Genomic DNA, 87,858 nt, shown 5'->3' on the forward strand with positions numbered 1-87,858 from the left:
AATGAAAAAGTAAATGCTTATGTAGGTTGGGGATATGCATATAATGTAGAATATGACGAGGATGGAAATCAAGTCTTCTATCAAAGGCTTGATTATTCAAAAGTTTTGGATGAATGGTTTGTTTGGTATGAAGAGGAAACTGAAATTGATGGAAACACATTCACTACAGTCCGAAAAGAAAGAGATTATTACAAGAATGGTTTCTACAAGGAATTAACATTAGATCAAAAAAGAGTCTTTGAATATAATGAAGATGGTAGGTATTTATCTGAAGTGATATATAATTGGAATCATTCTATTGAAGATTGGGTAGGTGAAACAAAGAAAAATTACGAATATGATTATCAAGGTAACATAACATCAGAAATTTTTTATAAATGGGTACCTTCAAAAATGGATTTTGTAGTAGAATACAAATATGAAGATCTATTTGAGGAAGGTTTCAAAACAGAAAGAACTAGATATGACTTTGTGAATGATGATTTTGTTGCTGATTGGAAAAGAACTTATGCTTTTGACGAATTAGGTCGTCAGATATTGAACGCTTATCAAGAGTATAATGTAGAAGTTGAAAAATGGGAAAAGGTAAGTAAGGTTATTAATGAATACGATGAGAATGATTTTATTACATTAATGGAGGATTACTATGGAGAAACAGAAGATGGAGAGTGGTCAAAAAATGTAAAAAACCATAGAATGTATGATTCAAATGGTAATGTTTTGTCTTTTGAGTATTATAGGGCTAATGACAATGTTTGGGAAAAGGCATCGAAATATACTTCCACATATGATCTAAGGGATAGAATGATATCAATGATTACTTATGGAGTTGTTAATGATGAATGGGTAAATACTAACCAGACATTGAATACTTTTCATGAGGACGGTAGGGAAGAGACTATTGAAGAAGAATGGATAAATAACGCTTGGGTTGGTTATTCAAAAAAAATCATTAAAAAAGATGAACAAAATAGATTAACTCTTTCAGAAGATTATCTTGTTGTAGATGAAGGTTGGGAGAAATCAACCACGAAGACAATGTCTTATCATGAGGATGGAAAAGTATGGGTTGAGAAAGTAACTGCACATATTGAGGGGTATTCAAGTTACAGAGAAGAAAATGTATATCACAGAAATAGTAGTTATTCTAAAACCTTAGAGATGTTTCAATCGGGAGGCATTGATGATACATATACTTATGGGTATAAATACGAGAAAGAATTCAATCATCCTCACTATTCATATTCAATTACAACAAGTAAAAATTATGATTGGGTAGAAGATGCTTGGGTGCAAAATTATGAATCAATAGAATCATTCAATGACGAAGGATTACTTGTAACAAATCATTATTTAAGAAACATGGATAGTGAAACTTCTATCTATGGAACAAAGTATGAATACAACTATGACAATAATGGAAATATAATTAAGCAACAAACTTTTAATTGGAATAGAACTACTGATGAATGGCTAAATAATAGTGTGTATGAGTATGCGTATAATGATAATAATTTCATAATAGTTTATATCTATTTTAGTAATTGGGATGGAGAAAAGTATACATATGGTTATAAACGTGAGTATGAAAAATCGGATGAGAATCAATTGTTAACACAAGAGTTTTTCTCTTGGAGTGATGCTAATTGGGTAAAAATGAATAAAAGATATTATTCCTATAACGATCTGGGTCAAAAAAAATCGGAGATACAAATGCTGTGGGATTCAGTAGAAAATGATTATGTCAATAACTATAAGGAAGAATGGAATTTCACTAACAGTACAGATTATAGTTATGAAACATTCAACTTCTCAGAAAATGAATGGGTTTCAGACAGCTATCAAGAATATCAAGAAATAGGTAATATTACAGAGTATATCACTTTTGCTTCTAATAAAGCAGAAGTAATAAATTCAATTAGACGAGAAACATATACAGATAATAAACATAACTATACTCTGAAAGAAGAGTATGTAGATTTTGTATATCCATCTAATTCCCAAATGAGTTTATATGAGAAACACTTTGATGAAAGAGTAAGTAGTGAGTGGGAATTCTATGGTTTAAAATATAATTCTGAAGCAGGATATTGGTCTAATAGTAGTTATAAAGTGATCGAGGATTCTGTAGATAACGTTCTGAAGAGTCGTATTTACTATAAGAATACTGGAAGTTATTCAAATCCTGAATGGGAACTTTATGAAAAGTTTGAATACACTTTTGTTGATGGAATACAAATGGGTGTTATGACATATAGTTTAGATATCAACGGAAACTTTGTAGAAGAAGATAACTATTTGAAAACAAAAACAGATGATACTACCACAGATGATATAGAACAAAGTTGGAATGGGAGTGAATGGGTTAATCAAAGAAGACAGGAAGAGTTTTTCAATGAAGACGGAGATAAAATCGGATATGCAAGATATGATTGGTCTTCTGATAAGGGGGATTGGGTAGGTTATTATAAATCAATTGACTATACTTTATATCATGATAATGGAATAAGAAAGTATTATAACTATGAAAGCTATAATTGGGAAAATGATCAGTGGGTTGGTTCATATGCTTACGATTATTCTTATGATGAAGAAGGAAATATTATTTCAAATATCAGCTACAGATATGATATCAATAAGAATGAATGGTTTGGATATAATAAGGAAGAGTACTCGATTGAAGGAGATAAAAACGTTACTATCAATTCTTATTGGAGTTATGATATTTCAGATTGGGAATATTATAGAAAAAACCTATCTCAGACTTCATCTAATACTCAAGGTGTAATGACAAAAAATGTTTTAGAGGTGGAAAGCTGGAACCCAGAAACAGAGAACTGGTTTGGAGTAGAAAGAGAAATTACTCATTACACAGAAAATTCATCAATCTTTGAAAGATATGTATACCTTAAACAAATAGATCTTTGGGAAGGTGCATATCGAACCGAAATATTTAAGGATCAATCAATAATAATAAGGTACTCATGGATTGAAGATGAAGATTGGATACCATACCAAAGGGAGACTAATATTGAGGAAATAAATATAGATGGTTCGAGATATACGGAATACTTATATGAGGACTATATTGATGAAGAATGGAAAAAAATAAGAATCGAAGAACGTTTTGACAATTGGAATAATTGGGAGGAATCATATTCTATCATAAACTTATATGATGAAACTATTGAAGAGTTCTTACCTTCTGTAAAAAGATTTTACTATGATAATATAGAGTATACATGGAGTGAGGAACTAATGGATTGGAAAGAGTTCAGACATAATCTTTATAATGAAAGATATCCTCAGCAATGGAGTACTATCGAAAATGAATGGGTAAAATATAAAGATGAGTTTAGCTTTTATTCGCCAACTCTTGAGCATAATATTCCTTCAGAGTTATTTATGGAAGATCACCCTACTTTTGATATTGTATTTACAAAAGGTACAGAAGACATGATACTTTCAACTTCTGGAACTGTAGCATCTTTAGAAGGAAATACCCTAACCCTAAATGAGGTTGGAGAATTAGTACTTACAGTTGTTATTCCTGAAGGAGTAAATGAATATGGCATTACTTATACAGGTAGAACTGTTGAAATCAAAGTAGATGTAAAAGTAGGAAGTATCAATAGTATTGATGATTTACTTCCTGGACAATTGCTTCTATATCCAAACCCTGCTACAGATGTAGTAAATATTGCTTCTGAAGCAGCATTGATTTCTCAAGTAGAAATATTTACTGCAGCTGGGCAAAAAGTAGGTAGTACTACTGACAGTACAATCAATATTGGTGGTTTGAATAAAGGAATTTACATCCTTAAAATTGCTACGAGCAAAGGTGTAACTTCTAAAACACTAATTGTAAAATAAAACGCAATTTGAAATAAAAGAGACCGAAACAAAAAATCCCTCTTACAGCATCTTGTCTGTAAGAGGGATTTTTTTGTATAAAATTAGCTTACTTCCAACCTTCGTTTAAGAAGTCGTGGAATGTATCGCCTCTTAAACCTAAACGAATAGTTTCTAAAGGAATAACTTCTTTAGGAGCGATATTACCAAGGTTCACGTTTGTGCCGATCAACTTGATAAACCAAACTTGTTGTGCTTTTTGTGGAGCTTCCCATATGATATTTTCATAAGGGATTTGGGTTAAAATCTCTTCTACTAAACCAGATCTAACTTCACCCGAAGAACGGAACAAACCAACGTTACCACCTTCACGAGCTTCACCGATTACTTTCCAAGCTCCGGCATCTAATTCAGCACGCATCAATTCGATCCACTTGTATGGAGGAATAATTTTCTCAGCGTCTTTAGAACCTACTTCTGAAAGAACAGTTACTTGTTTTGATAATTTGTTGATGTATTCGCATTTTACATCATGAGCCATATCCATAGATCCATCAGAAACTTCTGCGAATTCTAAACCGAATTTATCTAAAACTCTTAAGTAGTCTTCGAATTGGTTACGGATAACAAAAGCTTCAAATAAAGTACCACCTAAGTAAACGTTGATACCCGCTTCTTTATAAAGGTTGATTTTATCTTGAAGCTGAGGAGTTACATAAGAAGTAGCCCATCCTAACTTTACTATATCAATGTAATCTCCTGATGTAGACAAGACGTCTTCTACTTCACGTAAAGACATACCTTTATCCATTGCCATTGTTAAACCTTTGTTTCTTGGTTTAGCACTTCTTTCAGGAAGATTATTTAAAACGTAATTCATCATCGGACGATTTGAAATAAAAAAAACCGACTTCTCTCGTCGATACATTTTTAATTGCTTACTAAGTATATTCAAACATTATACACAATAAGACGAGGCGCAATTTCGTAAAACTGAATCGCTTATAGTGTATATTTTTGTTAAAAAAATGAAATATTAATGCTAATTATCAATAATGAGGGATAGGACTCAAAAATGAATGTAAAAAAGGGTCAAAAATGAATATTAATGTATTTTAGACACTAAAAATTACTTCTTTTTGAAACTTAAAATCGCTGATTCTAGGATTTTCTTCACTGTGTTATTAGGAATGAAATCAACTAATTCAGTGTGAGCATCATAGTTAAGCTTTAATGCTACCTCAATATGTTTGTATGCATCCTTTAGTTTTCCAAACAGCATATAATATCCTGCAAGTCTATAATGAATGGAATGATTGCCCTCTAAGTGATCAAGTGCTCTTTTCAATACATTGATAGCTTCTTCGGTTTCATTCTCATTATAATAAACCATAGACCATTCTATCCATGCTTTAGATCTGTGTGGATTGATTCTACAAGTCTCTTCAAAAGCTTCTATACCTGAACTCAAATTGCCCAATGCAGTTTCAGCCAATGCTAAGGAAAACCAGTATTCATCATAAAATTTATTCAGCTTTACAGCTTTACTCAAATAATGAGTGGCTTCTAGATAATTGCCCAATAATCGATGATTTTCTCCTATTCCAAACCATGCTTCATCATAATTCTCATCAACTTCTATGGCCTTCTTGAAGTAACGAATACCAACGTTGTAGTCCTTCATCAGTTCAGCTGAAGCACCCAAGTGACAATACAGTTCGGCTGTTGGTTCCTCAGTATTTTGCAAAGCTTCAAGATAGGCTCTAAAAGCTTCAGCATATTCCTTGAGGTTCATATGACAATGCCCTGTTTGCATGTGAGCACTCTCAAAGGTGTCATCAATTAAAATAGCATATTCAAATGCCTTTAGCGCATCATTGTATTCTTTAATCTGACTGAAGTAAATTCCCAAATTATACCACGCATCAGTATTGTAGGGATCTTTATCAACAAACTGTTGAAGGAAGTTGTGAAGCTCTTCCGTTTGATTAAGCTGTACACAGCAATCCACTAGTTCATAAATTGTATTTTCATGAGACATGTCACTTTCAATGGATTTTTTAAAGGCTTCTACCGCTTTCTCAAATTCATTGATGGACTGAAGTGTTATACCAATGTTATAATAAATATCGGCAGGGTTTTCTGCATAGGGCAAGGCGGTCTCAAAACTGCTGATGGCTTTTTCTACTTCGCCAACAATAGAATGTAGAGACCCTTTATGAAATAAGACATTGAAGTCTGTTGGTGCAATTTGTGCGGCTTCATTAATAGCGGCAAAAGCATTAGAATAATCACCTGAAAAGGCCAGTATCCTTGCTTGAAGTACTTTTATCGTACTGGAAAATGGATAAACACTATTGGCTACCTCGCATGCTTTAAGTGCTTTATTGATATTAAAATTGACGAAATAGTGTTCAATGATATCTTCAAATGTACTTAGGTCAAAAAATTCTACTCTTCCCTCCTTTTCCATCAATTCAAATTTTTCTAAAGCACTTTGTATGTTATTTTGACTATCGGGCATATTGAAGTTTTTAAATAGAAAGTTCTATACAATATCGCAATAAATATAATGTAAAGTTGTTAATAGACTTCTATTTATGTGAATTGAATTTAAGGGGATTAATTATGTTAATAGATATAGGTATACTTCTATTGGTTTGAATTAATCCACAGCATTGTTTCCTCAAGTGAATAGAACCTGATATCAAGTTTTTCTATTGCCTTTATGTTTTGATATTGATAGGTAGAAAACAATGTATTGATAAGATCTTTTGTGAGAGCATTTTGTTTACTACTGAAAATAGAAAAGATCTTTTTGATATAATAAAGAAACATCACAGTAGAGCGTGATATGCTTTTGACTGGTGGATTTACATTCAGTTGTTTGCTGATGATCGTTAAAGCCTCTTTAAAAGGAAGGTTAGACGCATTCAAAATGAATCGCTCACCCGTAATTGGAAGTCTCAATGCATTGACCACACTTTGAGAAACATCTCTTACATCTACAGAAGAGAAAAGACCGCTAGGGTAAAACTTCACTCCTTCCTTAATATAATTCAAAATGGATAAGCTGCTTCTTTTGAAATCACCAACTCCAAAGATGACAGAAGGATTCAAAATTACCATGTCTAGCCCTTCTCTATAACCTCTCCAAACTTCTTGCTCAGCATTGTATTTTGATATCGCATATTGCGACATCCCCTTTTCTCCTGTCCATTTTGATTCCTCATTAATTTGGTCACCAAACTCAGGAATACCAAGTGCCGCAATAGAACTTATGAAAATAAATTTTTTAATGTTGGATTGTAAAGCAATGTTGACAAGGTTGGCAGTGCCTTCTACATTCACAGCACGCAGTTCCTCTCTGGATGTATTAAAAGAAACAATGGAAGCGGCATGAACAATGTATTCTACCTCTTTCAGTACATCAGAAAGTTGACTAGGGTCTAAAAGGTGGACATCTACCCACTCTATTTGATCGTTTTCATTTTTAAGAAAAGATTTATCATTTTGAACACCATTCATTGCCACAATTTGAGCTCCTTCTTTGAGCAGTGCCTGAATGATATATCCTCCTACAAAACCGGTTCCCCCAGTTACAAAAACTTTTTTCCCTAGTAGTGACAAACTTTTATACGTTTCTTTTAAAATGTTGCAATTTGATTGTTTTTAAGGTTCAAACCTAATGATTTATAATAATATGAGGATTTCAAAACCTTTTTTAACCCATCAATATGTTTTGGTTTATGAGAATCAGTTCCTATAAAATCAACGAGGTTATCATCAATCAACCTTTCAGCAATAGCTTTTGACCTAGAGGAGTAATATCCCATTAAAGAAAGAGCATTGATTTGAAGTAAAGCACCCAAGCTTTTCCATCTTACAATTTCCTCATAATCATCAAAAACATAAGTATATCTTTCAGGATGTGCAATTATAGGCTGGTATCCTTGTGATATTGCCATGAAGATTGCTTCATCAATAAATAAACAAGGATTTATAAATGATGTTTCGACTAGAAGATATTTTTTACCAAAAGTAAGAAAAGGCTTTTTGTTTCTTAAGTTTAAAAGAAAACCATCATCAAGGTAATACTCGGCGGCAAACTCAATGGTTATATCCATTTTCTCTTTTGCGATTTCTTCTCTTACAAGTGCAACTTTTTCGGCAATACCTTCAGGTGTATTTTTATAAAAGTCACTCATGATATGCGGAGTAGCCACAAGGTGTTTATACCCCAATTGCTGAAGCCCTTTTATGATTTCCATGGATTCATCCAAACTGGAAGCACCATCATCTAATTCAGGTAAAAAATGGGCGTGCATATCCATGGTTATTTCTGGCCCTTGAGGAGTTGTGATAACTTCCTTGGTTTCTTTTTTTTTGTTTTTTGAAAAAAGACGAGACAACCAACCCATAACAAATTATTTATATCAATTGAATAATTACAAACCTACAAATAGAACTACGTTTTTAGTGTATTATTTTGTTTGATTTAGGAATTATTATTTTTTCTTCTTTTTGAATACTCTTTTCCAGAAAGGTTCTGATACAGTATTAAAGTAAGCGGCATCTTCAGGATTCATATCAGATTCATATCCGTAGGTGTAACCATAGCCGAACCCGCCAGCATTGTAAGACATAGCACCATAACCGTAGCCATATCCTCCATAGCTTCTTCTATCAGGAACAGAGTTTAGGATAACAGATATATTCTTGAATTTTCCTGATTTATAAAGATTGTTGGCATTATCAATGAAAGAAACCTTAGAGTAATCAGCTCTGATAATGTAAATAGGATGAGTCACATGTTGCATGATAATCATACCGTCTGTAACGAGGCCAATTGGAGGAGAGTCAAGGACAATGACATCAAATTCTTTTTTCAACTGCTCTAAGAACACCGAAAAATTATTGGACATTACCAATTCAGAAGGGTTTGGAGGTATTGGTCCTGCACTGATATATTTTAAGTTGTCAATATCCGTTTTTTGTAGACAGTCTTCTATTGTACTTTGTCCTGTAAGAATAGAAGAAGAACCTTTGTAGTTATTCCCGCCAAAAGCAAGGTGTACTTTAGGTTTACGGAGGTCTAAGTCAACCATAACAACTTTCTGTTCTGACATTCCTATGATTCCTGCAAGGTTGGACCCGATAAACGTTTTACCTTCACCACTGATAGTAGAAGTAACAGATATGACTTTCTTTTGCTCTTTATTTTCATTGTCAGTGATCATAAAGTTCAAATTGGTACGCACTGACCTGAAAGCCTCACTCATTGTAGATTTTGGATCGCCAGACACAACTAATTTAGAAACGGGCATTTCTTCCTTATTATATTCTGGAATCAAACCTAGAATAGGCATTGTAGTTCTTCTTTCTAAGTGTTTTAATCCACTGATTTTGTCCATTTTGATATATACAATCAAAATAAGAATCACAGAGAGAAAAATACCTGCAACTATACCAATCCCATAAGCAATCATGATTTTTGGTGTGATGGGGGTTTTGCTTGCGTTTGGTGAGTTGATCACAGTAGAGCTTTCTATAGTACTTGCTTGAGCCATGCTCACTTCAATCATCTTATTGGTAAGAAGATCAAAGATGTTTGTATAGATTTCAACTCTTTTCTCAATTTTTTTGAAATCAGGATCTCCACCAATATTTTGATAAAACACATGTTTCAGTTTACCAATTTCACCTTGTAATTCACTGATATTCTCTGTAAGAAACTCTTCTGCAAACTTTATAGACTCAGCAACTTCATAACGTAATTTCTTATAAAGTTCTAGTTTAGCATTGCTAGCAACTGTTCTTTCAGTATAAGAGTTTTTGATACGATTTGCTTGTACTTCAAGTTTAGCGAGTTCACTTAAGTTAGAAGCAATACTGCCATCTGTAAGAATTGTAGCATAAGCCTGTATGTATACAATACTGCTATCAGCTTCTAAGAAATGCCTTAATTTCTGGTATTTCTTGCGTTCTCCTTTCAGTTCATTCAGTGATTTTTCAAGCTCCTGAATATTATTTACAATAGGACCAGCATCCATGTAGGATGATAAATCTTTATTGTAGCTAATTTCTCTCAACTTCTTTTCTTGAAGGGATAAAGAGTCTCTTGTCAAGTCAGCTTGGTTGTATAAATAATCTAGAGCTCTTTCATATACCAATGCCTTTCCTTCTCTAGATAGTTGGCTGTAAGCCAGGTTGATGGATTGAAGAATTGCAATTGCCTTTTCTCTATTGCCAGCTGTGAAAGAAATTTGGATAGTGTTAGCTTTAGGGTTAAAAACTTGCACACTAATATTTTTTTTCAAGAACTTTACAAGTGAAGGTCTTGAGTTGACAACAAAAGAGAAGGTATTATTTATTGTAGACTTAGAATTGGGTTCGATGATAATATCAGCTCCTTCAAAGAATAATGGTTTTCCTGATATTCCTTCGACTACACTTTTACCTTGATTGTAAGTTAGTTGATAGCTTTTACCATCTCCAGAAAAATTTAGTAATATTGGTTTATCCTGTAGGAAAGGTAATTTTCCTGAAGGAAACGTAATTGAAAAAGGGAGATTTTTTCCAAAGAGTTCCGAATCTCTGATTTCACCTACAGAATAATAACTCAATCTTAGATCAATCAATGAATCAAGTATTCTATTGTATGTGACACCCGATGTGATCAAAGCCATTTCACTCTCTAATTTTCCATCATTTAGAGAATTACTCATCAAACCAAGTTTTTCAGCAAATTCTTGGGAAGATGAAGTTAGCTTAATCTGATTTAATGTAGTAGCCTCGTAAATACGTGGTGACCATCTTATATATAGATAAGCACAAATTGTGGTTAATGAAATCAATAACAGGACCCAGACAATATTTTTCTTGACAACATATTCTAGTTTATCAAAATCAATACTATCTGCTATATTACCATCTTCTCTATCGAAGTCGTCAAATTCTTTATCAAAATCAGTCATTGAGAGACTTTTTATTTTAATGATTAATTACCAGTAGAAATTTGTTGAATCAGTAAGTATAATGATACAACACTTGAGACTACACTAACTAGAAGCGTTAAATCTTGTAGGTTTCTAGTATCTGATTTTCTACGCGGTTCGATGTAGATAACGTCATTAGGCATTACATTTAAATTTGCTTTTGCCATTCCCTGAATAGTACTCAAATCAACAAGCTGAACAGCAGGTTTGTTCAAACCATAGACAGGATCGGGACGTATAAGTCTGATATTGGTAGCCATGATGTCATTTTGAACCGGAACGCCGTTATTTCCTCTAGTATTTTGTCCACTTAAAGTGGCTTGAGCAATGACATCTAATAATGTCATATGTTCTGAGCGTAGAGGAATGATATTCGCTCCTGTAGCTCCCATTACAATTACTTTTTTATTGATATAGTTTGTAACAACATAAGGATCTAGATAAAACTCACTATACTTTTCAGCTAGTATTTTATTGGCCTCATCTAATGTTAACCCTACTAGATTAATTGCTCCGATTAATGGAAGTATAACAAGGCTGTCTGATTGAACGAGATAATTTTTAGGTTCATCATTATTCTGCCTTAAATTCATATTCAAAGCACTATTTGGGTTTTCTAACATATTAGCATTATTACCATTTAAGTTATTTCCCTCAGTACTCTTCTTTAAAACTTGGTCTGGTTGAAGATAATCTCCATTAGGATCAACAATTGCCTCTCCACTATTTGTGAAAACAGACATTGCTATTCTATCATCTACATTAATAACATAGTTATGAAGAGCAGATTGCTGTGCATCTTGAAAAACTTCCTCATTGATACTTGTATCTGTTTTGAATAAAATACTCTTTTTGATTGAACAAGAAGACAAGCTTACTAACAGAAGTAGAGTTATTAAAAATGGAAAATTATATTGTTGTATAACCTTTTTGAAATGTTTCATGTTTAGTTACATCAATAGCTTATTTAGCGAAAATTTTAATCGAATAAGCGTAAAAAAAATAGGCAATATTGCCTTATGGGATTAATTTAAAACCAAAAGTAATAAAAAAGGCCCACTCTCTGAACAATTTTCAAAGAGTAGGCCAAAATCTATCTATTAAATGATTTATTTCTTAAATGACTTTACACCTTCATCTAAGAAGTTGATAAAGTTTTCAACATTTAAGTCATAAGCTTTTGCAGGAATCATTAAATCACCATTGTCATTTAACAGGCAATAATAAGGTTGTGCATTACTGTTGAACTTCGTGATTTGGAAGTCAAAGTTCTTTGCCCCAATTGTCTTTTTCACATTACCATCAAATGTTGACGTTACCCATTCATCTTTTGGTAATTTAGTAGGGTCATCTACATATAAAGCAAGAATGATATAATCTTCTTTTAAACGCTTTAATACTCTAGGATCTGACCAAACATTGTCTTCCATTTTACGACAGTTGGCACATCCATGTCCCGTAAAGTCAAGGAAAATAGGCTTTCCAAATTTCTTAGAAGCTTCTACCGCTTGATCATAATCAAAATACCCTTTTAAACCGTGAGGTAAATGGAAGATGTCTCCGTATTTGATTGGATAAAGCATATCCTGTTTTTCTGAAGAAGCATCAATAGATGCGTTAGCGACTTCATCTCGGATAATCGATTTTAAATCAAAAGTATGATGTGTTTGTGGAGGTAAAATACCTGAAAGCATTTTCAATGGAGCACCAAATAATCCAGGGATCAAATAAATCACAAATGAGAATACAATTGTCGCTAAAATTAATCTTGGAGGGCTGATAACGTCCATCGGAGAATCATGCGGTAAACGGATTTTACCTAATAAATAAAGTCCTAACATCATTGAAATAGCAATCCAAATCGCTACCATGATATCTTTATCTAAAACACCCCAGTGATATACTAAATCTACTGTTGATAAGAATTTGAAAGCTAATGCTAATTCTACAAAACCTAGTACCACTTTTACTGAGTTTAACCAACCTCCCGACTTTGGAAGACCTTTCATTAAACCAGGGAACAGGGCAAATATTGTGAATGGTAATGCAAAAGCTGAAGCAAAAGCAATCATACCAAAGATAGGTTTTACGTATGCTCCACCTACTGATTCAATCAAGATTGTTCCTACAATTGGACCTGTACATGAAAAAGAAACAAGTACTAATGTAAAGGCCATGAAGAATACGGCACCTAAACCACCTTTGTCCGATTGTTTATCCATTTTATTTACTAATGAACTCGGCATTGTGATTTCGAACATACCGAAGAACGACATCGCAAAAACGATGAAAATTGTAAAGAAAAGGATATTTGGTAACCAGTGTGTTGAAATAGCATTAGCTACACTTGGGTCTCCTGCGAGAGGTGCTAAAACAGCTCCAAAGAAACCATAAATAGCAATAATTGAGAAACCATATAAGAATGCCTTTGACTTTCCTCCACTCTGATTAGTGAAAAATGAAACCGTCAATGGAATCATTGGGAACACACAAGGAGTAAAAATAGCTGTAAGACCAAATATGAAAGCTGAAAGCATAAAACCAAATAAGCTTTCCTCAGTGTCTTGTCCACTTGAAGAAACAGCTTTGATTTCACCTTTTTCAACTTGCTCTACTTTTACTTCTTTCTTTACTTCTGAATCAACAGCTTCTTCGACTTTTGCAATTTTAGCATCACCGAAAACAAAACTCTTGGCCAATGGAATACATTGCCCCGTTTCATCAGAACAGCTTTGGCCAGAAATATTCGTTTCAATTTTAAAAGGAACTTCAAGTACTTTTAGTGTTTGAGTGAATTCACCATGTTTTTTAAAATAAGTGATATCACCTTCCCAAAGTTCATCATATTTTTTCTTTGGGTTGACAGGAGTAAATTCTCCAGCAACTTCAAATGTATTGTTTAAAGTGTATTCTACTTCAGTAAGCATTGGTCCTAGGTCAGGATCAAAATCTGAAGAATAGAGATACCAACCTTCTTTAATTTCCGCTTTATAAGTGATAGTAATAACTTCTCCCTTTTTTGGCGAATTGTTTGAAAGTTCAGCACTCCATTTGACTGGGTTAATCAATTGAGCGTTTGTAGTAGATATTATTCCTATAAGGAACAATCCTATTAGATAAATTGATCGAAAAAATGTGTTCATGTTGTTATAAAAATCGTTTTAGATCGTTTCTTCTCTTAATACAGAGCGGAACTGACTTACTTTCTCACCGAACTTCTGCTTGAGCTGGATATGCAAACTTTGTTCGTGTTGTCTCATAAAGCGATCTGCATTAGATAAGCTTTCCACATCAAGCATTAATGCAAAGTTACTTCCTGTAGCTTCTGCTTTTTCAGACAATAATTTCATCAGTTTGTGACTTTTAAAGCACTTGGTATTTGTTACTTCTGGAATGAAATAAGTTTTCATCCATTCTTTCCATGTAGAAAGCACTTCATCGTCTACATGAAAAGAGATATTATATATGATCATGGTATGTAATTTTTTGCAAAATAAAGAGTATCGTAATAATGTACTATTTTTTAAAATTCTTTTTCAATTTAATTACAATCAGGATCATCATTAAATTTCCTAAACCACCTAATTTATATGAATAATGAAATTTATTGACTACAAATATCAATTCAATTGAGTGAAAATTGATAGTTAATACTTCCTTGCTACTTGTACAAATTTCCTTTTGTTTACAACGTAAATGAATACGTTGTGTATTTTTATTGACTTATTCTAAGAAATAGTGTAATCCATTGATGTGACTTATGTTGTAATACAACGTATATGCTCTAATGAAGTGCGTAATTAATTACGTATATAGCTTTTGTAGGTTTTTCATATGTATGATCTAAGCTAGATATAACGCTTAAACTTGTCATGTTTATGTATAACTGAATGGAGTATTGGAACTTTTTAATTCAATTTAGGATTGATGATGTAAAGAATACTTTGTTTTTGGGTTGTATTATTTCACTTTTTCATTTTGAAGAAAATTTTAATCAAAATATTAAAATAAAAAAAGATCTTACATGGGAACTAAAACGGAGTATTAGTCATATCGTAAAGAAATAGTGACTATGAAACCTAATTTTATTAAAACATACCTTACTATTCCTTTATTAAAGATGAAGATTTGGGAAGAAATTAAGACCTTTGCACAAGAAGAATATCAGCAACTATCGATCATAAAGTGTTTCCAAAGAGATTTTTATGATTTGATTTCTGAAGCGAGGGGAGGTATAACTGAAAATAATCAGACTTTACTCCTCCAATCGTTACATACTTTAAAAGGTATAGCAGGAACAATAGGTGCGACTAGACTTCAGTTTATAACAAAAGAAGCGGAAGGTATGGCACGCATTGATAATGCTTTTATTGATGAGATAGAGCATTGTGGAAAAGTGTCCATAGATGCATTGAATAATCATTGTGGATAAGGTAAATCAGAAAGAAAAATATTCTAAATTAATAAAAGAAGAAGCACAAAGACTCGGTTTTTCTGAATGTGGAATTGCTAAAGCAGGTTTTTTGGAAGAGGAAGCAGATCCTTTAGAAAAATGGCTTAAAGCAGGAATGCATGGCGAAATGGGATATATGGCCAATCACTTTGATAAAAGATTAGACCCTACCAAGCTAGTAGAGGGGGCAAAGTCTGTAGTGATGCTTTCTTATAATTATTTCCCTGAAAAAGATTTAGCACAAGAAGGAAACTTCAAAGTGGCAAAGTATGCTTATGGAGAAGATTACCATTATGTGATAAAAAGAAAACTCAAAGATCTTGTGAAATTTATCAATGCTGAAATTGGTGAAGTAGAAGGTAGAGTTTTCGTAGATTCAGCTCCTGTTATGGAAAGAGCTTGGGCCAAAAAAGCAGGTTTAGGCTGGGTGGGCAAACATAGCTTACTTTTGAATAGAAAAATGGGTAGTTTCTTCTTTTTAGCTGAATTGATAATTGATTTAGAATTACAAGAAGATGCTCCTATCAAAGACTACTGCGGAACATGTACAAGATGTATTGATGCTTGTCCAACAGATGCTATTCCAGAAAAAGGTATTGTTGATGGAAGTAAATGTATTTCCTATTTGACGATTGAATTAAAAGAACAAATCCCAACGGAATTTCAGGGAAAAATGGAAGACTGGATTTTTGGCTGTGATATATGTCAAGATGTTTGTCCGTGGAACCGTTTTTCAAAACCACACAGCACCCCAGAGTTTTCTCCTCATGATCATTTAGGAGAAATGTCTAAAAATGATTGGAATGAAATCACCGATGAGGTCTTCAAAGAGATTTTCAGAAAGTCAGCCGTCAAGAGAACAAAATTGGAAGGCTTGAAGAGAAATATTATGTATGCACAAAAAAAGTGATCACCTTCTGGTTTAGGTGACCACTATTGTAATTTCTTTGTGTGAGTGAGTATGTTGTATTTTAGCCAACTAGTGCATACGAATTAATATGTTTGTTGCACTCGTTCTGAATTGTGAAGGCATACTTTGGAAAATTGGATTTTCCCCATGATCTTAAAGATAGAACCTCATTGATCGATAGGATTCCCAAAGATTTGCGTAACTCCTTTAAAAATAAGTGTCTGTCAAACGACACTTTATTGAGAATTACCTTAGTATATTCAAGCATGATCGGGTTTGTTTTTACTTGGTTGTCTTGAAAAATAAAAATTTCGGTTGAACAATTATTTTGACATCTGCTAATAAGTGTAACGCTAATATAGTGTATAAGTTACATTTTTATTAGTTATAATTCATTTTTTTAAACTTTTTTCACAACTTTTCTTCCCTCGAATTATAGATATTTACGGTATGAAAAGATCACTATTGAAATTTTTTACTTTTAAGGGTTCAATGCAACAAATTGGGCTTCTTGTATTTTGCTCAATGCTGTTGTCATTTTCTACTTATGCACAAACTGTAAGTATTGCAATTGGCAGAACAGAGATTGGTCAAAATGAAAATTTTGAAATCACTTTAACTGTTAAAAATGGTCGTCTGACCAAGTATTCTGAATTCCCAGATATTGAAGGTTTTGGAAAAGGTAGACCTTCTACATCAAGTCAGACTTCAATTATAAATGGGCAGGTTTCCACTCAGCAGAGTGTAGTTCAAATGTATCAACCAACAAAACAAGGTACATTTAAACTACCTCCTTTTAATATGTCTGTCAATGGTAAATCTGTAAGCAGTAATGGAGCCACTATCAAAGTAGGGCCAGCTGTGCAAAGGCAAGTTTATGATCCTTTTGCAGATTTCTGGGGAGGAGGATCATCAAGAAATCAACAACAAAATCAGCAATTTATTGATGTTGAAGCAGATGCATTTTTCTCAGTGAGTACTGACAAAAGCAGTGTTTATAGAGGAGAAGGTTTTAAAATGGACATCTCATTTTATGTAGCTGTAACCAACAGAGCCGAAATGGATTTCTATAAATTGGATGAACAAGTGACAGAGATTTTGAAGAAAGTAAAACCTAAAAACTGTTGGGAAGAAAACTTCAATATTGAGTCAGTGCATTCTGAGTATGTAACAGTCAATGGAAAATCATACCGTCAGTACAAGATTTACGAAGCGATGTTCTATCCTTTGAATACTGAAGATATTGTAATTGAGCCAACGGAGCTTCAAATGATTAAATATCAAGTGGCTCAGAGACAATCTTTCTTCGGGAGAAATAGTAAAGAAACAGTTGAAGTTTTCAAATCAAGAGGGAAAACTGTAAAAGTAAAACCTTTACCAGACAGTCAGTACAAGAGTATTGCCAGTGTGGGTAACTATCGTTTAAAACAAAAATTAAGTGAGACAGAGATCCAGACAGGAGAAAGTGTAACACTTGACTTCAAAGTGGAAGGTGTTGGTAATATTTCATCAATCCGTGAGCCGGACTTAGTAGAGTCAGAAGATTTACTTTTCTATCCTCCAAGCGTTTCTCAAAACATCAAAAGAGCAAATGGCAAAGTGGTAGGTTCTAAGGAGTTTGTCTATTACATTGAGCCTCAAGAGCCAGGAGAATATGATTTGAAAGATTTTATCAGTCTTACTATTTTCAATACAAAAACACGAAAGTATGAGACGCTGTATCCTGAAGGAAAAGTGATTGTGAAAGGTAAGAGTCTAAGAGATGCCAAAATTTCTAAAACGGATCTTGGATCTTTTTATGACGCTATGAAAAATGCAGACAACACCTTATTATCTATGGATAATACGCCGATGATTCAGATTATTTTGAACATCTTTGTACTTATCGCATTGATTTTAACAGGCGTATTACTCTTTAAAAAGTTCTAATTAAAGAAATCATGAAGGGAAATTTCTCTCTATATATATTAAAAACAGTTGTTGTACTATGCTTTTTCACTTCTTGTGAAAGGTTTGTGGATACATTTCCTCCGGTGATTGAATATTTTTTGATCAATGGCAATGACGGAAAGAACGGCGAAGTAGATATAGATACTTTAAGTACAGACCTTGAAATAAGAGCCTTTTTCAGAGATGAAAGTGGAATGCTATCATACACTGTTTCTTTTGAATATATAGGTGGAGATGATTCTCCGGGTTTAAGAGTACCAGCTTATCTCAATGATTTTGATACTTTCCCAGTTGCAGGAGCACAAACAGAAATCTTTAGAACCATAAAAGTTGTTCCAGTGCCTGATTCTGACAACTCACATGTGGCAGGAACAGGAGAGTATAATGTACATATGGACGCTAAAGATGTGGCCTTGAACAATGCTCAAAGGGCCACAATTCCTATGGAATTCAGAAACTATTCACCTTTTTATAAATTCAAAGATTTTGAGACGGACAGTATCACAGGTCAAAAGGAAATGGATTTTCCAATCAATTTCATGTTAGCAGATTTGGATAAAAATATGAATGAGTTTTCTATGCAGATGATCTTATTCATTTATGATCCTGATGATATTGAAAATGGAGGTGTTCGAGATTCTACATTGCAAACATTTGATATTAGAGTACCTATTCCGGGAGAAGATTCTTTAATGTATACAGAATCGTTTGTATTTCCTGATACAGGAAATTATGAATTACGAATGGTAGTTGGAGACGAAAGAAGAAATACAACGCCTGCAAACATTTTTATCCGTGTAGATAATTAATAGTAGGCTGTATCATATAAAGAAAGACCTTCTGTAATGTAAAATTGCAGAAGGTCTTTTTTATTGAATCACTTTTTGAGCTTAGTCATTTTTATAACCAAACATCTTTAAGCTTTTATCATTTTTTCTCCAGTCAGAGTCCACTTTTACATGTGTTTCAAGGAATACTTTTTTCTGGATAAATTTTTCCAATTCTTTTCTTGAATCAGCACCAACGTGTTTCAGTTTGATTCCGCCTCTACCGATGATAATACCTTTTTGGCTTTCTCTTTCTACCATAATTGTAGCTTTGATTTTTACCATATCATCAGTTTCTTTATAGCTTTCTACAATCACCTCACAAGAATAAGGTACTTCTTCTTTGTAGTGCATAAAGATTTTTTCTCTGATGATTTCAGAAACAAAGAAACGCATTGGTTTGTCTGTCAATTCTTCTTTGTCATAGAATGCCTCATGTTCAGGAAGTAGATTAAGAATTTCATCCAAAATGGCAGGGACATTAAATCCATGTAAAGCAGAAACAGGCATAATCACTTTAGGATTCAGCTTTTCTTGCCAATAAGTCACTTTTTTCAAGACATCATCTTGCTTTGCCTGATCAATTTTATTGATAATGACAATGATTGGCGCTTTTGTTTTTTCAAGTTTTATAAGAGCATCTTTCTCTTTAAACGTCTCAAAAATATCTGTGACAAAAAGTACCACATCAGCATCATTGAGTGAATTGTCCACAAAGTCCATCATAGACTCATGCAATTCGTACTTTGGATTGATGATACCAGGAGTATCTGAATAGACAATCTGATAGTCTTCAGAGCTCATAATTCCCATAATACGGTGTCGAGTAGTCTGTGCCTTGCTTGTAATAATGGAAAGCCTCTCTCCCACCAACTCATTCATCAATGTGGATTTACCCACATTCGGTTTTCCTACAATACTCACAAAACCTGCTTTGTGCTTTTTCCCTTCACTCATGATAATGTTCTACTTAAATTATATAATGTTCAAAGTGTGCAAAAAATCCTTTACACACCCACAGTTCTATTAAAATGTGCCATACCAAAATAGATACAGCTGTATGGAAGTTCTCCATTAAAATAATCAAAAATTGCTTTTACTCCTTGATTAGCACCCACATTTCGAATGGCCTCAGCCACAGCTTCCAGTTGTTCTCCATTGATGAACTGGAAGATATCAATGTTGTACCCCATCTCATATAAGGTAGCCAGGTGATTCATAATACTTTCATCCCTCAGCTTTCTTTGCTGGGCAATTTCATGAATTGTTAATCCTTTTTGATATAACTCATAAGTCAACAAAGGAGAGCTTCCTTTTATTTTGAATCCTTCTTTTGCCTTTGAAATGACATAATGAACAATCGCCCCGATAAACTCATTACCATACTTTCTTAGTTTGGTTTCACCAACACCAGATACCTTGATCATATCATGTACTGATATTGGCATCTTTTCAGCCATATCCGTAAGCGTAGCATCATTAAATACAACATAAGGAGGAATACTTTCCTTGTCTGCAATTTTCTTTCTGAGTACTCGAAGTGTTTCAAATAAATCCTGACGTAGTTGCTCTTTTGCTGTAACCTTTTTGGTAGGTGCTTTTGTCGATGGTGTTTCTTTGAATTGTGAAAGCTTCGCGAAATTAACAGGGAATTTACCCATTAACACATTCTCACCTGCTTTCGTTACTCTAAAAGTGTTATGATGGTCATAAGCAATCTCAATCAATCCAAGATTAAGCATTTGTTGTAGATACAATTGCCAGTGATCATAAGAAATATCATGACCAGCACCATAAGTTTTTATCTGATCAAACCCTTGGCGGATAAGATCTATCCTTCTGGAACCTCTTAAAATGTCAATCAACATACCGGCAGAAAGCGATTTATCCATTTCTCTTTGTGCTCTAATCACGGCAGACATTGCCTTTTGGGCGATGATTGTTCCATCAAACAGTTCTGGAGGGTTTCTACAAACATCACAATTGCCACAGTCTTTTTCTAAACTTTCTCCAAAGTAACTTAGTAGAATACGTCTACGGCAAGTTCTTGTCTCCGAGTATTGTTGCATTCTTTCCAGCTTAGAAAGCTGTAATTGAGACTGACCGCTATCTCCCACCATGTCTCTCAGTTGCATTACATCAGCAAATGTGTAAAAAAGTAAAGTATCAGACGGAAGTCCATCTCTACCAGCTCTACCTATTTCCTGATAATACCCCTCCATATTTTTTGGGAGATTGTAGTGAACCACCCACCTTACATTGGGTTTGTCGATTCCCATACCGAAAGCAATAGTTGCACAGATAATTGGAATATCATCTTTAATAAAACCTTCCTGTACTCTAGCTCTCTCATTGGCAGGCATACCTGCATGATAATATAATGCGTTGTGTCCCGCTTTACGTAATTTTGTGGCGAGACTTTCAGTATTTTTTCTTGATAAACAATAGATGATTCCTGACTGATTGGGTCTTTCTGCCAGGAAATGTAATATTTTCTCTATTCTTTTCTGCCCCGCTTCCACTCTCAAACTCAGGTTAGGTCGGTCAAAAGATGAAATAAACATTCTTGGGTTGACCATTCCTAGTTGAATTGCAATATCATTTCTCGTGGCTTTGTCAGCAGTGGCAGTCAAAGCAATAAATGATACATCTGGAAAACGCTGTCTTAAAGAAATAAGCTTGGTGTATTCTTGTCTGAAGTCGTGCCCCCATTGAGAAATACAGTGTGCTTCATCAATAGCAATAAAGCTGATGTAAACTCTAGAAAGAAAATCTAAGAATTGGGGTGTTAGTAATTTTTCAGGAGAGATATAGAGCAGTTTCAGTCTTTCGTTAATAAGATCTTCTTCTACTTCTCTCATTTCTGTATATGATTGCGTACTGTTCAAGAAAGCGGCAGGTACACCATTGGCTTTAAGGTTTTCAACCTGATCTTTCATGAGTGCAATCAATGGAGAAATTACAATGGCTACTCCTTGAGAAATAATTCCGGGTATTTGATAGCAGATTGACTTACCTCCTCCAGTGGGCATTAAGACAACCGTATCTTGTTTTGCAAGTACATTCTGGATAATGTCCTCTTGCATTGGTCTGAATCGGTCATACCCAAAATATTGTTTTAGGGCATGTTGAGCAGTTGAGATATCCATTGAAAAGTTTTTTTGTCAAAATATTTACGCAAGTTACTATGAAGTTGATAGCTATACAAAAATGCCTATCATTTAATAACTATAGTTTTCAATTGACGATCAGCATCAAAAATGTTTTAGAGTTTTAATTCATTCAAATGTAATATTTTCAAAAAATAACCTTAATCAGGTCATAAAAATATTAAATCCATAATTTGATCACCGAAACCGGTTTCGGTGTAGAAAATACAATTACTCTACTAAATCTATAGTCTAATTCAACGAGTGCATAGTGTTTTGATTATAAATTAGATACAAATCAGTATTTTTATTCGAAAAGTTTAAAATAATACGTTGATTATTTGCGAAATAGTCAATATTATAATATGTTTACAGTCAAGAAGTCAACCAAATGAGGAAATGATTGCAAAAATCGCAATCTCTTATTTGACTTAGTTAAAGAGTGACTTTTGTTCATTCTTTAATGAATATATTTCGATGGAAGTTTAAATAATTGAATTGGTTAGAAAGAAGGTGAGTAATGCTCACCTTTTTTTATGTTCAAGATTTTGCTCTAGAATTCCTAAAAGTAAATTATCTTTGCACTGTTTATATATTATTTATGAATATTGTATTTAACATTGTTCATAATATCTGATTTGAATAAAGTCTGACAATTGATAAAGAAAAATCAATTTTTAATGGGAATAACATCTATATTAGAATCCGAATTAGTGCTTTATTAGTTGTAGACTTTTTTAAAGTCAACACTTAACAACGGTTTAGCATTGATCTATTTAGTTGAATGCTAATATGTAAGAATAATTATATTTTCATATTCTACCTATGAGTAATTACAAGAATATTTTTGTTATTGATGATGATCCGACAAATAACCTGATTTGTCGTAAAATGATAGAGAAAACTGGGTTTGGGGAAAACGTAACAACTTACCTCAACGTACAAGATGCTGTGGATGCTTGGGAAGAAGTGCAACCTGAAGTAGTATTTTTAGATATTAATATGCCTCCTAGTACTGGTTGGGACTTTTTGGATCAATTGAAAGCTAAAAATATAGAAAACGATAAGGTGTATATGCTTTCTGCTGAAGTGACATCTGAAGACAGAAAAAAAGCGGCGCAATACGAACAAGTGGCTGGTATTATAATCAAGCCATTGACTCCTGTGAAATTAGGGGAAATCAAGTAATTGTGTCTATATAATAGACGAAATAAACATAAAGGTGATAATTAGTAATATACATAAGGGGTGGTTGACATTAGTTGTTTTTTGTATATGCTTGTTATTGCCTTTTTTTTCAACCGGACAATCTTTAGAGAAAGACACGCTTAAAATTAAAGAGCATGATGTATCGGAGATTCAAGCCGAACTGGATTCTTTACTCCGTAACAATTACCATCTAGATGCTACTGCACTAGCAGACAGTGTTTTGGTATTGGCAAAAGAGACTTATAGTAATACAGATCTTCGTATTATTCTTATTCATAAACGAATAGCAGAGAAATTTGCAGATAATGGTTATTCCAATATAGCCTCACAATATGTTCAAAGAGCATTGGCTATTCTTCGTTCAGATCCCACTCCCAATTATGCTTTTATAGGTGATATGTATATTTATCTAGCTCAGATATTTAGGCATCATCAACTTTCTAATATTGCCATTAATTATTATGAACAGGCAATGGAAGCTTACGAGCAAGCAGAAGGAAGAGAGCATTATTTCCCGCTGATCAGTGTGTATATGACGCTGGGTACTTTTCATTATGAAATAGAAAACTTTGGAACCGCTAGTTCATATTATACTAAAGCTTCCAATCTGATTTCAAAAATGGACACAAGGTACCGTGCTGATATGGTGGAAATTCTCAATAGAATCGCAAAAGCACAAACTAGAACCGGAGCCTATAAAATTGCCACCGAAAACTTGACACAGTCCATTCAAATTGCAAAAAAGGTATTTGGCAAAAATTCAATTGAGTTGGCCAATCAATATGAATCTTTAACAGAGGTTTATTTGCAAAGAGGAGATTATCAGGATGCGAATGAAGCAGCGAGTAAGGTTGTGAAAATATTGGTGGGAAACATTGGAACAGCAGAAAGAAGGCAGACTTATGAAAGAAAAATTGCGGACACTTTTTTTTATAAGAGAGAATATGAATTGTCCCATCAGTGGTATCAGAAACTATATTCTGATGCATTGATTGCTAATCAGGATCTCAACGATTATACGCAATTGTCTAATTGGTATCTAACAGTAGCGGAGAAATTTGAAAGGGTAAAGCAAGATGCTATTGCGTTGAAAATCTACCAAGAAGCATTAATGCAGAACCAGGAAAAGTTTGGGAAAAACAACCTAAAAGCAGCAGAAATAATGCATTTAATTTCAAAATGCTATGTTCGCTTGAATGATTTTCAACAGGCTGAGACTTTTACAAATAAAGCATATGCTATAGAATGGGAGATCGGTTCTGAAAAAGACAGTACACAGCTTGCTATTCAGAGTATAGATATGGCTGGACTTTTATTGATGAAAGGTGATACTGTTGAAGCTGTGAAACTATATCATAATGTGGAAAAATTAGAGGAAAACCGTGAAAGCAGATGGAAAGCAATCGCTTACAATAATTTGTCAATGATTAATTTTCATCAGAAAAAATACAACGAGGCCTATTATTATAGCGAGCTCTTATTAGGGTATTATAAAGAAAACTATGGGCGTGATTATATAAAGACTATAGGCTGTTATTTATTGATGGGAAACATCATCTATGCCCAAGGAGAGAAAGAAAAGGCAGTAGAAAACTTTTACAGCAAACCTATTCGTTTAGCGGCACAATTATTCAGGAAACCCAACGAAGTGAGTTTTCAGGCTAATAAAAACCTGTCTGATTACTATAAAGATCTAAAAAAAGAAGACCTGTCTCAACGCTACGCTGCATACGCACGAGAGATACAGGTCATTATATCTTCTGAAAATACCAATTAAATCAAATGAAAGCTTTTGTTAGCTGTTTTTGATTTCTGATAACTTCTCATTTAATGTGTCTAAGATGTTACGAAGGTGACGTTCCAGTTCAGCCCAAGCCATTACTGGGTCAACAGAATTGACATCTTCCTTGTAATTTGCTCCCACTTCAGCCATAAAACGCTCTAATGTATCAAGGTTAAAAGTGTGTAATCGAGTGCTAAACTTATGTTTAACAGCGCTAAAAAGGTCAGAGTCTTTATCTTCTAATGCTAATTTTAACTTTGGAAAGTCAGATTCAAATTCATCAATAGAGATTGATAAGAAATCTACATATCCATCTTTGTCCCCTTCAAAAAGGGTATCTGTAAAACTGAAATCCATAGGATAAGTTGATATTGCCATAATATTAGTTCATTTTAAAAATAATGAATTCTTTCTAAAAAATTCTAGATTTTAGAATGATAATCACCAAATCCATAAGATCTAGATGAAAATCTAAGGTATAGTGCAAAGATATAGAGGAATAACACTCCAATGTATAGTCAACACTTAATAAAAGTAAATCACTAACGATCATTAAAAATTTATTCAGAATATTTTTTAATGAATATTGATTCAAAAGAGTTTATTGAGTGGAAACTATGATTTAAGATGCAAAAGGTATTTTCTCTATGAAGGAGTCTGATATAAAGTTTGAGGATACTTCTTTATTAAACTATATCTGAAAGTGTAGTGTTTCAAGGTCGATTTTTGGTAAAAGAAAATCAAAATGATTGTTAGAATATTTCTTTTTCTGGTCAAGCGTTGAGCTAATATTTGTTGAAAATATCAATTTTAGCAAGCAAAATAGATGTGGAAGTTGAGTCGATTTTAGAAATCAATGCATTTGTTACATTTTTTGTTGAAAAAAAGACCATTGAAAATCAGGTTGTTTACATTCATTTTTATCTTTTTTCTTATTTTCTTTTGGAAATATAAAATCTCGACTTACCTTTGCATCGCTTTAAACGAAAAGCATGAATGAATAAGCGAAAATAGCTCAGCTGGTAGAGCGCAACCTTGCCAAGGTTGAGGTCGCGGGTTCGAACCCCGTTTTTCGCTCCATTTAAAACATTTCATTTGTCAGCAATGGTAGATGAGCCGGGATGGCGGAACTGGTAGACGCGCAAGACTTAAAATCTTGTGAGGGCAACCTCGTGTGGGTTCGATTCCCACTCCTGGTACTAAGCTGCGAAAATAGCTCAGCTGGTAGAGCGCAACCTTGCCAAGGTTGAGGTCGCGGGTTCGAACCCCGTTTTTCGCTCTAAGTGCCAAGTTATTTAAATGGCTAAAGAGATAAGGAAGACTTGACTTCCTTTCAATAAAAACAAGAAAATACTTTCATTTATCAGCAATGGTAAATGAGCCGGGATGGCGGAACTGGTAGACGCGCAAGACTTAAAATCTTGTGAGGGCAACCTCGTGTGGGTTCGATTCCCACTCCTGGTACAAAGTATGCGAAAATAGCTCAGCTGGTAGAGCGCAACCTTGCCAAGGTTGAGGTCGCGGGTTCGAACCCCGTTTTTCGCTCTAAAAAGCCTAACAGAAATTCTGTTAGGCTTTTTTTTATGTCTTTTTTGGTGTTATCCTTACATTTTTTTGTATTTATTGGTGCCGAATGATTGAAACTTCTTACATTTGCATGTTTTTAATATCACTTAGTGACTTCGGACTAATTTTCAAGTGAGACGATCAAATAGCGGAGTGTTTGGAAATTAGCACCTAAAAACATTAAGATTTAAATACGAACAGATTCATATATAAAGCATTTTTTTTTAGTTTATCATGGCAATAATTACGAAGATCCGAGAAAAGTCTGGCGTTGCAGTTGGATTGATCGCAATAGGTCTGATTTTATTTATGGTGGGGGGAGACTTAATGTCACCTAACTCAAGATTATTAGGAAGCAACAAGCAAATTGTTGGTGTTATCGGTGGTCAAGACATTGAATTGAGACAATTCAGTGAGATAGTCGACGCTATCAAAGGCAACTACCCTACACCTCCAAACGAGCAACAAATGCAAGGTGTTCGTCAAATGGCTTGGAACGAGTTAATCTACCGTGTTGCCTATGGTCAACAAATGGAAGAACTTGGTGTTACTATTTCTCAGGAAGAATTAGACGATATCATTTCTGGTAACAATATCGCTCCAGAATTTGGTCAGTACTTCAGAGACTCTACTGGAGAAGTAAGCAGAGAAAATATCAAAATGTACCTTTCTTCATTGAAGCAACAAGGTCCTAACTCTCCTCAGTACCAACAGTTCTTAAGCTTCGAGCAACAATTGAAGACGTCTCGTACTAGAATCAAATACGAAAATCTTATTTCAAGTACTTACTTTGCTTCTGATTTAGAAGGAAAGAAAGAATATGAGAAACAAAACGATAAAGTTGAAATCGCTTACTTAAATGTTCCTTTTTACAGCGTTCCTGATTCAGTTGTGAATACTTCTGATGATGATGCGAAAGCATACTACAACGCCAATAAAGAAGAGTTTAAGCGTGATGCCAACAGAGGTATTGAGTTTGTAAGTTTCCAAGTGAAGCCATCTGATTCTGATAAGAAAAACTTAGAGGGAGATATGCAAGACCTTGCTAGAGCATTTGAAAGAACTTCAAATGACACTGCATTTGTTGATGCGAACACTGAAGGAGCTACTAAGTTCTTATCAGCGAACATGACAGGTCTTCCTACAGTTTTAGATGCTAACGCTTTAGAAGAAGGAAAAGTTTATGGTCCTTTCTTCGCAGCAGGTGCATTCAGAGACTACAAAGTATTAGGTACTTCAGAAGATACAGTTTACTCTGCTAGAGCTTCACATATCTTATTCAAAAACGATAAGGATGATGCTAAAGCAAAACAAGAAGCATTAGCTACTTTAAGAAAAATCCAAGGTGGTGAAAACTTCGAAGAATTAGCGAAGAAAGTAGGTGACGCAGCTCCTACTACTAAATCAAGAGGTGGTGACTTGCAGTGGTTCTCAGAAGGACGTATGGTTCCTGAGTTCGACAAGGCAGTATTCTCAGCTAGAAAAGCAGGTTTACTTCCAAGATTAGTAAAAACTTCTTTCGGTTACCATATCATCAAAGTAACTGAAACAAAAACGAAAAAGCAGTTTGAATTAGCAGTAGTAGAGAAGAAATTATCTGCTTCAGATGCTACAATCAACGAAGCTTACCGTAAGGCATCAGTATTTGCTGCTTCAGCAAAAGGTGGTAGAAAAGCATTCGAAGAGTTAGCGGAAGAGCAAAAGATCTTCATCGAGCAAGCTTTAACAATCGCTCCTACTGCAACTTTCATCAACAGTTTAAGAGGTAACTCAGTAAGACAAGTGATCCGTTGGGCATATAATGAAGCTGGTATCGATGATGTATCAGAAGTATTTGACTTAGATGATCGCTTTGTTGTTGCTACATTGATGTCATCTCGTGAAGAAGGTGTAGCTGATTTTGCTGATGTGAAAAACGAAGCAATGGTTGAAGCGAAGAAAGCAAAGAAAGCAGAATACATCACTTCTAAATTAGCTGGTTTATCAGGTTCTATCGAGGACATGAGAAAAGCTTACGGAAATGGTGCTAAAGCTGATATTGCTTCAGATCTTTCATTAAATGACGTATCAATCCAAGGAATTGGTATTGCTCCAAAAACAATTGGTACTGCATTTGGATTAAAAGAAGGTGAGGTATCTAAACCAATTGTTGATGAGAACAGTGTAGTTGTAATCAAAGTTAGAAAAGCAGAGAAAGCTTTAGAAACTGCAGATTACTCAATCTACCAAACTCAAGTAGAAAACAGATACAACAGATCTGCTAACTACAACATCTTGGAGGCTGTAAAAGAGCTTTCAGAGGTAAAAGACGAGCGTTACAAGTTCTTCTAGGAACTTTCAACATATAATAAAAGAGACTGCCTCAAAAGGGTGGTCTCTTTTTGTATAAAACGAAAAGTACAATCAATGGGAAATATCAAGATTATAGAAACAAGCGACGGTTCAAGTTCTTTGTTCAATGAACAGCTGAATGAAACGTATCATTCAAATCATGGTGCATTGACAGAATCGAGATATGTATTTATCAAATCAGGTTGGGAAGATGTGAAGGACGGAAAAGATAAAACGTCTATTCTTGAAGTGGGTATGGGCACTGGATTAAATGTGATCCTAATGATAGAGCAAGCCTTGAAAAATCCTGATCATACCTTTTCCATGATTACCTTAGAGCCTTTTCCTTTAAATGAAGAGTTGATTGAAGGCTTAAATTATACTGATCTTTTAGAAGGTGAGTTGACGTCTTATTTCAAAACGGTACATTCTTGTGAATGGGAGAAGGAAGTTGCTATTTTACCCAATTTCACCCTTACGAAAAAGAAAACAACCTTGCAGGAATTTGAAGCGGAAGAGAATACATTTGATGTGATTTTCTTTGATGCCTTTGCTCCAAACAAACAGCCTGAGGTATGGTATGTAGAAAATCTTACAAAATGCTTTGTAGTGAATAAAAAGGATGGTCTGTTTGTGACGTACTGTGCCAAAGGACAATTACGTAGAGATTTGGTGAGTGTAGGTTATGAAGTAGAGCGTTACCCAGGCCCTCCAGGTAAGCGTGAGATGTTGAGAGGTTGGAAGAAATAATAATTAAAGAATGAAGACAGGATTATTTTTTGGTTCATTTAACCCCATTCATATTGGGCACTTGATACTTGCCAATGCCATGATTCAAAGTGGTGAGGTGGACGAAGTTTGGTTTGTAGTTTCTCCTCATAACCCTTTCAAAAAAAGAGGATCATTGCTTCATGAATTTGACCGCTTGGATATGGTCAATGCTGCTATCCAAGATAACTATAAGTTTAGAGCATCAGATATTGAATTTAGAATGCCTAAGCCAAGTTATACTGTGGATACTTTAGTTTATCTTCAAGAAAAGAATCCGAAACACTCCTTTAAAGTGATTGTAGGAGAAGATAATCTCGCTGGTTTTAAAAAGTGGAAAAACCACGAAATTATCTTAGAAGATTACGGCCTGTTGGTTTACCCAAGACCGCATGCGAAGCCTTCTGATTTAAAAGATCACAAGAATGTGAAAATGATCAATGCTCCTATGGTGGATATTTCTGCTACTTATATCAGAAACTGTGTCAAAGAAGATAAGGACTTTAGGTATATGGTGCCTGAGGGAGTGAGAACCTTGATTCAGAGTAAAGGGTATTATAGATAAGTTTTTTTGGAACCTTCAACCGCAATCAATGTGTTTGAAGGTTTTTTTATATATTGAGGGATCAAAAACTAATTTAAATAATACAATGCAAACTAAATCAGTACTTCAGAAGTGTCCCCTCTTTTTCTTATTCATCTTTATTACGTCCTCAGTTTTCTCACAGTCCTCAAAAGAATTTGATTATAATGCCAACAGAGAACAGCTTATTAATCAATCAATAGAAGGACTAGATAGCCTTGAAATTGAAAATTGGCTTTTTGAATTCAGCTGTAGTGATAGTATTAAATTGGGAATGATTTTTAAGATGAGTGCTCAAACATTTGCTCTAGAATTTATATCCATTAAAAAATATGAAGGAGGTTTGGCACATCTTCAAGGAATGTATATTGCTGAGTGTAATGATATTTCAGGAAAGAACTATAAAAGTAAAGATGAACTAACTGAAAGAGTAAATGAACTACTAGAGGCTTATGAGAAAACTTCTGTCAATTTGATAGGTATTGGTTATCTTAAAGCTCAAGCTACCCAAAAGCATTCTTTACCATTGCTGAAAAAATATATTCATGGCAGTATAAAAAGTACCACGAAAGAGTATGTAGAATATGCTGCAGTCGGTATTGTAAATTCAGAATATGGAACAATCACTAATCACTATGGATATTTCGAATTGTCCTTCCCTCCTTCCATATCAGAAGATGCGATTTTAACTATACAACATGTAGCTTATGAGAAGCTTGAAATACCTTTAAAGCAATTTATTTTGAATCCTAATATTGTCGTAACGTCAAAAGAAAGTGTTTTGGATGAAGTAATTGTATTAGATGAAAAAGAACATCTTAAGAGAAAAATATTAGGTGATAAGGGTAATACAAATAAATCAGGTTTTGTGTATGGGGGAAAAGAAGGAACTGAAATTGCGAAAAGATTCGATATTAAAAATAAGAAAGTCTTTATTAATAATGTCGGTACTTTTGTGAGTAATAGAGAAGGAAAAAAGTTCAAATTATTGGTCCACCTTTATGAAGAAGATGTTGAAACGGGATTGCCCGGCAAATCACTACTAAAAAAACAGGTAGTTATAGAATCAGAAGTAGAAAGGGGCTGGATTAATGTCGATCTTACTCAGCAAAATATTACAACAAACCAACCATTTTATGTTGCCTTCCAATGGATAAATCCAGACGTTTCAAACCCACATATTGGTATGACTGGAAAGAAAGGTTTAACAAGAAGATCGTCTTTGGGACAATGGAAAGATAGTGGTCAATTTAAGTGGATGATGAATGCGGAGGTAACTTTTTTGAATAAAGAAGAACTTTAAGACTGAGAGAGAGGCTTAATAGATAGAAATCTACTAAGCCTTTTTTGATTGAAGTTTAAAGATGAATGTATTAGAATCTAAAATTGATATTGATGCCTGTATAGATATCAAATAATGGTTCTCCCCTTAATTTTCTTTCATAAAAACCAGAAAGACGATAGTTACTACCCAAATCAACACCCCCTTCTATTTTATAATAGATCACAAAATCATCAAAGTTCCAGACCCACCTGTTGTCTATGGCTACATTAATCCATTTATCATCATATTGATATTTCACTGAAGGTTCAAAACGAACAAAAGCTGGTGCAACAGTATTTTCTACAGCTTGAATTGTCGGTATATATGCTCTCCATTGATTAGAAAAAGTGAGGTGATTCCCCATTAATTTCCATCCGTATTGGATCATTGGCTCTAATGTATAATGACCAAATAACCCTGATAAGTCAGAATTACCTGTTGGTAAGTGCATTTTCATTGTAGCATTTAAACCTAGAAAATCTTTGCTATTGGAAGGAATAATAGATCTTGAGTATGAGATATTCATGTCTCCTGGAGAATATATTTTGCGTCCTTCTTCCGTGTATTGCGTTCCTATTAATTCTACAAGCAAGTGACTATTGTCTTTAAAAGTAATTCCTCCTTTTAAAAGAAAATAAGTGGCTTGATGCGTCGAGTTGAAATTGTAGTATTCTTTATGAAGACTGATGGAAGTGAGCCTTGTTTTTGAAGGAGTTGCGTCTTGAGCAAATACATTGAATGCTGAAAAGACTAAAAGAAGTATACAAAGAGAAATACGATGATTCATAACAGGGAAATGTAAATTGTAGAAATAAATAAAAGGGCAAAATATCGTGCACCATGACTAAAGTCATGGGCAAGTGATATTGACTCCATCAACACTAAAGTGTTGTTTTCGTTTTCAACCTTCAAGACTTTAGTCTTGGTTAGGTTGCTCTATCACTTACCCATAGTTTTAACTATGGTGCACGAAACACCTAATGACTTTATTCCAAATACTTAAATAGATGAATTGACTACCCTCTCAATGAAGTTGAAAAGTCTTGTTTCTACTGGTATTCTAACTGCGTCTCCTGACATAGAAGTAGCACCTGCTGGATAGAAATGTCCGAACCCTGGCACCCAAGCGAATTCATACTCCACACCTGTTCTCTCATAATGTTGAATCATTAGAGGATTGGCAATTCTTGCTCCTGTAAGATCTGTTTGTGCAAGGAACTGAAGAATTGGAGGGTGGTTTTCTCCAGCTTTGATATTATCCAATTCAAAAACTACCGGAGCACCTGATAAAAGGAATACCCCTGCTACAGGCTCTTTTAACCCATAAGCAACATTCCAAGAAGTCACTGCACCAGCTGAAAAACCGCCAATAATGATTTTATCTTGATCTACTGGTAGCTCATCTGCATTGCGCTTTACAAATTGAATAGCAGATTGTAAATCTTCAGCAGCAGCAATAACAGCATCAGATTGTATTTTAATATGCTCAGGATTGTTGGGATCTAATGGAGGAAGGTTCATTGCTTTTCTTACTTCAGAAGCTCTATCCAACATTAGTTTGATACCGTCTCTATTCAAAACAGTATGCTCATCAATACCCTCAAGATGTGGTATGGGAAAGTCGGGAGTTAATCGGTAATCGATAGCAAAACAAACATATCCTTTTTTTGCTAACCTCATACAGTATTCCTCAGGTGAAGTATCCTGTTGCCCGTCGATTTCATAACGGTCATGTGGAGTGCCTCTTTGAAATGCCCCTCCGTATGTAAAGAATACAGCGGGACGTTTTTCATTATTGGTCGTTACAGGCTTGTAAATATTCATCCATAAGTCAACAGATGTAGGTCTTCCGTCTTTCAGAATTAATCCTTTTCCATAGTTGACATTTCTTACTACATCAACATCATAGTTTACATTAGCATAAACGACATTAGTTATTGTAAAGATAAAAGAGAATAAAATCGCTGATATATAATAAATTACCTTCATGATTATAGTGTTTGTAATGGTTTTCTTTTTGATTACAATACAAAATTAGAAGGTAAGGCAGTCAGAAGTATTACACTATTCCGTCTTAATGTATAGCGAATCCGTCAATTGTTAGTGAAGCTATTAGGACTTTCGCCAAAATGATCTTTAAATATCTTAGAAAAGTGGCTTGGTGAGCTATAACCAAGCTGATAAGAAACTTCAGTAATTGAAAAAAGACCTTGCTCCAACATTTGTTTGCCTTGCTCTAACTTCATTCTCTTCTTGTAAGAGTTCATGGATTCACCAAAGTGAGCTTTAAATAAACGTTGAAGTTTTCGTTCTCCAATAGCATATCTATTAATGAGTTCTTGGATTGAAATACTGTTTTCATGGTCTTGAAGTAATAAGTTACCTACTTCTAATACTATTTGAAGATCTTGTTGATACATCTTATTGGAACTCCTTTCCGTGTTTTCACTGATACTTTTGAGTGACCAAAGAATTAAACTTTCCAACTTTTGATGAAAAAGACTTTTTTGAATGGGATCGTTAAGTTGTAGCTGTTCAAGTTCTTTAATTAAGTTTCTAATTTCTATAGAATGTGAAGCTTGAAACAACCACCCTTGTTCCTTTAAATAATGTTGGTAGATAGGAAGAGGAAACTCAAACCTCTCTCCTATTTCCTTTAGTTTATTTTTATGGATGAATAAATGATACTGATGTATATTAAGATATGCCGGATAATATTGATTGAAAGTATAATCTTTATCGAAGAAAAGTAATTTCTGTTGTGCCCAGTCTTTACTTTTGGGATTATAGGTTAATAAAGGAGAGTGAATCAAAAAATAAAGTGATAGATAGTCTTCTTGCTGTTCAATGCTTCTTGTCAAAACCATATCTTCATAGATGACAAACTTTTCCTCTTGAAAAATTAAACCATCACCAAATTCTTTTTTCTGAATAAAACCACTTCCATACTTTGAAGGAAAATATAAACGGTCATTATCAATAGATGTTTCCATCTGCTGACTTAATTCCTCCAATAAGTTGAGAATAGAATTGATTTTGATATTTCGCATATTGAGTTTGTTGGTGCTATGATTACTATTAAGCAAAAAGTTTCTTCAAAATAAAAAAATCCCTTACAGCATGCACTGCAAGGGATTCATATATATGAAATCTATATAATTCAGAATTATAATTCTGCGAAGAAGTCATTTCCTTTATCGTCAACGATGATGAAGGCTGGGAAGTTTTCGATTTCGATCTTACGAACCGCTTCCATTCCTAAATCTTCAAAGTCAACTAACTCCACAGATTTGATGTTCTCTTTTGCAAGGATTGCAGCAGGACCACCAATTGAACCTAAGTAGAATCCACCGTGCTCGTTACAAGCGTCTGTTACTTGTTGCGAACGGTTACCTTTTGCCAACATGATCATTGAACCACGTTTTGCTTGGAAAGGTCCTACATAAGGGTCCATTCTACCGGCAGTAGTTGGTCCGAATGAACCTGAAGGCATTCCTTCTGGCGTTTTCGCAGGACCAGCATAGTAGATTGGGTGATTCTTGAAGTACTCTGGCATCTCCTCACCATTGTCCAACATTTCTTTGATACGTGCGTGAGCGATATCACGAGCTACGATCAATGTACCTTTCAAGTTCAAACGAGTTTTGATAGGGTATTTCGTTAATTCCGCTAATACCTCATCCATTGGACGGTTCAAGTCGATTTCAACTGGGTTGTCCATTTGTGATTCTTCAGTAGGAATCAAACGACGTGGATCTTTTTCTAATTCTTCTAACCAGATACCATCTTCGTTGATTTTCGCTTTGATATTACGGTCAGCTGAACAAGAAACACCAATACCTACTGGGCAAGATGCGGCGTGACGAGGTAAACGGATTACTTTCACATCGTGCGTGAAGTATTTACCACCGAACTGAGCACCGATTAAACTCTCTTGACAGATCTTTTGGATTTTTTCTTCCCACTCTACATCACGGAACGCTTGACCGCCCATGTTACCTTCAGTTGGCAAGTGGTCATAGTAACCTGCAGATGCTTTCTTCACTGTAGCCATGTTTGCTTCAGCAGAAGTACCGCCTACTACAAATGCTAAGTGATAAGGAGGACAAGCCGCAGTACCAATTGATTTTAATTTTTCCTTTACAAAAGCAGTTAAGCTTTCTTCGTTCAACAACGCTTTAGTTTGTTGGTAAAGGAAAGTTTTGTTGGCAGATCCACCACCTTTTGCCATAAACAAGAACTCATAAGAGTTACCTTGATCTGAGTAAATATCGATTTGAGCAGGAAGGTTAGTACCTGTGTTTTTCTCCTCAGTCATTGTCAAAGGAACAACTTGAGAATAACGTAGGTTTCTTTCCTTGTATGTTTCATAGATACCACGCGATAACGCTTCAGCATCATTTGAACCTGTAATTACGCCTTCACCTTTTTTACCCATTACAATAGCAGTACCTGTATCTTGGCAAGAAGGTAATTGTCCTTCCGCTGCTACAGCTGCATTTTCTAACAATGTACGAGCAACAAAACGATCGTTATCAGAAGCTTCTGGGTCGTCTAAGATTTTAGCTACTTTTTCTAAGTGCGCCGTACGAAGGTAGAAAGATACATCCGCCATTGCCTCTTGAGAAAGTAGTTCAAGACCTTTAGGGTCTACTTTCAAAAACTTACGTCCGTCTACTTCAATTGTAGAAACATAATCTTTGGTTAATAATCTATACTTTGTAGTGTCGTCCTTTATCGGGAAAGGCTTCTGATAAAAAAAATCGCTCATTGTTTGTTCATTTATTGTTTCCTATAAACAGTCAAAAGTGTTGATTAGTAATTGAATGCATTAATTCTAACCCCCTCAATACTTCAACTGCGCAAAAATACAATGCAAACATGAGTACATAAGTGAGATATGTCATAATTGTAAATACATTTTAATGATTCTTATAAAAAAGTGTGTTGAGCTACTTCATTTTCACCCAAAAACACCTTTTTTAGAAAAATAAGCGTTAAAATCACATTTTTTTTCTGCTTTTTGTTATGCTTGCATAATAATTTTCATATATTTGAAAATGAATGTTATGCAAGCATACGTTTTTAAGTGAATGGTTGTTTTTGTAATACATTCATCATTGCAGAATAATTAAGATACACACATCCAATAAACAATACATGAATAAACACGAGTAGTTTATTCTCATCCAAAATAACAACACACAAAATTTATACAGATCAATGAATACTGTAACCAATAAAAAAGCAATTAAAGGCGGTGAGTTTTTGATCCGCGAGACAGAGGCGAATGAGATTTTTACGCCAGAAGAATTTTCAGAAGAGCAGGTGATGATGGCACAAGCCACGAAAGATTTTATCGATCAGGAAATCACACCAAAAGCCAAAGAAATTGATGGACATAACTGGGAATTAGTAGAACAAATTTTTGCCAAAGCTGGTGACTTAGGATTATTAGGTATTTCCGTTCCTGAAGACATGGGAGGCTTAGGAATGAGCTTTAATACTTCTATGTTAATTGCAGATGTATTTGGTGAAGCAGGTTCATTTTCAACAACTTATGGTGCACATACAGGTATTGGTACTTTGCCAATCCTTTATTACGGTACACAAGAGCAAAAAGAAAAATATCTTCCAAAATTAGCAACAGGCGAATGGGCAGCCGCTTATGCACTGACAGAACCTGATGCAGGATCTGATGCTAATTCTGGTAAAACAAAAGCAGTATTAACAGACGATGGAAAACACTACCTACTGACAGGTCAAAAAATGTGGATTTCCAATGCAGGTTTTGCTGACTTATTTATTGTTTTCGCAAAAATCGAAGACGATAAAAACCACACAGCATTTATTGTAGAGAAGTCATTCGGTAACATTACGATGAACGAAGAGGAAGAGAAACTGGGTATTAAAGGTTCTTCTACTCGTCAAGTATTCTTCAATGATACTGCAGTGCCTGTTGAAAATATGCTTTCTGAAAGAGGTAATGGATTTAAGATTGCCGTTAACATCTTGAACATCGGTAGAGCAAAGTTAGGAGCAGGTGTGTTAGGTGGTTGTCGTGCAGTGATTGATCACTCTATCAGATATTCTAAAGAGCGTAAGCAGTTCAAACAGCCTATCGCAAACTTTGGAGCAATCAAGCAAAAATTAGCTCAGATGGCTACGAAGACTTATGTAATTGAGTCGATGTGTTATAGAGCAGGACAAAATATAGAAGACCATACTGAAGAATTATTATCAAGCGGTATGGATGAAGCAAAAGCGAAACTAAAAGGTGTAGAGCAATTCGCGATCGAGTGTGCTATCCTTAAAGTCTTCGGTTCTGAAACATTGGATTTTGTAGTAGATGAAGGTGTTCAGGTCTACGGTGGTATGGGCTTCTCAGCAGATGCACCAATGGAAAGAGCGTACCGTGATGCACGTATCTCAAGAATTTATGAAGGTACGAACGAAATCAACCGTATGCTTTTGGTAGGAATGATGATCAAGCGTGCCATGAAAGGTGAATTGGACATTGTATCACCTGCAATGGACGTTGCAAAAGAGCTGACTTCGGTTCCATCATTTGAAACAATAGATGCTTCAGTGTTATTCAACATTGAAAAAGATATTTTGAAGCGTTTGAAAAAAGCAGCCTTAATGGTAGCAGGTAGAGCGGTTCAAGTATTTGAAGCAAAAATCAACGATGAGCAAGAAATTCTGATGAATGTTGCTGACATGTTGATTCAGATTTATGCAGCAGAATCAGCAATGCTTCGTACCGAAAAAATGGTAGAAGAAAAAGGTGAGGAAGCTTGTAAAGAGCAAATCAATATTTCAAAAGTGTTTATCCGTGAGGCGGCGGAGCAAATTGCTACTTCAGGTAGAGAAGCAATTGCTGGTATTGCCAAAGGCGATGAGCAAAAAGTCATGTTGATGGGCTTGAAACGTTTCACAAAGTACGAATTAGAAAACGTACACGTGTTGCGTAGAGAATTAGCGGATACTCTGATAGAGAAGGATACTTATCCATTCTTTGTCATCTAATTAATAGAAAATAATATATAAGTACAAATTCAAAATTATCTCATACTAATTCTATTTATTGTTTTGCGATTACTTCCTTCAAAAAACTTTTAATAGAACCACTATTAATACGTTTTTTAGCGTTGTACTCACAAAAAATAAATTAAAATTAACTATGATTTATTTTTGATTTAGTACTTAAGAAATTTGTCTTGCCCTATATCGAGTGAGGGCAGGATTAAATAGGACGATTAAATACTTGGTTACATGAAAGAAAAAGCCAACCTGTTTCGGGTTGGCTTTTTTTAATGACTTAGTACTTACTTTTCAAAAAAAATACTTAACATTGATGACTTAAAACTATTCCCAAACTTAAACTAAATAGTCAGCTATGAAAATTATTGATCTCTCTAAACCAATTAAATTCAACAAAAAGGACCCGTGGTTTATGCGTGTCAAAATCAAGCACAAACCACATCGCAAGGCAAAGTGGCTTATTAGGATCCTAGGTCTTCCATTTAAACTTTTCCCCAAAGGATTTGAAGGCTGGGCTGATGATACCATCGAAAAAATGGGCGTTCACTCTACCACTCATATTGATGCCCCTTGGCACTACTCTCCTACTGTGGCTGGACAAAAGGCAAAAACCATTGATGAAGTACCTTTGGACTGGTGCTATGGTGAAGGGATTGTAATCGACATGAAACACAAGCTTGATTATGAACCGATCACTCAAGAGGATGTGGAAACGTTCCTTTCGGAGAATAATTTAGAGCTGAAAGAAGGAATGATTGTGTTGGTGAAAACAGGTCGTGATAAGTTTAATGGTACGGAAGATTTCCACAAAGTAGGAACAGGTATGAGTGCAGAAGCGACACATTACCTTATTGATAAAGGAATTAAAGTAATGGGAATTGACTCTTGGGGATGGGACCTGCCATTACCTTATTTAATTGAGCAGGCCAAGGAAACCGGAAATAAGGAATTATTCTGGAATGCACACCTTGTAGGGAAAGAAAAAGAGTATTGTCATATGGAGCAGTTAGTGAACCTTGACGCCTTACCTTATTCAGGTTTTAAAGTGGCTGTTTTTCCATTGAAAATAGTTGGGGCATCTGCTGCACCTGCTAGAGTAGTAGCCATGATGGACAATTAAGAAACTTTACTTTTAACGAACAAAGAGCCTTGAGAGAGCATCTAATTTAAAGCTAGTTTTATATAGTGTTAAGTTGTGATTTTGTCTACTACTAGGCTCTTTTTCTTGTCTAATTTTCTAATATAACCTATTATTCATCTATTTTTTTTAGAAAAAAGAGTTGTTTTTATTGTTGTTGTGTGAAAATACAGTAAATACTTTGTTTTTGGTTTAATGTTTTCATCATTAGTGTTTTATGATTTTGTATTTGATTGTTATTAATGTTGGTGTAGCACTGATGTAGTAGTGTATTTGGATACATGTAGCATATGGTTTTTTGAATTTACACTTGTTTACGACTTAAAATTGTGTGGGATCTAACGATGAACTTTTATCAGAAAATATGTCTGACAAGAACACGAAGAAATCTCGCAAGGGTAATCAATCTTTAGATAAGGAAAGATTACTGGAGATGATTGAAGTACGAAAAAAGGAGACAGACGTGCTTCAGAAATTACTGCACCTATTAAGGTTAAAATAATTTCTAGCCAATTCAATTTTTTAAACCGCTAAACAGACTATCAATGAGAAATCATTTACCAAAGGTATTGACTGTCTTGATATGCCTTTTAGCTGCGGTATTTAATACCTCAGTTACCTATGCACAACAACCTGTTATCTTTTCAGAAGGTGTTGCACAAGGCGTGATCAGGGTCAAGTTTAAAGAACAAACAGATGCAAGATTGCAGGTGACTCCAATGAATGGAGGAATTGCTACACTTGGAATTGCAGCGTTTGACGCAACAGCTCAACAGTATGAAGCTCAAAATATGAGGAGAGTATTCCCATATAATGCCAAATTTGAGCATAAATTAAGAAAACACGGATTACACTTATGGTACCAAATGGAGGTATCTACTTCAGCATCGATTGATGCAGTAGTCCAATCATTCTCTACACTTGCTGATGTAGAAATAGCAGAGGTGATCCGAGAAAAAAGATTAATTGAGCCGGACGCGAAGTTCGCTCCAATTTCAAAAGATCAAATTCAAACTTTATCAGAAACAGCTCCTGTCAATGACCCATTGCTTTCAAAACAATGGCATTATAGCAATGATGGTTCTGATGCTGCATGGACTAAAGGTGCAGATATTAACCTTTTCAAGGCATGGGAAACAACAATGGGTACTAACAACATCATTGTTTCAATCCATGATGAAGGTATTGATGTAAACCACGAAGATTTGAAAGCCAACATGTGGATCAACGAAGCCGAATTAAACGGTGTTGAAGGAGAAGATTCAGATGGTAATGGTTATGTGGATGACATTTACGGATGGAACTTCACAACTGCTTCAGGAGACATTGCTCCTCAAGGCCACGGTACACACGTTGCAGGTACAGTAGCCGCTGTTAACAACAACGGTATTGGTGTTGCAGGTGTTGCAGGTGGTGACGGTGAAAACCAAGGTGCATTATTGATGTCTTGCCAGATTTTAGGCGGTCCACTTATTGATGTTGCTCCTTCTTATATTTATGCGGCTAATAATGGTGCGGTGATCTCTCAAAACTCATGGGGATACCTTTCAGAAGGTTATTTTGATCAGGTAGTACTAGATGCTATCGATTACTTTATCGCCGAAGCAGGTGATTATGAAGGTTCGCCGATGAAAGGTGGTATTGTAATCTTCGCGTCAGGTAACAATAATCATGCAGGAAAATGGTACCCTGGATACTATGAGCCTTGTTTTACAGTAGCTTCTACAAACCCTCAAGATCAAAAAGCAGATTACTCTAACTATGGAGATTGGATTGAGTTATCAGCGCCAGGTGGAGAAACATCTTCAGCTTTAACAAACGGTGTATTATCTACATTGCCAGACAATGATTATGGATTCTACCAAGGTACATCAATGGCTTGTCCTCACGTATCAGGTGTTGCTGCATTAGTGCTTTCTCACTTAGGTGGTGAAACAATGACGCCTAATCAGTTGAAAGCACAATTATTGACAGGTGTAGTTTCTATTGAGGATCAAAACCCTGATTATTTAGGTCAGTTAGGTTCTGGTAGAATTGATGCTTCTTTTGCATTGAGAGAAAATGAAGGAATTGCTCCTGACTCTGTAGCTTCTTTTGAAATTGCTTATGAAGGTTTTGATCACATCGCATTAAAATGGATGACTCCTGCTGATGAAGATGATGGCCAAGCAAGCACTTTTGATATTTATTATTCTGAAGGAGAATTTGATTTAGAAACAGCTACTGTAGTAAAAGTAAATTCTGCTAGTGCTATTGGAGATTGGAACGTAAGACAAATTGATGGATTAAAAGCAGAGACAGCTTATTCATTTGCTATTGTAGCAAAAGATAGATGGGAAAATGCGTCACCAATGTCTGTTGTCATTAATGGTGCAACTAATCTTGGTCCTAAGTTGACATTCTCTAAGTCGTCAATGTCTATCACGGCAGATGTAACAATTTCAACAACTGCTTCAGATGAGATCACATTCTTGAATGAAGAAGAAGGAAGATTAATTTACTCTTTAGAGACAAGATATAAGAATCACTACCCTAAGACTTATTCTACAATTTCAGCAGGTCAAATGACTGAAGCTTCAAAATTAGGAGTTCAACCTTCTCCACGTTTAGAAGTAATGTCATTGAGTGACCATACTGAATTAGAAGAGTTTGAAAAACAATATTTAGAATATTGTAATTCAGGATTCTTCCCATCATTATTTATTGGAGATACAGATTTTACAAGATCGAATACAGCTGCTACAGCATATATAGCTCCAGAAGGAGGTTTCAATCTTACACACATTGAGTTTTACTTAAACACTTTGACAGAGGGGACTACTTATGCTCAAATCTACCAAGGTAATATTTTAAGCACAGCGACTTTGAAGTGGCAAACTGAATTAGAACCTCAAGATGATGATATTCACTATTTCAGATTGGATGAGCAATTGTATTTCCCTGAAGGAGAGGTATTCTGGATTGTATTAAAAGTACCAGCAGGAAACCAATATCCTTTAGTAATTGGTGAATACAACTTCTCAAAAGAAGGTGAAGATAAAATGTTCTACAGTAATGACGATGGTAAGTCATGGTCTTACTTAGTAGACGCAATTGGTGATAAGACACAAGCTTACTTAGTTTCAGCGATTAGTGATAACCCTTCAGTAGGTGAATTCATTACATTAAAACCTGCATCAGGTGATATTGTAGGTAATTCAGAGCAAGTAATTACAGCTACTGTAGATGCTTCTACATTAGTAAACGGATCATATACATCTGTAATGTTTGTAGAGTCAAATGATCCTGAAGAACCATTGAAAAAAATCAATATTTCAACAAAAGTAGATGGTCATAAATCAGACATCAAAACATTAGATATTGTAGATTTCGGTAGCGTTCAAGTAGGTTCAGAGAAAGAATTGATTATTGAAGTAGGTAACTATGGTTACGGTATTTTCAAATTAGCGAACAACGTTACACAAGAAGGTAGCGAAGCATTTGAACTTTCTGAAAAGCCATACACTTTCTACTCTAGAAAAATTGGTCAAGTTAAGATCAAATATACACCAACTCAAGGTGGCGCAGAGACGGCTAAGTTTGTGTTTACAGATGCTACTTATGGTGGATCTTTTGAAATCAATGTTGTTGCATCAGCAATTGAGCCTTCAAAAATTGAATTAACGCCAGCTGAACAAACATATACTTTAGGATTGGGTGATACAGATGAAGGTGTATTTACAATCAACAATACAGGTAATTATCCATTACAATACTCAATTCCAGTTTATGAAGAGAATGTTGAAGAAGGTGTACACCGTTTCGGTTATTCATGGGAATTGGTAACAGATAATTTTGTTTGGGAAGAGTTAGATGGACAAGCAGATGTTTTGGACTTCACGAAGCAATTTAAGGATGATTCATTCCTTGATTTTATTGAAGTTGAATTAGGATTTGATTTCCCATTCTATGATACTTTGGTAAACAGAATGCATGTATCACATGTAGGTATGATTGCTTTGGATACGAAAGACCCTGTAAATGGTAGCTGGGGTAAACTATTAGGATCAGACTTTACTTCTAATGGTTATGTAGCAGGTTTGTACTTGTATACAAATATTGGTTTAGATACTAAATTCCTTTATAAGAGATTCAGTGACCGTATTGTAATGGAGTATAAAAACTTATATACAATTGCTTCAGAAGATACTTACGGCGAGTCGTATAAGATCTCTTACCAAATTGTATTACATGCAGATGGTAATGTAGAGTATAGATACCAAGATGTTTGGGGTATCAGAAATTCAAATTCACCATTTATTGGTGTGGAAAGCCCTGATAAAAAAGACGGTTTCTATATCTATGAAAACTCACAACAACCTGAAAAGTTATTTACTTCAAAGAGTTCAAATGTAACAATTAAAGTAAATCATCCAGGTAGAAAAATTGCTAGAAATTTAAGCAGTACAAGTGGTGTAGTTCCTGTAGGTCAGTCTGTAGATATCGCTTATGATGTCGTAACAGAAGGATTAGATGAAATGAGAAACACTCAAAACATCTCTATCTATACAAATGATCCAGTAACGCCATTAGCTCACTTTACATTACATGCAGATGTAACAAGTGGTGGTGAAGCAGTAGTGACAACAACTAAAGACGAGATCATCTTTGGTGATGTATTCAAAACAGCTACACCTTCTTCAACAGTGATGTTTAGAAATAAAGGTAATAAGCCAATTTCATTCACATCAGCAGTAGTTGAAAACGGTTCATTTGAAGTTGACAAGACATCGTTTACAATTGATCCAAGACTTTCAGAAACAGTTAAGGTATCATTTACAGCATCTACTACAGGTGCAATGTCAGATAACCTAATCGTAACTGATGAGTTAGGAACTGTTTATACTTTCCCTATCACTGCCAATGTTATCCATGCACCAATGATCAGCGTGGACAACTCAGATCGTCACTTTACTTTGAATGCAGGTGAAAAAGACCAACTTTCAATTGTAGTCGACAACTCTGAAGGCGAAGCAGACTTAGAAGTATTGCCAATGGGATCGCATTGGTTATATGAAGAGAAAGAAATACAGCCAATGAGCGTAATTCCTACTTACTCTTATGCTTGGAAAGATAATATGAAAGTGTTATCAGGTTTTGAAGATCCAGAATCTCCAGCTTATCAATTGATTGACATTACGAAAAACGGTCAGAAGATTGAAATTGAATTGGATGACTATTGGGAGCCTGTAAAATTACCATTTACGTTCAAGTACTATGGTATTGAGTACGATAGTATTTACATCGGTATTCACGGTCAAATGAGTTTCAACTACTACCATGGTGCTCCTCTAGGAGATAAAGTATGGTACCCATTAGAAATTCCTTTTGCTCATGATATCAATAACTTGGTAGCACCACTTTGGATGGCAGGTGGAGAAGATTACTATGATGAAACACCTACCAAAGGTATCTGGTACTACGAGGATGAAGAGAAATTTGTGGTGACTTATGAGCGTTTCCAACACTTCGGAAACATTTTAGGTGGACACGCTACAGCTGAGACAGTATTCTACAAAGACGGTAGAATCAAAATGCAGTACAAGACTTGGAACCAAACAGGTGTTGATTTCTGGAACAAGTGGTTAACTATTGGTTTAGAAAACCACGATGGTACTGAAGGTGTAATGGTGAACTTCTACCGTTCATACATCAGAGACGGTTTAGTCATCGAATATACACCAACAGAAAAGACTGTAATTCCTGCAGGAGAGTCTAAAACAATGAACTTTGCAGTAGATGCTGAGAAACTTTTAGATGGTAACTATAAATCTACATTAAGATTGATCAGTGAGTCTCCAAATAATGAAGAAGTTGAAATTCCAGTTCATTTAACAGTGAATGGTGTGGCTACTTTACAGTGGGATAAAGAAGTGATTGATTTAGGTGATATTTTATGGTCAGATGGACAACAAGTTGAAGCAATATTGAATACACAAAATATTGGTACAAAAGGGTTGAACTTGGCTGAAATGAAGTCGATCAGAGGTACAAATCCTAGAGTTGAAATTTGGGGTTATAACCGAGATTGGAATGGTAATCCATTTGGTGATCCATTATGGTTAAATACTGCTTTCTTTGATCCTTTATTCTCTCCATGGCCTTCTTTAGCTCCAGGTGAGGATCTTCCAACAAGATTTACGTTTACACCAACAGCAAGCGGTGCATTCTTAGATTCTATGGTTGTAAATGATGCAATGGGTCTTACAGATACAGTAGTGGTGAAAGCAAACTTGATTTTACCTCCAACTATGATTGTAGATGCTGATACTATTCATACCTCTTCATTAGATAACGAAGAAGTAATCACTAAAACAATTACAATCAGTAATGTTGATGGAGGTTCTGACTTACATTACACAGTAGAGTCTGAATTCGTAAGAGCAGGTTTCGCTACTTCAGTATTCAATAAGTTCAATTCAGAAATCAATACTGCATCTCTTAATGCTTCAGTAATTGCATCTCAAAACACAGGAATTCGAACAACTCAAGAGTTTGATGATGAGATCAACTACTTCAAAGGTTATGAGAAAGCAGGTGGGATTGGTTATGGTGCAAACAGCTTCAGTACTTTAACGAAGTTCAAAGCTCCATCAACAGGATTTAACTTATCTCACGTTTCTACTTGGTATGTACCAGCAGGAATGGCGAATGCTACATTGGAGATTGCGATCGGAATCGGTGATATTGACAATCCTACAATCTTACATGAGCAGTCTTTTGAAACAGAAACTGCAATTGATGATTTAGAAGGAGCTTTATTCACATTTGAATTAGAAAAATCTCTTCAGTTCCACCCAGGTGAAACAATTTACATGATCATCACTTATCCATTCGGTCCAGCAAGACCACAAGGTTTTGTAGAATCGGCGGAGACAATGGCAGATATCTCATACATTGAAGTAAATGGCGGGTGGTTAGACGTAACAACTGACAGCAGATTCCCATTATTACTTTGGATGAATGCTTTACATCAGTCAGAAAGAATCACACCATGGGTTACTTTATCTTCATTCGAAGGAACAGTGGCACAAGGAGAATCTGTAGATGTTGATGTTACATTTACGCCAGCAAATGCACTTTCAACTTCAGAAAAAGCAGTATTCAAATTCATCAGCAACGATGTGAATGCTGAAGTGGAAGAAGTAACAGCAATGATGACATTAAACAATGCTCCTGAATTTGTTGACTTCCCTGCGAACATTGAAATGGATGAAGCAATGGATTCAACTTTCATGATCACTGCTATGGATTATGACGGTCATGCTTTCACATTCGAAGTAGATGAGCACATTCTTATCGACAGCAGTTATGTGAACAATGATACATTGTCAATTCAATTAGTGACAGACTATGAGAGTGCAGGTGATCATTCATTCAATATAACAGTAACAGATGAGCATGGTATTGCTACAACTTCGGCAATCAATGTAATGGTGAACAATGTAAACAGAGCACCAATTGCAATTGAGCAAGACACATTGTACTTAATGCCAGGTGTAGCACCTACTTTCCTTGATCCAACAGCCATCTTCTCAGATGAAGACGGAGACGAGTTGACGTTTGGTATTGCCACTTCAGATGATGGCGTGGTGATGGCTAGCTTAACACAAGGTCAGTTTGCCATCTTAGGCATGACTGAAGGTGAAACGGAAGTAGCATTAATCGCAACAGACATTCACGGTGCATCGGTGATGACAATGTTGTACGTAATTGTAGATACAGAATTACCAACATCAATTGATAAGGATTTTGTAAGTCAAACGAACTTAAGAAACTATCCGAACCCAGTAATTGGTGAAACTACTTTTGCATTCAACATGATTAATTCAGGTGATGTATCTATCAAGATATATAATATGAATGGAGTGTTGGAACAGACAATTTCACTTGGCCAATTAGGCAGTGGAAATCACGAAGCAACTATTGACTTGTCATCTTTAATGACAGGAATGCACATCTACACTTTATCAGTAAACGGTAGTGTGGAGACGTATAATAAGTTGATCAAAAAATAGAATAAGAACGAAATTCAATTAGCTAAAACCATCGGGTCAATGATCCGATGGTTTTTTGCATTTAATGCCTTTATTTTTTAGCTCTTAAAACCGAATGAATATTTTTATTACAAAAAATTACGATGAATGAAAAATATAAATTTATTTAAAATATTGATAATTAGTTATTTGTGATTTTTATTTAAATTATTTTGAAAAAAAATAGCCCATTTGTAATAAATCTGAAAAAATGACTACTAACCCAGTAAACAATAATTAAAAATTACTATTATGAGCATCTTTTCAAACTTTTACTCTCTTATGATCCATGACAGCAAATCTGTTGAAACGTTTAATTTTGACGGTGATGAAATGGCATTTGACTATCTTATTCATAGAATTGCAGGGAAATATGGAATGCGCATCTTAAAGCAAGAAGAAAATCGTTTCCAGTTACTATTTGAGGGCAGTTCTTTTGTTCCTTTAAGTTCAATGGAAGAAATGGTAACTTCAAGATGTTTGATTAATGTAGAGCGTATTGAAGAGGGAGAATTAAAAATCACTTCATTTGAAAAGCTTATTTCTCCATTTAATTATGAAAGAAAAAGCTTTGATAGAGTCGTTCAATGTAAACTAAATTCATTCATGGCTTATCTTCATTATGAGAACAACACTAAAGTAACTAACTAATGTCAATTGAATTTTATGAAGAGTATATAGAAAGCAACAAATCCATCATTTATAAAATTTGTCGGGCTTATTCACATTCACAGGAAGAATTTGAGGATTATTTCCAGGAGGTGTGTTTGCAACTTTGGCGTTCAAAAGAAAGTTATCAACAACAATCCAAGTTATCCACATGGGTGTACAGAGTATCGTTGAATACTTGCCTTTCTATGGTCAAAAAAGAGAAGAAGAAAGTGAGTACTGTGGAGATCAATGAGAAAATTGATCAAGTACCTCAATTCTCTGAAAAAGAAGAACGCCTAGAAGAGTTGTATAGAGCCATTCGACTTTTGAAAGAAGTTGACAGAGCTTTGATTTTGTTGTATTTGGAGGAACACTCTTACCAGGATATTGCATCAATTATGGGTATCACACCTACTAATGTTGGTGCAAAAATAAATCGAATTAAAAAACAATTGAAAGAAAATATGCAATGGAAGAAGAGTTTGACTTAATCAAAGGAGTATGGGAAGAGGGGCATCAAACTTCTCCCAACTTAAAATCAGTAAAAGGAACTGCTAAATCTCAAAAAATAAAATCGATGAACTTAATTGAAAAAATAATAAATAAAACGAAGTTCGAATGGGCTATTTCATGGACGGTTGTATTATCAATAGCTGTTTATGTTATTGTTAAAAAAGACAATTGGGTAATTGTTAGTATTTCAATCATTCCTTTTGTTCTTTATTTCATAGATTATTTATTGAAACTGAAAAAAGTAAGATCATTTGATACGATGGATACTTTGGCCTATTTGAAAAATGTAAGAGATTATATTTATAAAAGTTATCAACAACAATTAAAGCTGCTGATTTACTTCATAATGCCTTACTCTTTGATATTCGGATACTTTTTTGGTTTATCATTAGGGTTGGAGTCTAATGGAAAAGACTTAAGTGTGCTATTAGAGTGGAATTCAAAAACTCAACTTACTATTGGTGTATCGATTGTAATATTATCAGTAATGATACTATTATTGAAAAGATATTTACCTCAACTTGTAGGTTTCAGAATTAATAAAATGTACGGGAAGGAAATTCAAGGTATTAGTAATATGATTGAAGACCTGGAGAGCTAATATTATAATAAAAAATGCCATTGAGGGGAAAAACTTTCAATGGCATTTTATTTTAATACTTAAGATTCAAAAAAACGATCTGGATAATTCATTAAAAATAATTCTGATTTCGCTCTTGTGATAGCGGTATATTGCCATCGGAGAAAATCAGTATCTACCATATCATCTCTCAAGTATCCAATATCCACAAAGATGGCGTCCCATTGTCCTCCCTGTGCTTTATGACAAGTCAATGCGTAAGCAAACTTCACTTGAAGGGCATTGAGGTATTCGTCTTCTTTCAGTCTTTTCAAACGGATTTTTGGATCTTCTATATCAGCGTATTCCTCAATAACAGAATTATACAAGTTTCTTGATTCTTCCCTTTCTAATTGTGGTGTAAAAGAATGAAGTGTATCCAAAATTATTTTAGCTTCTACCGTTGGGTGATTTTCATAATCCAATAATCTGAAACGTATATCACAAAAACGGAAGCCGTATTTTTCTTCAATATTTCCTACTCCAGCTACCTCAATAAATTCACCATTGGCCAAAAATCCAGCAGGGGAATCTTCATCTAACCAGAAGTAGTTATTTCTGACCAACATCAAATAATCTCCTGCATCTAATTCTTCTTCTCGAAAGTGGATTTGCCTTCGTATATATTGATTGTACTGAGTAGCAGCACGATTGGAACGAGTAATGATTACTGTATTTTCAATCCCATATTTATCGTAACCATACAACAACCCATCTTCTAAGCGGTCAGACCCCATTTTAAAAATATCTTTGAAAGAAGAAGTATTGAATTGAATGTCTGTATTTTGAGCTAGGCAGTTTCTTACTAAAGTAGCATTGTATAAAATGCCAGAGGTAGAAGCTTGTCGAACTACTTCAGTCAATTCATGGCTAATAATACTCAAACGAAAAACATTTTGTAGATAGATTTCATCCAAGGCAGGGCTGATTTCTTGCTTTACAGGAGGAAGCTGTGCCGTATCTCCTATGAGAAAAAGTTTATTGTTAGATTTCGGATCTTCAAAAACATAGTCTACAATAGATTTTAAAAGTCCCTCACCTGCTGTATGCGGTTGGTCATCGATCATGGAAGCTTCATCAATGATATAGATCGTATTTTGAGCCTTATTTTTTTGCCTTTCAAACCTTAATAGCCCTGTTTCCTTATCTTCCGTCTGTTTATAGATAATACGATGTACTGTGTAAGCTTTTCGTTTGGCATAAGATGACATCACTTTTGCCGCTCGGCCTGTGGGTGCCAACATCATAGTTTTATAAGAATAAAACCTCAGAACATTAGCAAAAGCAGTTAGAACGGACGTTTTACCAGTACCTGCGTATCCTTTTAATAAAAACGTATTTCGTCGGTTGTTTTTTTCTAATACAAATTGATCCAAAAGGTCAAAAAGTTGCTTCTGACCATCTGTGGGCTCAAAAGGAAAAGATGCACTGATCCTTTCAGAAGGTGTGATCATAAATCTTAGGGGATAATATTTACGCGGCTCTCATTGCTTCAACAGGGTCCATTTTTGCAGCAGAAATGGCAGGTGCAATACCCGAAATAATGCCAATCAGACCTGAAATGAGCATACCAATAATTAGGTTTGTAAAGTTAAGAGAAATCACAAATGTTTCAGTAGATAACAATGATAATAGTGAAACTAAAAACAATCCGCCTATTCCACCGAAAAAGCTTAGGAACATCGATTCACATAAAAACTGTAGAAGGATAAAATAATTTTTTGCCCCCAGTGCTTTTTGAATTCCAATTTGTGAAGTTCTTTCTTTTACAGAAACGAACATAATATTGGCAATACTAAAGCCACCTACAAGGATGGAGAAAAGACCAATAACCCCTCCTGCTAACTTCAAAGAACCTGTAATTCCATTGACAAACTCAACAATAGCATCTGTTCTATTGAGTGCAAAATCATCCTCTTCTTTGGGTTTTAACCCTCTTTTTATTCTTAATAGTCCACGAAGCTCGGCTAAAATTTCTCCCAGATTATCATCTTTATCATATCCCTTGGCAATCAAGTTGGTATTGATCCACCTCCCCTTGGAAGCGTACATTTTGATAAATGAATTATAAGGGATAAAGATTACATCATCATTACTTGGGGTAGGAATAAAACTCTCTCCCTGTTTCTCAAAAATGCCAATAATCTGAAACTTTGTACCTCTTGCTTTAATGATTTTCCCCAGTCCATCTCCATTAGGAAAAAGTTCACTAGCCACATCACTGCCAATGACCGCTTTTTGAGCACCAGCACTCATTTCACCTTGTGTAAAATAACGGCCTTCACTGATAGGCATTGAATTGATTTTATTGTATTCATAAGAAGCTCCAATGATTTTTCCATCCTCAAAAGTATTGCTTCTATAATTGATTGTATTACCTCTTTTTTGCTCATAAATAGCAATTGATTTTACCCACTTTGCATTTTCTTGGATAAACTTCAACTCACTTTTATCAGGGTTAGGCCGTCTATAGTATTTCCACCAAGGATATTCGCCTTCCCCAAAAGAAAAAGGCCATTTTCCTATGTAAATCACATTATTACCGAATGAAGAAAGACTACTTTGTATACCATTGTTGAGTGCATCTACCAATGTAAAAATGGCAATAATAGCAAAGATACCAACTGTGACACCGAGGAGAGAGAGGACTGTTCTAAGTATATTTTCTTTCAAAGCATGGACTGCAAATCGGAAACTTTCGAAAAAAAGTTTTATAAAAAGCATGTTTTATAGAAAAAATGATGGAAAATTGATGATAAAATCTCTATCTAAAAGATTGTTTGGAAATTATCTAATCTTTATTTGTTAAATTTACCGTCTTGATTTTCAAGGTACGCATTTTGTGTGTATTGTGTAAAGTTAAGCTAATATTGATATTTACAGAAAGAAAATAATACGTAATTTCATTCCATGAAGCTATCCCAATTCCAGTTTGATCTGCCAAAAGATCTAATCGCTCAGTATCCTGAGGAAAATCGTGATGATGCACGTTTAATGGTTTTACACCGTAAGACAGGAGAAATCGAACACCGCAAGTTCAGAGACATCGTGGAATACTTTGATGATGGAGATGTGTTGGTAATGAACGACACTAAGGTTTTCCCAGCTCGTCTTTATGGTAACAAGGAAAAGACAGGTGCTAAAATCGAAGTTTTTCTTCTTCGTGAACTCAATAAAGAATCTCACTTATGGGATGTATTGGTTGATCCTGCCCGTAAAATCCGTGTAGGTAACAAATTATACTTTGGAGACGGTAGTTTAGTAGCGGAAGTTATTGACAATACTACTTCAAGAGGTAGAACGATCCGTTTCTTAGTAGATGGAGAGGAAGAAGAATTTTATAGAACAATTGAGGAGTTAGGTGAAACGCCAATTCCAAGAGATTTAGGTCGTGAGGCTGAGCCATCAGACAAAGATCGTTACCAAACTATCTTTGCAGCGAAGAAGGGTGCCGTAGCAGCTCCTTCTGCAGGACTTCACTTTACGCCTCAAATTGCCAAAAGATTTGAAATCAAGAGTGTTGATATCACTCCTATCACATTGCACGTAGGTTTAGGTGCTTTCAGAGATGTAGATGTGGAGGATTTGACAAAGCATAAAATGGATTCTGAGCACTACAGAGTAGGTGAAGAAACAGTTGAAATTGTAAACAAGGCATTAGAGAACAAGAAAAATGTTTGTGCTATTGGTACTACAGTTTTACGTTCTTTAGAAACATCTGTATCAGCATCTAATTCTTTAAAAGGAAACGAAGGATGGACAGATAAATTTATCTTCCCTCCATACGACTTCAAGATTGTAAACTCAATGGTGACAGGTTTCCATAAGCCTAAATCTACATTATTAATGATGGCTACTGCATTTGGTGGTTATGATTTAGTAATGAGAGCTTACGAGGAAGCAATCAAAGAAAAATACCGTTTCTTAAGCTATGGAGACGCTATGTTGATTTTATAATCAACGTATTGATTTCTAAAATATCATGCAGAGTGTAGGAGTATTTAACCTACACCCTAAGAGCATGTTTGATATTCCTTTTACATTAAAAGTTTATATTCCAAACATGCTCTTATTTCATGATTTGATAAAAAATGTAAAAAAAAATCAAAATAAGGGAAACCTTAATGATGTTAAACCGTATACGTAATGACTAAAGTAGACGTTAATGTTGTACAAGAAAGTGACTTCACTCTAATCAATGTGGTTGGAGAACTCGATGCAAGTTCATCTGTAGATTTAGATACTAAACTACAAGAAGTGATTGACAGAGGAGACAAGAAGTTATTGATAAATTGTGTAGGGTTAACTTACATTTCATCTGCTGGAATTGGAGTTTTTACATCCAGACTTGACGATATAGAATCCGACCATATTCAAATGGCGTTATTTGATGTCGCAGACAATATTAGAAGTGTATTCGAAATTTTAGGAGTAGATCAATTTTTAAATCTGGCTACCACCAAAGAAGAAGCCATTCAAATTATTAAAGGACAGTGATGTTTAGGAAAAAAGTCAACTGTGAGACCGCTAATCTACATATAATCCGAGAATTTATTCTTTCGGCATTAGATAGCTACAGTGTACCTGATTCCAAACGAGATATGATCGTTGTTGCAGTTGATGAGGTGTGTGCAAATAGAATGATTCATTCTAATAGCTGTGATCCTACCAAAGAAATAGAAGTAACTGTTACTACTACAATAGATACAAAAGGCGTTGTTATTGAGATAAAAGATAACGGAGAAGCTTTTGATATTAAAACCTATCAGTCCCCTACTATCAATGATGTAATTAAAGAGCATCGTAAAGGAGGAATGGGATTGAGATTAGTAAAAAATATTATGGATGCTGTTCAAGTTGTTCAAGTCGGAAAACATCAAGTTTGCAGGCTGGTAAAACAAATTTGAGCACATTTTTTATTAAAAGAGATACTGAGAAGTATCTCTTTTTTTATGGTTGAAAATTTGACCGGATATCGATCTACTATTTTATACTACTTCATTATTTTTATTAGAGTGTTTGTTGTAGCCACTTAGACCTGCTACGTGAAGTAAGCATTAATAGTGTAGTGTAACGAGCATTATTCTATTCAAACTCTTTATTCTTAATTCTTCATTCTTCATTTTTTTATCTTAAATTTGTCCGGTTACTCCAATAATCAACCTGATTTTTCATTGGTGTGGCCAAAAATTAATATAAGATCTTTTTGAGTCACATGGTAATGAAAGAAATTTTGCTCAGTAAGGTAAGAGTATCAGACCCTACCTCAACCTATCACAAACAAATTGTAAACATCCTTATTAAGGATGGTATCATCAACAAAATTTCCACTGAAAAAATCGATGCTTCCAATGCTGAAGTCATTGAAGGAAATGAGAAACTTTACGTTTCATTAGGTTGGTTTGATATGAGAGCAACTCTAAATGAGCCTGGTGAAGAATTCAAAGAAGATATTGCCTCTTTAGGAAAAGCAGCCGCTTTTGGTGGTTTTACAGACGTAGCCACTCTACCAAACACATCTCCAGTTATCCAATCCAAAGAAAGCATTCATTTCGTTAAGCAAATGAGCACTTTTTCTCCTGTTCAAATCCACCCAATGGGTGCTTTGACAAAAGATTGTAAAGGAGAAGAGATGAATGAGGTGAAAGATATGCACGATGCCGGTGCTGTAGCGTTTACAGATGGCGTAAAATCATCTTGGCATCTTGGGGTTATCAAAAGAGCCTTGATGTACATGCAATTGTTTGATGGTTTGATGATCGAAAAAGCAGATGAGAAAACGCTGAACAACGATGGTCATATGAATGAAGGTATTCCATCTACATTGATGGGAACAAGAGGTATTCCAAATGTAGCGGAATGGTTAGCCATTCAAAAAATCATCTCATTGTTGACTTACACAGACGGTAGAGTACACTTTGCTAATATCTCAACACCTGAGTCAGTAGACATCATCCGTAAAGCAAAAGCAGAAGGATTAAAAGTAACATGTGATATTGCTGCTCACCAAGTAGCATTCACCGATGAAGATTTAGCCTCTTTTGATACTAACCTAAAAGTAAATCCTCCATTCCGATCTCAAAAAGATATTGACGCACTTTGGGAAGGAATCAAAGACGGAACAATTGATGCCATTGTTTCTTCACATACACCTCAAGATACAGAGTCAAAGCGTTTAGAATTTGATTTAGCAGACTTTGGTATCATCGGTTTAGAAACAGCTTTCGCATCTATCGTTTCTAACTTACCAAAAGAGATTGATGTAGATACGATTATTGAGAAATTGACAACAAATCCTCGTCAAATCTTGAAGGTAGAACAAGAACCAATCGCTGAAGGTAGCAAAGCAGTACTTACAGTTTTTGATCCTGAAGCTACATGGACATTTGCTGAAAGCGATATCCAATCAAAATCAAATAATACACCATTCGTAGGAAAAGAATTAAAAGGTAAAGCAGTAGCGATTGTCAATAAAGGGCAATTGGTGAAGGCTTAGGACTTTTATTATTATAAATGATGAACACCATCATGAATATCTTTTGGAGGTATTTGTGGTGGTGTTTTTTTATATTTAAGAAATGAACTTATTATTTGAAAATCTTATGAATAGTTTATTCCCGGTAAAAAGTGAAGCTCAATACGACACTTATATAGATAAGTTAGATGAACTAATGGAGGCTGAAACACTTTCTGAAGAGGAAGAGTTAACCTTAGAACATTTATCAATCTTAATAGATGCCTACGAACAGGATAATGTAGAAATAAACACATCTAGTTTAAAGCCATTAGATTTGATTAGATTCAAAATGGATCAGATGGGTTTAAAGCAAAAAGACCTTACTTTTATTGGTAGTTCTGGTGTAATTAGTGAAGTATTGAATGGAAAAAGGCAGTTGAACTTAAAAATGATTAAGACTGTTGCTGAGCATTTGGATATACCAGTGCAGTTATTGGTTTGATATTTTACCTCTAATCAAAATCAAATAATACACCTTTTGTAGGAAAAGAATTAAAAGGTAAAGCTGTAGCGATTGTCAATAAAGGGCAATTGGTGAAGGCTTAGGACTTTTTTTATTATAAATGATGAACACCATCATGAATATCTTTTTGAGGTATTTTTGATGGTGTTTAATTTATTAATGGCTTACCATGAATTGTAATACTGTTTAAAAATGATTTAGATATTCTTTCATATCCTGTAGAATCAGAACTGTAAGGATATGTAGTCATAATAGAAAAGGCAATATCACCTCTTCTGATTGAATAATAGTTATATTTAGTTTGTTGGTCTTTCATCACATATATTGAATGTATTCCAAATTGGCTATTAGCTTGAGTTTCTCTATCTAAATAATAAATTTCTATATTATCGGATGATAAAAAAGTCATAATTTTATCGTCAATATTCCAGTCTTCCTCTCCTAAGCATCTAATACCTAATTGAAACCCCATATTATATTTATAATACTTGTAATTTTTGAAATCATCATCAGATATTACTTCGTAACCTTCAAAAAGAGATCCTTTCAATCCTTCTTGCATACTGATTGTTTGACGGAATAAAACTGAATCAATTTTATATTCCCAGTATTTTTGTTGACTAATGATTAGTCCATGATCTGTTTCCTTATCATACTTTTCTTGTTCTACTCTTAACTTTGCTCTATGTACCTTAAATGAGTCTATTATTTCACTTTCAGAAAGAGGAAGATCTTTATATAATGCTTCATTTAGATTTCGTGCAAAAATCTCTGTAATGTTAAAATGATATTGTTCATGCTTTAAAATGTAAGCAGAATTTTCAGAGGTAGTGTCATTTTTATTTAACCATGAAAGTGTCTCATTTTGAAATGCTTTTGCATAATATTTATGTTCACTTGTTGAGTCTTCTACAAGTTTTATATCACTAGCTATTGCAGCAGTATATATTGAGAAAGGTTTTGGAATACCTTGAAAATTAGACCATTCTAGTTGTTTCCAATCATTTATTTTATGAGGCTTATAGAAGTTATTTTCAATTAGTTTAATTGAAAGAATTATCGATAATGTAAATACTATAATGCCTATTTTAATTTTTGTAATTGTTGCCATAAAAATTTAGTGAAGGTGAAAGTGATTGAAAAAATTATTTCTATGAAAACAATTATTACTACGATAATGAAAATCGTTACAGCTGCATCCTCTATTGAGGATATGTTTATACCGCCTATTATTTTGAGAAAAACGAATATGATATTTAGGAAGAATAAATCATTAATAACTCTGCTTAGAAAAGTATAAATTTTCTTTGTTTCAATTATATATAATATGTGGTTGATCAATAGTCCAATCCAAAAAAAAGTGAAATCGTTAACTGGGTCTAAACCTAATTCTTCTTCGTAAAACTTTAGAAAAAGAAAAGCTGAGTAAACAATTTGAATTGAAACTATATAGTTGAGGAAATAGTTTATTCGATAAGTTTTTAGGAATAAAAGAAGGTCATTGATTGATTGCTCTATAATATCTAGATCTTCTCCAAGATTTTCTTTATCATCTTGTTTTGATTCATTCTCCTTCAATAAAATCAAAGACTTTGCTACAAGAACAGCTTCAGGATGATAATATGAAGCATTATCAACGATTAATTCTAACTCAAATCGGCTTTTATTCTTAAACTTTCTTTTATAAAATTCTTTCACTTTTCTATAGTTTGCAAGTTGTTGTTAGTGAACATAATTCAATATACCATACTTGTAGTAAATTCCTTAAGAATTCACTTTGATCCTTTCAATTTCCCCCAAAATCGCCTTCAAAACATTAATCGCCACACTATTTCCAAACTGCTTATAAGCTTGATTATGGGCTGAAGTAATAATAAAATTATCATCAAACCCCTGAATACGGGCACACTCTCTCGGGGAGAGTTTTCTGATTTGATTACCTACTTTATATAAACCCGTTTTGTCTCCAACACCTCCTCCATAGGCAGATAACGTTATAGCATGACCGATGGGGTCGTAGATACGTTCTCCTTGACCGCCTTTGTTGACTCTTCCGATTTGTATGGGGCGATTGGGTAAAATGACGTTTCCTTCTTTATCTTCTTTAGGTTTGTATTTTTTATAAATGTCGATGTCAGGGCGGTTGACAATCTTGGCATCAGGTTTTTGTTCGAGAAAGTCTTTTAGGCTAACATGTTTTTGATGAGGTAAAGGAAAGTGGAATTCATCGGTGGTGATATCTTTTCGGAAGCAGACAAAGTAAATTCGTTTTCTGTTCTGAGGTAAACCAAATTCTGATGCATTCAACACTTTGTATTTTACATTGTACCCTAGCTCATCTAAAGTCTTGATGACTACTTGAATGGTATTTCCTCCGTCATGTTTTTCAAAGTTCTTGACGTTTTCTAGAAAGAGTAATTTCGGTTGATGGTGCTTTACAATTCTCGCAATATCAAAAAATAAAGTACCGCGGGCATCTTCAAATCCTTTTTGTTTGCCTGATACAGAAAAGGCTTGGCAAGGAAAGCCAGCGCAAAGGATATCATGAGTAGGAATCTCTTTTTCATCAATCTGAGTGATATCACCGTGAGGTTGGATACCATAGTTGCGTTGGTAGGTTTTTACGGCAAATTTATCCCATTCAGAAGCAAAAACACATTCTGCTCCAAACGATGTCAACGCTTTATGAAAACCACCAATACCAGCAAATAGATCTATAAATTTTAATCCCTCTATCTTCATCTTATCCCTTCAAAAAAATGATATACGATATTAATAGATGCAAATGAATGAATCAACACTGCTGACTAATTGTTTGAAAATTATTTTTCGTTGTAGGAGATATTATCAAAGAAAGTTTGAAAATCGACATCGGTATTATTGATTTCTAACTTTCTACGGAGTCGATATCTCGCCACTTGAATGGACTTCACACTTTGATGTGTAATGTTGGAAATATCTTTTGTACTTAAGTTTAATTTGAGGAATGCACAAAGCTTCTTTTCATTAGGAGAAAGGCTTGGAAATTTTTGATGCAATTTATCAAAGAAGTCGGAGTGCACTTGTTCAAAACGGTATTCCAATTCTTTCCAAACTTCTCCTTGATTGGCATTCTGGAGGTTATAAACAATCGATCGGATCTTCTTTTTATTATTACTGTCCAACTCAGAATCAATACTCAGCAATTCTTCAGAGACCTTATTAATCAACTCGTTTTGTTGCATTAAGTGCATAATGTTTGTCGTCAATTCTTTGTCCTTAAACTCTACTTGAGACTGCAATACTTTGTTTTGCTCTTGTGTGTATTGATGTTCAACCGTTTCTAGCTCTCTCGCAATATTAGCTTTTTCCTCGTTTTGCTTTGCGTTGATCATTTTCAAACGCTGAACTCTGAGTACCATCAAAATGATAGAAATAATACCAATAAAAAGGCACGTAAGAATGATAATAATCGTTTGCTGTTCTTCTTTCTCATGCAACAGCTGAATCTTTTCTAAAGCTTTGATTTGATTCTGTTCTAAGTCTGCAATTCCTTTGCTGTATCGCTGTTGAAGGAGCTCATCTGATGCTTTTTTGTACTCTTTGAAGTATTGAAATGCCTTTTCAGTTTGTCCATTTTTCTCAAAAAAAGTAGATAATCCGTAGTAGACATTTTTGAGGTCAACAGGAGAGTTCACCTCATCTGCTTGCTCTATGGCTTTTAAATAAAACTTTTCGGCTTCTTTAAAACGACCTTGTTGAGAAGCAATATGTGCAAAGGCCACTAATGAGTTGATTTCCCCTCTCTCATCATTCAATTCTTGTTTGATCTTATAAGAAGCTTCTAAAACCTCTAAAGCATCTTCATATCTTTTCTGATTGGCATATTGATTCGAAAGGTTGTGCAGGGCTTTACTTTTCATAATCAATTGTGATTCATTTTTACACATTCTGATGACCTGATTGAAGAGGTGAATGGCTTTTTCAGGTTCATTGAGTTCATCATATAGTGTACCTTTATTGAGATAGAGGTGTGGGAGTAAATCGTTTTGAATATCTTCAGACAACTCTTTGACTGTAGCGATGGCTTTGTCATATTCAGCTAACGCTTTAGGGTAATTTTTTTCCTGTTGATAAATCTGACATAAGTTGGTTTGTGATCTTACTTCCAACTCTTTGTTTTTGATTTTTCTAAATTGTTGAATAGCATTGAAGTAGGCTTCTCTTGCTTTGTAAGATTGCCCTTTGTAAAGATAGATATTGCCCTTGAGGTTGTATAATTCACCCAAAAGCTGATCATCCTTATTTTCTTCGTAAAGCATTATGCCTTCAGTGGTATAATCTATTGCACGGTCCATGTCAACGGCAATAAACTTTTTCCCTAACTGAAGCATTAATTCCCCTCTTTGATGAGGTTCAAAAGTATCTGAAAGTTTTTCTTGTAAACTGTCGATAGTGCTAGCGAAAATGGAAGTAGACGTAAATACTATTAAAAAAAACGTATTGAAGTTCTTTATAAGTGATTTCAATGTTACAGCTGATTATAATTCGAAATTGGTAGCTTAGAAATGAAACGTTAAATTTATCGATTTATCATCAATGTTTCATTTTGATTTTCTGTAATTTAACGAAAAATAGCCATTAACATAGTGCAGTTTGGAAATTTCAAATTGTTGTATGAATAATAACCCGATTGTGGATGAAAGAAGAAATAAAAAAATACGACTTCAGGAAGAATGAGGATGGATTGGAGTTTGAAATTGTTGATCTTCAAAAAATATTTAAAGAGAAAAATCATTTAATAACAACTTCACATCGTGCGAGATTTTATCATATTCTTTGGATTGAAAAAGGACACGGCACACACTATGTAGATTTTAAACCCATAAAAGTTGAAGACAATACCTTAATTTTTGTAGCGCAAAACTCCGTGAATCTCTACGATGCAAATGGCTATTATGAGGGAAAATCAATCATTTTCACCAACGATTTTTTCTGTCAAACCAAGTATGACTTTAGATATATTACGACCTCTATTTTATATAGTGACCTTTATGACGTCGCAAAATTATCACCTATTATTAATAGAGAGGCATTAGAACTTATTTTCCACCAAATGAATCAAGAGGTGGAAAAGAAGAAAGATCAGGCTCAAAAAGAGGTCCTTCATAAATTACTTTACTTATTCTTATTACAATCAGAAAGAGCATACCGAGAACAAGGTATACAAGAATTGGAACCTAGTCTCTATCTGACCAATGTGATCAACTTTAAAGAACACTTAGAAGAGTCTTATAAAAAAGAAAAAGGGGTGAAATGGTATGCGAATTCATTGAATTTGTCAGAGAAACAGTTGAATAAGTCAACCGCTGAAGTACTGTCAAAGTCACCCAAAAAGATCATTGATGAAAGAGTAGTTTTGGAAGCCAAAAGATTATTGGTGCATACGGATGAACCGGTAAAGGAAATTGCCTATGAGCTAGGGTATGACGAACCCACTAACTTCATCAAGTTCTTTAAAAGACATACGACTGTCACCCCTGCTGACTTTAGAGTAAAAAACAAGTAAGGCGTAAATGTATCATTCAAGGGCGTAAATCTACCTTTATAAAACTTCCTCTATCCGCCACCTTTGTAATGTTGATTTTGTTAAACAAACATAGTAATCCATGACAAAGAAAATATACTCATTAGCCGTATTAATTATGGCTTTTTTATCAAGCTCAGCTCAAGATTCATCATCAAACTCTAGTAAAATGGAAGTATCGAACAAAGACAAGGTAGTAGCATTATTAAAAAGCATTGAAACAGGAGATTCAGCTCCTGCGGGTTATATCAACCCAAACAAATACATTCAGCATAATCAATCTGTAGCAGATGGTTTGGCCGGTTTTGGAGCGGTTTTACAGCAGTTGCCAGAAGGTTCAGCAAAGGCAAACACGGTAAGAGTGATCGAAGATGGAGATTTTGTAATCGCTCATACTGATTACAACTTCTTCGGGCCGAAAATCGGAATAGATATCTTTAGATTTGAAGATGGTCTGATTGTAGAACACTGGGACAACCTACAGGAGAAAGTCACTGAAACAGCTTCTGGAAGGTCTCAAATAGATGGTACAGCTGAGGTCAAGGATTTGGATAAAACGAAATCGAATAAAAAGATTGTCAAGCACTTTATTGATGATGTTTTATTCGGAAAGCATCCTGAGAAAATCACGGATTATGTATCTACGGAAGAGTATTTACAGCATAACCCCAATGTAAAAGATGGTTTAGCCGGATTGGGTGAAGCTATTGAAGCTCTGAATAAGGCCGGAATGCCAATGGTTTACAAGAAAAATCACGCCTTATTTGGTGAAGGAAACTTTGTTATTGCTGTTTCTGAAGGGATTTTCATGAAAAAAGAGGTAGCATTCTATGATATTTTCAGACTAGAAGGTGGGAAAATCGTAGAACATTGGGATGCGATTCAAGAAATCCTTCCAGAATCGGAAGCGAAAAATTCAAACGGGAAATTTAATTTCTAAATTATAAAAGTCATGTTGTTTATTGTAATACTTATTTCGGTGTTTTTATTGATTGTCTTTTTCAAAAAAGAAAGATGGATTAAGTATGGAAATTTGGAAGATAGTTTCGATTACACAATCAATAATCATCAATATTATATTGAAGAAGTATCTTTTAAAAACTATAATGAAGCCCTTTCAAAATACTTCAAAGTAGTGGAATCAATATCGAGATACGATAAGGCAATAAACCTAAAATATGATTTATACGATTGGGGATTTTCAATTTTTCAGTTCAAAGATACCTTAATAGATGTTCGTTATTTTAGAAGTACGCATAGCATTCGGTTGATTAAAAGTAAACAGCCACTGAGTATTGAAGAGTACGAAAAAGACGATTTGGGGTATCATATGGAATTGAATCGTTAAGATAAAATAGAAAAAGCACAAGTTAGGCAATAGGCTAGACTTGTGCTTTTTTGTTACAAATCCATGTTTCAAGTGTTAAGCGTGAGCGTCACTTGGAACTACTCTGGCGAAGTCTCCCGACTTCGAAATATTTATGAATAAGGTGTTGACTCATTCGAAGTCGGGAGACAATATTTATCACAAGTGACGCCTATCGGCTTAACACTTGCGATATAGTTAAAAAACTAAGCTACTGACTTTTTTAATGCAATTTCTAGAACGGTCTTCTACCGTTTTCTCCTCTTCCACCTCTTCGCCCTTTCTTTTTCATTGCCTCTCTCGCCTCTTTATAAATAGTCATTTGCTCTTCAGTAAGCACCTGAGAAAGCATCATTTCATGTTGTTTCATAACAGGTTCCAAAGCCTCTTTCATTGCTTCACGGTCTCCTTTATGTTGCTCTCTGATTTGTTTGAAAACTTGCTTTGAAGAAGCGTTGATTGCATCATATTTTTCCTTTTGATCTGGAGTAAGTTCAAGCTTTAATTCCAAAAGGTAAGCCTGCTTTTCACCACGTTCCATCAACATGAATTTTTCATAAGAAGCATAAGTATCAGCATCAAGAATGCCTTTGGCTTTCATAAGATGTTTATCTCTAAGTTCATCTGTTTCAGCCTTAATTTTTGCTCGATCCGTTTCACCATCTTTTCTAGCAATCATGATGGTATTCATCACATCTTCTTGCAATTGGATATATAATTTGCCTAATTTTTTCTCAGTGCTTTCGTCTAATTTCAATTCTTTAGAAAGTTCTTTTGGGAACTCTTGTGGTGTGAATGACGGGAAATTTCTTTGCGCAAATACAAGACTGCTAAGGCTTAAAAGAAGGAATGTAAAAATTAGATTTTTCATTTTTGTGTATTTTTTAATAATGTAAATTTATTTAAAATGGCTTCGGACCTCTGCCCCCTCTATCACCAAAACCTTTTTGATTGGTTTTTCCTTTAGGTCGATAAATAAAAGAAACCATAAAATAGCGTGGAAGCACATTGTAAGTACTCGTTTGAATAGAGCTTTCTGTTACCGTTCTGCTGATGCTACTGTTTTGATTAAGAATATCTGAAACGGAGAATCGGGCTTCCCCTCTCCTATTTTTGAACATTTTATAGGCGATATGAGCATTCCATTTATAGATATTATCCTGAATCAAATCATCATCACCATTATAAATATTTCCAGTGAAAGAAGTATTCAAAATCAACCTTTCAATAGGTTCAACATTTATACTCGCTCTGATATTATTATGAAGGTAATTTCCGTTCAAGGAAGCATTTGCATTGTTGTTGATCCAGTGGTAAGTCCACATACTTGAGATATTGAAGTCGACTCTTTTACTGATATTACTTGATAATCGAATGCCTTGTCCCAATGACTTATCATATGTGAAAGAAGTGATATCGTTAGTGATACCCACGTTTCTTGTGTAACTACCCATTGTCATGGAAGAAATATTGGTTTTGATGGGATTGATTGGTTTGGAGTAAACCATAATTCCTCTGGCATTGATGTAGCCGTCCAAGTTGATGGGGTAAGTATAAGAAGCACCTTTTCTCACTGGCACACCATTGATTGTGGTGTCATTTTCAGCAATAAAAGTATATTGAGTGACTTTATTGTCGGTTTGTGTCGCCGATAGATTAATGAAGAACATTTCCTTTCTAGCGATATTGAAGTTTCTATAATTGAAACGCAACACATGACTTTCTTCTCCTTCCAAATAAGGGTTACCAGATGAAATATTTAATGGATCACTATAATCTACTACAGATTGTAAGTTGGTGACATTCGGTAAAGAGACATTTTTCTGATAAGAGAAACGTAATCTTTTACTTCTCGAAAATTTATAATTAATGGAAAGTGAAGGTAAGAAGTGACCAAAATTCGTAGTGGTATTCTCTTGAGTAGGATAAATGCTTTCATTCAGTAAAGCCGAATACTGATACTGAAGTGAAGTGGTAATATTCAGTTTTTCTTTCTTGAAAAGTAACCCTGCTTCTGGTCTGTAAATATTTTGATTGGAGGTGAATGTATTCGAAAGTTCTTCAATAAAATCCCCTTCGTTAGCATCATCCATGATATCATACGTTCTAGTATTAACATCCTGCTTTTCCCAACTTTGAAAATAATTGAGCTTTAACTGAAGGTTTTTAGCCAGTTTTTCAGTGAATATTAAATTAGCTGATGTTCTGAATTTTTCAGTATCTCCTAGAATTCTTTGAGCCGTAGAATCGTTTTCCGTATTATCTCCTTCAAAATAATTGATGTTGGTAAATACATCTTGATAGGTGTCGTCATTATGATAATACAATTTCCAGTCTAAGGTCAGCGTTCTGCCATTATCATTTAATTTATGTCGAATAAGGAAAGAGTTATTGATATCAGCGGAGTTGTTGGTGCTGAACTGTTTCATATCAGAACTATTGAGATCTGTTCCGTCTTTCAAATAAGTATTCGATAAACTGCTGTTGGCACTGTTTCCATTTTCCATTTTAATGGATGGGCGAATACGAATAGAGGTTTTAGGACTTAATTCATAATCCATTCTGAAATTAAAATTATGATTCTCTTTTCTTGAATCGATATCAAGAATTTCATCAACGATCTGATTACTGCTTTCAGAAACAAGGTATTCAGTAGAAGAAGCCTCATCGGTTACATTGTCCACCAACTTGTAACTATAGCTTCCTGTTACGTCAATTTTTTCACCCCAAGAATCAATATAATTAGTACCTAAAAGGTGAGAAGTATTAATACCATTAGATTTAGCTGAAATTTCCCCTGGAGTACCATTTCCACGACCTCTTCCTCCGCCTCTTCTTCTAGGACCACCCGATGAAAGGTTATCAGACATAAAACCTTGCTGATTGACATTATTACTCAAACCTGTAAATGAAAGACGTTGTTCTCCTTTGAAAATATTGATATTACCACCAGCACTATAACGTTCATCAGAACCATAACCCGCCTCAGCTTTCCCGAAATAAGCATATTTTGCATCTTTCTTCGTTACAAAATTGATGGCTTTAGTTCTGTTACCATCATCAAAACCCGTAAATTCTGCCTGATCACTTTTCTGATCAATGACCTGTACATAATCAATCATTTCGGCAGGAAGGTTTTGCATGGCACTTTTCGGGTCATCTCCAAAAAACTCTTTTCCATCCACAAGTACTTTTTTTACAGTTTCTCCTTCAGAAGTGACATTTCCATTTTCATCTCTGTCCATTCCTGGAATTTTGGAAACCAAATCTTCCGCTGTAGCATCTTCATGTGTTTTATAATTACTAGAAGAAAACTGAAGGGTATCCTCTTTTATCACAACAGGAACATCACCTACAATTTCAACTTCATTTAATTCTGTAAACATCGATTCCAAAGTAACGTCTAATTGGTTTGTCTTAGGAGTGACGGTTACCATTGAAGCATAATTTTTATACCCCAAATACATGGCCTCTAGCTTATATTTTCCAGCTTCTTTGAGCGTGATTTTATATTCTCCATCCAAATTAGAAAGGACTTGGTATTTATTATTTTCATTGGAAATAGTAATTAACGCATTGACTAATGCTTCTTTGTTGTCGCCTCCAGTCACCTTTCCTTGCAGAAGGATTTCTTGGGACCAAGCCGTTGTTGCGGATATGATTAAAAGGAGTAAAATTATAGGTTTCATTGTTATCGTAATGATGTTAGAAGGATAGTTCACTTGACTTATTACAAAGAAACAGAACCTATAAATGTGTTTGAGAAATTTTCAACGAAGGGAGAGTTATTTTCAACTAATGAAAGTAGTAGTCATTAAATAAGAAGATTTACACAAAAAAAGCCCTGTAAAAAATTACAGGACTTAGTGTTTTCTGGGTATAAAAGAATCATATCAATTCATAAAACAACGATTTATTCATCTTCGAGTATTTCATGCACCACCTTGATTGAAGTATTAAGCATAACTATTTTATCACTTTCTAAATTTCTATACATATGCTTACCAAAATCAATATCTTGAATTCTGATACCTTGACTAGCAATGATATCATATAAGTTGCCTCCTTCATTTTGATCTGTAATATCAATTCTACGTCCGTCTTTCATGTAGACATTGATAAACAGGTTTTTTCCAAACTCAAATAGTTTTAGGTCTTCTAGTTTGTCTGCGTTCTCTGTATTATAAACCGTAACAAATTGCTTCGTTACATTTAGACCTTCAGTTGTGATATTATAATAGAACTCAACATTGCCCTCTGTTGGATAAATCGGTTCTACCTCATCATTTGATTTAGTACATGATGAGAAAATACTTAGGATTGAAAAAAGGAATAAAATAGTAGCTGATTTAGTTCTCATTTTGCTGTATATTAAAGTTTTAGATTTTGTTTTCAACATGATTATTCTAACGCTATCAGCTGGGTAAGTTTTACCGAAAAAAGATCAATTAATTCCTAAAAAGGATATTGTGACTGCCCACTCCTGCCACTCAAAATGATATTATCAATTTTTAGGCATAAAAAAATCCCACCTTCGAGAAGAAGGCAGGATCCTTAGTATTTAACAATAGGTAGTTACACTGTCACAGAAGCTAATAACTCTGCCAATTTCTTACCTGTTTGTTCAGTATTCATACGCTTATCTTCAGGAGTTTCCTCCGTAGCGATATCTAACGTTCTGTATCCATCTTTCAAGAATTGATCAACAGCACTGATGATCGCATCGCTCTCGTCTTTTAATCCGAAAGAGATATCTAACAATAATGCACCTGAAAGTACAGAAGCGATTGGGTTAGCGATACCTTTGCCTGCAATATCAGGAGCAGAACCGTGAATTGGCTCGTACAATCCGATTTCTGAACCAACAGAAGCAGAAGGCAACATACCCATAGAACCTGCAATTTGAGAAGCCTCATCAGTAAGGATATCACCAAACATGTTTCCTGTTACAATTACGTCGAATTGCTTAGGGTCACGGATCAATTGCATTGCTGCATTGTCAATGAACATGTGAGTAACTTCTACTTCAGGGTATTCAGCAGAAAGTGCTTGTACTGTTTCTCTCCATAAACGAGAAGATTCCAATACGTTGGCTTTATCTACAGAACATAATTTCTTACGACGTGTCATTGCTGATTCAAAAGCTTGACGAGCGATACGTTCCACCTCCATTTTAGAGTAACGTAACGTGTCAATTGCTTCAGTACCGTCTTCGTTACGCTCACGAGGAGTACCAAAGTAGATACCACCCGTCAACTCACGGAAGAAAATGATGTCAGAACCTTGAAGAATTTCAGGTTTGATTGATGAAGTATATAATAACTCATCAAATAATTTGATAGGACGAATGTTTGAGAATAATCCTAATTCCTTACGGATTTTAAGTAAACCTTGCTCAGGACGTACTTTTAAGTTAGGATTGTTGTCATACATTGGCATACCTACAGCACCTAATAGTACTGCATCAGAAGCTTTACAAGCATCAATTGTTGCTTGTGGACAAGGCTCGCCTGTTGCTTCGATTGCTGAGTGACCAATTAATGCTGGAGAGAACTCAAATGAGTGACCAAAACGCTCACCGATGATCTCTAATATATTTTGAGTAATGCCTGTAACTTCTAATCCGATACCGTCACCTGCAAGTACTGTGATTTTCTTGTTCATGTTTTTGTTTGTTGTTTGAGTTTGAATTAGACATTGAATGCATAAACACGATCTTGCTCGTATTTCGCAATGTTTTCTTTTAAGCTCAATAGATAGTCAATATCGTCATATCCATTGATCAAACACATTTTCTTATAGTCATCAATCTCGAAAGATTGTTTGTTCTCTTCTTTACCAGTGATCCAAGCTGTTTGAGATTCTAAGTCCACTTCTAAAGTAGTAGAAGGATCTGCCTCAATATCAGCGAAAAGCTCTGCTAAGAATTCTTCAGAAACTACTAAAGGAAGTAATCCGTTGTTCAAAGCGTTTCCTTTGAAGATGTCTGCGAAGAAGCTTGATACTACGATTTTAAACCCGTAGTCATCAATAGACCAAGCAGCGTGTTCACGTGATGAACCACAACCAAAGTTCTTTCCAGCGACTAAGATTTCACCTTTGTAAGTATCTTGGTTCAATACGAAATCAGCAATTGGCTGATCTTGTTTGTCGTATCTCCAGTCTCTGAAAAGGTTGTCACCAAAGCCTTCTTTAGTTGTCGCTTTCAAAAAACGAGCAGGGATAATCTGATCTGTATCTACGTTCTCAATATTTAAAGGAACGCAAGTCGATTTTGTATATTTCATGTTGATATTCTCTTTAAATATTAAAATTATGCAGTAGTTAACTCTTCTCTTACATCTACGATGTGACCTTTTACAGCAGCAGCAGCAGCAGTAAGTGGTGAAGCTAGTAACGTTCTAGCACCAGGACCTTGACGTCCTTCAAAGTTTCTGTTTGAAGTAGAAATACAGTACATTCCTTCAGGAACTTTATCTTCATTCATACCTAAACAAGCTGAACAACCTGGCTCTCTTAATTCAAAACCAGCTTCAGCATATACTTGATCTAAACCTTCAGCGATTGCTTGTTTTTCAACTTGCTTTGAACCAGGAACGATCCAAACATTTACGCCGTCAGCCTTCTTTTTACCTTTTACAAAATCAGCTACCGCTCTTAAATCCTCAATACGAGCATTTGTACAGCTACCGATAAATACATAGTCGATTGGCTTACCGATTAACGCCTCACCTTCTTTCAAGCCCATGTATTCTAAAGCTTTCTTGTCTGATTCGCTTTCAGGAGTTGGAACTGATTTGTCCACACCAACACCCATACCAGGGTTTGTACCATAAGTAACCATTGGTGCAATATCAGCAGCGTCATAGACGAATTCAGCATCAAATGTTGCACCCTCATCTGTAGGAAGTGATTTCCAATACGCCAATGATTCTTCCCATTTCTCACCCTTTGGAGCGAATTCTCTTCCTTCTAAATAATCGAAAGTAGTTTGGTCAGGAGCAATGATACCACCACGGGCACCCATTTCAATACTCATGTTACAAACTGTCATTCTACCTTCCATTGATAAGTTTTGGATAGCAGAACCAGCAAACTCTACGAAGTAACCTGTACCTCCTGAAGCTGATAATTTAGAAATGACATAAAGTACAATATCTTTCGCACCTACACCTTCTTGTAACTCACCATCCACAACGATTCTCATTGCCTTAGGCTTGTTTTGAAGAGTACATTGAGATGACATTACTTGCTCCACTTGTGACGTACCGATACCAAATGCAATGGAACCGAACGCACCGTGAGTAGAAGTATGGCTATCACCACAAACAATTGTTTTTCCTGGCTGAGTAACCCCTAACTCAGGTCCGATCACGTGAACGATACCTTGGAACGGGTGCCCCAATCCATATAATTTCACACCAAACTCATCACAGTTTTTAGTCAGTGTTTCCACTTGGTGTCTTGATAAAGCCTCTTTGATTGGAAGGTGCTGATCTTTAGTAGGAACGTTGTGATCCGCTGTTCCCCAAGTTTGATCTACACGAGCGAGTTGGATTCCTCTGTTACGAAGTCCATTGAATGCTTGAGGGCTAGTTACCTCATGAATAAAATGTGTATCGATGTATAACACATCAGGAAATCCTTCTTTGCGTTGTACGACATGGTTATCCCATACTTTGTCGAACAATGTTCTCGGTTTGTTGTTGCTCATGTATTTGTTGTTTTATATCTTTTCCTATTCGGTATTACTCCATTCTGTGACAACGAATTAGGTTTAAACCTTACATATCACAAGAATATGAGAGAAATCTACTAAAATTTAGAACTATTTTATTCCCTTTTTGTTAGAGCGGGAATCTTTGTTGTATTTTTGCCTAAATTCGTTTAATCTTATGCTTTATTAAAACAATTCTTAACAAGAATCAGTTTTGATAAAACAAATTGTTGATTAATAGTACAAACTATAAAAGTCTATAGCGACAAATTTAATTACCTATAGATCTATTTAAAATTCGTTCTGAATTATAATTACGATTTCAGAACTCGATTTTAAGGTTAAATAAAGACACTCTAGTTATGCTAATTGAACCGGGTAAACTTCTTGCAAAAATAGATTCGCCAAGTGACTTGCGTAAGCTTCCTTTTGATAAACTTTATCAAGTAAATGAAGAACTGCGACAATTCATCATTGACAATGTTTCAATTTATGGTGGACATTTTGGGGCAAGCTTAGGAGTAACAGAATTAACTACTGCACTCCATTACGTTTACAATACTCCTTATGACCGCATCGTTTGGGATGTTGGCCATCAAGCATATAATCATAAAATTCTTACAGGTAGAAGAGATTCGTTTCACACAAACCGTCAGTATGGTGGGTTATCCGGTTTCCCCAAACGTGACGAAAGTGAGTACGATACTTTTGGTGTAGGACACTCTTCTACTTCTATCAGTGCAGCTTTAGGTATGGCAATCGCCTCTAAAGAAAAAGGTGAGCATGATAGACAGCACATCGCTGTAATTGGTGATGGTTCTATGACTGCAGGTATGGCATTCGAAGCCATGAACCACGCAGGTGCATCAGATGCTAACATTCTAATTGTTTTAAATGACAATAGAATGGCCATCGACCCTAACCAAGGTGCCTTAAAAGATTATTTGACAGACATTACTACTTCTCCTTTTTATAATAAAATCAAGGATGAAGTTTGGAATATGCTAGGAAAGGTCAAAAAGATCGGTCCTCACGCTCAACAGGCAGTTTCAGCAGCAGAAAATGCTCTGAAGTCAGCTTTATTAGAGCAAAGCAATTTATTCGAAGCATTAGGTCTTCGTTATTTTGGTCCTGTAGACGGTCATGATATCAATCACTTGGTACATGTATTCGAAGATTTGAAAAAAATCCCCGGTCCAAAAATTATTCACGCTGTTACAGTTAAGGGTAAAGGCTATGCTTTAGCGGAGAAAGATCAAACTTTATGGCACGCTCCAGGTAAGTTTGATAAGTTGACAGGTGAAATCAAAAAGAAAGTACACAAAACTCCTCAGCCACCTAAATACCAAACTGTATTTGGTGAGACCATTTTAGAAATGGCCAAGGAGAATGATAAAATCATGGGTATCACGCCAGCAATGCCTTCAGGATGTTCATTGAATATCATGATGAAGGAAATGCCGGACAGAGCCATTGATGTGGGTATTGCAGAGCAGCACGCCGTAACATTTGCGGCAGGTTTAGCAGCAGAAGGAATGATTCCTTTCTGTAATATCTATTCTTCTTTCATGCAAAGAGCCTATGATCAAGTGGTACATGATGCTTGTATTCAAAACTTGCCAGTGATCTTCTGTTTAGATAGAGCAGGTTTTGCAGGCGCAGATGGTGCCACTCACCATGGTGCATACGATATACCTTTCATGCGCTGTATTCCTAATCTGGTAGTAGCGGCCCCAATGAATGAAGCTGAACTTCGTCATATGATGAAGACAGCGGTCAATCACAGAACTTCACCTTTCTCTATCCGTTACCCTCGTGGGCAGGGTGTGATGCCGGAATGGAGAGTACCTATGGAAGAAATTCAAGTAGGAAAAGGTAGAGTGATTCAAGAGGGAGAAGAGATAGCAATCCTTACTTTCGGTCATATCGGAAATTATGTGGTACAATTAAGAGATCGTTTCCAAGTGGCAGGAGTAAATCCAGGACATTATGATATGCGTTTTGTAAAACCTTTGGACGCTGAACTTTTAGAAGAAATCTTTGCGAAGTATGACAAGGTAATCACAATCGAAGACGGTGCCTTGATGGGTGGATTCGGTAGTGCAGTTTTAGAATGGATGATGGATAATCAGTATACAAATAAAACAGTAGTTCGTTTAGGTATTCCTGATGCCATCATTGAGCATGGAGAGCAGATTGAGTTACAACGTGAGGCAGGCTTTGATCATGATGGTATTTTTGATGCAGTTATGAAATTATCCTCAGTTGTAGCAGAAGAAGTAAAAGTTTTCGCGAAAACGAAGTAATTGATCTTTCATTTTTATAAAAAGAAGGATTGAGGCAATATTTTTGAAGTAAGGAATGTTTTAAAAGCAAAGCTTTTAGGCATTCCTTATTTTTTTGGTTACTTATCAAGCAAAGCATATGATTATTCGTAAAACTATTCGTTTTCGCTTAGGTGTTCTCTTTATAGTTAATACTATTTTACTATTGTCAACTTTGGCATTGGTATTTTTAGGTACACGTTCTTTAGTTGAAACGAACGAGTTAACTGAACAATTCAAAAAATGCAATTCTTTGTACACAGAGTCTGAGATCTACTACAAGAATTTCTTGTTGGAGGATTTGATCACGGCTGATTTTTATAAGAAAAGAAAAAGTACCAATACCATTAGATCTATCAATTTATTGGATTCGGCTTTGTTTACCGTTGAAGAAGTGAGGAAGCACATGGACCGATTGAATGATTCTAGAGCAAAAGAAATGGAATTTTTGCGCTCAGACATGGAAGAGTTGAAAGCACAACAAGATTTCCTAATGAGAAAATATCTTGACCTTGGATTTAAGGACTGGGGAATGATTGGTAATATGCGTTCAAAAATCCATAAAATTGAGAAGACAGATATCACAGTGGATATGGGAATGTTGCTTACCATGAGAAGGAACGAGAAAGATTACTTATTGAGAGGGGAATCGAAGTATTTGAAACTTTTTGATGAAAGTGTTGAGGAGTTTGAAATGGAAATTGTGAGGATGTATCAGAATCGTTCTGTAAATGATCTAACTGAACAGGAGGTCAGAGCACTAAGAGCCAATCTGGCTGCATATCAATTTGGAATGCATAAAGTTGTCGATTTGATGAAAGTAATTGGCCGAGGTCAAAATTCTGGTTTAATGAAAGACGTCTCTGATCTGCAAGAAAAAATCAACACTCGATTAATTAGCCTATCCGAAAAAGTACTATCTAATAGTGAGAATTATGTCAAATGGATGATGATTACATTCCTTATTGTATTCATCTTGCAAGCACTAATTTTATGCTGGTTTGTATTCATGTTTTCAAGAGCGGTTGGAAAGCGTTTCGAGTTTCTTCAAAGTGTTACAAAAAGAATTAACGACGGAAAATCACTTCTTGAGTTTAAGAAAAATCAGAAATATAAGTTTGATGAGGTAGCTGAAATTACAGATAATCTTTATTCATTAGATAATCAGTTACAGGCGGCCAATATGTTCTCTAGAAAAGTAACATCTGGAGAAGTTGATGTAACTTATGATAATAAATACAGAGATACACCTCTTGCCAATGATTTGATACAAATGAGGGATAAGTTCCGTGACGTACAGGAAGAGGAACAGAAAAGAAATTGGGTGATTAATGGTATGGCTCAGTTTAACCAGCTTCTTAGGCAAAAAAACACAAGTCAAGAAGAGTGGTATGACAATCTGCTTCGAAGTATTATCAATTATATAGAAGCTAGCCAAGGTACTTTTATCCTTTTGAATGAAGATCAAGAAGGAAAACAGCATTTGAAATTGATGGCACTTTTTGCCTATGATAAGAAAAGGTACGATGAGCGACAATATGATCTTGAAAATGGCCTTTTAGGGCAAGTGTACAAAGAGCAGAAGATGGTTTATATAGAAGATGTACCTGATAATTATATCAATATATCTTCAGGTATGGGAGGTGCTAAACCAAAGTGCCTGATTATACTGCCTTTGATTTATGGAGATGTAATGTATGGTATATTAGAGATTTCATCTTTCACTGTACTTGATACTTATCATATCGATTTCCTTCAGAAACTATCAGAAATAATAGCTTCTTCAATAGCGGATATGGATACTTCAAGAGTAGTAGTGAAGCTTAGAGATGAGATTGAATTACAGAAAGAAAGGATAAAAGAATTAGAGGCTCTAGTTATCGAAAAGGCTGAGAATTAAGCTTTTTTAGTCGGAAAATAACATAAGTTATACAATTAATACTTAAGGGATGCAAATACTACTGTTCTAAACTGTTGTATTTGCATCCCTTTTTAGTAGCTTTACCATACATATAAACGAGGACTAAAGGCAATACGTGCCTATTTTGAAACTATGAATACTATGAATGGACAGAGAAAACCATCATTTTTAGAATCTATTATACCAATTCTTTTTTTAATTATTATGCTATCCATCAATGTCTTAATTTTCAAAGACGATGGATTATCAGGCTCTAATCAAGTTGTATTAATGCTCGCTACGGCTGTAGTAGCGATTGTAGCTATATTTAGATTAAAAGTAACTTGGGATGTACTAATGGATGGAATTGTGGATAGTATTGGCTCAGCCATGCCATCTATTTTGATCTTATTAATGATTGGTGCACTTGCAGGTACTTGGCTGTTGGGAGGTATCGTTCCTGCAATGGTTTATTACGGATTAAAAATCTTAAACCCTTCTATTTTCTTATTTGCTACCATTATTATTTGTGCTATCGTTTCGGTTGCAACAGGTAGTTCATGGTCAACCATCGCCACAGTAGGTTTAGCACTATTGGGAATAGGTAAAACACTAGGAATGTCTGAAGGTCTAGTAGCAGGTGCTATTATCAGTGGAGCTTATTTTGGAGATAAAATGTCTCCGTTATCAGATACGACAAACCTTGCTCCAGCAGTGGCAGGCACTGACTTATTCACGCATATCAAATACATGACGCTTACAACAGTACCGTCATTTACGATTGCTTCGATTTTATTTTTAATCATTGGTTTTGGTTACGAATCAACAGTTTCACAAGCTGACGTTCATGAAGTATTGACAGCTTTGGAAGCATCATTCAATATCTCTCCTTTCTTATTTATTGTTCCAGCATTGGTTGTTTTCTTGATTGTAAAGAAAGTACCAGCTTTGCCAGCCTTATTAATTGGTTCATTGGCAGGAGCAGTTGTAGGGTTAATAGCACAGCCACAAATTGTTGATCTTTTAGCAGGAGATTTAGCAGGAGATTGGAAAGGGTCTTACTTAGTCTTAATGAAGTCAATGTACGAAGGTGTATCCATCTCATCAGATAACACTATCGTTTCAGAATTACTTTCATCAAGTGGCATGGTAGGTATGTTGAATACGATCTGGTTGATTCTAGTAGCAATGGCATTTGGTGGAGCAATGGAAATCAGTGGTATGCTGACAAAGATTACAGAGACTATTATTTCTAAAGTAACAAGCGAAACAGGATTATTTGCTTCAGCTGCATCCACTTGTGTATTCTTTAATATTACAGCTTCTGATCAGTACCTGTCTATTGTAGTACCAGGTAAAATGTATGCAGAAGCTTTTAAAGAAAAAGGATTAGCACCTGAAAACTTAAGTAGAACATTAGAAGATACAGCAACGGTAACATCAGTTTTAGTACCATGGAACACTTGTGGTGTAGCACAGTCTACGGTGTTAGGTGTAGCTACATGGGCATATATTCCGTATTGCTTCTTCAACTTATTAAGTCCGATCATGACAGTATTGTTCGCAGCATTAAAAATCAAGATCAAGCGACTTTCAACAAAAGAAGAAGTGGAAGCTTAGAAAGTTCCCTTCTCTTTTCTTCAAAGAGTACTACCAAAACGGGTGGTGCTCTTTTTTTTTCTAAAAATCACTTTTTTAAACATTTGACACATCTAATAGTTACCATTTTAACACCATTTTAGGGTTTAAAATGGTATTTATTTAATAATTGTAAATAATATTTTAAAGAATCCGTTTGTATTTATAAACTTTTTATTACATTTACATCAGATAAGACATTAAAGATTAAAAAACATAAAGATTTTTGATTGATAATGGGTTAATAAAATTAGGTTTAACAGGAAAGAGCTCGCTGCTTCAGCTAGCTTTTTTTGTTTTTATACGCTTCTGTGTTTTTTGTTAATATTAAATTCAATAATTTTGTGCAGTTATTGGGTGTAAAAGCAAACTTCAACTCAATAAAAGAGTCAAATTATTAATGAGTTTGTCATTTATCTCTTTTTAAAAACTATGCAAGCAAAACTATTATTGACATGGCTTTTCCTAATGCCATTTTTGACCAATTTTTCATACGCACAATATACATTAACGGATGATGATGTTGTTGTTGATGCTGATGGTGTAATTCAATCTTGTTCTTATACAGGTGGTGGTGATATTATAATACCCGAGATTTTAGATGGTGTAACAGTAAAGGAAATTGCTGGAAAATGGGGGGATGAAGGTGTTTTTTACAAGAAAAACCTTACTTCTGTTACTTTTCCCCAAACCATTTTAAAAATTGGAAATTTTGCATTTCATGAAAACAATATAAGAGGTGAATTATTCTTGCCAGAAAATATTGATTTCATTGGAGAAGAAGCTTTTAGATATAATAATATTGAATTAATTCAATTGCCATATAATATTTCAAGAATTGATAATAACTGTTTTGCTGATAACAATTTAAGCGATACAATTGAAATTCCATCTAATATTACTTCTATTGGTTATGGAGCGTTTCGGAATAATAATATAACTAAAGTGATTTTTCCAGATTATTTTTTTCATGTAGGTAATTATGTGTTTACAGGGAATCCAATTGAAGAAATTGTTATGCCTAATAATTATTTTCATATTGAAGAATACTCATTTCATCTAGGTGATGTGTCTAGTAATTATTATTTTGAAGGTTGGTACTATGATGGGAGTTTTCAAACAAAAATACCCATAATTGATACAGGATATAAAATTTATGGAAAAACAATCTTTGCAAAATATTTACCTGTTGAGTATACACTGCTGTTTGAAGAAGATGTAGTTCATGATAATCCAATAGTTTACACGATAGAAAGCGAAACCATTACACTTTCAGATGGCTCCAAAGATGGGTATGAATTTGAAGGTTGGTATAGTGATTCTGAGTTTACAAATTCCATTACAGAAATTCCATCAGGTAGTATTGGTAATCTTTCATTATTTGCTAAGTGGTCTTCTATTGAATATACACTAACCTTTGAAGAAGGGGTAGTTCATAATAATCCATTAGTTTATACTGTAGAAAGTGAGACGATAACTCTTTTGGAAGGAGCCAAAGAAGGATATACTTTTGAAGGTTGGTATAGTGATTCTGAATTGACAAATTTGATTACTGAAATCCCTTCTGGCAGTATTGGAGATTTAGACTTGTATGCAAAATGGGGTACTATCAAATATACGTTGACAGATGATGATGTTGTCGTTGATGCTAATGGTGTAATTCAGTCTTGTTCATATACAGGAGGTGGTGATATTATCATACCTGCGGTTTTAGATGGGGTTACAGTAAGAAGTATTGGTGCAGAAGCTTTTGAAAATAAAGGATTGACTTCTGTAGTTTTACCTAATACTCTTCGATATATAGAAATGATCGCTTTTGCATATAACTCAATTAATAGTCTTGAATTACCTCCAAACATAGAGAGAATAGAATGGTGGGCTTTTTATAATAATTCTATTAGTGGTGAATTAAATATACCGGTAAATGCAGTAATTGGTGAAGAAGCATTTTCAACTAACCAAATTGAAAGGGTTAACTTCCCTAATAATTATACACCAACTAGTTTAGGAAATAGTAGTTTTCTTAGAAATAAGATTAAAGGTGAGCTTGTACTACCTAATAGTATAACTACTTTAGCAATTGACTGTTTTGGTTCTAATGATATTGAGACTATTGTACTTCCAAATAATTTAGAGGTAATTGATAGTCATGTTTTTTCGGAAAATAATTTATTTGGAAGTTTATCTTTTCCTGAAAGTTTACATACAATAGGTGATTATGCTTTTAATCGACTAGAATTAGATAAGGAAGGGTATTCTGAGTCTGCTTATAGTTGGTATTATGATCCTTCTTATGAAAATGAAGTGGACGAAATGTCAGCTGAAAATGTTGCAGGAAAAACTATTTATATTAAATGGGACTTTATAGAATACAATATTAATTATGATTATGCTAGAGAGCATTCAAACCCTTTGAAATATAATGTTGAAAGTTCAATAGATTTGGTGCCTCCCCATGGAAAGCAAGGTTTTTGGTATACAGACCTGTCTTACCAAAATAGTATTTCAAGTATAAAACCGGGAACTACAGGCAATATAAACCTTTATGGAAAATGGGAAAATGTTAATTATTCTATTACATATCATAATGATTTTTTTCATGATAATTTAATAGTAGAATATAATATAGATAGCCCTACTATTACTTTATTAAATGCTAGTCGGGAACATTATCTTTTTGAAGGTTGGTATACTGATTCAGATTTTACAACTTCCATTACAGAAATTCCAACAGGAAGTTATGGTGATATAACTATTTATGCAAAATGGTCTCCAATAGAATTCGCATTAAGGTTCGAAGAAGGAGTTGTTCATGATAATCCATTAGTTTACACTATAGAAAGTGAGACGGTAACTCTTTTGGAAGGAGCCAAAGAAGGGTATACTTTTGAAGGATGGTATACTGATCCTGAGTTTATAAATTCCATTACAGAAATTCCATCAGGTAGTATTGGTAATCTTTCATTATTTGCTAAGTGGTCTTTTATTGAATATACACTAACCTTTGAAGAAGGAGTAGTTCATGATAATCCATTGGTTTATTCTATAGAAAGTGAGACGATAACTCTCTTAGAAGGTGTCAAAGAAGGTTACACTTTTGAAGGATGGTATACTGATTCAGATTTAACAACTTCTATTACAGAAATATCAACAGGTAGTATGGGAAATGTTTCTATTTATGGTAAGTGGTCTCTGATTGAATACTCTCTAACCTTTGAAGAGGGAATAGTTCATGATAATCTATTAGCTTATACTATAGAAAGTAAGACGATACCCCTTTTGGAAGGAGCCAAAGAAGGATATACTTTTGAAGGATGGTATACTGATTCAGATTTAACAACTTCTATTACAGAAATATCAACAGGTAGTATGGGAAATGTTTCTATTTATGGTAAGTGGTCTCCGATTGAATACACTCTAACCTTTGAAGAGGAAGTAGATCATGATAACCCATTAGTTTATACAATAGAAAGTGAGGTAATAGTTCTTTCGGAAGGAATCAAAGAAGGTTATACTTTCGAAGGTTGGTATACTGACTCTGAGTTTACAACTTCCATTACAAGAATATCAACAGGTAGTATTGGTGATATATCTATTTATGCTAAGTGGACACCGGTTGAATACACACTAACCTTCGAAGAAGGCGTGACTCATGACAATCCATTAGTTTATACAATAGAAAGTGAGGTAATAGTTCTTTCGGATGGAATCAAAGAAGGTTACACTTTTGAGGGCTGGTATACCGATTCAGAATTTACAAATTCAATAACTGAAATCGTATCAGGTAGTCATGGTAATCTTTCTTTATATGCAAAATGGACTCCTGTTGAATATAGTATTTCATTTGAAGAAGATGTTATACATACGAACCCATCAGTTTACACTATTGAAAGCGAGTCGATAGTTTTATCAGCAGGTTCAAAAGAAGGCTATACTTTTGAAGGATGGTTTACAGATGCTTCATTAAAAAATGAGGTTACAGAAATAGCTTCTGGTAGTATTGGAGATCTCTCTTTATATGGAAAGTGGGCTCTTATTGAGTATAATATTACTTTCGAGGAAAATGTGACGCATGATAATCCATCTGTTTATACAGTGGAAGAAGGTGTTGTTTTGGCTTCAGCTTCTAAAGAAGGTTACGTTTTCGAAGGGTGGTTTACAGATGCAGAGTTTACAAACTCAATCACAGAAATTCCTGTGGGAAGTATTGGTGATGTGATGTTGTATGCAAAATTCAGAAAAGATACTCCGACATCAGTAGATGAATTAGAAGGATTTGAAATTACAGTGTATCCTAACCCAGCTGATAATATTGTTTACCTTTCTCAGCCTGTTGAGAATGTGAGAATATTTAATGTTAGTGGTCATCTTCTAAAGGAATATTTTAATACATCTTCGGTAAGAACTACTGAATACCAAAACGGGGTTTATATCCTTCAAGGTACGGTAAATGGAAGTGTATTTAATAAGAAAATTGTTGTAAGGAGATAGATAATAGCTATCCATAAATAAAGGGTGAAAAGTTTCTAATAGCTTTTCACCCTTTTATATTTCAGTTATTATTGTCTTTCAAAAAATTAAACATCCTTTCTTAATCTCAACTCCGAAGGATAATAATTATTCAAACGGTTTGGCAATACTTTCACCCAACCTAATGCAAGACCTTTGTATTTGATAATAGCCCAACCTTTTACGCCTTGAATAGTTTTAACGCTCATTTCCTGTTTTTTCAAAAAGTCGATGGCATCTCTGTATTCCACATCTAACGTTGGGATTTTAGAAGAGACAATATTGGAAACGGCTAGTTCGTGATCAGGGATCAGTTGACCGTTCTTTTTATTGAAACGCCCCATTTTGATACCTTGGTGACGGAGTTTCTGAGTGACTTTCATGATTTTGAAATCTTGTACCATATGAACCGGGATAGCGTATACATCTTCTCCGTCTTGGTAGAATTCAAAATCTTTACCGTTTTCCAGCCATTTTCTTAACTCTTCTGATTCTCTCTTTTTCACCATAAAGACAGATTTCATCTTTTTAGGAGAAACACTGAATTTTTGATGGATAGATGGCTCTCCTTTTTTTCTGAAAGCGGTTAAGAATAAGCCCTCTCCTTTTGTCTTGTGGAAAATAAAACGGTAACCGATGGCTTTCACTCCGTTTCTTTCTACCTCAACTGTAGAGATGCCCCAAGAAGGATCAATGTCGATTTCTAATGGTTCAAACTCGTCTGATTCTAGAATTTGAGCTAAACGTTCTTCGTTTTCCTGAGGAGCGAAAGTACACGTACTATAAATATATAGGCCACCCGCTTTTAAGGCATGAGGAATATGATCCACAATACTTTCTTGAATAGAAGCACAAGAATCTACTAAAGACGTTGACCAAAGTTCTGAGGCTTTAGGGTCTTTTCTAAACATCCCTTCTCCTGAACAAGGAGCATCAGTCACTACTACATCAAAATATTCTCTTAATGGAGCAAAGCTTTCTGCATAGTTACCTGTTACTAATGTGTTCGGATTTCCCCATCTTACTAGGTTGTCAATTAATGGCAGGGATCTTTTACCTACAATTTCGTTGGACACTAAAACACTCTTAGGTGTCAGAAGAGAATTGATCAATGTACTTTTTCCTCCAGGAGCGGCACATAGATCTAGTACCCTTAGGTCTTTCTCTAATGGAGCATGTTGTTTTAATGCTTTCCAAAGGAACATAGAAGATGCTTCCTGTACATAATATGCACCTGCAAAAATCAAAGGGTCCTCGGCAAAAGATGGACGCTTGGCAATATATTGAGCTTCGTCGCACCATGGCACCGGAGTGGTATCTGAAAAAGTAATCTCTGCGGGTTTGAAAGGGTTGGTTCTGTAAGATACAGGTACCTGTCCATCAATCGCTTCCTTGAAAGCATCAAAGTCCTCAGCAGAAATTTGTCCTTGAAGACGCTCAGTAAATTTTTTCGGTAGATTTTCAGATCTATTTCCCATGGTGAACTCCTATTATTGTCATCATTATTTCATTAGGCAGACGTTTGGTCTGCCCGTATAGTGCGAATATTGTAATTTTTCGTTAATGAATACTGTTATGTTGAATATTATTCGGATTTTTTACAAAATATACTTAGTTTTGCACCCTGAAAATTTTATGTAACACTCGAAGTAACTACGAATTGAGGGGAGCAATATTCGGCACGCGTCATCGCTGTCAAAAGGATATTGTAACGTGAAATTCAAGTTTTTCGCAAAACTAATTTGTGGTTTTATGGATTATTTAAGCCCTGAGTACAAAAAAGACATCTTTACTTCATACGGTAAAGGTGAAGGAGACACTGGTTCACCAGAAGCTCAAATCGCATTGTTCACTAAGCGTATCCAACACTTAACGGAGCACTTAAAGTCGAACAAAAAAGATCACTCAACTCGTCGTGGTTTGATGAAGTTAGTAGGTAAGCGTCGTTCTATGCTTGACTATGTAGCTAAAAAAGATATCAACCGTTACAGAGCGATTATCAAAGAACTTGGTATCAGAAAGTAATTCTTTCTGGTGTAAAAATACCACTCAGGGGATTCCAAAATCTGGAATTCCCTTTTTGCGTATTTATACATTGCCTTTTATTTTGACTAATTTATTGAAATAAAAGACTGGCAAGAAGTGATTTATCCATAAAAAATCACTAATTTTTGGGGTTGGCAAAAGTTCGCTTTTACTAGCCTAATTTAAATACTTGGACTAAAGTAATTTCAACAAATTTTTACAGCAATCCTTGTATGAATGCAGATAGGACTAGGTCCTTAAATATCTGCTTTGTTTGAAGAAAATATTAAAACACAACACAATTACGATGTTTGAAAACGTGATTAAAAAAACAGTTGCCCTTCCTGATGGACGTGAGATTTCATTAGAAACAGGTAGAATGGCAAGACAAGCAGACGGATCGATCGTTTTGCGCATGGGAAATACAATGCTATTAGCAACTGTTGTTTCTAACCCAGAGAAAAGAGAGGGTGCTGACTTTTTGCCACTTTCAGTAGATTACCAAGAAAAATTTGCGTCTGCAGGTAAGATTCCTGGCGGTTTCTTAAAAAGAGAAGGACGTTTAAGTGATCGTGAAATCTTAATCTCTCGTTTAGTGGACAGAGCTATCCGTCCATTATTCCCTTCTGACTATTATCATGATACTCAAATCATGATCACTATGATCTCAGCAGACAAAGATGCTTTGCCAGACGCATTGGTGGCATTAGCAGCATCTGCGGCATTATCAATCACAGACATTCCTTTTGATGGTCCTATCTCAGAAGTTAGGGTGATCAAAGACACTAACGGTGAATACATCGTTAACCCAACTCCAGCACAGATGGAAGGTTGTACGCTTGATCTAATGATCGGTGCTACTGCTGAAAACATCACAATGGTAGAGGGTGAAATGCAAGAAGTGGGTGAAGATGAAATGATCGAAGCGATTAAAGTAGGTCATGAAGCTATCAAAACTCAATGTGCAATTCAAGTAGAATTAAGAGAAGCAGCAGGCGTTACTGGATACAGAGAGTTTGAAGGTGATGTTGAAGACGAAGCTTTAAAAGAAGAAGTTTTCACTGCTCTTTATGATAAATTATACGCAGTAGCAGCTCAAGGTATCAAAGGCAAGTCAGAGCGTAAGGCGGCTTTCACTGAAGTGAAAAAAGCATACTTCGAGGCTTTACCGGAAGATGAGGAAACTGAAGAGAAGTTACCGCTTATCAAGCGTTACGTAGCTAAATGTGAGAAGAAAGCTTCTCGTGATTTAGTATTGAACACGAAGAATCGTTTAGACGGTCGTGATTTAGAGGAAGTAAGACCAATCGTTCCTGAGGTAGACGTATTACCTTCGGCTCACGGTTCTGCTTTGTTCACTCGTGGTGAAACTCAATCATTGACTACGGTTACTTTGGGAACTAAAATGGACGAACAAATGTTAGATTCAGCGATGGAGTCTAGCTCTAGCAAGTTCATCCTTCACTACAACTTCCCTGGTTTCTCAACTGGTGAGGTAAGACCAAACAGAGGTCCTGGACGTAGAGAAGTAGGTCACGGTAACTTAGGTCATAGAGCTTTACAAAGAGTTCTTCCACCAGAAAATGAAAATCCTTACACTATCCGTATCGTTTCTGATATCTTGGAATCAAACGGTTCGTCATCAATGGCAACAGTTTGTGCAGGTTCATTAGCACTAATGGATGCAGGTGTGAATATCACGGGTACTGTATCAGGTATCGCAATGGGTATGATCTCTGAAAATGATCCTGAAACAGGTGAATTAAAATATGCGATCTTATCAGATATCTTAGGCGATGAGGATCACTTAGGTGATATGGACTTCAAAGTAACAGGTACTGAAAAAGGTATTACAGCATGTCAAATGGATATCAAAGTTGATGGTCTTCCATATGAGGTGTTGAAGCAAGCTTTAGAACAAGCTAACAGAGGTAGAGCTCACATTCGTGAAGTAATGGATGAAGTAATCTCAACTTCAAGAGATGACTTGAAACCACACGCTCCACGTAGTTTTGTGATGATGATTCCTCAAGACTTAATCGGTGCTGTAATTGGACCAGGTGGTAAAGTGATTCAAGAGATCCAAAAAGACACAGGTGCAACTATCGTTATCGAAGAAGTAGAAAACCAAGGTCAAGTAAGTTTCTTTGCTGTTGATAAAGTAGCAATGGACGGTGCTGTAGATAGAGTAAAAGCTATCGTAGCTCAACCAGAAGTTGGTGAAACTTACCCTGGTACTGTAAAATCATTACAGCCATTCGGTGCATTCGTTGAATTTATGCCTGGTAAAGAAGGTTTATTACACATCTCAGAGATCGCTTGGGAGCGTACTGACAATGTGGAAAGCATCTTGAAAGTAGGTGATAAAGTTGATATCAAGTTGCTTGAAATCGATCCTAAGACAGGTAAATTCAAATTATCTCGTAAGGCGTTACTTCCTATGCCAGAAGGTTATACTCCTCCTCCTCCACGTGAGAGAAGAGAGCGTAATGACCGTGGTGGTGATAGAAGAGGTGGTTTTAACCGTGGTGGTGATCGCGGTGACCGCAGAGATAGAGGCGACAGAGGTGACCGTGGTGGTTACAACAGAAGATAATAATCTATTAAAAGACAGTTTAGTGAGAGCGTGTTTGAAGTTTGAATTTTAATTAAGAAAAATTTCAAACAAGCTCTAACGCTTTAAATTTATTTTGAGTATTTACTAAACTTTATATGTCTTTTTTTAGTCAATTATGTAGTGAATTTATGAACTGCACAATATTTGCAGTGATAAATTCCTGATTATAAATATTTTCTCAAGAAATTCCTTATCTTATAAAGAATACTTTTGAGAAAATCTTAACAATGGCAAAAAAGAACGGATGAGACAACTCAAGATCAGTAAACAGATCACGAACAGGGAGTCACAATCGCTGGACAAATACTTACAAGAAATTGGTAAGGTTGACCTGCTAACACCTGATGAAGAAGTAACTCTTGCAAAGCAAATTCGTGAGGGCGATCAAATTGCATTAGAGAAATTAACGAAAGCCAACTTGCGTTTCGTAGTTTCTGTAGCTAAGCAGTATCAGAATCAGGGACTTTCTTTAGGTGACTTGATCAACGAAGGTAACTTGGGTTTGATTAAAGCTGCCCAACGTTTCGACGAGACTCGTGGTTTTAAGTTTATCTCTTATGCAGTATGGTGGATTAGACAATCTATCCTTCAGGCATTAGCAGAACAATCACGTATCGTACGTTTACCATTGAACAGAGTAGGTTCATTGAACAAGATTTCAAAGACTTTCTCTGAATTGGAACAACGTTATGAACGTGAACCATCTCCAGACGAACTTGCAGAAGTTTTAGATGTAACTACAAACGAAGTTGTAGATACAATGAAAATTTCTGGTCGCCACGTATCTATGGATGCTCCTTTCGTACAAGGTGAAGAAAATAACCTTTACGACGTGTTGGAAAACGACATGGAGGAAAAGCCAGATACAGAGTTGATGAATGACTCTTTACGTAAAGAAGTTCAACGTGCCCTTTCAACGTTAACAAAACGTGAGGCAGATGTAATTACTTTATACTTCGGATTAAACGGAGAGCATTCAATGACATTAGAAGAAATTGGAGAGAAATTTAATTTAACGCGTGAACGTGTGCGTCAAATTAAAGAAAAAGCCATCAGACGTCTACGTCATACATCAAGAAGTAAAGCATTAAAACCTTACTTAGGATAGTCAAAAGTAAGTTCTTTTAATGTATGTAATGCCCTGAAAAAACGATACAGTTTTTTAGTGAATTAATTTCGATATAAGACTCAATAATTTTAAAATTATTGGGTCTTTTTTATGGGTAGCCTTCAGTTTTTTTCTTTTCGCTACCGCGGGTTCCTCAAATTTATCGATGCAAAATTGATTCGCTTCGCTGTCAATTTCACCTCAATAAATTTCGAGGTTTATTGTGTTACTTTTACAGTCCGATAAGTTCTTCTTCTCTGACCTCTTGTTTTATGCATCTGAATAGGAGTTTTCATATAACATGACATGTGTGGTCTTATAAAGTTATATGTTTTTATACATTCTTTTAAATAGGCTTCAAATAA

At 35.0% G+C, this 87,858-nt stretch carries 60 protein-coding genes and 5 tRNA genes (1 of these 65 running past the window's edge); 37 read left to right on the forward strand and 28 right to left on the reverse strand.

Annotated elements, in window-relative coordinates; all coding sequences use genetic code 11:
- Positions 1-3,873 carry the 3' portion of a T9SS type A sorting domain-containing protein gene (locus AVL50_RS24935; protein WP_062619558.1) on the forward strand. Its footprint begins 993 nt before the window's first position, so 3,873 of the gene's 4,866 nt are visible here — the last part of the coding sequence; its start codon lies beyond the left edge, outside the window; its stop codon occupies positions 3,871-3,873.
- A gap of 88 nt (positions 3,874-3,961) precedes the next feature.
- On the opposite strand, the gene AVL50_RS24940 is transcribed toward AVL50_RS24935, so the two are convergent.
- From AVL50_RS24940 to AVL50_RS24975, 8 genes are all read right to left on the reverse strand, one after another.
- Positions 3,962-4,732 carry a phosphosulfolactate synthase gene (locus AVL50_RS24940; protein WP_062619662.1) on the reverse strand — a complete coding sequence of 257 codons (771 nt, stop codon included), beginning with the start codon at positions 4,730-4,732 and terminating at the stop codon, positions 3,962-3,964.
- 249 nt (positions 4,733-4,981) lie between these two features.
- Positions 4,982-6,376: a tetratricopeptide repeat protein gene (locus AVL50_RS24945; RefSeq protein ID WP_062619560.1), complete on the reverse strand. Its 1,395-nt coding sequence runs from the start codon at positions 6,374-6,376 to the stop codon at positions 4,982-4,984.
- Positions 6,377-6,504: 128 nt separating this feature from the next.
- Entirely contained in the window at positions 6,505-7,482 is a 978-nt protein-coding gene (locus tag AVL50_RS24950) for an NAD-dependent epimerase/dehydratase family protein (RefSeq protein WP_062619561.1), read from the reverse strand.
- Positions 7,483-7,499: 17 nt separating this feature from the next.
- A complete protein-coding gene (locus tag AVL50_RS24955) occupies positions 7,500-8,273 on the reverse strand; it encodes a tyrosine-protein phosphatase (RefSeq protein ID WP_062619563.1) in 774 nt (257 codons plus the stop codon).
- An 87-nt stretch (positions 8,274-8,360) separates the two neighbouring features.
- Positions 8,361-10,829, reverse strand: a complete 2,469-nt coding sequence (locus AVL50_RS24960; RefSeq protein WP_062619565.1) for a polysaccharide biosynthesis tyrosine autokinase — start codon at positions 10,827-10,829, stop codon at positions 8,361-8,363.
- A 23-nt stretch (positions 10,830-10,852) separates the two neighbouring features.
- Complete coding sequence (locus tag AVL50_RS24965; RefSeq protein WP_082796000.1) at positions 10,853-11,794, reverse strand: polysaccharide biosynthesis/export family protein; 942 nt, start codon at positions 11,792-11,794, stop codon at positions 10,853-10,855.
- Between the two features lie 165 nt (positions 11,795-11,959).
- Positions 11,960-13,993: a thioredoxin family protein gene (locus AVL50_RS24970; protein WP_062619569.1), complete on the reverse strand. Its 2,034-nt coding sequence runs from the start codon at positions 13,991-13,993 to the stop codon at positions 11,960-11,962.
- An 18-nt stretch (positions 13,994-14,011) separates the two neighbouring features.
- Positions 14,012-14,323, reverse strand: a complete 312-nt coding sequence (locus AVL50_RS24975) for a DUF4286 family protein (protein ID WP_062619570.1) — start codon at positions 14,321-14,323, stop codon at positions 14,012-14,014.
- A gap of 599 nt (positions 14,324-14,922) precedes the next feature.
- On the opposite strand from AVL50_RS24975, the gene AVL50_RS24980 reads away from it, so the two are divergent.
- The 4 genes from AVL50_RS24980 to AVL50_RS24995 all read left to right on the forward strand — a co-directional run bounded on the left by AVL50_RS24980 (position 14,923) and on the right by AVL50_RS24995 (position 18,972).
- On the forward strand, positions 14,923-15,282 hold the full coding sequence (locus AVL50_RS24980; RefSeq protein ID WP_062619571.1) for an Hpt domain-containing protein: 360 nt from the start codon (positions 14,923-14,925) through the stop codon (positions 15,280-15,282).
- Positions 15,275-16,213, forward strand: coding sequence for a tRNA epoxyqueuosine(34) reductase QueG (gene queG / locus AVL50_RS24985; RefSeq protein ID WP_062619574.1), 939 nt, complete (start codon positions 15,275-15,277; stop codon positions 16,211-16,213). Before AVL50_RS24980 ends, queG begins: the two co-directional genes overlap by 8 nt.
- 450 nt (positions 16,214-16,663) lie before the next feature.
- The gene (locus AVL50_RS24990; RefSeq protein WP_062619575.1) at positions 16,664-18,142 is read left to right on the forward strand and encodes a BatD family protein; all 1,479 of its coding nucleotides are present in this window, start codon (positions 16,664-16,666) and stop codon (positions 18,140-18,142) included.
- A gap of 11 nt (positions 18,143-18,153) precedes the next feature.
- On the forward strand, positions 18,154-18,972 hold the full coding sequence (locus tag AVL50_RS24995) for a hypothetical protein (RefSeq protein WP_062619577.1): 819 nt from the start codon (positions 18,154-18,156) through the stop codon (positions 18,970-18,972).
- Between the two features lie 81 nt (positions 18,973-19,053).
- Here AVL50_RS24995 and era read toward each other — a convergent pair whose 3' ends face one another.
- Positions 19,054-19,947, reverse strand: coding sequence for a GTPase Era (gene era / locus AVL50_RS25000; RefSeq protein WP_062619578.1), 894 nt, complete (start codon positions 19,945-19,947; stop codon positions 19,054-19,056).
- 50 nt (positions 19,948-19,997) lie between these two features.
- Positions 19,998-22,139: a DNA helicase RecQ gene (gene recQ, locus AVL50_RS25005; RefSeq protein ID WP_062619580.1), complete on the reverse strand. Its 2,142-nt coding sequence runs from the start codon at positions 22,137-22,139 to the stop codon at positions 19,998-20,000.
- Positions 22,140-22,964: 825 nt separating this feature from the next.
- Between recQ and AVL50_RS25010 the strand changes: the two genes are divergently transcribed.
- Together AVL50_RS25010 and AVL50_RS25015 are read left to right on the forward strand one after the other, a co-directional pair.
- The gene (locus AVL50_RS25010) at positions 22,965-23,327 is read left to right on the forward strand and encodes a response regulator (protein WP_062619582.1); all 363 of its coding nucleotides are present in this window, start codon (positions 22,965-22,967) and stop codon (positions 23,325-23,327) included.
- A 97-nt stretch (positions 23,328-23,424) separates the two neighbouring features.
- Positions 23,425-25,125, forward strand: coding sequence for a tetratricopeptide repeat protein (locus tag AVL50_RS25015; RefSeq protein WP_062619583.1), 1,701 nt, complete (start codon positions 23,425-23,427; stop codon positions 25,123-25,125).
- Between the two features lie 18 nt (positions 25,126-25,143).
- Here the strand turns inward: AVL50_RS25015 and AVL50_RS25020 are convergent, their stop codons facing one another.
- Entirely contained in the window at positions 25,144-25,509 is a 366-nt protein-coding gene (locus AVL50_RS25020; RefSeq protein ID WP_044211212.1) for a hypothetical protein, read from the reverse strand.
- 626 nt (positions 25,510-26,135) lie between these two features.
- Between AVL50_RS25020 and AVL50_RS25025 the strand changes: the two genes are divergently transcribed.
- The 9 genes from AVL50_RS25025 (at position 26,136) to AVL50_RS25065 (ending at position 31,682) form a co-directional block, all read left to right on the forward strand.
- Positions 26,136-26,211, forward strand: a tRNA-Gly gene (locus tag AVL50_RS25025).
- Positions 26,212-26,246: 35 nt separating this feature from the next.
- Positions 26,247-26,330 (forward strand) — tRNA-Leu (locus AVL50_RS25030).
- A 7-nt stretch (positions 26,331-26,337) separates the two neighbouring features.
- Positions 26,338-26,410: transfer RNA gene (locus AVL50_RS25035), tRNA-Gly, on the forward strand.
- A 101-nt stretch (positions 26,411-26,511) separates the two neighbouring features.
- Positions 26,512-26,595: transfer RNA gene (locus AVL50_RS25040), tRNA-Leu, on the forward strand.
- Between the two features lie 8 nt (positions 26,596-26,603).
- Positions 26,604-26,676, forward strand: a tRNA-Gly gene (locus tag AVL50_RS25045).
- Positions 26,677-26,931: 255 nt separating this feature from the next.
- Positions 26,932-29,028 (forward strand): peptidylprolyl isomerase, encoded by a 2,097-nt coding sequence (locus AVL50_RS25050; protein ID WP_062619585.1) that lies wholly within the window; start codon positions 26,932-26,934, stop codon positions 29,026-29,028.
- Positions 29,029-29,103: 75 nt separating this feature from the next.
- Entirely contained in the window at positions 29,104-29,778 is a 675-nt protein-coding gene (gene mnmD, locus AVL50_RS25055) for a tRNA (5-methylaminomethyl-2-thiouridine)(34)-methyltransferase MnmD (RefSeq protein ID WP_062619587.1), read from the forward strand.
- Between the two features lie 10 nt (positions 29,779-29,788).
- Positions 29,789-30,361, forward strand: a complete 573-nt coding sequence (gene nadD / locus AVL50_RS25060; RefSeq protein ID WP_062619588.1) for a nicotinate (nicotinamide) nucleotide adenylyltransferase — start codon at positions 29,789-29,791, stop codon at positions 30,359-30,361.
- Positions 30,362-30,446: 85 nt separating this feature from the next.
- Positions 30,447-31,682, forward strand: a complete 1,236-nt coding sequence (locus tag AVL50_RS25065) for a carboxypeptidase-like regulatory domain-containing protein (RefSeq protein WP_172826916.1) — start codon at positions 30,447-30,449, stop codon at positions 31,680-31,682.
- Between the two features lie 70 nt (positions 31,683-31,752).
- Here AVL50_RS25065 and AVL50_RS25070 read toward each other — a convergent pair whose 3' ends face one another.
- From AVL50_RS25070 to AVL50_RS25085, 4 genes are all read right to left on the reverse strand, one after another.
- On the reverse strand, positions 31,753-32,490 hold the full coding sequence (locus AVL50_RS25070) for a hypothetical protein (RefSeq protein ID WP_062619590.1): 738 nt from the start codon (positions 32,488-32,490) through the stop codon (positions 31,753-31,755).
- Between the two features lie 212 nt (positions 32,491-32,702).
- Positions 32,703-33,692 carry an alpha/beta hydrolase gene (locus AVL50_RS25075; RefSeq protein WP_062619591.1) on the reverse strand — a complete coding sequence of 330 codons (990 nt, stop codon included), beginning with the start codon at positions 33,690-33,692 and terminating at the stop codon, positions 32,703-32,705.
- A 104-nt stretch (positions 33,693-33,796) separates the two neighbouring features.
- Entirely contained in the window at positions 33,797-34,753 is a 957-nt protein-coding gene (locus AVL50_RS25080; protein WP_062619592.1) for a helix-turn-helix domain-containing protein, read from the reverse strand.
- Positions 34,754-34,869: 116 nt separating this feature from the next.
- A complete protein-coding gene (locus tag AVL50_RS25085; RefSeq protein WP_062619593.1) occupies positions 34,870-36,474 on the reverse strand; it encodes a fumarate hydratase in 1,605 nt (534 codons plus the stop codon).
- Positions 36,475-36,926: 452 nt separating this feature from the next.
- Between AVL50_RS25085 and AVL50_RS25090 the strand changes: the two genes are divergently transcribed.
- The 6 genes from AVL50_RS25090 (at position 36,927) to AVL50_RS25115 (ending at position 49,725) form a co-directional block, all read left to right on the forward strand.
- Positions 36,927-38,732 (forward strand): acyl-CoA dehydrogenase family protein, encoded by a 1,806-nt coding sequence (locus AVL50_RS25090; RefSeq protein WP_062619594.1) that lies wholly within the window; start codon positions 36,927-36,929, stop codon positions 38,730-38,732.
- 370 nt (positions 38,733-39,102) lie between these two features.
- On the forward strand, positions 39,103-39,867 hold the full coding sequence (locus tag AVL50_RS25095; RefSeq protein ID WP_062619596.1) for a cyclase family protein: 765 nt from the start codon (positions 39,103-39,105) through the stop codon (positions 39,865-39,867).
- 563 nt (positions 39,868-40,430) lie between these two features.
- A complete protein-coding gene (locus tag AVL50_RS25100) occupies positions 40,431-47,942 on the forward strand; it encodes a S8 family serine peptidase (RefSeq protein ID WP_062619598.1) in 7,512 nt (2,503 codons plus the stop codon).
- A 270-nt stretch (positions 47,943-48,212) separates the two neighbouring features.
- Positions 48,213-48,611, forward strand: a complete 399-nt coding sequence (locus tag AVL50_RS25105; RefSeq protein ID WP_157491532.1) for a hypothetical protein — start codon at positions 48,213-48,215, stop codon at positions 48,609-48,611.
- A complete protein-coding gene (locus AVL50_RS25110; protein ID WP_062619601.1) occupies positions 48,611-49,102 on the forward strand; it encodes an RNA polymerase sigma factor in 492 nt (163 codons plus the stop codon). Before AVL50_RS25105 ends, AVL50_RS25110 begins: the two co-directional genes overlap by 1 nt.
- The gene (locus tag AVL50_RS25115; RefSeq protein WP_062619603.1) at positions 49,081-49,725 is read left to right on the forward strand and encodes a hypothetical protein; all 645 of its coding nucleotides are present in this window, start codon (positions 49,081-49,083) and stop codon (positions 49,723-49,725) included. Before AVL50_RS25110 ends, AVL50_RS25115 begins: the two co-directional genes overlap by 22 nt.
- A 59-nt stretch (positions 49,726-49,784) precedes the next feature.
- Here the strand turns inward: AVL50_RS25115 and AVL50_RS25120 are convergent, their stop codons facing one another.
- Positions 49,785-51,197, reverse strand: a complete 1,413-nt coding sequence (locus AVL50_RS25120; RefSeq protein WP_062619605.1) for an ATP-dependent RecD-like DNA helicase — start codon at positions 51,195-51,197, stop codon at positions 49,785-49,787.
- Positions 51,198-51,216: 19 nt separating this feature from the next.
- The gene (locus AVL50_RS25125) at positions 51,217-52,467 is read right to left on the reverse strand and encodes an ABC transporter permease (RefSeq protein ID WP_062619607.1); all 1,251 of its coding nucleotides are present in this window, start codon (positions 52,465-52,467) and stop codon (positions 51,217-51,219) included.
- A 186-nt stretch (positions 52,468-52,653) separates the two neighbouring features.
- Here AVL50_RS25125 and queA point away from each other — a divergent pair, with 186 nt between their 5' ends.
- The 5 genes from queA (at position 52,654) to AVL50_RS25150 (ending at position 56,702) form a co-directional block, all read left to right on the forward strand.
- On the forward strand, positions 52,654-53,700 hold the full coding sequence (gene queA, locus AVL50_RS25130; RefSeq protein ID WP_062619609.1) for a tRNA preQ1(34) S-adenosylmethionine ribosyltransferase-isomerase QueA: 1,047 nt from the start codon (positions 52,654-52,656) through the stop codon (positions 53,698-53,700).
- Positions 53,701-53,889: 189 nt separating this feature from the next.
- A complete protein-coding gene (locus AVL50_RS25135; RefSeq protein ID WP_062619611.1) occupies positions 53,890-54,240 on the forward strand; it encodes an STAS domain-containing protein in 351 nt (116 codons plus the stop codon).
- Complete coding sequence (locus AVL50_RS25140; RefSeq protein ID WP_062619613.1) at positions 54,240-54,650, forward strand: ATP-binding protein; 411 nt, start codon at positions 54,240-54,242, stop codon at positions 54,648-54,650. Before AVL50_RS25135 ends, AVL50_RS25140 begins: the two co-directional genes overlap by 1 nt.
- 314 nt (positions 54,651-54,964) lie before the next feature.
- Positions 54,965-56,239 carry a dihydroorotase family protein gene (locus AVL50_RS25145; RefSeq protein WP_062619664.1) on the forward strand — a complete coding sequence of 425 codons (1,275 nt, stop codon included), beginning with the start codon at positions 54,965-54,967 and terminating at the stop codon, positions 56,237-56,239.
- Between the two features lie 82 nt (positions 56,240-56,321).
- Positions 56,322-56,702 (forward strand): type II toxin-antitoxin system HigA family antitoxin, encoded by a 381-nt coding sequence (locus AVL50_RS25150; RefSeq protein WP_062619615.1) that lies wholly within the window; start codon positions 56,322-56,324, stop codon positions 56,700-56,702.
- 169 nt (positions 56,703-56,871) lie between these two features.
- Here AVL50_RS25150 and AVL50_RS25155 read toward each other — a convergent pair whose 3' ends face one another.
- The 4 genes from AVL50_RS25155 to AVL50_RS25170 all read right to left on the reverse strand — a co-directional run bounded on the left by AVL50_RS25155 (position 56,872) and on the right by AVL50_RS25170 (position 61,231).
- On the reverse strand, positions 56,872-57,834 hold the full coding sequence (locus AVL50_RS25155) for a hypothetical protein (protein WP_062619617.1): 963 nt from the start codon (positions 57,832-57,834) through the stop codon (positions 56,872-56,874).
- Positions 57,807-58,421 (reverse strand): hypothetical protein, encoded by a 615-nt coding sequence (locus tag AVL50_RS25160; protein WP_062619619.1) that lies wholly within the window; start codon positions 58,419-58,421, stop codon positions 57,807-57,809. The genes AVL50_RS25155 and AVL50_RS25160 overlap by 28 nt, the downstream gene beginning before the upstream one ends.
- Before the next feature lie 66 nt (positions 58,422-58,487).
- Positions 58,488-59,465 carry a DNA cytosine methyltransferase gene (locus AVL50_RS25165; RefSeq protein ID WP_062619621.1) on the reverse strand — a complete coding sequence of 326 codons (978 nt, stop codon included), beginning with the start codon at positions 59,463-59,465 and terminating at the stop codon, positions 58,488-58,490.
- Positions 59,466-59,545: 80 nt separating this feature from the next.
- On the reverse strand, positions 59,546-61,231 hold the full coding sequence (locus AVL50_RS25170) for a tetratricopeptide repeat protein (RefSeq protein WP_062619623.1): 1,686 nt from the start codon (positions 61,229-61,231) through the stop codon (positions 59,546-59,548).
- Between the two features lie 170 nt (positions 61,232-61,401).
- On the opposite strand from AVL50_RS25170, the gene AVL50_RS25175 reads away from it, so the two are divergent.
- The 3 genes from AVL50_RS25175 (at position 61,402) to AVL50_RS25185 (ending at position 63,637) form a co-directional block, all read left to right on the forward strand.
- A complete protein-coding gene (locus tag AVL50_RS25175; RefSeq protein ID WP_062619625.1) occupies positions 61,402-62,271 on the forward strand; it encodes a helix-turn-helix domain-containing protein in 870 nt (289 codons plus the stop codon).
- 100 nt (positions 62,272-62,371) lie between these two features.
- Positions 62,372-63,229 (forward strand): hypothetical protein, encoded by an 858-nt coding sequence (locus AVL50_RS25180; protein ID WP_062619627.1) that lies wholly within the window; start codon positions 62,372-62,374, stop codon positions 63,227-63,229.
- A 12-nt stretch (positions 63,230-63,241) separates the two neighbouring features.
- Positions 63,242-63,637, forward strand: a complete 396-nt coding sequence (locus AVL50_RS25185) for a hypothetical protein (RefSeq protein ID WP_062619628.1) — start codon at positions 63,242-63,244, stop codon at positions 63,635-63,637.
- Between the two features lie 253 nt (positions 63,638-63,890).
- On the opposite strand, the gene AVL50_RS25190 is transcribed toward AVL50_RS25185, so the two are convergent.
- The 6 genes from AVL50_RS25190 to leuC form a co-directional block, all read right to left on the reverse strand.
- A complete protein-coding gene (locus AVL50_RS25190; protein ID WP_062619630.1) occupies positions 63,891-64,526 on the reverse strand; it encodes a hypothetical protein in 636 nt (211 codons plus the stop codon).
- A gap of 31 nt (positions 64,527-64,557) precedes the next feature.
- A complete protein-coding gene (locus AVL50_RS25195) occupies positions 64,558-67,344 on the reverse strand; it encodes an outer membrane beta-barrel protein (RefSeq protein ID WP_062619632.1) in 2,787 nt (928 codons plus the stop codon).
- A gap of 224 nt (positions 67,345-67,568) precedes the next feature.
- Positions 67,569-68,015, reverse strand: coding sequence for a hypothetical protein (locus AVL50_RS25200; RefSeq protein ID WP_157491535.1), 447 nt, complete (start codon positions 68,013-68,015; stop codon positions 67,569-67,571).
- A 215-nt stretch (positions 68,016-68,230) separates the two neighbouring features.
- A complete protein-coding gene (gene leuB / locus AVL50_RS25205; RefSeq protein ID WP_044207617.1) occupies positions 68,231-69,319 on the reverse strand; it encodes a 3-isopropylmalate dehydrogenase in 1,089 nt (362 codons plus the stop codon).
- A 26-nt stretch (positions 69,320-69,345) separates the two neighbouring features.
- Positions 69,346-69,942 carry a 3-isopropylmalate dehydratase small subunit gene (gene leuD / locus AVL50_RS25210; protein ID WP_062619636.1) on the reverse strand — a complete coding sequence of 199 codons (597 nt, stop codon included), beginning with the start codon at positions 69,940-69,942 and terminating at the stop codon, positions 69,346-69,348.
- Positions 69,943-69,968: 26 nt separating this feature from the next.
- On the reverse strand, positions 69,969-71,369 hold the full coding sequence (gene leuC / locus AVL50_RS25215) for a 3-isopropylmalate dehydratase large subunit (protein WP_062619637.1): 1,401 nt from the start codon (positions 71,367-71,369) through the stop codon (positions 69,969-69,971).
- Between the two features lie 365 nt (positions 71,370-71,734).
- On the opposite strand from leuC, the gene dxs reads away from it, so the two are divergent.
- The 4 genes from dxs (at position 71,735) to AVL50_RS25235 (ending at position 81,725) form a co-directional block, all read left to right on the forward strand.
- Positions 71,735-73,678, forward strand: a complete 1,944-nt coding sequence (dxs, locus tag AVL50_RS25220; RefSeq protein WP_062619639.1) for a 1-deoxy-D-xylulose-5-phosphate synthase — start codon at positions 71,735-71,737, stop codon at positions 73,676-73,678.
- A gap of 193 nt (positions 73,679-73,871) precedes the next feature.
- A complete protein-coding gene (locus AVL50_RS25225) occupies positions 73,872-75,596 on the forward strand; it encodes a GAF domain-containing protein (protein WP_062619640.1) in 1,725 nt (574 codons plus the stop codon).
- Positions 75,597-75,749: 153 nt separating this feature from the next.
- Positions 75,750-77,216 carry a Na+/H+ antiporter NhaC gene (gene nhaC / locus AVL50_RS25230; RefSeq protein WP_082796003.1) on the forward strand — a complete coding sequence of 489 codons (1,467 nt, stop codon included), beginning with the start codon at positions 75,750-75,752 and terminating at the stop codon, positions 77,214-77,216.
- Positions 77,217-77,666: 450 nt separating this feature from the next.
- A complete protein-coding gene (locus AVL50_RS25235; RefSeq protein WP_062619641.1) occupies positions 77,667-81,725 on the forward strand; it encodes an InlB B-repeat-containing protein in 4,059 nt (1,352 codons plus the stop codon).
- A gap of 86 nt (positions 81,726-81,811) precedes the next feature.
- On the opposite strand, the gene AVL50_RS25240 is transcribed toward AVL50_RS25235, so the two are convergent.
- Complete coding sequence (locus AVL50_RS25240; protein WP_062619648.1) at positions 81,812-83,221, reverse strand: hypothetical protein; 1,410 nt, start codon at positions 83,219-83,221, stop codon at positions 81,812-81,814.
- Positions 83,222-83,495: 274 nt separating this feature from the next.
- Here AVL50_RS25240 and rpsO point away from each other — a divergent pair, with 274 nt between their 5' ends.
- The 3 genes from rpsO to AVL50_RS25255 all read left to right on the forward strand — a co-directional run bounded on the left by rpsO (position 83,496) and on the right by AVL50_RS25255 (position 87,493).
- Positions 83,496-83,768, forward strand: coding sequence for a 30S ribosomal protein S15 (rpsO, locus tag AVL50_RS25245; RefSeq protein ID WP_062619650.1), 273 nt, complete (start codon positions 83,496-83,498; stop codon positions 83,766-83,768).
- A gap of 307 nt (positions 83,769-84,075) precedes the next feature.
- Positions 84,076-86,364, forward strand: coding sequence for a polyribonucleotide nucleotidyltransferase (pnp, locus tag AVL50_RS25250; RefSeq protein ID WP_062619652.1), 2,289 nt, complete (start codon positions 84,076-84,078; stop codon positions 86,362-86,364).
- A 265-nt stretch (positions 86,365-86,629) separates the two neighbouring features.
- A complete protein-coding gene (locus tag AVL50_RS25255) occupies positions 86,630-87,493 on the forward strand; it encodes an RNA polymerase sigma factor RpoD/SigA (RefSeq protein ID WP_044207596.1) in 864 nt (287 codons plus the stop codon).
- Positions 87,494-87,858 lie beyond the last annotated feature (365 nt).

Origin of the sequence: Flammeovirga sp. SJP92 (genome assembly GCF_001583495.1) — a bacterium.
GTDB lineage: Bacteria > Bacteroidota > Bacteroidia > Cytophagales > Flammeovirgaceae > Flammeovirga.

What these genes read in the sequence shown, in the direction of transcription:
- nadD (WP_062619588.1), top strand. Translation starts at nt 29,789, where the DNA reads ATGAAGACAGGATTATTTTTTGGTTCATTTAACCCCATTCATATTGGG.
- AVL50_RS25140 (WP_062619613.1), top strand. Translation starts at nt 54,240, where the DNA reads ATGTTTAGGAAAAAAGTCAACTGTGAGACCGCTAATCTACATATAATC.
- AVL50_RS25185 (WP_062619628.1), top strand. Translation starts at nt 63,242, where the DNA reads ATGTTGTTTATTGTAATACTTATTTCGGTGTTTTTATTGATTGTCTTT.
- pnp (WP_062619652.1), top strand. Translation starts at nt 84,076, where the DNA reads ATGTTTGAAAACGTGATTAAAAAAACAGTTGCCCTTCCTGATGGACGT.
- era (WP_062619578.1), bottom strand. Translation starts at nt 19,947, where the DNA reads ATGAGTGAAGGGAAAAAGCACAAAGCAGGTTTTGTGAGTATTGTAGGA.
- AVL50_RS24975 (WP_062619570.1), bottom strand. Translation starts at nt 14,323, where the DNA reads ATGATCATATATAATATCTCTTTTCATGTAGACGATGAAGTGCTTTCT.
- AVL50_RS25235 (WP_062619641.1), top strand. Translation starts at nt 77,667, where the DNA reads ATGCAAGCAAAACTATTATTGACATGGCTTTTCCTAATGCCATTTTTG.
- AVL50_RS25240 (WP_062619648.1), bottom strand. Translation starts at nt 83,221, where the DNA reads ATGGGAAATAGATCTGAAAATCTACCGAAAAAATTTACTGAGCGTCTT.
- recQ (WP_062619580.1), bottom strand. Translation starts at nt 22,139, where the DNA reads ATGGATATCTCAACTGCTCAACATGCCCTAAAACAATATTTTGGGTAT.
- AVL50_RS24955 (WP_062619563.1), bottom strand. Translation starts at nt 8,273, where the DNA reads ATGGGTTGGTTGTCTCGTCTTTTTTCAAAAAACAAAAAAAAAGAAACC.
- AVL50_RS25050 (WP_062619585.1), top strand. Translation starts at nt 26,932, where the DNA reads ATGGCAATAATTACGAAGATCCGAGAAAAGTCTGGCGTTGCAGTTGGA.
- queA (WP_062619609.1), top strand. Translation starts at nt 52,654, where the DNA reads ATGAAGCTATCCCAATTCCAGTTTGATCTGCCAAAAGATCTAATCGCT.
- AVL50_RS25135 (WP_062619611.1), top strand. Translation starts at nt 53,890, where the DNA reads ATGACTAAAGTAGACGTTAATGTTGTACAAGAAAGTGACTTCACTCTA.
- AVL50_RS25070 (WP_062619590.1), bottom strand. Translation starts at nt 32,490, where the DNA reads ATGAATCATCGTATTTCTCTTTGTATACTTCTTTTAGTCTTTTCAGCA.
- AVL50_RS25165 (WP_062619621.1), bottom strand. Translation starts at nt 59,465, where the DNA reads ATGAAGATAGAGGGATTAAAATTTATAGATCTATTTGCTGGTATTGGT.
- AVL50_RS25255 (WP_044207596.1), top strand. Translation starts at nt 86,630, where the DNA reads ATGAGACAACTCAAGATCAGTAAACAGATCACGAACAGGGAGTCACAA.
- mnmD (WP_062619587.1), top strand. Translation starts at nt 29,104, where the DNA reads ATGGGAAATATCAAGATTATAGAAACAAGCGACGGTTCAAGTTCTTTG.
- leuD (WP_062619636.1), bottom strand. Translation starts at nt 69,942, where the DNA reads ATGAAATATACAAAATCGACTTGCGTTCCTTTAAATATTGAGAACGTA.
- AVL50_RS24980 (WP_062619571.1), top strand. Translation starts at nt 14,923, where the DNA reads ATGAAACCTAATTTTATTAAAACATACCTTACTATTCCTTTATTAAAG.
- AVL50_RS25085 (WP_062619593.1), bottom strand. Translation starts at nt 36,474, where the DNA reads ATGAGCGATTTTTTTTATCAGAAGCCTTTCCCGATAAAGGACGACACT.
- AVL50_RS25110 (WP_062619601.1), top strand. Translation starts at nt 48,611, where the DNA reads ATGTCAATTGAATTTTATGAAGAGTATATAGAAAGCAACAAATCCATC.
- AVL50_RS25175 (WP_062619625.1), top strand. Translation starts at nt 61,402, where the DNA reads ATGAAAGAAGAAATAAAAAAATACGACTTCAGGAAGAATGAGGATGGA.
- AVL50_RS24995 (WP_062619577.1), top strand. Translation starts at nt 18,154, where the DNA reads ATGAAGGGAAATTTCTCTCTATATATATTAAAAACAGTTGTTGTACTA.
- AVL50_RS24960 (WP_062619565.1), bottom strand. Translation starts at nt 10,829, where the DNA reads ATGACTGATTTTGATAAAGAATTTGACGACTTCGATAGAGAAGATGGT.
- AVL50_RS25200 (WP_157491535.1), bottom strand. Translation starts at nt 68,015, where the DNA reads ATGAGAACTAAATCAGCTACTATTTTATTCCTTTTTTCAATCCTAAGT.
- AVL50_RS25020 (WP_044211212.1), bottom strand. Translation starts at nt 25,509, where the DNA reads ATGGCAATATCAACTTATCCTATGGATTTCAGTTTTACAGATACCCTT.
- AVL50_RS25095 (WP_062619596.1), top strand. Translation starts at nt 39,103, where the DNA reads ATGAAAATTATTGATCTCTCTAAACCAATTAAATTCAACAAAAAGGAC.
- AVL50_RS25090 (WP_062619594.1), top strand. Translation starts at nt 36,927, where the DNA reads ATGAATACTGTAACCAATAAAAAAGCAATTAAAGGCGGTGAGTTTTTG.
- AVL50_RS25190 (WP_062619630.1), bottom strand. Translation starts at nt 64,526, where the DNA reads ATGAAAAATCTAATTTTTACATTCCTTCTTTTAAGCCTTAGCAGTCTT.
- AVL50_RS25115 (WP_062619603.1), top strand. Translation starts at nt 49,081, where the DNA reads ATGGAAGAAGAGTTTGACTTAATCAAAGGAGTATGGGAAGAGGGGCAT.
- AVL50_RS25180 (WP_062619627.1), top strand. Translation starts at nt 62,372, where the DNA reads ATGACAAAGAAAATATACTCATTAGCCGTATTAATTATGGCTTTTTTA.
- AVL50_RS24945 (WP_062619560.1), bottom strand. Translation starts at nt 6,376, where the DNA reads ATGCCCGATAGTCAAAATAACATACAAAGTGCTTTAGAAAAATTTGAA.
- AVL50_RS25155 (WP_062619617.1), bottom strand. Translation starts at nt 57,834, where the DNA reads ATGGCAACAATTACAAAAATTAAAATAGGCATTATAGTATTTACATTA.
- AVL50_RS25120 (WP_062619605.1), bottom strand. Translation starts at nt 51,197, where the DNA reads ATGATCACACCTTCTGAAAGGATCAGTGCATCTTTTCCTTTTGAGCCC.
- AVL50_RS25100 (WP_062619598.1), top strand. Translation starts at nt 40,431, where the DNA reads ATGAGAAATCATTTACCAAAGGTATTGACTGTCTTGATATGCCTTTTA.
- leuC (WP_062619637.1), bottom strand. Translation starts at nt 71,369, where the DNA reads ATGAGCAACAACAAACCGAGAACATTGTTCGACAAAGTATGGGATAAC.
- AVL50_RS25010 (WP_062619582.1), top strand. Translation starts at nt 22,965, where the DNA reads ATGAGTAATTACAAGAATATTTTTGTTATTGATGATGATCCGACAAAT.
- dxs (WP_062619639.1), top strand. Translation starts at nt 71,735, where the DNA reads ATGCTAATTGAACCGGGTAAACTTCTTGCAAAAATAGATTCGCCAAGT.
- AVL50_RS25125 (WP_062619607.1), bottom strand. Translation starts at nt 52,467, where the DNA reads ATGCTTTTTATAAAACTTTTTTTCGAAAGTTTCCGATTTGCAGTCCAT.
- AVL50_RS25195 (WP_062619632.1), bottom strand. Translation starts at nt 67,344, where the DNA reads ATGAAACCTATAATTTTACTCCTTTTAATCATATCCGCAACAACGGCT.
- AVL50_RS24940 (WP_062619662.1), bottom strand. Translation starts at nt 4,732, where the DNA reads ATGAATTACGTTTTAAATAATCTTCCTGAAAGAAGTGCTAAACCAAGA.
- AVL50_RS25105 (WP_157491532.1), top strand. Translation starts at nt 48,213, where the DNA reads ATGAGCATCTTTTCAAACTTTTACTCTCTTATGATCCATGACAGCAAA.
- AVL50_RS25145 (WP_062619664.1), top strand. Translation starts at nt 54,965, where the DNA reads ATGAAAGAAATTTTGCTCAGTAAGGTAAGAGTATCAGACCCTACCTCA.
- leuB (WP_044207617.1), bottom strand. Translation starts at nt 69,319, where the DNA reads ATGAACAAGAAAATCACAGTACTTGCAGGTGACGGTATCGGATTAGAA.
- AVL50_RS25065 (WP_172826916.1), top strand. Translation starts at nt 30,447, where the DNA reads ATGCAAACTAAATCAGTACTTCAGAAGTGTCCCCTCTTTTTCTTATTC.
- nhaC (WP_082796003.1), top strand. Translation starts at nt 75,750, where the DNA reads ATGAATACTATGAATGGACAGAGAAAACCATCATTTTTAGAATCTATT.
- AVL50_RS25080 (WP_062619592.1), bottom strand. Translation starts at nt 34,753, where the DNA reads ATGCGAAATATCAAAATCAATTCTATTCTCAACTTATTGGAGGAATTA.
- AVL50_RS24970 (WP_062619569.1), bottom strand. Translation starts at nt 13,993, where the DNA reads ATGAACACATTTTTTCGATCAATTTATCTAATAGGATTGTTCCTTATA.
- rpsO (WP_062619650.1), top strand. Translation starts at nt 83,496, where the DNA reads ATGGATTATTTAAGCCCTGAGTACAAAAAAGACATCTTTACTTCATAC.
- AVL50_RS25075 (WP_062619591.1), bottom strand. Translation starts at nt 33,692, where the DNA reads ATGAAGGTAATTTATTATATATCAGCGATTTTATTCTCTTTTATCTTT.
- AVL50_RS24990 (WP_062619575.1), top strand. Translation starts at nt 16,664, where the DNA reads ATGAAAAGATCACTATTGAAATTTTTTACTTTTAAGGGTTCAATGCAA.
- AVL50_RS25150 (WP_062619615.1), top strand. Translation starts at nt 56,322, where the DNA reads ATGAACTTATTATTTGAAAATCTTATGAATAGTTTATTCCCGGTAAAA.
- AVL50_RS24965 (WP_082796000.1), bottom strand. Translation starts at nt 11,794, where the DNA reads ATGAAACATTTCAAAAAGGTTATACAACAATATAATTTTCCATTTTTA.